This window comes from Marinomonas sp. G8-14 (assembly GCF_055808935.1).
This window is the reverse complement of sequence record NZ_CM147891.1, coordinates 1,921,282-2,036,624: the sequence shown is the minus strand read 5'-3', so window position 1 is coordinate 2,036,624 and position 115,343 is coordinate 1,921,282. Positions and strand designations below refer to the sequence as shown.

Annotated in this window: 121 protein-coding genes, 2 tRNA genes and 4 pseudogenes (2 of these 127 only partly in view); 94 read left to right on the top strand and 33 right to left on the bottom strand. The window is 44.7% G+C overall.

Features of this window, described 5'->3' with window-relative positions; genetic code table 11:
• The 11 genes from AC0L6V_RS10420 to AC0L6V_RS10370 form a co-directional block, all read left to right on the top strand.
• Positions 1–46 (top strand) — tRNA-Ala (locus AC0L6V_RS10420); it begins 30 nt to the left of the window's first position.
• Positions 47–285: 239 nt separating this feature from the next.
• Positions 286–519 (top strand): type II toxin-antitoxin system ParD family antitoxin, encoded by a 234-nt coding sequence (locus AC0L6V_RS10415; protein WP_265218802.1) that lies wholly within the window; start codon positions 286–288, stop codon positions 517–519.
• 50 nt (positions 520–569) lie between these two features.
• Positions 570–821 carry a type II toxin-antitoxin system RelE/ParE family toxin gene (locus AC0L6V_RS10410; RefSeq protein WP_265218803.1) on the top strand — a complete coding sequence of 84 codons (252 nt, stop codon included), beginning with the start codon at positions 570–572 and terminating at the stop codon, positions 819–821.
• Positions 822–1,093: 272 nt separating this feature from the next.
• Positions 1,094–1,570 (top strand): exodeoxyribonuclease V subunit gamma, encoded by a 477-nt coding sequence (locus AC0L6V_RS10405; RefSeq protein ID WP_265218804.1) that lies wholly within the window; start codon positions 1,094–1,096, stop codon positions 1,568–1,570.
• Positions 1,525–4,494: an exodeoxyribonuclease V subunit gamma gene (gene recC, locus AC0L6V_RS10400; protein ID WP_418139008.1), complete on the top strand. Its 2,970-nt coding sequence runs from the start codon at positions 1,525–1,527 to the stop codon at positions 4,492–4,494. The genes AC0L6V_RS10405 and recC overlap by 46 nt, the downstream gene beginning before the upstream one ends.
• Positions 4,491–6,146, top strand: a complete 1,656-nt coding sequence (locus AC0L6V_RS10395) for a UvrD-helicase domain-containing protein (RefSeq protein ID WP_265218807.1) — start codon at positions 4,491–4,493, stop codon at positions 6,144–6,146. Before recC ends, AC0L6V_RS10395 begins: the two co-directional genes overlap by 4 nt.
• A complete protein-coding gene (locus AC0L6V_RS10390; RefSeq protein WP_418139086.1) occupies positions 6,104–8,206 on the top strand; it encodes a 3'-5' exonuclease in 2,103 nt (700 codons plus the stop codon). Before AC0L6V_RS10395 ends, AC0L6V_RS10390 begins: the two co-directional genes overlap by 43 nt.
• Positions 8,193–10,127, top strand: a complete 1,935-nt coding sequence (gene recD, locus AC0L6V_RS10385) for an exodeoxyribonuclease V subunit alpha (RefSeq protein WP_409419766.1) — start codon at positions 8,193–8,195, stop codon at positions 10,125–10,127. Before AC0L6V_RS10390 ends, recD begins: the two co-directional genes overlap by 14 nt.
• 154 nt (positions 10,128–10,281) lie before the next feature.
• Positions 10,282–11,289, top strand: a complete 1,008-nt coding sequence (locus tag AC0L6V_RS10380; RefSeq protein ID WP_111606291.1) for a tryptophan--tRNA ligase — start codon at positions 10,282–10,284, stop codon at positions 11,287–11,289.
• A gap of 13 nt (positions 11,290–11,302) precedes the next feature.
• Positions 11,303–12,169, top strand: a complete 867-nt coding sequence (locus AC0L6V_RS10375; protein WP_111606290.1) for a Tim44 domain-containing protein — start codon at positions 11,303–11,305, stop codon at positions 12,167–12,169.
• Between the two features lie 105 nt (positions 12,170–12,274).
• Positions 12,275–12,784: a chemotaxis protein CheW gene (locus AC0L6V_RS10370; protein WP_223232324.1), complete on the top strand. Its 510-nt coding sequence runs from the start codon at positions 12,275–12,277 to the stop codon at positions 12,782–12,784.
• Between the two features lie 100 nt (positions 12,785–12,884).
• Here AC0L6V_RS10370 and AC0L6V_RS10365 read toward each other — a convergent pair whose 3' ends face one another.
• Both AC0L6V_RS10365 and AC0L6V_RS10360 read right to left on the bottom strand, forming a co-directional pair.
• Positions 12,885–13,697 (bottom strand): inosine/guanosine kinase, encoded by an 813-nt coding sequence (locus tag AC0L6V_RS10365; protein WP_418139007.1) that lies wholly within the window; start codon positions 13,695–13,697, stop codon positions 12,885–12,887.
• Positions 13,582–14,184 carry a carbohydrate kinase family protein gene (locus AC0L6V_RS10360; RefSeq protein WP_418139006.1) on the bottom strand — a complete coding sequence of 201 codons (603 nt, stop codon included), beginning with the start codon at positions 14,182–14,184 and terminating at the stop codon, positions 13,582–13,584. Before AC0L6V_RS10360 ends, AC0L6V_RS10365 begins: the two co-directional genes overlap by 116 nt.
• 87 nt (positions 14,185–14,271) lie before the next feature.
• Between AC0L6V_RS10360 and AC0L6V_RS10355 the strand changes: the two genes are divergently transcribed.
• Positions 14,272–15,024, top strand: a complete 753-nt coding sequence (locus AC0L6V_RS10355) for a HesA/MoeB/ThiF family protein (RefSeq protein ID WP_265218813.1) — start codon at positions 14,272–14,274, stop codon at positions 15,022–15,024.
• A 128-nt stretch (positions 15,025–15,152) separates the two neighbouring features.
• Positions 15,153–16,106: a thioredoxin-disulfide reductase gene (trxB, locus tag AC0L6V_RS10350; protein WP_265218814.1), complete on the top strand. Its 954-nt coding sequence runs from the start codon at positions 15,153–15,155 to the stop codon at positions 16,104–16,106.
• A gap of 102 nt (positions 16,107–16,208) precedes the next feature.
• Here trxB and ppa read toward each other — a convergent pair whose 3' ends face one another.
• Positions 16,209–16,739 carry an inorganic diphosphatase gene (ppa, locus tag AC0L6V_RS10345; protein WP_111606286.1) on the bottom strand — a complete coding sequence of 177 codons (531 nt, stop codon included), beginning with the start codon at positions 16,737–16,739 and terminating at the stop codon, positions 16,209–16,211.
• A 208-nt stretch (positions 16,740–16,947) separates the two neighbouring features.
• Here ppa and ihfB point away from each other — a divergent pair, with 208 nt between their 5' ends.
• From ihfB to AC0L6V_RS10320, 5 genes are all read left to right on the top strand, one after another.
• Entirely contained in the window at positions 16,948–17,256 is a 309-nt protein-coding gene (ihfB, locus tag AC0L6V_RS10340; protein ID WP_111606285.1) for an integration host factor subunit beta, read from the top strand.
• A gap of 83 nt (positions 17,257–17,339) precedes the next feature.
• Positions 17,340–17,654 carry a LapA family protein gene (locus AC0L6V_RS10335; protein WP_418139005.1) on the top strand — a complete coding sequence of 105 codons (315 nt, stop codon included), beginning with the start codon at positions 17,340–17,342 and terminating at the stop codon, positions 17,652–17,654.
• A 5-nt stretch (positions 17,655–17,659) separates the two neighbouring features.
• Positions 17,660–18,838, top strand: a complete 1,179-nt coding sequence (gene lapB / locus AC0L6V_RS10330) for a lipopolysaccharide assembly protein LapB (RefSeq protein ID WP_111606374.1) — start codon at positions 17,660–17,662, stop codon at positions 18,836–18,838.
• Positions 18,839–18,899: 61 nt separating this feature from the next.
• A complete protein-coding gene (gene pyrF, locus AC0L6V_RS10325; RefSeq protein WP_265218817.1) occupies positions 18,900–19,607 on the top strand; it encodes an orotidine-5'-phosphate decarboxylase in 708 nt (235 codons plus the stop codon).
• A gap of 165 nt (positions 19,608–19,772) precedes the next feature.
• Entirely contained in the window at positions 19,773–20,090 is a 318-nt protein-coding gene (locus AC0L6V_RS10320; protein WP_265218818.1) for a ComEA family DNA-binding protein, read from the top strand.
• A 34-nt stretch (positions 20,091–20,124) separates the two neighbouring features.
• Here AC0L6V_RS10320 and AC0L6V_RS10315 read toward each other — a convergent pair whose 3' ends face one another.
• Complete coding sequence (locus AC0L6V_RS10315) at positions 20,125–21,849, bottom strand: SulP family inorganic anion transporter (RefSeq protein ID WP_409419764.1); 1,725 nt, start codon at positions 21,847–21,849, stop codon at positions 20,125–20,127.
• A 272-nt stretch (positions 21,850–22,121) separates the two neighbouring features.
• On the opposite strand from AC0L6V_RS10315, the gene uvrB reads away from it, so the two are divergent.
• From uvrB to AC0L6V_RS10300, 3 genes are all read left to right on the top strand, one after another.
• Positions 22,122–24,149 carry an excinuclease ABC subunit UvrB gene (uvrB, locus tag AC0L6V_RS10310; protein WP_418139004.1) on the top strand — a complete coding sequence of 676 codons (2,028 nt, stop codon included), beginning with the start codon at positions 22,122–22,124 and terminating at the stop codon, positions 24,147–24,149.
• A gap of 15 nt (positions 24,150–24,164) precedes the next feature.
• Positions 24,165–24,353 carry a hypothetical protein gene (locus AC0L6V_RS10305; protein ID WP_111606279.1) on the top strand — a complete coding sequence of 63 codons (189 nt, stop codon included), beginning with the start codon at positions 24,165–24,167 and terminating at the stop codon, positions 24,351–24,353.
• An 83-nt stretch (positions 24,354–24,436) separates the two neighbouring features.
• Positions 24,437–24,513: transfer RNA gene (locus AC0L6V_RS10300), tRNA-Val, on the top strand.
• A gap of 198 nt (positions 24,514–24,711) precedes the next feature.
• Here AC0L6V_RS10300 and AC0L6V_RS10295 read toward each other — a convergent pair.
• The 8 genes from AC0L6V_RS10295 to AC0L6V_RS10260 form a co-directional block, all read right to left on the bottom strand.
• Entirely contained in the window at positions 24,712–25,950 is a 1,239-nt protein-coding gene (locus tag AC0L6V_RS10295; protein ID WP_265218822.1) for a tyrosine-type recombinase/integrase, read from the bottom strand.
• The gene (locus AC0L6V_RS10290; RefSeq protein ID WP_409419761.1) at positions 25,947–26,255 is read right to left on the bottom strand and encodes a hypothetical protein; all 309 of its coding nucleotides are present in this window, start codon (positions 26,253–26,255) and stop codon (positions 25,947–25,949) included. The genes AC0L6V_RS10295 and AC0L6V_RS10290 overlap by 4 nt, the downstream gene beginning before the upstream one ends.
• 11 nt (positions 26,256–26,266) lie before the next feature.
• The gene (locus AC0L6V_RS10285; protein WP_265218825.1) at positions 26,267–26,866 is read right to left on the bottom strand and encodes a beta clamp domain-containing protein; all 600 of its coding nucleotides are present in this window, start codon (positions 26,864–26,866) and stop codon (positions 26,267–26,269) included.
• 18 nt (positions 26,867–26,884) lie between these two features.
• Positions 26,885–27,349 carry a hypothetical protein gene (locus AC0L6V_RS10280; RefSeq protein ID WP_265218826.1) on the bottom strand — a complete coding sequence of 155 codons (465 nt, stop codon included), beginning with the start codon at positions 27,347–27,349 and terminating at the stop codon, positions 26,885–26,887.
• A 24-nt stretch (positions 27,350–27,373) separates the two neighbouring features.
• On the bottom strand, positions 27,374–27,688 hold the full coding sequence (locus tag AC0L6V_RS10275) for a hypothetical protein (RefSeq protein WP_265218827.1): 315 nt from the start codon (positions 27,686–27,688) through the stop codon (positions 27,374–27,376).
• Positions 27,689–27,706: 18 nt separating this feature from the next.
• Entirely contained in the window at positions 27,707–28,459 is a 753-nt protein-coding gene (locus AC0L6V_RS10270) for a hypothetical protein (protein WP_265218828.1), read from the bottom strand.
• A gap of 14 nt (positions 28,460–28,473) precedes the next feature.
• On the bottom strand, positions 28,474–28,776 hold the full coding sequence (gene csrA / locus AC0L6V_RS10265) for a carbon storage regulator CsrA (RefSeq protein ID WP_428981170.1): 303 nt from the start codon (positions 28,774–28,776) through the stop codon (positions 28,474–28,476).
• A 149-nt stretch (positions 28,777–28,925) separates the two neighbouring features.
• A complete protein-coding gene (locus tag AC0L6V_RS10260) occupies positions 28,926–29,570 on the bottom strand; it encodes a LexA family protein (protein WP_265218829.1) in 645 nt (214 codons plus the stop codon).
• Between the two features lie 106 nt (positions 29,571–29,676).
• Here AC0L6V_RS10260 and AC0L6V_RS10255 point away from each other — a divergent pair, with 106 nt between their 5' ends.
• The 13 genes from AC0L6V_RS10255 to AC0L6V_RS10195 all read left to right on the top strand — a co-directional run bounded on the left by AC0L6V_RS10255 (position 29,677) and on the right by AC0L6V_RS10195 (position 35,483).
• Positions 29,677–29,862, top strand: a complete 186-nt coding sequence (locus AC0L6V_RS10255) for a Cro/CI family transcriptional regulator (RefSeq protein WP_265218831.1) — start codon at positions 29,677–29,679, stop codon at positions 29,860–29,862.
• A 47-nt stretch (positions 29,863–29,909) separates the two neighbouring features.
• Entirely contained in the window at positions 29,910–30,197 is a 288-nt protein-coding gene (locus tag AC0L6V_RS10250; protein ID WP_265218833.1) for a hypothetical protein, read from the top strand.
• 24 nt (positions 30,198–30,221) lie between these two features.
• Positions 30,222–30,482 carry a hypothetical protein gene (locus tag AC0L6V_RS10245; RefSeq protein WP_265218835.1) on the top strand — a complete coding sequence of 87 codons (261 nt, stop codon included), beginning with the start codon at positions 30,222–30,224 and terminating at the stop codon, positions 30,480–30,482.
• A 272-nt stretch (positions 30,483–30,754) separates the two neighbouring features.
• Positions 30,755–31,195, top strand: a complete 441-nt coding sequence (locus AC0L6V_RS10240; RefSeq protein ID WP_265218836.1) for a phage regulatory CII family protein — start codon at positions 30,755–30,757, stop codon at positions 31,193–31,195.
• A 3-nt stretch (positions 31,196–31,198) separates the two neighbouring features.
• Positions 31,199–31,897, top strand: coding sequence for a hypothetical protein (locus AC0L6V_RS10235; RefSeq protein WP_418139003.1), 699 nt, complete (start codon positions 31,199–31,201; stop codon positions 31,895–31,897).
• A complete protein-coding gene (locus AC0L6V_RS10230; protein ID WP_418139002.1) occupies positions 31,890–32,027 on the top strand; it encodes a hypothetical protein in 138 nt (45 codons plus the stop codon). The genes AC0L6V_RS10235 and AC0L6V_RS10230 overlap by 8 nt, the downstream gene beginning before the upstream one ends.
• Before the next feature lie 9 nt (positions 32,028–32,036).
• Positions 32,037–32,387 carry a hypothetical protein gene (locus AC0L6V_RS10225; RefSeq protein WP_265218839.1) on the top strand — a complete coding sequence of 117 codons (351 nt, stop codon included), beginning with the start codon at positions 32,037–32,039 and terminating at the stop codon, positions 32,385–32,387.
• Entirely contained in the window at positions 32,388–32,828 is a 441-nt protein-coding gene (locus AC0L6V_RS10220; RefSeq protein WP_265218840.1) for an HNH endonuclease, read from the top strand.
• A 22-nt stretch (positions 32,829–32,850) separates the two neighbouring features.
• Complete coding sequence (locus AC0L6V_RS10215) at positions 32,851–33,099, top strand: hypothetical protein (RefSeq protein ID WP_265218842.1); 249 nt, start codon at positions 32,851–32,853, stop codon at positions 33,097–33,099.
• 115 nt (positions 33,100–33,214) lie between these two features.
• Positions 33,215–33,685 (top strand): hypothetical protein, encoded by a 471-nt coding sequence (locus AC0L6V_RS10210; RefSeq protein WP_418139001.1) that lies wholly within the window; start codon positions 33,215–33,217, stop codon positions 33,683–33,685.
• Positions 33,682–34,263, top strand: a complete 582-nt coding sequence (locus AC0L6V_RS10205) for a hypothetical protein (protein ID WP_265218844.1) — start codon at positions 33,682–33,684, stop codon at positions 34,261–34,263. The genes AC0L6V_RS10210 and AC0L6V_RS10205 overlap by 4 nt, the downstream gene beginning before the upstream one ends.
• The gene (locus tag AC0L6V_RS10200; RefSeq protein ID WP_265218845.1) at positions 34,214–34,840 is read left to right on the top strand and encodes a tyrosine-type recombinase/integrase; all 627 of its coding nucleotides are present in this window, start codon (positions 34,214–34,216) and stop codon (positions 34,838–34,840) included. The genes AC0L6V_RS10205 and AC0L6V_RS10200 overlap by 50 nt, the downstream gene beginning before the upstream one ends.
• Positions 34,841–35,162: 322 nt before the next feature.
• Positions 35,163–35,483: a type II toxin-antitoxin system RelE/ParE family toxin gene (locus AC0L6V_RS10195; protein ID WP_265218847.1), complete on the top strand. Its 321-nt coding sequence runs from the start codon at positions 35,163–35,165 to the stop codon at positions 35,481–35,483.
• Between the two features lie 7 nt (positions 35,484–35,490).
• Here the strand turns inward: AC0L6V_RS10195 and AC0L6V_RS10190 are convergent, their stop codons facing one another.
• Complete coding sequence (locus AC0L6V_RS10190) at positions 35,491–35,820, bottom strand: helix-turn-helix domain-containing protein (RefSeq protein ID WP_265218848.1); 330 nt, start codon at positions 35,818–35,820, stop codon at positions 35,491–35,493.
• Positions 35,821–36,203: 383 nt separating this feature from the next.
• Between AC0L6V_RS10190 and AC0L6V_RS10185 the strand changes: the two genes are divergently transcribed.
• On the top strand, positions 36,204–36,773 hold the full coding sequence (locus AC0L6V_RS10185; protein WP_265218849.1) for a KilA-N domain-containing protein: 570 nt from the start codon (positions 36,204–36,206) through the stop codon (positions 36,771–36,773).
• Between the two features lie 43 nt (positions 36,774–36,816).
• On the opposite strand, the gene AC0L6V_RS10180 is transcribed toward AC0L6V_RS10185, so the two are convergent.
• Positions 36,817–37,386: a hypothetical protein gene (locus tag AC0L6V_RS10180; protein ID WP_265218850.1), complete on the bottom strand. Its 570-nt coding sequence runs from the start codon at positions 37,384–37,386 to the stop codon at positions 36,817–36,819.
• 141 nt (positions 37,387–37,527) lie between these two features.
• On the opposite strand from AC0L6V_RS10180, the gene AC0L6V_RS10175 reads away from it, so the two are divergent.
• The gene (locus AC0L6V_RS10175; RefSeq protein ID WP_265218851.1) at positions 37,528–37,656 is read left to right on the top strand and encodes a hypothetical protein; all 129 of its coding nucleotides are present in this window, start codon (positions 37,528–37,530) and stop codon (positions 37,654–37,656) included.
• A 642-nt stretch (positions 37,657–38,298) separates the two neighbouring features.
• On the opposite strand, the gene AC0L6V_RS10170 is transcribed toward AC0L6V_RS10175, so the two are convergent.
• Positions 38,299–38,850 carry a hypothetical protein gene (locus AC0L6V_RS10170; RefSeq protein ID WP_409419757.1) on the bottom strand — a complete coding sequence of 184 codons (552 nt, stop codon included), beginning with the start codon at positions 38,848–38,850 and terminating at the stop codon, positions 38,299–38,301.
• Between the two features lie 918 nt (positions 38,851–39,768).
• On the opposite strand from AC0L6V_RS10170, the gene AC0L6V_RS10165 reads away from it, so the two are divergent.
• From AC0L6V_RS10165 to AC0L6V_RS10035, 27 genes are all read left to right on the top strand, one after another.
• Positions 39,769–40,047 (top strand): phage holin family protein, encoded by a 279-nt coding sequence (locus tag AC0L6V_RS10165; RefSeq protein ID WP_265218852.1) that lies wholly within the window; start codon positions 39,769–39,771, stop codon positions 40,045–40,047.
• Positions 40,044–40,562 carry a hypothetical protein gene (locus AC0L6V_RS10160; protein WP_265218853.1) on the top strand — a complete coding sequence of 173 codons (519 nt, stop codon included), beginning with the start codon at positions 40,044–40,046 and terminating at the stop codon, positions 40,560–40,562. Before AC0L6V_RS10165 ends, AC0L6V_RS10160 begins: the two co-directional genes overlap by 4 nt.
• Positions 40,559–40,729 carry a hypothetical protein gene (locus AC0L6V_RS10155; protein ID WP_265218854.1) on the top strand — a complete coding sequence of 57 codons (171 nt, stop codon included), beginning with the start codon at positions 40,559–40,561 and terminating at the stop codon, positions 40,727–40,729. Before AC0L6V_RS10160 ends, AC0L6V_RS10155 begins: the two co-directional genes overlap by 4 nt.
• Positions 40,730–41,114: 385 nt before the next feature.
• Positions 41,115–41,609, top strand: coding sequence for a hypothetical protein (locus tag AC0L6V_RS10150; protein WP_418138999.1), 495 nt, complete (start codon positions 41,115–41,117; stop codon positions 41,607–41,609).
• Between the two features lie 58 nt (positions 41,610–41,667).
• Complete coding sequence (locus AC0L6V_RS10145) at positions 41,668–43,437, top strand: phage terminase large subunit family protein (RefSeq protein WP_265218857.1); 1,770 nt, start codon at positions 41,668–41,670, stop codon at positions 43,435–43,437.
• On the top strand, positions 43,437–43,670 hold the full coding sequence (gene gpW, locus AC0L6V_RS10140) for a gpW family head-tail joining protein (protein ID WP_265218860.1): 234 nt from the start codon (positions 43,437–43,439) through the stop codon (positions 43,668–43,670). Before AC0L6V_RS10145 ends, gpW begins: the two co-directional genes overlap by 1 nt.
• Positions 43,667–45,022: a phage portal protein gene (locus AC0L6V_RS10135; RefSeq protein ID WP_265218861.1), complete on the top strand. Its 1,356-nt coding sequence runs from the start codon at positions 43,667–43,669 to the stop codon at positions 45,020–45,022. The genes gpW and AC0L6V_RS10135 overlap by 4 nt, the downstream gene beginning before the upstream one ends.
• Entirely contained in the window at positions 44,970–46,079 is a 1,110-nt protein-coding gene (locus AC0L6V_RS10130; RefSeq protein ID WP_265218862.1) for a S49 family peptidase, read from the top strand. Before AC0L6V_RS10135 ends, AC0L6V_RS10130 begins: the two co-directional genes overlap by 53 nt.
• Complete coding sequence (locus AC0L6V_RS10125; protein ID WP_265218863.1) at positions 46,079–46,414, top strand: hypothetical protein; 336 nt, start codon at positions 46,079–46,081, stop codon at positions 46,412–46,414. The genes AC0L6V_RS10130 and AC0L6V_RS10125 overlap by 1 nt, the downstream gene beginning before the upstream one ends.
• The gene (locus AC0L6V_RS10120; protein ID WP_409419755.1) at positions 46,414–47,400 is read left to right on the top strand and encodes a major capsid protein; all 987 of its coding nucleotides are present in this window, start codon (positions 46,414–46,416) and stop codon (positions 47,398–47,400) included. The genes AC0L6V_RS10125 and AC0L6V_RS10120 overlap by 1 nt, the downstream gene beginning before the upstream one ends.
• A gap of 49 nt (positions 47,401–47,449) precedes the next feature.
• A complete protein-coding gene (locus AC0L6V_RS10115; RefSeq protein ID WP_265218866.1) occupies positions 47,450–47,803 on the top strand; it encodes a head-tail joining protein in 354 nt (117 codons plus the stop codon).
• 3 nt (positions 47,804–47,806) lie between these two features.
• Positions 47,807–48,376: a hypothetical protein gene (locus AC0L6V_RS10110; RefSeq protein WP_265218867.1), complete on the top strand. Its 570-nt coding sequence runs from the start codon at positions 47,807–47,809 to the stop codon at positions 48,374–48,376.
• Positions 48,377–48,898 carry a hypothetical protein gene (locus AC0L6V_RS10105; RefSeq protein WP_265218869.1) on the top strand — a complete coding sequence of 174 codons (522 nt, stop codon included), beginning with the start codon at positions 48,377–48,379 and terminating at the stop codon, positions 48,896–48,898.
• Entirely contained in the window at positions 48,898–49,515 is a 618-nt protein-coding gene (locus AC0L6V_RS10100; RefSeq protein ID WP_265218870.1) for a phage baseplate assembly protein V, read from the top strand. Before AC0L6V_RS10105 ends, AC0L6V_RS10100 begins: the two co-directional genes overlap by 1 nt.
• 23 nt (positions 49,516–49,538) lie before the next feature.
• Positions 49,539–49,736 carry a hypothetical protein gene (locus AC0L6V_RS10095; RefSeq protein ID WP_265218871.1) on the top strand — a complete coding sequence of 66 codons (198 nt, stop codon included), beginning with the start codon at positions 49,539–49,541 and terminating at the stop codon, positions 49,734–49,736.
• Positions 49,736–50,095 (top strand): hypothetical protein, encoded by a 360-nt coding sequence (locus AC0L6V_RS10090; RefSeq protein WP_265218872.1) that lies wholly within the window; start codon positions 49,736–49,738, stop codon positions 50,093–50,095. Before AC0L6V_RS10095 ends, AC0L6V_RS10090 begins: the two co-directional genes overlap by 1 nt.
• Complete coding sequence (locus tag AC0L6V_RS10085) at positions 50,067–51,068, top strand: baseplate J/gp47 family protein (RefSeq protein ID WP_418138998.1); 1,002 nt, start codon at positions 50,067–50,069, stop codon at positions 51,066–51,068. Before AC0L6V_RS10090 ends, AC0L6V_RS10085 begins: the two co-directional genes overlap by 29 nt.
• Positions 51,028–51,690 (top strand): phage tail protein I, encoded by a 663-nt coding sequence (locus tag AC0L6V_RS10080; RefSeq protein ID WP_265218875.1) that lies wholly within the window; start codon positions 51,028–51,030, stop codon positions 51,688–51,690. Before AC0L6V_RS10085 ends, AC0L6V_RS10080 begins: the two co-directional genes overlap by 41 nt.
• Positions 51,691–51,697: 7 nt before the next feature.
• Positions 51,698–53,305: a phage tail protein gene (locus AC0L6V_RS10075; RefSeq protein WP_418138997.1), complete on the top strand. Its 1,608-nt coding sequence runs from the start codon at positions 51,698–51,700 to the stop codon at positions 53,303–53,305.
• On the top strand, positions 53,251–53,691 hold the full coding sequence (locus tag AC0L6V_RS10070) for a hypothetical protein (protein ID WP_265218879.1): 441 nt from the start codon (positions 53,251–53,253) through the stop codon (positions 53,689–53,691). The genes AC0L6V_RS10075 and AC0L6V_RS10070 overlap by 55 nt, the downstream gene beginning before the upstream one ends.
• Positions 53,692–53,706: 15 nt before the next feature.
• The gene (locus AC0L6V_RS10065; protein ID WP_409419752.1) at positions 53,707–54,174 is read left to right on the top strand and encodes a hypothetical protein; all 468 of its coding nucleotides are present in this window, start codon (positions 53,707–53,709) and stop codon (positions 54,172–54,174) included.
• A gap of 61 nt (positions 54,175–54,235) precedes the next feature.
• A complete protein-coding gene (locus tag AC0L6V_RS10060) occupies positions 54,236–54,427 on the top strand; it encodes a hypothetical protein (protein WP_265218882.1) in 192 nt (63 codons plus the stop codon).
• Positions 54,428–54,492: 65 nt separating this feature from the next.
• A complete protein-coding gene (locus tag AC0L6V_RS10055; RefSeq protein WP_265218883.1) occupies positions 54,493–55,596 on the top strand; it encodes a phage tail sheath protein in 1,104 nt (367 codons plus the stop codon).
• 102 nt (positions 55,597–55,698) lie between these two features.
• A complete protein-coding gene (locus AC0L6V_RS10050; RefSeq protein ID WP_418138996.1) occupies positions 55,699–56,103 on the top strand; it encodes a phage major tail tube protein in 405 nt (134 codons plus the stop codon).
• A 68-nt stretch (positions 56,104–56,171) separates the two neighbouring features.
• The gene (locus tag AC0L6V_RS10045) at positions 56,172–56,762 is read left to right on the top strand and encodes a phage tail assembly protein (protein WP_409419750.1); all 591 of its coding nucleotides are present in this window, start codon (positions 56,172–56,174) and stop codon (positions 56,760–56,762) included.
• Between the two features lie 131 nt (positions 56,763–56,893).
• A complete protein-coding gene (locus tag AC0L6V_RS10040; protein ID WP_418138995.1) occupies positions 56,894–58,654 on the top strand; it encodes a phage tail tape measure protein in 1,761 nt (586 codons plus the stop codon).
• Complete coding sequence (locus AC0L6V_RS10035) at positions 58,542–59,984, top strand: phage tail tape measure protein (RefSeq protein WP_418139085.1); 1,443 nt, start codon at positions 58,542–58,544, stop codon at positions 59,982–59,984. Before AC0L6V_RS10040 ends, AC0L6V_RS10035 begins: the two co-directional genes overlap by 113 nt.
• Positions 59,985–60,046: 62 nt before the next feature.
• On the opposite strand, the gene AC0L6V_RS10030 is transcribed toward AC0L6V_RS10035, so the two are convergent.
• A complete protein-coding gene (locus AC0L6V_RS10030) occupies positions 60,047–61,654 on the bottom strand; it encodes a hypothetical protein (RefSeq protein WP_265218889.1) in 1,608 nt (535 codons plus the stop codon).
• A gap of 6 nt (positions 61,655–61,660) precedes the next feature.
• Entirely contained in the window at positions 61,661–61,891 is a 231-nt protein-coding gene (locus AC0L6V_RS10025) for a helix-turn-helix domain-containing protein (RefSeq protein WP_265218890.1), read from the bottom strand.
• 89 nt (positions 61,892–61,980) lie between these two features.
• Here AC0L6V_RS10025 and AC0L6V_RS10020 point away from each other — a divergent pair, with 89 nt between their 5' ends.
• The 14 genes from AC0L6V_RS10020 (at position 61,981) to AC0L6V_RS09955 (ending at position 72,234) form a co-directional block, all read left to right on the top strand.
• Complete coding sequence (locus AC0L6V_RS10020; RefSeq protein WP_265218891.1) at positions 61,981–63,081, top strand: DNA cytosine methyltransferase; 1,101 nt, start codon at positions 61,981–61,983, stop codon at positions 63,079–63,081.
• Between the two features lie 351 nt (positions 63,082–63,432).
• A complete protein-coding gene (locus AC0L6V_RS10015; protein ID WP_265218892.1) occupies positions 63,433–64,023 on the top strand; it encodes a Rha family transcriptional regulator in 591 nt (196 codons plus the stop codon).
• 106 nt (positions 64,024–64,129) lie between these two features.
• Positions 64,130–64,705 (top strand): hypothetical protein, encoded by a 576-nt coding sequence (locus AC0L6V_RS10010; protein WP_265218893.1) that lies wholly within the window; start codon positions 64,130–64,132, stop codon positions 64,703–64,705.
• Between the two features lie 165 nt (positions 64,706–64,870).
• Complete coding sequence (locus tag AC0L6V_RS10005; protein WP_265218895.1) at positions 64,871–65,686, top strand: potassium channel family protein; 816 nt, start codon at positions 64,871–64,873, stop codon at positions 65,684–65,686.
• 98 nt (positions 65,687–65,784) lie between these two features.
• On the top strand, positions 65,785–66,177 hold the full coding sequence (locus AC0L6V_RS10000) for a phage tail protein (protein ID WP_024022801.1): 393 nt from the start codon (positions 65,785–65,787) through the stop codon (positions 66,175–66,177).
• A complete protein-coding gene (locus tag AC0L6V_RS09995; protein WP_137169409.1) occupies positions 66,161–66,370 on the top strand; it encodes a tail protein X in 210 nt (69 codons plus the stop codon). The genes AC0L6V_RS10000 and AC0L6V_RS09995 overlap by 17 nt, the downstream gene beginning before the upstream one ends.
• A gap of 32 nt (positions 66,371–66,402) precedes the next feature.
• Positions 66,403–67,377, top strand: coding sequence for a contractile injection system protein, VgrG/Pvc8 family (locus AC0L6V_RS09990; RefSeq protein ID WP_265218901.1), 975 nt, complete (start codon positions 66,403–66,405; stop codon positions 67,375–67,377).
• Between the two features lie 91 nt (positions 67,378–67,468).
• Positions 67,469–68,242, top strand: coding sequence for a hypothetical protein (locus AC0L6V_RS09985; protein ID WP_265218903.1), 774 nt, complete (start codon positions 67,469–67,471; stop codon positions 68,240–68,242).
• 153 nt (positions 68,243–68,395) lie between these two features.
• Positions 68,396–68,548 carry a hypothetical protein gene (locus AC0L6V_RS09980; RefSeq protein WP_265218904.1) on the top strand — a complete coding sequence of 51 codons (153 nt, stop codon included), beginning with the start codon at positions 68,396–68,398 and terminating at the stop codon, positions 68,546–68,548.
• 1,077 nt (positions 68,549–69,625) lie between these two features.
• Complete coding sequence (locus AC0L6V_RS09975; RefSeq protein ID WP_265218905.1) at positions 69,626–70,384, top strand: hypothetical protein; 759 nt, start codon at positions 69,626–69,628, stop codon at positions 70,382–70,384.
• A gap of 411 nt (positions 70,385–70,795) precedes the next feature.
• The gene (locus tag AC0L6V_RS09970) at positions 70,796–71,026 is read left to right on the top strand and encodes an antA/AntB antirepressor family protein (protein ID WP_418138994.1); all 231 of its coding nucleotides are present in this window, start codon (positions 70,796–70,798) and stop codon (positions 71,024–71,026) included.
• Between the two features lie 23 nt (positions 71,027–71,049).
• Positions 71,050–71,409 carry a hypothetical protein gene (locus AC0L6V_RS09965; RefSeq protein ID WP_265218909.1) on the top strand — a complete coding sequence of 120 codons (360 nt, stop codon included), beginning with the start codon at positions 71,050–71,052 and terminating at the stop codon, positions 71,407–71,409.
• 253 nt (positions 71,410–71,662) lie between these two features.
• Positions 71,663–71,941 (top strand): type II toxin-antitoxin system RelE/ParE family toxin, encoded by a 279-nt coding sequence (locus AC0L6V_RS09960; protein WP_169459543.1) that lies wholly within the window; start codon positions 71,663–71,665, stop codon positions 71,939–71,941.
• Positions 71,941–72,234, top strand: a complete 294-nt coding sequence (locus AC0L6V_RS09955; protein WP_265218910.1) for a HigA family addiction module antitoxin — start codon at positions 71,941–71,943, stop codon at positions 72,232–72,234. The genes AC0L6V_RS09960 and AC0L6V_RS09955 overlap by 1 nt, the downstream gene beginning before the upstream one ends.
• Positions 72,235–72,286: 52 nt before the next feature.
• Here AC0L6V_RS09955 and AC0L6V_RS09950 read toward each other — a convergent pair whose 3' ends face one another.
• Together AC0L6V_RS09950 and hglS are read right to left on the bottom strand one after the other, a co-directional pair.
• Entirely contained in the window at positions 72,287–72,439 is a 153-nt protein-coding gene (locus AC0L6V_RS09950) for a hypothetical protein (protein ID WP_265218912.1), read from the bottom strand.
• 692 nt (positions 72,440–73,131) lie between these two features.
• Positions 73,132–74,538, bottom strand: coding sequence for a 2-oxoadipate dioxygenase/decarboxylase HglS (hglS, locus tag AC0L6V_RS09945; RefSeq protein ID WP_265218913.1), 1,407 nt, complete (start codon positions 74,536–74,538; stop codon positions 73,132–73,134).
• 443 nt (positions 74,539–74,981) lie between these two features.
• Between hglS and AC0L6V_RS09940 the strand changes: the two genes are divergently transcribed.
• From AC0L6V_RS09940 to AC0L6V_RS09910, 7 genes and pseudogenes are all read left to right on the top strand, one after another.
• On the top strand, positions 74,982–75,890 hold the full coding sequence (locus AC0L6V_RS09940) for a Bug family tripartite tricarboxylate transporter substrate binding protein (RefSeq protein WP_265218914.1): 909 nt from the start codon (positions 74,982–74,984) through the stop codon (positions 75,888–75,890).
• Between the two features lie 153 nt (positions 75,891–76,043).
• Positions 76,044–76,373, top strand: a complete 330-nt coding sequence (locus tag AC0L6V_RS09935) for a tripartite tricarboxylate transporter TctB family protein (protein WP_418138993.1) — start codon at positions 76,044–76,046, stop codon at positions 76,371–76,373.
• A 193-nt stretch (positions 76,374–76,566) separates the two neighbouring features.
• Positions 76,567–78,038: pseudogene (locus AC0L6V_RS09930) on the top strand (tripartite tricarboxylate transporter permease).
• A gap of 132 nt (positions 78,039–78,170) precedes the next feature.
• Positions 78,171–79,563: pseudogene (locus AC0L6V_RS09925) on the top strand (FAD-binding oxidoreductase).
• A gap of 31 nt (positions 79,564–79,594) precedes the next feature.
• Positions 79,595–80,344, top strand: a complete 750-nt coding sequence (locus AC0L6V_RS09920) for an electron transfer flavoprotein subunit beta/FixA family protein (protein ID WP_265218918.1) — start codon at positions 79,595–79,597, stop codon at positions 80,342–80,344.
• A 10-nt stretch (positions 80,345–80,354) separates the two neighbouring features.
• A pseudogene (locus tag AC0L6V_RS09915) lies at positions 80,355–81,285 on the top strand (electron transfer flavoprotein subunit alpha/FixB family protein).
• A gap of 41 nt (positions 81,286–81,326) precedes the next feature.
• Positions 81,327–81,663, top strand: a pseudogene (locus AC0L6V_RS09910) (NAD(P)/FAD-dependent oxidoreductase); the annotation flags it as partial.
• 18 nt (positions 81,664–81,681) lie between these two features.
• On the opposite strand, the gene AC0L6V_RS09905 reads toward AC0L6V_RS09910, so the two are convergent.
• Positions 81,682–82,596 carry a LysR substrate-binding domain-containing protein gene (locus tag AC0L6V_RS09905; protein ID WP_265218919.1) on the bottom strand — a complete coding sequence of 305 codons (915 nt, stop codon included), beginning with the start codon at positions 82,594–82,596 and terminating at the stop codon, positions 81,682–81,684.
• An 817-nt stretch (positions 82,597–83,413) separates the two neighbouring features.
• Between AC0L6V_RS09905 and AC0L6V_RS09900 the strand changes: the two genes are divergently transcribed.
• The 5 genes from AC0L6V_RS09900 to AC0L6V_RS09880 all read left to right on the top strand — a co-directional run bounded on the left by AC0L6V_RS09900 (position 83,414) and on the right by AC0L6V_RS09880 (position 88,531).
• Positions 83,414–84,037 carry a response regulator gene (locus tag AC0L6V_RS09900; RefSeq protein ID WP_418138992.1) on the top strand — a complete coding sequence of 208 codons (624 nt, stop codon included), beginning with the start codon at positions 83,414–83,416 and terminating at the stop codon, positions 84,035–84,037.
• A gap of 6 nt (positions 84,038–84,043) precedes the next feature.
• On the top strand, positions 84,044–84,277 hold the full coding sequence (locus AC0L6V_RS09895) for a pirin-like C-terminal cupin domain-containing protein (RefSeq protein ID WP_265218921.1): 234 nt from the start codon (positions 84,044–84,046) through the stop codon (positions 84,275–84,277).
• A gap of 492 nt (positions 84,278–84,769) precedes the next feature.
• The gene (locus AC0L6V_RS09890; RefSeq protein ID WP_265218922.1) at positions 84,770–86,374 is read left to right on the top strand and encodes a glucan biosynthesis protein G; all 1,605 of its coding nucleotides are present in this window, start codon (positions 84,770–84,772) and stop codon (positions 86,372–86,374) included.
• Positions 86,375–86,376: 2 nt separating this feature from the next.
• A complete protein-coding gene (mdoH, locus tag AC0L6V_RS09885) occupies positions 86,377–88,077 on the top strand; it encodes a glucans biosynthesis glucosyltransferase MdoH (protein WP_418138991.1) in 1,701 nt (566 codons plus the stop codon).
• A complete protein-coding gene (locus AC0L6V_RS09880; protein WP_265218926.1) occupies positions 88,052–88,531 on the top strand; it encodes a hypothetical protein in 480 nt (159 codons plus the stop codon). Before mdoH ends, AC0L6V_RS09880 begins: the two co-directional genes overlap by 26 nt.
• Before the next feature lie 81 nt (positions 88,532–88,612).
• Here AC0L6V_RS09880 and AC0L6V_RS09875 read toward each other — a convergent pair whose 3' ends face one another.
• From AC0L6V_RS09875 to AC0L6V_RS09835, 9 genes are all read right to left on the bottom strand, one after another.
• Positions 88,613–90,715: a TonB-dependent siderophore receptor gene (locus AC0L6V_RS09875; RefSeq protein ID WP_265218927.1), complete on the bottom strand. Its 2,103-nt coding sequence runs from the start codon at positions 90,713–90,715 to the stop codon at positions 88,613–88,615.
• Between the two features lie 105 nt (positions 90,716–90,820).
• Complete coding sequence (locus tag AC0L6V_RS09870) at positions 90,821–91,627, bottom strand: ABC transporter ATP-binding protein (RefSeq protein ID WP_409419741.1); 807 nt, start codon at positions 91,625–91,627, stop codon at positions 90,821–90,823.
• Positions 91,624–92,670: a FecCD family ABC transporter permease gene (locus AC0L6V_RS09865; protein WP_265218929.1), complete on the bottom strand. Its 1,047-nt coding sequence runs from the start codon at positions 92,668–92,670 to the stop codon at positions 91,624–91,626. The genes AC0L6V_RS09870 and AC0L6V_RS09865 overlap by 4 nt, the downstream gene beginning before the upstream one ends.
• On the bottom strand, positions 92,667–93,521 hold the full coding sequence (locus tag AC0L6V_RS09860) for a FecCD family ABC transporter permease (protein ID WP_418138990.1): 855 nt from the start codon (positions 93,519–93,521) through the stop codon (positions 92,667–92,669). The genes AC0L6V_RS09865 and AC0L6V_RS09860 overlap by 4 nt, the downstream gene beginning before the upstream one ends.
• Positions 93,522–93,531: 10 nt before the next feature.
• Complete coding sequence (locus AC0L6V_RS09855) at positions 93,532–93,693, bottom strand: hypothetical protein (RefSeq protein WP_418138989.1); 162 nt, start codon at positions 93,691–93,693, stop codon at positions 93,532–93,534.
• Positions 93,690–94,673, bottom strand: coding sequence for an iron-siderophore ABC transporter substrate-binding protein (locus tag AC0L6V_RS09850; RefSeq protein WP_265218932.1), 984 nt, complete (start codon positions 94,671–94,673; stop codon positions 93,690–93,692). The genes AC0L6V_RS09855 and AC0L6V_RS09850 overlap by 4 nt, the downstream gene beginning before the upstream one ends.
• 134 nt (positions 94,674–94,807) lie before the next feature.
• Positions 94,808–95,554 (bottom strand): helix-turn-helix domain-containing protein, encoded by a 747-nt coding sequence (locus AC0L6V_RS09845; protein ID WP_265218933.1) that lies wholly within the window; start codon positions 95,552–95,554, stop codon positions 94,808–94,810.
• Between the two features lie 146 nt (positions 95,555–95,700).
• Positions 95,701–98,151, bottom strand: coding sequence for a YbcC family protein (locus tag AC0L6V_RS09840; protein WP_265218935.1), 2,451 nt, complete (start codon positions 98,149–98,151; stop codon positions 95,701–95,703).
• A gap of 37 nt (positions 98,152–98,188) precedes the next feature.
• Positions 98,189–99,763 (bottom strand): NADH-quinone oxidoreductase subunit L, encoded by a 1,575-nt coding sequence (locus tag AC0L6V_RS09835; RefSeq protein ID WP_265218936.1) that lies wholly within the window; start codon positions 99,761–99,763, stop codon positions 98,189–98,191.
• Positions 99,764–99,861: 98 nt separating this feature from the next.
• On the opposite strand from AC0L6V_RS09835, the gene AC0L6V_RS09830 reads away from it, so the two are divergent.
• The 5 genes from AC0L6V_RS09830 (at position 99,862) to AC0L6V_RS09810 (ending at position 111,003) form a co-directional block, all read left to right on the top strand.
• Positions 99,862–100,746, top strand: a complete 885-nt coding sequence (locus AC0L6V_RS09830) for a LysR family transcriptional regulator (RefSeq protein ID WP_265218938.1) — start codon at positions 99,862–99,864, stop codon at positions 100,744–100,746.
• Between the two features lie 494 nt (positions 100,747–101,240).
• Entirely contained in the window at positions 101,241–102,209 is a 969-nt protein-coding gene (locus AC0L6V_RS09825) for a hypothetical protein (protein ID WP_265218940.1), read from the top strand.
• Between the two features lie 20 nt (positions 102,210–102,229).
• On the top strand, positions 102,230–102,730 hold the full coding sequence (locus tag AC0L6V_RS09820; RefSeq protein WP_265218941.1) for a hypothetical protein: 501 nt from the start codon (positions 102,230–102,232) through the stop codon (positions 102,728–102,730).
• Between the two features lie 441 nt (positions 102,731–103,171).
• The gene (locus AC0L6V_RS09815; RefSeq protein WP_409419738.1) at positions 103,172–110,251 is read left to right on the top strand and encodes an SDR family NAD(P)-dependent oxidoreductase; all 7,080 of its coding nucleotides are present in this window, start codon (positions 103,172–103,174) and stop codon (positions 110,249–110,251) included.
• A complete protein-coding gene (locus AC0L6V_RS09810; RefSeq protein WP_265218945.1) occupies positions 110,248–111,003 on the top strand; it encodes an aspartyl/asparaginyl beta-hydroxylase domain-containing protein in 756 nt (251 codons plus the stop codon). Before AC0L6V_RS09815 ends, AC0L6V_RS09810 begins: the two co-directional genes overlap by 4 nt.
• Positions 111,004–111,103: 100 nt before the next feature.
• Here the strand turns inward: AC0L6V_RS09810 and AC0L6V_RS09805 are convergent, their stop codons facing one another.
• The 4 genes in view from AC0L6V_RS09805 to AC0L6V_RS09790 are tightly spaced (at most 24 nt apart) and all read right to left on the bottom strand, a layout consistent with a single transcriptional unit that may run on beyond the window.
• Complete coding sequence (locus AC0L6V_RS09805; protein ID WP_265218947.1) at positions 111,104–112,528, bottom strand: hypothetical protein; 1,425 nt, start codon at positions 112,526–112,528, stop codon at positions 111,104–111,106.
• A 24-nt stretch (positions 112,529–112,552) separates the two neighbouring features.
• On the bottom strand, positions 112,553–113,758 hold the full coding sequence (locus tag AC0L6V_RS09800) for a hypothetical protein (RefSeq protein WP_418138988.1): 1,206 nt from the start codon (positions 113,756–113,758) through the stop codon (positions 112,553–112,555).
• Entirely contained in the window at positions 113,691–114,422 is a 732-nt protein-coding gene (locus AC0L6V_RS09795; RefSeq protein WP_418138987.1) for a hypothetical protein, read from the bottom strand. Before AC0L6V_RS09795 ends, AC0L6V_RS09800 begins: the two co-directional genes overlap by 68 nt.
• Positions 114,344–115,343 carry the 3' portion of a hypothetical protein gene (locus tag AC0L6V_RS09790; RefSeq protein ID WP_418138986.1) on the bottom strand. 152 nt of this gene lie beyond the right edge of the window, so only the last 1,000 of its 1,152 coding nucleotides appear in the window; the start codon falls outside the window, past its right edge; the stop codon is at positions 114,344–114,346. Before AC0L6V_RS09790 ends, AC0L6V_RS09795 begins: the two co-directional genes overlap by 79 nt.

The following is a 115,343-nucleotide window of genomic DNA, read 5'->3' as shown; positions in this document are numbered from 1 at the left end:
CATGGCATGCAAGAGGTCAGCGGTTCGATCCCGCTTAGCTCCACCATATATTCATTTTAGTTTTTTCCTCATACGTGCATCTAGCTTGGCATTGGCCATTGATCGCAATTAAACTAGCAAAGTGATTTACACGAGACCTATACCGATACCCCGCCCACAATGAAATCTATATTTTTAGGGCTACTAATACTTAATAGCGACAGAGTATGAAGGGTAATGTCCATATTTGATAAATATAGACATGGAGTGATAGCTTGAAATGAAAAGATCATGAGGATTAATAGCATGAATATCAGTTTTACCGATAAACAAGAAGCTTACATTTCTGCGCAAATTCAAAGCGGTGATTTTCAAAATGCCAGCGAAGTGGTGTGCGATGCATTGCGTCTGCATCAAATCTACCGTCATCGCATAATAGAAGAACTACGCGCAGAAATAGCCAAAGGTTGGGATGGTGAAGCGAGTCCGAATAAAGTGCAGGATATTCTTAATTCCAAGTTGGAAGAAAGACGCGCTTAATGGCTTCTTCTATTGCAAGCTATGAACTGTCGCCAGAAGCGGCGTAAGACTTGAGTGATATTTTTGATTATAGCGATACTGAGTTTGGACTCGATCAGGTCGTTCGGTATTTAAAAAATCTAGAACACTGCTTTATCCAGCTCTGTAACAACCCCAGCATCGGGCGTGAACGCAGCGAAATCCGAGAAGCGCTTTATAGCTTTGTCAGCCAATCCCATGTGGTGTTTTATCGTATTCTCAATGATCGCTTAAGAGTTGTTCGCGTTCTGCATGGTAGCCGTGATCTACCTAGGCATTTTTGAGTCAAGCTTTTCAGTAAAGTGTCCTTTAGTATCTTTTCCCACTGTGTTAACGCTTGGAATAATTAGTATTCGTCTTTTCGGTCACCTCTAACACCTAATCTGTCGTCTCTTCACTTTTTAAATTATTCAGTCCTTCTTTTTTATCGCTTCCAAGGTTAGGCTTATTCATTGTTTAAACGGCTGTTTGCATTACAGTTCAAATAACAAAACGGAAGTGTGTTTACTTTCTCTTTGATTTTATTGATTCTTTTTTTGAAGCCTAGGATTCGTGCATGTTTCAACTTTACACAAGTAACCGTCTAGAGGATTTGGCCGTGTTGCTTGCGAAGATTTTGGCTGTTTCGCCGCCAGAAAATCCGTTTGATGATGAGCATATATTGGTACAAAACCCTGGTATGGCGCAGTGGCTGAAGATGTTTTTGGCCGAATCTCATTCTATTGCGGCGGGTTTGGTGTTTCCTTTGCCTTCTACCTTTGTTTGGCAAACCTTTGCACAAACGTTAGACGATATTCCGGCGCAAAGTGAATTTAATAAGTCTTTCTTGGTATGGCGTTTAATGCGCTTGCTGGACACACGCTTACACGAACCCGAATTCCAAGCGCTGAGTTGGTATTTGGAAGAAGACGACACACAAATCCGCCGCTTCCAGTTATGCAGCAGCATTGCCGATATTTATGACCAATATCTGGTGTATCGTCCTGATTGGATCAAGAGTTGGGAGGGGGCGAAGCGCAAGACCCCAAGCTGAAAGCCATCTTTGAGCAGCAACCTTGGCAAGCGATTCTATGGCGAGATCTGGTGGCCGATGTCAGTCAACAAGGAACTTCCTTGTATCATCGGGGGAATCTTATTGAAGCTTTACATGACGCGACGCTATCGTCTGCGCGCCCAGCGGGTGTTCCTGAGCGAATTTTTATTTTTGGCGTATCTTCCTTGCCGCCAAATACGCTGGAATCTCTGCGCGTGTTGGCTGCTTCTGGCTGGATTGATGTGCATCTGTTTTTGCAGAACCCTTGTCGCTTTTATTGGGGCGATGTGGTCGATAAACATTATTTGGGCCGAGAAATAAAACGCCAAACCCTCAAGCCAGGTTTGAGCGCGGATACCTTGCATCTGGATGCCAATCCGCTGTTGGCAAGTTGGGGGCGTTTGGGGCGAGACTACATTGCTCAGCTGCAAGAGATGGCCGACAACGAGCTGGAAGTGTTCGAAGATTATCGTAGTGAGCAATCGACTGGGTTACTGCAATGGGTTCAGCAAGATGTATTGACCCTAGAAAACCATGGCTCGAAACAAGAAAGAGACGCCAGTATTGCCAATGCGGAATATCGTCACGCTATCGCAGTGGATGATCAAAGTATTCGTGTGCATCGTTGTCACAGTCCATTGCGGGAAGTGGAAGTCTTGCATGATCAGCTGTTGCAAATGTTCGAGAGCGATCCGAGCTTAACGCCAAAAGACATCATCGTCATGTTACCGGACGTCAACACCTACAGCCCGTTTGTGAAGGCGATTTTTGGGGGTGAAAAAAAGAGCGGTGCTGTTAAAGGCAGTGTTCAGGTCAGAAAACAGATTCCCTTTGCCTTGATTGACCAATCTGGCGGCATGGAAAACCCGATTGTCGATGCCTATTTGTATTTGCTTGGTTTGGGCGAAAGTCGTTTCACCTTGTCAGAATTGATCAGCGTATTAGAAGTGCCTGCGGTGTTGGCGCGTTTTGAATTAACCGCTGACGAGTTAGAGCGTATTCGACAATGGTCGACAGAAGTTGGCATTCGTTGGGGGTTGGATGGCAAAACCGCTCAGCAGCACGATTTACCGATGCAAGAATCTCATACTTGGCTGAATGGCGTGCGTCGAATGTTATTGGGTTATGCCATGGGACATGACCATATTTGGCAAGACACATTAAGTTACGGTGATGTGGAAGGTTTAGAAGCCTCTGTGGCCGGTAAACTCGCTGAGTTTTTGGTTGCCATTAACGATGCACAAGCCAAGTTAATGGAATCCCTTACGCCGAAAGAATGGATTTCGACCTTGTATTACTTAGCGGAACGCTTCTTTTTGGTGGACGAAGACGATGCCTTTCAGGTGCTGCTGAGTAAGCAGCTTGATGCGTTAACGCTGCAGTGGCAGCAAGCGTATTTTGATGCGCCATTGGATCAGCAAGTAATCCGTCAGTTGCTCTCGCCATTGTTGCAAGAGTCCCAAGGCGGACAGCGTTTCCTAGCGGGGCGCGTCAACTTTTGCACCTTGATGCCCATGCGCTCGGTGCCGTTTAAAGTCATTTGTGTATTGGGCTTAAACGAGGGGGATTATCCTCGAAGCGTCGCACCAATGGGCTTTGATTTGATGGTCGGGCAATATCGCAGCGGCGATCGAAGCCGACGAGAAGACGACAAATACTTGTTTCTCGAAGCCTTAATGTCGGCACGAGATTGTTTCTATATCAGTTATGTTGGTCGCAGTATTCAAGATAACAGCGAAAAGAATGCGTCTATTTTAGTCAGTGAGTTGTTGGAATACATAGGTCAAAGTTGTGTGTTTGACGGTGACCAAACATTGGCGCCAGACGAGGCGCAGAAAGCCTTGTTAGAGCGACTGATTCTTGAGCATCCGTTGCAGCCTTTTAATGCCGCTTATTACGTTCAATCGCAACAATCGGCCGTTCAATTTGATAAACGCTTATACAGCTATGACGATCAATGGTTGCCGGCGTTATTAAGTGTTCCGGTGGATAATGAGCCACAAGCGTTTCTTCCACTGGATGGTTTAGAGCAGCCAAGATTGGAGCTGGCTCTTGATGAGTTGTCGCGTTTTATTGGGCATCCGGCGCGTTACTTTACTCAGCGCCGATTAAAAGCCTATTTGAGCTTGCCAGAAGAGGAAGAAAAAGAGGACGAACCATTCGCATTAGATGGCTTGGCGGGCTATCAATTGCGTGAAGGCTTGCTACAAGCCATGCTAAAAGACGATGAAGATTCGTTTGTTGAGCGTTTGTCCTTAACGGGTGCCTTGCCTTACGGCGCGTTAGGGCGTTTGTCTTTGCAGCAGAGTCGTGGTCAATGTCGTCAGTTGCTGTCTGTGTTACAGGGCTATGCCTTGGAGGAATGCGCGCCCATTGAAGTAAATTTAACCCTTGGCAGTCTTGTTTTGCAGGCGTGGTTGGATTTACCAACGGCGACGACGCGTTTGTCTTATCGCATTGGCGATTTATCCGCTCATCAAAAAATGCAGGCGTGGATCGAGCATTTGGCCTTGTGCGCCCAAGGTACGCCAAAGCAGCATCATCTTATTAATTTGAGTAAAACTGGCAAGTTGCTTCAGCACAGTTTTATTATCATTCCGCCAAACGATGCCCAAGACTATCTAAACAAGATGTTGGCGTTGTTACAGCAAGGCTTGTGTCAGCCAATTGCCTTGCCCGCGAAAAGTGCTGACGCATGGTGCAAAAGTTATTGTGCGAGCAAAACGCAAGAAGACCCTGATATCGCTTGGGAGCAAGCGTTGAAACAGTATCAAGACAACAGCAGTGCCTTTACTCGTAGCGAGGTCGACGATGCTTATTGGCAGCGTTATTTCCCCGATTTACAGTCGCAAAAAGCTCAGTTTGTCGCTTTGTGTGAGCAAATTTGGTTGCCCATGCATCGTCATTTGGAGGAGATGGAATGAGTCTTTCTAACGAGTCCGTTTCTGCTAATGCAGACGCCTTGAACATGATTCCTGAACCGCTTAATGCCTTAACCTTCCCGTTGTTTGGCAAACGCTTAATCGAAGCCAGCGCAGGCACAGGGAAAACCTACACCATTGCCAACTTGTATCTGCGTTTGCTGGTGCCGAGTGGGCCGTCTTTATCTGGGAATAACGGTGATTTAGATAAACCGCTCACAGTGGATCAGATCTTGGTAGTGACCTTTACCGAGGCCGCCACCGCCGAGTTAAAAGCACGGATTCGTGGGCGCATACGAGCCGCGCGAAAAGCCTTATTGCAAGGCGAAAGTCGCGATGTCTTTCTGGCGGACTGGCTGGCGCAAATGTCAGACGATCAGCGCGCGGGCGCCATTGAAAAACTGCTGTACGCCGAAAAGCAAATGGACGAAGCCGCGGTGTTTACCATTCATGGTTTTTGTCAGCGTATGCTAAGTCAAAACGCCTTTGAAAGTCGCATGCTGTTCCAGCAAACCATTGAAACCGACGAATTGGCGCCCTTGTCTATGGCGGTGAAGGACGTTTGGCGTAGCGTGTTTTATCCAATGGACGACACCAAGGCGGCCTTGATTCAGCCGATTTGGTCGAATCCAGATGCTTTGTTGAAAGATTTATATTTATTGAATAACCAGCCTGACGCCAAAATCGCCGTGCCAGATTACGATTGGGAAAGTGCGCTAAGTCAGGCTCAACAAACCATGGCAGCGGTTCGCTCCATGTGGCTAGCTCAATCGCAAGACATCATTGATGCCCTTGAGCGCAGTGGTATAAAACGCACGTTTTGGCGCAAAGATCCGTCGAAAGATATTCAAGCCATCACGCAATGGGCACATTCAACCCGTTTCGAGCTAGACAAGAGCCTCGAAAAATTTGATAGCAATGAACACGCCAGCCGATTGAGCAAAGGCGGGGATCTGCCTGCTCATGAATTCTTTGGTTTGGTGCAAGCCTTGCGCGAAAGCTTTCCGGATGCAGGGCGATTAAAAGCCGTCTTGTTGACTCAGCTTTGGCAGCAAACCCAAGAGCGCATGAAACGCTGGAAGCGCAGTACGCAGTCGCTGACTTTTACGGATTTGCTAACCTCTCTCGATGTGGCGCTAACGAAAGACGAAGCGGGCAAGTTGGCAGAGCGCATTCGCCATCTTTATCCGATCGCTCTAATCGACGAATTTCAAGATACAGATGCGGTGCAATATCGGATTTTCTCCACCATTTATGCCCCAGCGACGGTAGATCAAAATACGCTTGGCTTGATCATGATCGGTGATCCAAAACAGGCGATATATGCCTTTCGTGGCGCGGATATTTACACCTATTTGGCGGCTAAAAAACGTGTCGACAGTGTGTATTCCTTGGCAACGAATTACCGTTCCTCTGCAGCTATGATTCAGGCAGTCAATGGACTTTTTACTACCCAAGCGGAACCCTTTCGCGTCACCGGATTCCTTTTATTGAGGTGCAAGATCGTGGTGTTGCCAGTGGCTTTACTCGACAAGGGCAAACGCAAGCGGCGCTGCAGTTTTTATATCAACGCAGTGACGAACCCGTATCGGCAAAAGAGTATCGTCAGACCATGGCGGAGTCCTGCGCGGCGCACCTTCATGAGTTGTTGCTAGAAGGGCAGCAAGGCTCTGCGCTTATTGATGGCAAAGGCGTGCGACCAAAAGATATTGCCTTGTTGGTGACCAATTTTAGTCAAGCCAATGCCTTGAAAGACGCCTTACGTCAGCGCGGTATCGCCAGTGTATATTTGAGTGACAAAGGCTCGGTGTTTGAAACCGTTGAGGCGCGCGAGCTACTGATTGTGCTGACAGCGATATTATCCAATGGGCAAGAAAGCAAATTGCGTTCGGCCTTGGCAACCAGCTTAGTGGATTGGTCGTTGGAAGATTTGGATACGCTCAATCACGATGATGTGGTGTATGAAAAATGGGGGCAGGCGTTCCGCGACTATTTAGCTATTTGGGACAAGCAAGGCTTGCTGCCTATGTTACGTGAGTTTATGCAAGACGTGTCACTGGCGGCGAATATGCTCAGCCATACTGGTGGTGAACGTCGCTTAACCGACTTTCTGCATTTGACCGAAAAGCTACAGCAAAAGTCCCTTGAGTTGGATTCCAAAGAAGGCGTTTTGCGTTATCTCAGGTTGGCGATTCAAACGCCGAATGGCAATAGTGATGAGCAAAAGATTCGCCTTGAAACCGATGCGGAGTTGGTGCGGATTGTCACCATTCACAAAAGTAAGGGCTTGGAATATCCGATAGTGTATTTGCCGTTTGCGTTTACGCCGTATCGAGATCAAGACAAATCGGCTTTATACCACGATGCGCAACAGCAATTGTGGATCGCCATTGACCCTGATGAAGCGCAAACCGAGCAGCACAAAGAAGAGTTGTATGCGGCCGAAATTCGTTTGGCTTATGTGGCGTTAACCCGCTCCAAAGAAGCGTGTTTTATCGGTGCCATGGAGGTAGGAAAAGGGGCGAATAAAACTCGTGGCGCGATATCAGAGGTGCATCTTAGTGGTGTAGGTGCCTTGATTGGCGAAGGCGAGCCGCTTGAGGCTGGTGATTTGTACCCAAGTATCGAACGCCTTTGTGGGCGTTATCAGCATGGTCAAATGCAGTTGTTGGATTTACCTAATGAGCCTCCGAGCCTACCACGATTCAAAATGGCGCAAGCCGACTTAGTTGAACCCCGTGCGCGAGATTTTACTGGGCGTGTAGAGCGAGACTGGTGGGTGGGGAGTTATTCTTCTCTTGTAGTGGAAGACAAAGAATACCACGATGAAAGCGTGCCAGGCTTGGATGAGATGGCGCGTTTTGTCGATCCTTTATTGGATGAAACGGATCTGTCTGACCCCGTGCTTGAGCCGCAAAAGAGTCGCTTTACTTTTCCCAAAGGCGCCAAACCTGGTACTTTCTTGCATGATACGCTGGAAGGCAAAGCCCTGCATGATGTGTCTGCTAATCCGAGCTTTAACGACTTATTAAAAACCAGTCACCGTAAGCGCATGATCGATTTTTACGAGCGTCAGGGCTTTGGCGAATGGCAAGACGTATTGAGCGAATGGTTGCCCGATATTATTAATACCGAGTTAATGACGGAAATGAGCTTGGGGCGTTTGGCACCCTCGGCTTGTCGCAAAGAAATGGAGTTTTTTATTCCGGTGACCGGCATGAATGCCTTGCAGCTGGACCGCATTTCTCGTGAACACGATAAGGTATCGCGTATTGCGCCGATGATTCAAGATCGTCCATTAAAAGGCATGTTAAAAGGCTTTATCGATTTATTGTTCGAATACCAAGGCCGTTATTATGTGCTGGATTATAAGTCCAATTACTTGGGGGATAACCTGGCTGATTACGAGCCAGAGAGATTAGTTCATGCTATTGCCGAGCACAGATACGATTTGCAATACCAGCTTTATACCTTGGCCTTACATCGCTTGTTGAAGCAGCGTTTGCCGAATTATGACTATGAAAAACACATGGGCGGCGTGGTGTATTTGTTTTTGCGTGGCATGCGAGTAGGGCAGCAAACGGGTGTTTTTCAAAACCGTTTAACGCTTGAGCATGTGACTGCGCTCGATAAGCTGTTTAGTGGCAAGGCTCAGAGTGATAAATCCATGGATAGCAAATCGAATGATGAGGTAGTGCAATATGGACTTTTCTAATCAGCTAGGTTTGCTCGACTCTCTTGATGAAAAAGCGCGCGAAGAAAATCCATCTGCTACGACGTCATTTAGTTTGTCTGCTTGGCAAGCTAAAGGGGTTTTACGAGCGATTGATCGTCAGTGGATTGAGCAGCTGGCGCAACATGCCAAAGAAGGCAATTCAGAGGTAAATAAGAGTGCTGTGCATATCGCCGGAGCCTTATGCAGCGCGTACCTTGGGGCTGGCCATATTTGTATCGATCTAGCGAATATTTGGCAAAGACCACCAGAAGGCATTGATCTAGAAGAATTAAGAGCGGCATTGGAAAAGAGCGGTGTGAAGAGCGTGTCGGCTTGGTGCCAAGTCTTGCTGGCAAGTTGTCTGGTTTCGTCGGCAGACAGTGTGGTTGAACGCCCTATGGTGTTGGCGGGCACGCGTTTGTATTTGTATCGTTATTTCCAATATGAGCAACAAGTGCTGACGTATCTCAAGGGGCAATTTACTGTGGCGCCTTTTGCTGTGGATGCGGCGTTATTGGCAACGCTGTTTCCCAATAAAGCCGACGCGGTAGATTGGCAAAAAGTGGCCGTCGCCAATGCGGCAAGTTTACCTTTTTCGGTGATCAGTGGCGGCCCGGGAACGGGAAAGACAACCACTGTGACTCGTCTTTTGGCGTTGCTAGTGGCTCAGTCGCTGGCTGAAGGTAAGGTGTTGCGTATTGAGTTAGCCGCGCCAACCGGCAAAGCCGCGGCGCGTCTAACGGAATCCATTTCAAAAGCCAAAGCGGGTTTGCCATTAAGTGATGAGGTTAAGCTTGCCATTCCAGAGCAAGCTAGTACTTTGCATCGCTTGTTAGGAAGCGATTTTGGCCGCAGTCGTTTTAAGCATAATAAAGCAAACCCCTTACATTTGGATGTGTTGCTGGTGGATGAAGTGTCTATGGTGGATTTGCCAATGATGGCGAAATTGATTGATGCTATGCCGCCTCAGGCACGACTGATTTTGCTGGGTGACAAAGATCAACTGGCTTCGGTAGAAGCGGGCAGTGTACTGGGGGATTTATCCTATGGCATCGAAGAGGTTTACTTTCAACCAGAATGGGCTGAGCGACTGAGCCGTCTTACTGGAGAAAACCTTGCGCCGTTTGGTAATGCGTCAGCGCCGCCAATTAGTCGAGCCTTGACCTTGCTAAGAACCAGCTATCGCTTTGATGCCAATAGTGGCATTGGATACTTGGCAAAAGCCATGAACGCTGGGGACAGCCAAGCGGTATTACGTTGCTTGCAGTCTAATAACACGGATGTTGAATGGCGAACGCCAGAAGAAGGACAGACCAAGGCCGATATTGCGACTCTCGCCAAAGGGTATGATGATTATTGGGAAGCGGTGCGTCAGAACCTTGATATTGCCAAACTTTATGAGGTGTTTTCACGTTACCAGATTCTGACGGCGGTTCGCCAAGGGGAGTTTGGTGTCGAGAAGGTGAACGCTCAGCTGGAGCAGTATTTCTATCAGCGAGGACGAGTAAAAGATCCCCATGTTTGGTATCCGGGGAAAGCCGTGATGCTAACCCGAAATGATGCGGCATTGGGCTTGTTTAATGGCGATATTGGTCTTTGTATGCCTGATGAGTTTCAGCGTCTTCGAGTGTGGTTTATGCAGCCTGATGGTTGTTTTACAGGCTTGCTGCCGAGTCGTTTGAGTGAGTTTGAAGTGGTCTTTGCCATGACTGTGCATAAATCTCAAGGGTCAGAGTTTGATCATGTGGCTCTGTTATTGCCTATCACTCCTTCGCCAGTATTAACCAAAGAGTTACTTTATACTGGTATTACTCGAGCGAAGAGATCCTTTGCGTTATGGGGATCGAGCGGCTTAATTCGGAGTGCAACGAGTGCTCGTATTGAACGTTATTCAGGCCTTATTGACGAGCTTTGGCATTGATATTTTACTATTCGGCGCCACTATCTGCTGAAGATGTAAAAAAGCTTGTAAAACATCAGATTAAATAATCGTAATGCGTGATTCTTGCGGTCGTTTTTTTATGGTAGGGTAAGCAACATTTCAACATTGTGTAAAGTAGGAAAGAGTAGCAACAATGGCAAAAGAAATTGTTTTAACCGGTGTCACCACCACAGGAACTCCTCACTTAGGTAACTATGTGGGAGCCATTCGTCCAGCGATCGAAGCGAGCCGTCAAGACAATACGGAATCTTACTTCTTTCTTGCAGACTATCATGCCTTGATCAAGTGTCAGGATCCAGAGCGTGTGAAACAGTCTCGTTTAGAAATTGCGGCGACCTGGCTAGCGTGTGGCTTGGACACGGATAAAGCAACTTTTTACCGTCAATCTGATATTCCTGAGATTGCTGAATTGAATTGGCTACTGACCTGCGTCACCGCAAAAGGCTTGATGAATCGCGCCCATGCTTACAAAGGCGCGGTAGATGACAATCTTGCTAATGGCCAAGATCCAGATTTTGGTATCACTATGGGCTTGTTTTGCTACCCAGTGTTAATGGCGGCGGATATTTTGGCCTTTAACGCCCATAAAGTGCCGGTTGGTCGTGATCAAATACAGCATATTGAAATGGCGCGCGACATTGCTGGTCGTTTTAACCATTTATTTGGTGAACATTTCGTATTACCGGAAGCGGTGGTGGGTGAAGAAGGCTCCATTCTTAAAGGCTTAGACGGTCGTAAGATGAGCAAGAGTTACAACAATACGATTCCATTATTTGATACTGAGAAAAAGCTACAAAAAGGCATCAATAAAATCAAAACCAACCTGTTAGAACCGGGGGAAGCGAAAGACCCTGATGACTCTACTGTGTTTGATATTTATAAAGCGTTTGCGACACCAGAACAAACTCAGCAAATGCGTCAGAATTTTGCAGAGGGTATTGCTTGGGGCGAAGCAAAGAAGGAACTTTTTACCCTGATCAATGGTCAACTGAGTGAGCCGCGTGAAAAGTATCTAGAATTGATAGCAAATCCTGTTCATGTCGAGGAAATACTACAATCGGGTGCGGAAAAAGCGCGAGCGCGAGCAAGGCAAATGATTTCAGACCTACGCAATGCCGTAGGTCTAGTGAATTTTAAATAATAGGAGAAATACCGTGAAAACATCTGTGTATGCCATGCTGTTGGCGTTTGTGTTGGCAATTGGGGCGGGGGGCTATAGTGCCGATGTCCATGCTAAAAAGCTTGGTGGTGGTAAGAGTTTTGGTAAAAGCTTTTCTGTGTCTAAGCCTAAAGCGGCGCCAGCGAGTGCGACCAATTCTACGGCTGCGGCGGCTGGTGCTAAAAAACCTGGTTTCTTGGGTGGTCTAGGCGGTGGTCTGTTAGGCGGTCTATTAGCAGGTGGTATTTTTGCAGCCTTGCTAGGTAGTGGTGCATTTGATGGTATTTCATTTGGCGATATCTTGTTATTCGCTGTGATTGGTTTCTTGATCTACAAGTTTTTCATCGCGCCAAAACGTCGCGCTGCAGCAGCGGCTCAACAAGCTGGCACAAATGGTATGTTCCGTGAAATGCCTGAATCAACTCGCGACAGCGTTCAGCCTTCACCAATGGCTGGAATGAGTGGTTTCGGTGCTACTCCAGACATTCAATTGCCACCTGGTTTTAATGAGCAGGCCTTTGTTGCAGAAGCGAAAAATCATTACATCACACTGCAAAAAGCATGGGATGATAATAATTTTAATGAAATTTTAGATTATGTTAGCCCAGAGCTTTACAACTTGTTGGTTGAAGAGCGTGCTAAGCATGGCGACAACAAGCCTCGTACTGAAGTGATCTCTTTGATGGTTGACTTGGTTCGTGGTGAGTTTATCGGTTCGACAGCGTCTATTTCTTTACAGTTCTCAGGCTGGATCAAAGAAGGCGATGAAACATCGGAAACCGCTGAAATTTGGCACTTAGAAAAGAACATGTCTGACGCAAATGGAAATTGGACAATAGTTGGGATACAACAAGACAACTAATTGTTACTTAACTTTGCTCGTAGACTCGTTACTCTTTGTTTACACTAGACAAAAGCAGTAACGAGTTCTACAGTACTTTAATCAAATTGAATATGGATGTGAGCCATGTCTGAATTAGCACCTATTAAAGAAAAAGGGAAAGCCTTATCTGAAAATAAGAAAGGCGAGTTGTTGCAGTATCTGACTTTTAAGCTGATTGACGAAACTTATGGTATCAACGTCATGCAGATTAAAGAGGTGCTACGCTATAGCGAAATAGCTCCCGTTCCAGGTGCGCCTTCTTATGTACTAGGCATCGTAAACTTACGCGGTAACGTTGTGACGGTAGTGGACACACGCGTCCGTTTTAGTTTGCCAGAGTGCACTATTACCGATGACACGCGCATTATCATCATCGAGCATGATGGTGAACAAGTGGGTCTGTTGGTCGATGCGGTACAAGAAGTATTCTATTTGTATCAAGGTGAAATAGAGCAAAGTCCAAGCGTAGGTAATGACGATGCCTTGAAATTTATTCAAGGTGTTTACCAAAAAGAAGATGAGTTGGTTATTTTGTTGGAACTCAATCGTATGTTTGAGCGCAACGATGCACTTGGCATCGAAGCGATGAATTAAGAGCCAATCCATTCTTTTTAGAGCGATCTAGAGTTTAGAACGACATAAAAAAACCATGCTTATGCATGGTTTTTTTATGTCGCTAAGAAAGCTTGAACGGTTATCTTTCCCAGTAAGCTTCTTCTAGGCTGTCTTCTCTTTCTGGTAAGCCACGGGATAATCGAGACGCGTTTTGCGCTAATATCTCATAACTTACGCGGTTCGAGTATTTACAGATTTGGGCAAAAGAGGAATAGGCCAAAAAGGGCGCCAAGTGTTTGCTGGAGTTTGGAATGGCTTCTTTGTGAAAGTGGTTCGCAGAAATATCATGCAGCAATGCTGATAAGGCGCCGTCACCCGCGCCATTGGTGTTGCGAATTTTTTCGGGGCCGCCCATGTAAGGATCGATATGAGAGAAGACTTTTACGGGGTGTTTGCAAGCTTCACGCAGCATAGGGCGACTGAATTCCCAACGATTAAAATCGGCCAAGCTGCCCGATTTAATAGGGTGTGTGGTTTCCCGTTTTAGCTCATCATCGGTATAGCCGCATAGATACATGCCGTCTGGCCCTGCGGTTAATAACACAAGATCAACGTAATCAAGAATGGCACTGGCCGCCTGTAATGGATCTGATAATCCCGTTAACGCTTCGGCTTCTAATTCATTCATGGCGAGTACGTTGACGTAGTTTTTGATTAATTCGAGCAGTTCTTCACGATTATCTTCTACAAGGTGTTTGGTGCCTAATGTAAGAGCGGTTGGAACATGATGTTGATGGGCATATTGTAGGGCGGTTAGCATGGCCTGTTTGATGGGTTTACCCTGATGGCGTAAAGGGTAAGCACAAGTTACCAGGGCAGCCGCACCGGCGATAATATTTTCCGGAATGTGTTCCGTATTGAGGCTCGTCCATGTCCCCAGGGGCGATCGCAAAAGTGCGCTCACCGTCAGGTGTGATTAAGGTAATGCCACGGCCGATGTCCCCAGCAACGCCTTGAAGGTGATTCATATCGACTTTACTGCTGGTATGGCAGATATAATGGTAAGCTGGTGAACCTAGGGTAATATTGGCAGACATGACGCCAAGTAGCACAGATTTGTCATCAGCTAGCACGGAATAATTGTGTATGGTGTTGCCAATAGTGCCGCCAGCAAAATGATCTGAGATGCTGTTTTGTGCAGTGAGTTCATCATATATCGCAGAGGCTGTGTCGGCATCGACAAGATTCGACAATCCTTTTTGGATGCTAAATGTGTTTAAAAATTGATCCGAGACATTAGCGACCACATCGACGATAGTTTCATCCAAACCAACGATGTAAGTGTCTTTATCTGGACGGACTTCTGATTTAGGCAGAGCTGGTTTAGGTTGAGAAACTGGGAAGTAATGTTTGAGTTTGCGTTGACCGGGAAACTTCATATCGATGCTCATGGATAAAATAATAGAGTGAGTTTAGCAAAGAATTGACCAGTCGGGCAGGATTAGCAAGAAGAAAGTAAGGTGAAAATGAACGAATCAGAGTTAGATCGTTATAGTAGACAGTTATTACTGCCAAATTTTGATATACAGGGGCAATTGAATCTTGCCCAAGCTAAAATATTGATTATTGGCTTAGGTGGATTAGGGAATATTGCGGCGACTTATTTGGCTACGTCAGGCGTGGGAACATTAGTGTTAGCGGACGGCGACCAACTAGAGTGCAGCAATTTACCACGCCAAGTCCTTTATGCTGAACATCAGCTTGGCCTGAATAAAGTCGATGCGGCGGCGGCGCAGATTGCGCTTAAAAATTCAGCCGTTCAAATCGAAGTGATTGCTCAAAAACTGGCAGACAATTCTTTGCTTCGTGCTGTAGAACAGGCAGATGTGGTGTTGGACTGTACGGATAACTTTACGGCAAGAAAAGCCATCAACCGTGCTTGTCTGTTGTTGAGAAAACCACTGGTCAGCGCGGCAGCGATTCGCTGGGAAGGGCAGTTGGTGAGTTTCTTGTATCATCAACAATCAACGCCTTGTTATGAGTGCTTATATCCTTCTTTGTCGGATCAGCAATTAAGCTGTAACGAAAGTGGTATTGTCGCTCCTGTTGTTGGCTTACTTGGTGTTTATCAGGCGCTAGAAGCATTAAAGCTGGCAAGTGGTTGTGGAAAGGTTAAGCATGGCGTATTGAGGCTATTTGACGGTTTTGAAGGCAGCTGGCGTGAAATACGTCTAAGTCAAGATCCAGAATGCTCTGCTTGCTCACTTGAAAACTCATAGAAAGTCCCTATTTTAGTAATTAGTATTTTTCTCTAAGAATTTCAGCCGATTTTCGTTAGAATTTGTCACAGTATTTTAGCCGACCGCATTGTTGAGTCTGGCAAACATTCATTTACAGGAGCAATGACATGAGCGATGTGAAACACGCTAAATTAATGATTTTAGGTTCTGGTCCAGCTGGCTACACCGCAGCGGTTTATGCTGCCCGTGCGAACCTGAATCCTGTGATGATTACCGGTATGCAAATGGGTGGTCAGTTGACCACGACTACCGAGGTTGATAATTGGCCAGGTGATGATCAAGGCGTACAAGGTCCAGAGCTGATGGAGCGTATGCGTAAGCACGCTGAGCGTTTTGAAACGGAAATTATTTTTGATCATGTTAATAAAGTGGATTTGCAAAACCGTCCATTCCGTTTGGAAGGTGACAGTGGTGTTTATACTTGTGATGCTTTGATTATTTCCACTGGTGCGAGTGCTCAGTATTTGGGTCTTGAGAGCGAAACAAAATTCATGGGGCAAGGTGTATCTGCTTGCGCGACCTGTGATGGTTTCTTCTACCGCAATCAAGATGTTGCTGTGATTGGTGGTGGTAATACGGCTGTTGAAGAAGCACTTTACCTTTCTAACATAGCGAAAACAGTTACCGTTATTCACCGTCGTGACAAATTCCGTTCTGAGAAAATCCTAGCGGATAAGTTGATGGAAAAAGCGAAAAACGGCAATGTGAAAATCGAATGGCATTCTGAGTTAGAAGAGGTGTTGGGCGATGACGCTGGCGTAACGGGTATTCGTATCAAGAATAACGAAACAGGCGAGAAGAAAGACATCGCGGTTGCGGGCTTATTTGTGGCCATTGGTCATAAGCCAAACACGGATATTTTCAAAGGTCAGCTTGAGATGCACGATGGTTACCTAAAAGTTCAATCTGGTACCCACGGTAATGCCACTCAAACCAGCATTGAAGGTGTTTTTGCTGCTGGGGATGTGTCTGATCATATTTACCGCCAAGCAATCACCTCCGCCGGTACAGGTTGTATGGCTGCGCTGGATGCAGAGCGTTACTTGGATTCTTTAGAGTAAGATGTACACACGCCTCAGACTTTGCTGAATGAAAGTCTGAGGCACAAAAAAACCGATCCTAGGATCGGTTTTTTTGTGCCTAAAGTAAATCGCTTGAACGAATTACTGAGCGTTGTAAGCTTCGATGCCTTCAACAATCGCTTTTCTTGCTTCGTCAGCGTTTGCCCAGCCTTCTACTTTTACCCATTTGCCTTTTTCAAGGGTTTTGTAGTTTTCGAAGAAATGTTCAATCTGATCGCGTAGCAGTTGTGGAATATCGTTTACATCTTGGATGTGACCGTATTCTTTGCTTAGTTTCTCGTGTGGAACAGCAACCAATTTTGCGTCCATACCGGCTTCGTCAGACATATTCAATACGCCAACTGGGCGGCAGCGGATAACGGAACCTGGAACCACTGGGTAAGGCGTAATCACCAAAACATCAACTGGGTCACCATCATCTGCTAACGTATGGTTAACATAGCCGTAGTTGGCAGGATAGAACATGGGAGCGGTCATGAAGCGGTCAACGACAAGCGCGTCCATATCCTTATCAACTTCGTATTTTACTGGGTTTGCTTGTGCTGGGATCTCGATGATCACGTTGATATCATTTGGTGCATCTTTGCCAGCAGGGATTTTGCTATAGCTCATTATAATTTCTTCCAATGTGTTAAATATGGGCAATATTATAAAAGCTAGACAGCATCTATGCTAGTTGTGTAATGCATCCATTCGTAATATTCTCTATTTCACTAGAATAAAACATGTAAAAAGCATTCTAAATAGCGTTAACTTATTGCTTTCTTTCTAAATTTAGCTAGTCTTACACAGTGATCAAATTATAGTCGCGAGGACAGTAATGACAAAATCTGAGCTGATAGAGCTGCTAATCGATCAGCAATCCCATTTGCCGGTGAAAGATGTAGAGCAAGCAATCAAAGCAATGCTGGAGCATATGTCTGATTCCTTAGCGAATGGTGAGCGCATAGAGATAAGAGGCTTCGGTAGTTTTTCTCTGCATTACAGAGCACCCAGAATTGGCCGAAATCCTAAAACGGGAGAGTCTGTTGAACTGGGAGCCAAGTACGTGCCGCACTTTAAACCGGGCAAAGAATTGAGAGAATTGGTTAATTTGCCTGAAGACAGTGAGATTAACGAACTTAACTAATTTACGTCTTATGCCTCGAATTTTTTTAGCTACCACGGCATAATAACGCCATTATATTTTTTGGTAGGTTGTTTTATGCTTAAATGGCTGAAAAGAGTTACTTACACAGTACTCATTGTTTTTTTCTTGCCGTGGGTGTGTTTTTTGCCATCCGCAATCCACAACTAATCCCATTAGATCTTGTTTTTTGGCAAGGGCCAGAACTTAGCGTCGCCCTCTATGTCATTATATCTTTTACTGTTGGAGCCTGTGTTGCCTTGTTGGTTAGCTCAGTTACCTATTTACGCAGTGAGCGTCAGATCAAGGTATTAACTCGTAAATACGAAAAAGCACGAGATGAAGTAGATTCTTTGCGTAAGGCTTCTATTGCGAAAGAGCTTTCTGTTGAGAAGGAGTGAGTGAGTTGACCGAAATTGGGTTGTTTTTGGTTCTGTTTGTCGCGCTCTTTGTTGGCTGGGCAATGGGGCGTAAAAATCCGACCAAGAAAAATAAGCAAACCAAAAAAAGCATTCCGACTGATTATTTTCGTGGTCTTAACCATCTACTGAACGATCAACATTCTGAGGCCATTGACGCTTTTGTTGATTCTCTCGAAGTCAATTCTGATACCTTTGATATCCACCTTACACTAGGTAATTTATTTCGTAAAAAAGGTGAAATACAAAAGGCCATCAACATACACCAAAACTTGCTCGCTCGTCCTGAGATATCCCAGCGTGAAATGCGTATGGTGCAGTTAGAGCTTGCCAGTGATTTCATGTCGGCTGGTTTGCTAGATAGAGCAGGGCGCTTATTATTGAATATGGCGTCAACGTCACGCAAAACGGAATTTCAGCCTAAAATACTCACTTTGCTTGTCGATCTTTATGAATTTGAGCAGAGTTGGGACAAGGCCATACAAATTGGCTCTGAGTTGATCAAAGAAGCGCCGACCAAAAAAGAGATTAAGCGCTTGGCGCATTTTCATTGTGAGATGGCTCAAGAGTTGCAGAAAAAAGAGCAATGGAAGCAATCTTTTCAGTATTATAAACAAGCTTTAGAGGTGGACTCTAGCTGCGTTCGAGCGAGTATTGGCGCGGCCGATGTATTAAATAGCCAAGGGCGTTATCGTGACGCCATTAAAGAGCTAAAGCACGCAGCAGAACAAGACCCAGAATTTATTTCCATCATTATCCCTAAGTTAAAAGAGTGTTATCAAAAAGTGTGGGGCAGTGGTGGTTACATTAAGTTTTTGCAAGAACAGAATCAGAAGAAGCCTTCTACGGCTTTAATCATGGCGCTGGTTCAGCATTACATGGAAACAGATAAAGACTACGCCGAGATGTTTCTGGTTGAACAATTAAGATTACACCCCACGATTAAAGGTTTTAAAGAGCTGATTAGTTTGCAGCTCGCCGATTCTCAAGGTTACAACCAACAACATTTGGTGGTGTTATTCGAGCTGATTGATCAACTCGTACAGGCAAAACACAAATATCAATGTCGCCAGTGTGGTTTTCCTGGACATCAATTGCATTGGCAGTGTCCTAGTTGTAAAAATTGGGGCGTGGTAAAGCCAATTCATGGTTTGGAAGGTGAATAAAGCAAAGCGTGTATTTGTGATACTTATAAACGATAGAAACCGAAAGAAAAGAGGACACTGAATGAGCTGCCAATCCCCTATAGTGGTTGCCCTAGATTACCCAACCATGGCGCAATCCGTTGAGATGGCGAAACGACTAGACCCTAGCCAGTGTCGAGTCAAAGTCGGCAAAGAGTTGTTTACGACAGCAGGTCCTGTGATTTTGGATGAGTTGCATAAGCTAGGCTTCGACATTTTTCTCGATCTTAAATTTCATGATATTCCAAATACAGTGGCGAACGCGGTGACTGTGGCGGCTAAAGCGGGCGTGTGGATGGTAAACGTTCATGCGACTGGTGGCCGTCGTATGATGGAAGCGTCTGCGAATGCGTTGCAGCAATTACCCGATAACAAGACCTTATTGATTGCGGTAACGGTTCTGACCAGCATGGATCAAGCGGATCTTTTAGAAATTGGTATTGACGCGACGCCTGAGCAGCACGTTAAACGTTTGGCGGCGTTGGCGAAATCTTCTGGCATGGATGGGGTGGTCTGTTCTGCGCAAGAGTCCAGTATGTTGTCTGCGGACTTGGGACGAGATTTTGTGTTAGTGACACCTGGTATTCGTCCTACTGGTTCGGATCAGGGCGACCAGAAGCGTATTATGACACCAGCGGAGGCTATGGCGGCAGGCAGTCATTACCTAGTCATGGGGCGTCCGATAACTCAGGCTAGTGATCCTATTGCCGTGTTGACTCAAGCAAATCGTGATCTAGGTGTGTTGTCGTAATCTCTCTTGTGGCATTTTGATATCAGACAAAAAAGACCCTTGAAGTCTGACTAAAAAGCTTTTACTCTAAAACCACTTACTTGTGTTGACCTTATGTCGACATAGTAAGTGGTTTTTTATTGGCAAGATGCCATCTTTTGTTAAGACTTTGAAAAGGATTTTTCTATGACCAATCTCTCTCGTATTTTTCGTACTTACATTTCTCGTTCACTTTTTGTTGCTGCACTGTCTCTTGTGCCTTTCTCACTTTTTGCTGCCACGCCTTTGGATATTAACACTGCCACGGCGGCGGAGTTTGCTGCGGTTATGTCCGGTGTTGGCGCAAAAAAAGCCGAAGCCATTATTGCTTATAGAGACGCCAATGGTCGTTTTGAATCGATTGATCAGTTGTCTGAGGTAAAAGGTATTGGTGACGCGTTATTGTCTCGTAACAAAGATCTGTTAAGAGTATCGGCGGCAGGCGATAATGCCTCGGTCAATTAACATGGCTTTTTGAGCCTCAATTGCAGCAGGCAGATCATATTTCTGCTTGCTGCTTGGTTAAAGCCTTCATAGCTTGATGTTGGGTTAAAAAGATCTGACCGCTCAGATTTGTGACTAAGCTCGACTCTTTTAATTTATCCATTACAGGCCCTTTAATTTCAGAGAAATGCAGCATGACACCTGCGGATTTCAATCTGTCGTCAATGGTCTCCAAACTGTCTAATGCGCTAGCATCTATCATATTGACTGCATTACACATGAGAATGAGATGTTTCATGTCTTTATGTTGAGAGACCAATGTTAAGACATAATCTTCAAGGACTCTCGCGTTAGCAAAGAAAAGATTTTCATCAATTCGAATGGTGATAACTTCTGGGTCTGTTTCTACGTCGAAACGTTTTACGTTACGAAAGTGCTCTGTTCCAGGGAGTCGGCCAACCACAGCAATATGTGGATGGCTAGTGTGCCAAAGGAAGAATAAAAGCGATAACGAGACGCCGACGATTATTCCTGTTTCCATGCCGACAAACAACACGACAAAAAAAGTCGCTAATAAGCCCAGTGCTTCTTGTTTCGAAAAGCGATAAAGCCTCAACAGGTTGTTGAATTCAATAAGTTGTAAAATCGAGATAATAATACTGCACGCTAGTACCGCGGTTGGCAGGTAATAAAAAAGCGGCGTGAAAAAGAGCAAAGTTACTAGCATTAACAACCCCGTGAGTATGCCTGTCATTGGGGTTTTTGCCCCTGCGCTGACGTTGACAACCGACCGCGAAAAGCCGCCAGTTACGGGAAAAGAAGCACTGAATGCCGCGCCTAAGTTGGCTAAGCCTAATCCAACCAGCTCTTGGTTTGGGTTGATATTTTGCTTGCGTTTCGCAGCGAAGGATTGAGCCACAGAAACAGACCCAACAAAGCCCACAATACTGATCAGAAATGCTCCCGGTAATAGATCAATCATGGCATCGACTGTAAATTGTTGGAAAGGAATGGAGGGTAAGCTTGTGTTTATATCGCCAACAATTTTAATTCCGAGAGTGTCTAGGGAAAACAAAGCCACACTGCTGGTGGTGGCTACCACAACAATAACCGGCCCCGCTTTTCCAAGCATTTGAGCGTAATGCTCTGACAGGCCAAGTTTGCTCAAAATGGGGGTGAGATAACGTTTGAGTAATATTAAAGATAGGATGGAAATGGTACTTAAAAGCACAGTAGGCAAATTAATGTCTTGGATATGCCGCATCATGCTTTGCGTCAGCTCGATAAGATTATTGCCATGAGCCTGGACGCCAATTAAATGTTTGAACTGTCCTACTGCGATTAATATAGCGGAAGCACTAATGAAACCAGAAATAACAGGATGGCTGAGTAGATTAGACAGAAAGCCCATTTTTAATAGGCTCATCAATATTAAGAATACCCCCGATAAAAACGCCAACATCATGGCAATGGCGGCATATTGTTCGCTTCCTGGTAGTGCGAATGGCATCAGAATGGTCGCTGTCATCATGGAGGTGACAGCAACAGGGCCGACAGCCAGTGTGCGGCTTGTACCAAAAAAAGCATATAAGATAGAAGGAATAATGCCAGCGTAGAGGCCTGTTACAGCGGGTAATCCTGCCAATAAAGCGTAACCCATACTTTGCGGTATCAATAAAATAGTGGCAATGAAACTGGCTACAGTATCGGTTTGCAGATCAGCGCGTGAGTAACCTTTAAGCCAACTCAGAGCAGGGAAATATCTTTCCAATTTTTTCATGTGACTCGCTTAAAATTTTACCCTTCTAGGTCGCTGGGTGAACGCTCAGGGCAGACTTTGATTGTTGCCAATCGTAGTGATGTCTGTGTTTTATATGAAGCGTTATAAGAATATGTCTTTATGTTATATTTGATAGTGAAATTAATAAAGTCTAACGGGGAAGTTTTTCCGACTCTTCCTTAAAGTCGTCTAGATGAATACTCTAAATACCAGACCTTTTCTGCAAAATTTGTTAATCTATGGAGTCAATTGTATAGCTTGGGGAAAAATCCGTGTCGCAAGAGTTTCAAGTTGTTTCACCTTACTCACCCGCGGGCGATCAGCCAAAAGCCATAGAAAAACTCGTGCGTGGTGTTGAAGCGGGCTTAGCCCATCAAACCTTACTTGGGGTAACAGGCTCGGGGAAAACCTACACCATTGCCAATGTGATTTCGCAAGTGAAGCGTCCCACTATTGTCATGGCGCATAATAAAACACTGGCGGCACAGCTTTACGGAGAATTCAAAGAGTTTTTTCCCAACAATGCCGTAGAGTATTTCGTTTCGTATTACGATTACTACCAACCAGAAGCCTATGTGGCCGCATCGGATACCTTTATTGAAAAAGACGCATCAGTCAACGAACACATAGAGCAAATGCGATTGTCTGCGACTAAAGCGTTACTGGAACGACAAGACGTCATTATCGTTGCCACTGTTTCAGCGATTTATGGTTTGGGCGATCCACAATCTTATTTAAAAATGATGTTGCACCTTGACCGAGGTGATCGCATTGATCAGCGTGATGTGTTACGACGTTTGGCAGAGCTGCAATACAGCCGCAACGATTTGGTATTAGAGCGTGGTAACTTTCGTGTGCGTGGAGATGTGATTGAAGTGTTTCCTGCGGACTCTGAAGACACCGCGATTCGTATCGAGCTGTTTGATGACGAAGTTGAAACCTTATCGATGATTGACCCGTTAACCAATAAAACACTTCGTAAAGTGCCGCGTGTCACCATTTATCCGAAAACTCACTATGTGACTCCAAAAGAAACTGTGCAAGCCGCCATTGAGCGCATTAAGGTAGAGTTAGATCAACGCCTTGAGCAGCTAAAGTCGCTGAATAAATTGGTCGAAATGCAGCGCCTTGATCAGCGTACACGATACGATTTAGAAATGATGCAAGAGCTGGGCTACTGCAACGGCATAGAAAACTATTCGCGTTATTTATCGGGTAGGGAAGAGGCTTCGCCACCGCCCACTTTGTTTGACTATTTACCAGCCAATGCTTTGTTGGTTATCGACGAATCCCACGTGACCGTGTCACAGATCGGTGCCATGTACAAAGGCGATCGATCTCGTAAAGAGAACCTAGTCGAATACGGCTTCCGTTTGCCCTCAGCTCTTGATAATCGCCCAATGCGATTTGAAGAGTGGGAACAGATTAAACCGCAAACGATTTTTGTCTCAGCCACACCGGGCAAATACGAGGAAGAGCATCAAGATTGGGTGGTCGAACAGATTGTACGCCCGACTGGCTTGATTGACCCTATTTTAGAAGTGCGCCCCGTAGCGACGCAAGTTGACGATTTGTTATCTGAAATTAATCTGCGTACGCCAATCGGCGAGCGGGTTTTGGTGACCACCTTGACCAAGCGCATGGCGGAAGATTTAAGTGATTATCTGAGTGATCATGGCGTTCGAGTGCGTTATTTGCATTCAGACATCGATACCGTAGAGCGAGTGGAGATCATTCGTGATTTACGTTTGGGTGAGTTTGATGTCTTGGTTGGTATAAACTTGCTACGAGAAGGCTTGGATATCCCAGAAGTGAGTCTGGTGGCCATTCTTGATGCTGACAAAGAAGGGTTCTTGCGTTCGGAAAAATCGCTGATTCAGACCATAGGTCGAGCCGCCCGTAACGTGAATGGTAAAGCCATTTTGTACGCGGATCGCATCACAGGTTCTATGGAGCGAGCCATTAATGAAACCGATCGTCGTCGTGAAAAACAGCAGGCCTACAACGAGGAACATGGTATCACGCCAGTTGGTATCACCAAATCGGTTGAAGATATCATGGAGGGCGCTTATAACCCAGGTGCGGGCAAACGCGGCAGCAAAACTAAGAAAGTCGCTGAGACGGCAAAAGATTACCAAGTGGAAAGCATGGAAGACGTGGCTCAAGTTCGTAAAGCCATGATCCAACTGCAAAAAGAAATGATGTTAGCCTCAGAAGAACTGAAATTCGAACTGGCAGCCGGTTATCGAGACCAGATTCGTCAGTTGCAGAAAAAATTAAAAGACGTAGGTGAATCCTAAAAGCGGGAAACAAACATGGCTATTACGTTAAGAAATTACAACATCATTCGGGTTATCGACAAGGGTGTCATCGTCAACTGCACCGTGATCGAAATGTGCTACGACTATGTACTGGTTAGGTTCAAAGACAAAAAATACAAAGTACCTTACGGTCTAATTGACGAAGTTATTGGTCATGAACTGCTCGTTCCATTCGACGAATAAACAGTTTTAAAACAAAGACTTCAAAAAGTGTGTTCTAGGGCTTGTCAAAAGCAAACCTCTGCGTATAATAGCCAACACTTTTTAGGACTATAGCTCAGTTGGTTAGAGCGCTACCTTGACATGGTAGAGGTCGGCGATTCGAGTTCGCCTAGTCCTACCACCTAATTAAGTAATAAAATCAAGGGCTTACGTTAATTCGTAGGCCCTTTTTTTGTTTTTAATTTCCTTAAAATTTCCGAAAAATTTCCTAACGATGCCTGTTTCTAAGCATTTTTCATGGTGTTTTTTTGCTGTTTAGTGGACGCGGATTAGGCTTTCTATGCTGATGTTTTCGTTCAGGCCAAAAAAAGAGGGCTGTTTAGCCCTCTTCATCGATTAATTTTGCCAGTTCTGGCGGAAGTTTGTTTTGCCGCCAATCTATGTCTTCTATTGCGATGCTGCTGATGTCTAATTCTGCCGCGACTCGAAGTGGCTTAGGTTTTTCATGCCCTTCTATGTAGTGGTCTGTTGTGCTTTCTTTTGCATGGCCAGCTAATGCCATGATGTACTCTTTCGGGTAACCGGCTTTGTGATAAAGCATAATGCCTAGTGCTCGTATGTCATGAAACATGGGGCGCTCTTTTGGTGCTAGGTGATCATAGGCGCCGCTTTTGTCTCGCCATTTACGAAACTGCTTTGTTAAATAATCCGGCATAACATAAAAAGGGTGGGGTTTGGCTGCCATGTCGCGTTTGTCCATTCGTAGAGGGCGGCAATGTATTAAGTAAGGGCAATGCGTTTTGCTTGATATGGCGTCTTGAACTGAATTCCATAAAATATCGCCCATGGCTATATCGATAAAAACAGGGTGTTTGTATCGTTGGGTTTTGCGTTGCAGTATTCGAATGGTCCGCTCTTGTAGATTGATGTCTTTTAAAAACTGAATCTCTACTAGGTCGCCTCGACGTTGAAGGCTGTACATGGCAATGTCCATGGCGCGTTTTAGCCAATCTGGAGCGGCTTCTCTGACTTTCATATAGCCACTGAGTGTATGTCGTTCGCGTTGTCTTGGTTCTGGCGTGGCGGCTTTGAGTTCGTTGGCTGGGTTGTCGTCTCGATAGCCTGTGGTGACGGCATAGCGAAAAAGCTCTCGCAATAATGGGACATGCTTTGCCTGGGCGTGCGGTGTTTTTGTTTTGACTAGATTGGCGAGGTCAAAGGTGCGGATTTCTTGCACTCGAATTTTGGCCCAGTTGGCCATGTACTCGTCTAGCTTGTATTTTTTGCTTTCAATGGTTTCTTTACTTTGTTTGCCTTGTTCAAGTGCGGCATCAAGGTTGGTGACTTTAAATTCGTCTATGACTTGCGACATGGGCGGGTTTTGTGGGTTGTAGTTGCGCAGTTCTTCGGCGCGTTTTGATATGCGGTTGATGAGTGATTCTTGGTTGTTAAGAGCAATGTTAAGCGCCATAGCGGCATCTTCAGCAACTTTGCTAGGGATGTCTCGACCTAGTGACTCCATAGTGCCATCGGGCATTTTGTAGTAATAGTATTTACTGCCGTTCGGGCGAGTGATGACTTTAAGGTTGGCGCATAACTTGTTCTTACGAGGCTTCATCTTAGCTCAATCCCTTTGTCCATTACGTAGTTTGAAAGAATAGCATCAGCAATGGCATTGCCTGTTTTAGGTCGATCCATTTTTGCCTGCTTCTGTACTGGTTTGTCTTCTGAATAGCCGTAAGCGGCTGATCCATCGGGTAGAACCCATATAAACCAGATGTTCCCTTCTTTTGTTGCAGGAAGCTCACCTTGACGACATTGGCGACATAGGTTTGCTCGTTCTGCTTTGGGGTCAACGAAGTTATTTTTTGCGTATTCGCTTAGGCGTTGTTTGCGTGGCCACTTGGGTTTGATTTGGCTCATCATCCTTCTCCTTAATATTTCATTGGCATCAGTACAATTTTGGCGGCAAATTCACTTGATGGAATGTTAATTTCAATCGGATCGCCGTCATTGAATTTCATTATGATTGGGCCTTTTTTAAAGCCTAAGATGCTCCGTGCTTTTGCGATTTCTTTCATGTAGCTTGGATCTACCTGAATTTCTTTTGCTGGGCTTGGCGGTAGAGTTCTCATAACCTTGTTCATATCTGGAAACTTATGATCTATAACACTAAAAGACCTAACTTCATCTGATGCGCCATTCATTAGGATGACGCCATGCTTACTACTCATACTTACCAAATCTAATTTGGTCGCTTTTTTAGGGATTTTTCTGCCCTTAATGTCGATGATCATTTGCTTCGAAAGACGCTTACATTCTTCACATTCAATGCGAATGGCTATGTGTCCATTTGTAGCCGAAATATACCCTTGAGGATCAAGAAGGATGCCCTTTAAGTAAAAACGGACATCTTTTTTAGCTCTAAATAATTGTGCAGCTCGAATGATTTTTGCTGGAATACTTAGTCTTTCGAACTCTGGTTGCTCGATGGTGATGTCTTTGTAGTTTTCAGGTTTAATTGGAATTAGCATGATTACTCTCCCTGTTTTTTAAGCCGCTTGTTGTTTGTCTTTCAGCACTGACATGGCCAGTTCAAAGCCGTGGTAGCCTTTGGCAAAGACGCTTTGTTGTTGCGCGTCCAGCTCTCCATGCTGGTTGTATGGGTTGCGCCAGTGTTTTGGGTTGGCGTAGATGGCTAAGATTTCTAGTGCTTTGCTGTTGTCTATTTCTGCACGTTCTGCGAGTAGGTCGCTGATTCGTGAGAAAGAGGTGTTGAGCTGGCTTTCTAGCTCTTTCACCGTGCGTTCTAGCTGTTCATTTTTGCTTTTAACGCGGTAGTTTTCGGCAGCGGCGCGGGCTAGGTTGTCACGCATGCTGTCTGGCATGGAGGCGATGCAGACAAGCAGTTCGTATCCTTCTATGGCAGCGACCAATTCCCCCACGGTAATTGGATTGCTGTTGGCGTCGTGTCCTGCGATTTGGTCGCTGTTCCAGTTTATTGATTCTGTGTTCATTCAATTCACCTATGTTGTGACAGGTCACAAAGAAAGTTTTCGTGCTTCTCGTGTGTGAAAGCAATCTTTATGGCCTTTGTGTAATCGTTCGCATCCTTGAGGAAGAGGGCGGTTGCAGTACTGGCAATCGCCTAATGTCTTCTTGATCTCTTGAATGCGCTCGTAATCTCTTCGTATGAGAGTGGCGATGTATTCTGATGCGGTGTAACCGCCTCGAAACTCGCACCCTTCTGCTAGCATTTGCCGCTCTGTTGCTGATAAAGGCACTTCGACACGCTTGATGTCGAAGGCTTTTTCTCTTTCTCGTTGGGCTTGCTTGCGTTGTGTGCTGGTGCTCATAGTTGAAAATGACGCTTATTAATCCCAGTTTGACCAAGAGGTTTCGTAATCGTCAGCATCATCACCTTGATCAAGTTTTATCTGGCCTTTCATGGCGTAGATGTTGAAGAGAATCTTGTCGGTGTTGTATAAATTCCCAATACTTAGTTGTGCGCCAGCCTCTCGACCATCAACTCGAAGTCCTATTATTTCCCACTTCGATGTCTCCTTGTTCTGGTGCAAGTGAAGGTCATAATCACATTCTCTTTTTTCTTTGCCAGCTTCTTTATCTAAATAGATATTGATGAAACTGCCATATCTACGTTCTTCAATAATTAGAGTAATTTCACCCTCTGGCTCGTCTTCATACTCTTGTGCTTCTTTAACTATCTGTTCAACAAGCCAAGATAGAGTGATTTCTTCAGGTAGTTCACTCATGATCTCTTTTAGCTCTGCATCCATTACTTCCGTTAAACGATTGTCGTAGAAGTTTTGCGCTGCAAGCTTAAGGCGATTAGAGACAAATTCGTGATAGGTTGGTAAATCTCCCATGCTTTCAAGCGTGGGCATGATTGCCTTACTGAATTGTTCTTTAAGTGCTTTTCCTACGTCTCCATAACTTCTAAACACATCACTTGCTACATCTTCAATTAATGCGTCAACTTTCTTGGTTATAGCCTGTTCAAGCACACCAGATTGAAGACGCTGATTAAGAACAGTGGCAAAGATATCTTGCGCTGTATCGGTCATTGGGTTGGTGCTTGGTGTAAATTCTTGATTTTGATTTGGCATGGTAACTCTCCTTATTAGTTGGCTGTGGCTTCTTGAGTTACCCCAGCCTGAATGCGTTCGTAGATCTCTTCGCGGTGGACGCTGATGTCTTTTGGCGCTTCGATGCCCAAACGCACTTGCATGCCTTTAATGCTTAAGGGCGTCACTCTGATGTCTTTGCCAATGTTGATGGATTCACCCACTTTACGAGTGACGACAAGCAGCTCTGGTGAGGCTGTGCGAACACGGATTAGGTTGCCCTTGATGCTAGAAATGGTGACTTTGATGGTGTCGCCAATGTAGATGGCTTCTTGCGGTCTGCGAGTTAGAATTAACATGATTCCTGTCCTTTGGTTTGGTTATTTAAGTTTGCTTAAGTCGTAACTTAGTAAAACTTAAACGGTATGTCAAACAAAATTTAGGAAAACTTAATATTTTGTCGAAGAAAAACCCGCATTGGCAGGTTTAGTGTATGAGAGAGGTGAGCTTAAAACTTATATTTTGATTCGGTCACTACACCTACGATTCTGCAATTGCCATTGATCTGCAGTGGGTTGTAGCTTTGATTTAAAGGTTTTAGATATTTTTGCCCTGCATCAATCACTAGTTTTTTGAAAGTGACTTCATCGGTACCATCCAATTTAGCAACTACTAGGCTCCCATTTTCTGCAGGTATGTTGGGGTTTACTAGTATCAAACTACCTTCAGGAACACTAATGCCACTTTGAGCCGTCATGCTATCACCAATGACTTTAAGCCAAAAAGCATTTTCCTCTACAGAGGATGGGGCTTCTTCCCATTGAATGTCGTCACCTAGAGCCATGTAATCTATAGCTTCTGTCCAAGCCCCAGCTTGCACATGGCTTATAACAGGTAGTTTTTTGGTCTTGGGTGCCAATGGTGCGACGACAACATTACTTTCATGCTGAGAGTCAATTCCTGATATCAACCAGTTGGCTTGTGTTTTTAGTATCTGAGCAAGCTTGTATAAGTTTTCTCCCTTTGGCGCGGTTGTATCACTTTCCCATTGAGAGACAGTCACGTGAGAAACCCCCACTAATTTTGAGAGCTGCAATTGCGTGATGTTCTGCTCATTACGCTTTTGACGAATACGTAATCCTAAAGTCTTCATTTAAGGAATCCTAAAAAAAATTATGTAAGTAATCTTAAGTTATCTTGACTTAAGTTTTCCTAAGACATTAATATTAGGAAAACTTAAATTGCAGATTGGACGAGACATGCTCAAACAACGATTGATTGATCACTTTGGTAGCGCGACAAGGATTGCAGAGTTTTTAAAAATTTCACAAAGCTCTGTTTCTCAATGGGGTGTTGTAATCCCTGAGAAGCAAGCCCTCCGAATCGAGAAGCTGACCAACGGCGCGTTGAGGTACGACCCAGCGCTTTATACCAAATCAGCTTAGCGAACGATTTTTAATCAGAACACGTTTAGTTATTTCAGGAGAAAACAATGAGTGAGCACAAAAGTAGAGCACGAAAAATCCTTCCAGCACCTGATATCACCAGTGTGATTGGCGATATCAGTGATCTTAAAAAGGCTTGTGATGCCGCTTTAGCGTCACTTGAATATTCAAACTTACAAGGCACGCATTTTTATCAGCACCTTGTGAGTACTAAAGAGGCAACAGAATTAGTTCTCAACGGGCTTTCTTTTCAATACATAACGCCTCGTGTCTTCGACCACATCTGGGATGGAATCCTCACCAAGAAAGACATTGCAATGAACCGTAGGGATTAGCTCGTTATCTATCAGGAGAAAACAATGAGTAAGCATAAGTGCAGTTTAGGCGAAGTGCAGGAGTCTCTTTCTAAGTTACGAGTGCAGCTATGGGGAACCACTGGCCAGTTGCGTAATGCTGGTTTAAGTGAAACAGACGCATTTCACCAGTTAAACGCTACTGGTGAAATGCTGGATCAGCTCCTTAAACAGTTATCAAGGGTTCCCATTCCAACCGAAGTCTTCAATAACGAAGGCTCGGGAATGGCGGCCAAAGTAAGGAACGCATCTGATGATGGGGCTTAGTTCATTGTTTTTTAAAACGTATTCGACCTCTTTGACGATGAATTCATCAACGTCTTCCACTAAGTCGGGATCTTGCTTTAGAGACAGAATTTCACCTGTGCGTGGAATAGGACCTTTTACATTTTCGATGGTTTTCACTCGGGCATCAGTTTTTGTGTAGATCTCAATATTCATGCGCTTTCCTTGCTTTCTGAGTAATGGAATACCGAATGTAAAACATTAAAAACGTGGCTTCAAGGTTTGCACACGTTTGTATTTATCAGGAGAAAACAATGGATCACATCGACCAAGCCATTTACGACACGGTGCACAACTCGGAGCTGTCCGCGAAGCAAATCGCGCCGCTGATGGGCGTAGGGCATCAAGTCTTGATCAACAAGGCAAACCCGCAAACGGAAACGCACAAGATGTCTTTGCGTGAGGCCGTGGCGTTGCAGTTGATTACGGGCAACCACGCTATCTACCGCGCTATGGGCATGGAGCTAAGCATTAAGGCGAAGCAAGCCGCACCGCTGGGCATTCTGGAATCTGTGCTGAAAGCCGGCAAAGAACACGGCGATGTGTTGGCGATGATCCATAAATCCATGGAAGACGGCGAGCTGACCATGCGTGAACAAGAGCAATGCCAGCGCGAAATCACCGAAGCCATCGAGGCGCTTATGCAGCTTCGTGAATCGGTATTACAGCACAGCATGAAGCAGATTAAGGGGTAGGGCATGAGATACAGCCTATACATCAACCAAGTTAGAGCACTGGAATGGGGGCTTAATTTGCCCCAATGCGCTGTGCTGTCGGTTGTGTGTGAAGCGTCTTCTTGGGCGGATGGTACCTTAATGGATGGTGAAATCTATTACTGGTTTGCCAAGTCTAAGCTGCTGTCTGAGTTGCCTATGGTGACAGATAAGGAAGACACCATCGTTCGCCATTTGAAGAGCCTAGAGAGGCTTGGAATCATTAAGCTGAAGGTCGTTATAAAAGACAAGATGCATTACCAATACATCGCGCTAACAACGAAAGGTAAGCTTTGGAATGCTATTGACCAAAACGCCCCAATCCCAGATAACACGGGCACTTCCGAAGGTCGGAAAAATATCCGAGAACCTGAAAGTAACGAAGCGGAAATTTATCCAGAGGACGGAAATATTTCCGAAGAACCTCGGAAAATTATCCGAGAAACCTCGGAAAAAAATCCGACTAATTATATTACTAGTAATACAAAAACCAATGATCCTAATTCTTTGGTCGTTCCGCCCAAACCCAAAAAACCAAAACGTGCTTCTGGCGTTCCGGATGAGTTCTTGGTCGATCAGCGAATGCTCGATTGGCTCGCACAAAACCAAATCACGAATGACTGGCGGGTCGAGACGAATAAGTTTTTAGATTATCACCAAGCGAAGGTGCTCGAAGATGCTTGATTGGATCGCGGCTTGGAGGTTGTGGATGCGTAATTCCATGAAGTTTGCCGCACAGCGACCGACGCCGCCAGCCGTGGCCAAGCAGCAAGTTAGCGACAGTTTGACAGACATTCACGACACCGATTGGTAGGAGCGAACCATGTACGATTTGTTTGATGAATTCCCAGCAACCGACGCGGCGTATTTCGAAGCCGCCAACAACGCCCACGACCTAGCGCACTGGAAACCCAGCCACGACACGGTCTACGAAGCAGGGCGACGAGTTGGTTTCAGCAAGCTACGCCGCCGCGACACAGGGGCAGGCCAAAGAGCCTTTGCCAAGGTTTACAAGGACGTGTGCAAGGCGTGGATGCGTGGCGAGCGATTCAAACGAGACGTTATTCAACCCAAGCAATACGGCGAGAAAATCAGCGAAAGCGAGCTATTACGTCGTCGAGTGTTTGGCCGTGAGCGGGTTGGGGATCTTAAAGCATTGTTGGGGAGAGGGTAGATGGCTTTATCAAAAAGAGAAAGACAAGCCGTTTGGAATAAGTCAGGAGGATATTGTTGGTATTGCGGAATAGAACTACCGAAAAAAGGGTGGCATGCAGATCATATTGAGCCAATACAGCGTCTTACCGAGGCTGTGCCACGAGAAGAAAGAAAAAATAAATATGTATTTGAGGTGCGTCAGACGGGCGAATGCCATAAACCCCATCTTGATCATATTAATAATATGGTGCCTGCGTGCGCTCCGTGCAATTTGTTCAAAGGCTGTTTTTCTGTCGAACAGTTCAGAAATGAGATAGCACAACAGATTGATAGGGCTAGAAGGTCTTCTGTCAATTTTAGAACTGGAGAGCGTTTCGGATTGATCGAAACGAATGACAACCCTGTCGTTTTTTGGTTTGAAAAGAATGCGCTACTGGACAGAGGGGAGTGTGTCAGTTGAAAGATTTATTAAGGGGGATGACATGAGTCTAGAAAACTTAATCCGCTATCATTTTGGCGATGGCTCTGAGGTTACTGCTAGCTGGAGTGAGGCGCCACGTGACTGTAATTACATTTATTTTTTTAAAGGAGCCTACGTCTTTCTAAAAGTGAAGGATGAGGGGTTATGGGAATTAGTGAATATTGAGTTTCATGATTGGGATCAAATCACGAACCCCATTCGAATCTCAGAAATCATGAAAAACGCATACCCACGACCTGTGGGTGTTTGAGAAATAGTAACAAGGTTTCAAACCAACCGACCACGTTTTATATAGGAATCAATAAACAATGCGCTGGCTAAATCGAGACAAACCCAACACATTAGGAGCGCTAGGATGGCGGATCGTGAACGATCAAGTAACGTACCTCATATCCAGTTCAGCCGACGCGGGTTGGTCTGGCGTGGGCAACACAGGGCGAATTTGTGAGTCCGCTCAACTGGGCATCACGCCCACCTTTGGCGGTGGTGGCGACAGCAACGCCGCGATGATCAAACAAATCCGCGCCTTATCCGTCAAAGACAAAGGCTTTGATTGGCTCTTTTGTGACCTGTCACAAATGCAAAAGCTTTGCTTATTTGCTGCGGTGCTGGCAGAAGGGCGCAAGACCATCAAAGGCAAACCGCTTACCAATGCCCGAATTGCCGCCACCTTGCCTACCTTCGCTGCCGAACTACGCCTTGGCCCCGCCCATGCCACACCAAGCGAAAAGACCTTTGCCAACAACATAGCAGAAGGGCGCAAACGCTTCTTGCTCAAGCTGCAAACCGAACTGGCCGCAAGACTCACAGAGGAACAGCTAAGGGCCATTGCATGACCAAAGGCACCACCAAGATCACCGACACCACCATCAAAGCCGCCCTGAAAACAGACAAGCGTTCCCTCTACGATGCGCGCCGTGTTGAATTTCACATCAACGCGGCGCGGACGGGTGGCACCTTTTACGATGTCGTCTACAAAGGCAAAAAGCGCCAGCGCACCAAGCTTGCCAAATGGCCAGCCGTCACCGCCAAAACCCTCTTTGCCGAACTTCCCGCCATACGTGCCAACGCCTTGGCCGATCGGGAAGCCAGCCTCACCGTGTCCGCTTTCCAAACAGGCGGTGAAGTCTTAATGTGGTACATGCAGCACATCGACGCCGACAAAACCTACTCGTCGGATTACGTGTCCACCTCGTCCAGCTACATAGGCAACCATCTACTCAGCCAGCTCGACCAAGTGCGACTCAACGACATCGACAAGCCCTTATTGTACAAACAGCTCTACATGCCCATGCAAAGCGATTACGCACTATCCACCATAAAAGGCGTGCTTGGCACCCTGAAAACCGCCTTCACCCGCGCCCATGAGACTCGGCCTCATTGCCAGCAACCCCACCAAAAACATTACGCTTAGCAGCTTCACCACCTCCCAGCCCGACAGCCAACCAGGGCGACTCAAGCCCCACGACTTACCCGCGTTACTCGCTGCTATTAATAAGCAACCAAAACAGCGCCGCGTCTTCTTCATGACGCAATTGCTACACGCCACCCGCGAAGGCGAAACCAGCCTTGCCGAATGGAAACACTTTTCGCCCACCCAATTAGAATGGTATCTACCGCCAGAGAACACCAAAAACGGCACCGAGCACCGCTTGCCCATCACCCAACACGCCATGGACCTGATCAACAGCCTGCCCAAGCGTGGCACCTATATATTCAGCGTCAAAGGCATCAAACCCATCACCACACGCACCATAGAGCGTTGGTATCAAAGCCTCAGCGACGACGTCGGCATCAAGTTCACCAGCCACGACATACGCAAACTCGCCCGCGACAGCTGGCAAGACATGGGCATCGACTGGGTGATTGGGGAAATGCTACTCAACCACGAACGGGACGGACTGGACAAACGCTACATGCACACCCATTCGAGAGAACAGATGCGCAAAGCGTTGGGGGAGTGGGGGAAGAATATAATTTTAAGAAAATAGATTAATGGATTGATATTAAAGGTAATAGATTAATATTAAAGGGAATAGATTAATATTAAAGGTAATAGATTAATATTAAAGGCAATAGATTAATGTTAAAGGTAATGGGTTAATATTAAAGGCAATTAATTTATGGATTGGTGATATCGAAAAAAGCTATTAAAATCAATTGTTTAAATTTTTGTCTTTTTGTCTGTGAAGAGGTTGGTTTGCTATTTATTTAATTTAATACTTTTTTGTTTAATATGCTTGAAGATTTTTTGTTTTGAATATATTATTCGAAAAATGACATTTTAGATTTATATTGAGTGAGGTCGGGAATTTGAAATCTTTTGATTTTATTAACGAAGCAGCAAAAAGAGAGTTCAAAAAGTTACCTAAAGAAATTCAAGTGGAGTTTGGTGCCAGTATCAATGCAGTACAACAAGGAGAGGATCCACTTACCGATTTTGAGCACATAGGTAAAAGTGTTGGTAAAGGCGCGATAGAGCTAAAAATAAATGGCAGTCCTGCATTTAGATCTATCTACTGTGCGAAATATAACGACACCGTATACATATTACATTCCTTCTCAAAAACCACTAATGGAGTAGATAAAAAGGCTATGAATACGGCCAAAGAGCGTTACAAGCTAATTAAGTAAGCGCTGCTTATGCAGCGCTTAAGTCTTTGGTTGTACATTTGAATGTAACAGTTTTATCTTTCTTGATTTTCATGGAAGGCTTGATTTGGTAGCCAACTTTAGCCAAAAATCGAATCAGTTTGTCTGCCGAAAATTTAGATACCTTCCCACTGGTAAGCTCACTGACTCTTGGTTGTGGTATATCAAGTGCTTGCATAATATCAGCCGTAGTCCACTCTTGAGCCTTGAAGTAGTTTCTGAGTACAAGCACCATATCTGCACGAAACTCAAGGTCTGCCGCTTCAGCTTGATCGTCTGCTATTGCTTCGAATATGTTGGAGTAATGTAATTTTTCCATAATGCTAACCTACTATTCATGAGATAAAAATATACAAAATTTCGTATAAAATTAATCTTAGTTTTTTTTGACAGGTAAGTCAACATATGCAATTCAGCATCCTTATTTTCTTGTATTGACCTCCCTGTCTTCCTGATCTACTATTTCCCTGCACTGGCAAAATCCAGTGTCGGGATTGGAACCTCGTTTTTACCAAAGCGGCCTAAAACACGCACCGCGTGTTTTTTTGTGGCCGAGATTCGCCTGTTATGGTGGGTCTTTGTTAGGCCAGCTTCGGCTGGGCCGTACCTTTGGGCGGTAGTTCCAACCTGATTTAGACCCACCACCTTTACTAAGATTGGAACCTTGTTTGGGTGGTTTATCCAAACCAAAGGAGGCCACTGATGGCTCATATTACTATTTCTTCAAAAGACATCCGCACACTCGACGGATTGTATTCCCTTAATGATCTTCATAAAGCGGCTGGCAGTGATAAAAAACACGCACCTTTTCGCTTCATGCGTAATGCTCAAACTCAAGAATTAATTGCAGAAATTGAGCAAGCACCAAATTTGGTGCTTGGAGTAAATACGGTTCATGGAGGAGTAAATAGAGGAACCTATGTTTGCAAAGAATTGGTGTACGCCTACGCCATGTGGATCAGCCCGAAGTTCAACCTAGAAGTCATCCGCGCCTTCGACCAAGCCCAACAGCCAGAACCCGAACCGATGCAACAAACCTTACCCAGCCCGATCCAAGACGACGAAAAACTCAAACTCATTAACGATGTCGCCAAATCCTTAGGCATCACAGAAAGCATCGCCGTCGTATCCGCCACCGACATCATGGCCATGATCCAAACCATCCGAAACTACCAACAACAACTCGCCAGAATCCAAACCAACCCCGCATGGGTCGACCAAACCATCGAACGCGTCAAAAACGCCACAGGCCGACACTTTGGAGAAGGTTAGAACAGGGAAGGACAAGGGGCGAAAGCCCCTTGTGTTTAAAATGCTATTTTGTGAAACAAGTGAGAGGATTTGTCACAGCCTTAGGCCCGTTTCCTGATATTGCTGAATCTACTAAGTATTTGGTCTCTGACTTAGAGGCAGCCCAGTTGTTATTTGCTTTTTGTTGAGATATTTCATTTCTTGAGTTGAGAAGAGGAGGGTTGTGAGTTAAGTCTTTGCTTTCACAATAGTTTGTAATATAGGCTTGCTCATTTAGATCTGTTTCTAGTGCCGTCCATCCATCAATGTCATTTGAAGATTGGATATAGTATTGCCAGCTTTTTGCGCCACTATTTTTCAATGCATCTATAAATTTTTGTTCACCCATGTGGGCTGATACACGATTCCAAACCATTTGATCGATAGTCAACCCTTTTTGTCTTGCTTGACCGACATAGAAAGGTTGATTGAGCATATCTTCATTTTTTGCATTTATAAGAGTCATTATATAAATAGCAGCATGCTCTCTGTTGGGGGAGTCGAGATTGTCTGCATAGCTGTATGGCGCCATCAATATTAGTGCGGTAAGCATAAATAAATTTATCTTTTGAGTTAAATTAAGTGTGCTTTTCATGATGTATCCTTATCTGAATGGGGATTGTATTTTGATTTTTGATGCGGGAACGGTCGATTACATGGTGTTACACTAAACGTTTGTGTTAAAAACTTTTCGGCTATGTGAAAACTTTGACTTACTTATGGCGTAGTCGACATCATGGCCATGATCCAAATCATCCGAAACTACCAACAACAACTCGCCAGAATCCAAACCAACCCCGCATGGGTTGACCAAACCATCGAACGCGTCAAAAACGCCACAGGCCGACACTTTGGGGAGGGTTAGAACAGGGAAGGAAAACAAGGGGCGAAAGCCCCTTGGCACTGTTTAGCGGCAGAGTGGTCCACTGTTGCTCGCCATTGCCTCAAATGCGGTATGGTTTTTATAACAGTGGTCATTTATCCAATGTAAACCATCAAATTTTATAAATAGTACAGTTGCAGTGCATGCTATGACGATTAGACAAATTTTTAGATATCGCATTATTTATTTTCCTCATGGTAATTTTGTGAGGAACCTATTGTAGGGACAAAATTGAGGCAAGTTTCCACGTTTTAGTAGCAAAAAATGGCGCTTAATTCGACCTAAGGAAAAAAAATGACCTAATTAGCGTGTTTGATCGATCATTTCTGGCCGAAAAATCGGAAATCAATCTGCTGGGCAAACAACACTATCAAACGAGTGAAAAGCGCCACAGGCCGACACTTCGGAGAAGGATAGCATTCTTAAGTTGTTGCAATATGTTTATAGGGGCGCTAAGATTAATTCATTGACAGAGATGTCATATGGATGCAGCAGAGTGAGTCACATCACACATCCGGCTACCGTAAAAGGTCGAGGGCAACCCGGTAAAGGCTTTCTGAATATCGGGCATAGGCTCAAAATTTGGATCAATGCTCGACGGAACCCGCTTTTAGGCGGGTTTTGTTATTTCTGGGGTTTGGGAAGCGGTTTTCCTAACCTAAGATTCTTCGCAATGTTGAAAAAGTTCACCTTATCCAGCTTGGGCATCACGTCCTCAGGATAAGCACTGGTAATGTGTATCCTCATTAACTTTTTCTCTCGGTACATCTTAAAGGGCACGAAATAGATGATTTGCCCTTCTTCCTCTGTGTTGATAGTGACAGAGGCATAGCTTCCATAACCTGCGTGTCCTATGCGGGTTTTTTTGTCTCCAAAGGCATCAACAATTTGTCTCAAATACTTTTTTGATAATTCATATCGAACAAAGCAAAACGGCCTGCTTTCTTTTAGGGTGTGGTACATCAGATCCGCTTTTTCCGCTTCTGTTTGATGAGGGTAGTCCTTTGCAAAGCAGTGGAACGAGTAGGAAACTACAAAGGTATAGGTTTCTTTTTTCCCGTTTATGATATCGGAGTAGGTCGCTTCATGGGCGTCTAGGTGACTAAGATCGTATACTTGGCCGTTTGCATCGGTAAACGGCCTCCACTTAGCTACCTCGTCTATCTTTCTCCGCATTCCTCGTCCCAATTTATCAAGAGTAAAGCCGAGTAATATACCTTTGAACAGTTATGAATTCCATGTTGGCGAAGGAGGGTTGTATTTCATATCGCCTCATTTCTGGTCGAAAAATCGGAAACTATGTTAATTCGCATAGTTCAAAATAGTGTGAGCATCTATCGCCGCCATGCTAAATGACTAGGTAGGATTAATTAGTTGAAGCGCCTTGAAAATAAAAATACTGCATATATAAACTGTATGGATATCCAGTTGTTTGTGATATTCATATAATTACTTTTTAAAATAGGAATGTTTATGTTGAAAAAAATAACATTGGTTGCCGTTTGTATTATGTCTCTAAATGTACCTGTTCAGGCCGAAACGATTAAGTTGTCACCGAAACCGACGGTAACAACCTCTAACGATTCATCAGATCAGCGTTGTGTCCACAATGGTATGCAGTATAGCGTTGGCATGGTGGTTACGACTGATGAAGGGTCATTTAGATGTTCCCCTCCGGTATTATCAGTACATTGGCAATCTGTTGAAAAATAAGATTCGATAATGATCTTCGAACCACCTTCGGGTGGTTTTTTTGTGCCTGAACAAAACATATTTATCAAAAAACACCTGTGATTTGCCGCCAACATGCCGCCATTGAGTTGTGAAGCCGCTTTGCTGTAGCTCAATAAATACAAGGCTTTAACCATAAAATGTCGCTTTCATAAGAAGAGAACGACATTTTGCTTTTGCGCGCGCAAGGCTTGCGAGGCAGGGAATTAGGCGCTAAAGTATCTCCACGCTGTTAGTTTTGTATCTGACAGCAACACAACTTATCAGGCCTCGCCAAGTGCGGGGCTTTGTCATTTCTGGGCCTCGCTTTTTGCGGGGCTTTTTCGTTTCTGGACTGGACGCACCATATGAAATTCCTACCGGATGAGCCTCCTACAAACAGCGGCATTCGTCATGGTCGGTGTGCTAGGTGGGGCTGTGAAATATCTTCGTGACTTTCAGCAAAATTCTAAAAAATTCTCATTAATTCATATGCTTATCGCGGTTTTTACTGGCGGTTTCTTGGGCATGTTGACGTTCTTTTTGTGCACGTCGATGAACATGCCGCCAGCGATGACAGGCTTTATGTCGGGTGTAGCGGGGCTGATGGGTGATGAAGCAATCAAACTATTTATCAATCGATTCAAGCGGAGCCTGTCATGAGTTTAAACCTATCTCAATTACGTGAATACGTTGTGGTGCCTGCGTTACAGCAGCTGGGAATGTATTCATTAGCCGCTGAACAGCTTGTGTTAGGGACGATTGCCCAGGAGTCCCACGGTTCGTATCTGAAGCAATTAGGGAAAGGCCCAGCACTTGGCTTGATTCAGATGGAGCCAGCTACGCACAAAGATCTTTGGTTGAACTTCATCAAGTATAAGAGACCAATCCGACACGCTTTGTTGATGATGACGTCTGATAGTGTTGATGAATCCTATGATGTGAACGGTTGGCCTGATCATGTTGCGCTTATTTGGAACCTCAGATATGCCATTGCGATGTGTCGTGTCCACTACTATCGAAGACCAGAGAAACTGCCAGAAGCCAATGATATCAAGGCTTTAGGGGCATACTGGAAAGATCACTACAACACAATTCATGGCGCTGGAACGGTGCATGAGTTCGTCAATAACTTTCCGTTTGAGCTGTACGGAATCGATAAGGAGCAATACGTATGAGCACGATTTTACTAGCCATTTTGAAGACATTACTGACTAAATTGGTCACTGAAAAGGTGTTAATTGCCGTATTCCTACATGTGGCCGAATTCCTGACAAAAAAGAGCAGCAATACTCTGGATGATAAGCTTGTTGAGGAAGTAAAAAAGGCCCTGAACGAATCTTGAATTTCCCCTCAATTTGGCTCGTTTTTGTTAGCTGTTGATAGAGCTGTTTTCCGTGACAAAAACAGCCAATGTGTATTTTGAGAAAAAACGCTCAAAAAAGGCTGTTTTTACGTCATTCCTGACCGTTAGGTTAATGTCTTTAATTTTGTTTAAGTTGTTGATTTGTATAGAAAAGGTACTCTGTATGGGGGCCTTTTTTCTGCGGGTCTAAGACTCGCGGGGTCACAGAAATTTTTCAGAAAATAACTTGTTATTCCTATTCCGGTTTTATCCACTTTTTCGATTAAATGAGAATATTTTGTAATGAGGCTCAATAACTGTACTTGCAAGTGCGCTTGGCATTGTTGATCGCACAATTCGAAACCATGTTAAAGATGGCTATGAATTGATTTACCTAGCTTCGGGGAAAATTGATGTTGAGAAATCTGTTCATTCTTATGTGAAATATCAATCTGAAAAGATACGTCACATGAAGGCTAATAGAGGTAGGGAATCGGGGGGAACTAGAAGAAATACACAACAGCCAAAAACCCTCGAAGATTGGAAAAAAGAGAAGGAAAAGCAGGCGGCAATAAAACTCCATCTACAAAATGGCCGTGAAAGCGGTGAATTAGTGCCATATGACGCCTTGTTGGAGTTGGTAAATGGCCCACTTTCTATGTTTAGAAGGCAGCTTTTAGACGTGCCGAATCAGTTACAAAAACGCTTAAAGCTTACACCAAAAGAGGTGAAATCCATTGAGCAGGTGGTTGAAGGTGCTTTTGACAGTTTGAACGAGCTTGGAAATGATGAATTACCGTCGCTTATCGAGAGCATTCTCGAAAAATATTCTAAGCATTACGTCCCCGCCGAAGAAGATACCGTTAATACCGTGGAGTAAGGAAAACTATAATTCCGATGCTCAGATATACCCGCCAAAGTCATTTCAAAAGGCTTGGTTGCTTGCGCTTGAATCGCCTTATATTGAAAAAATCGTTCTGTCTAAAAGTGCGCGTGTTGGTTACGCCATATTCATAAACACGTCGGTGGCGTGGCTGGTATCGAATGATCCTGGCAACATCATGATTGTTCAGAACACGCAAGGCGATGCGGAAAAGTTCGCTACGAAAGAGATAGGTAAGGTGTTTAATCACTGCTCATCAGTGATGTCTAAGTTGTACGGCAAAAACACCTCAACCGAGAAGAGCTTTTTTGGTGGTGATTTGTCCGTTGTTTGGGCCACGTCTGCCAGTAGCTTCAGGATGGTGACGATAAAATATCTCTTTATGGATGAGATATCGGGTTATCCAGATAACGTTGACAAAGAAGGTGATTCGATTGATCTGGCTATTACGCGTACTGAGAGTGAAGGACAACGCAAGATTGTTCTTGGCTCCACACCAAAAGAAGCAGGCACTTGTAAGATCACCCGCGAGTTTTTGCGAACCGATCAGCGTTATTTGTATGTGCCTTGTCCTCATTGCGATTTCAAGCAGCGCTTAAAGTTAGAGAATTTCCGATACTCGCCAAAGAATTACAAAGACGCGCATTTCGTCTGCATTCATTGCAGCGGCAAGATTGAAGAGCACCATAAATTCAACATGGTGGAGGCGGGGGAATGGCGCGCCACGCGAGAGTTTGAATGCTGTGGCGTTCATCAAACGCCAGAACGATGGGACGAAACCGGCTCCGCTTTGTGCTGCAAATGTGGCGAACCGGGCGACACCAACGAGCGCGGCAAAATAGACGCGGGCTTTCATATTTGGTCGGCCTACAACGACAACCCGAACACATCGTTGCCTTCGATTGCCGCCGAATACGACAAGGCGAAAAAAGACCCACGCAAAATGCAAACCTTCATGAATACGAAGGTGGGCGTGGAGTACTCGGACGCATCACGGGCGCACAAGCTTAACAACTTCGAAGAGTTGTATAAGCGGCGAGAATACTACTCGCCAATGGAGTCTTTGCCTGAACAAGTGCGCTGTGTTTTGGCGACGATCGATACCCAAAAGAATCGCTTTGATTATCACTTTTGGGCGGTTGGTGAGCGTGGCGAAATGTGGGCAATTCACTATGGCAAAATCCATGGTGACCCTGAAGATGTTTCGACCCAGCAAAACCTCATCCGCGAATTAGAAACCGAATTCACCTTATCCGATGGGCGAACCATTGGCGTGTTTGCGGCGGCCATGGACTGTAACGGCCATGCGTGGAAAGCCATGCTGGAATTTTGCGCCCCATATCAAGGTTGGATTTTTGCCATTCGTGGGGAAGGGAATGCAAAAACCAAATTCAAACCTGAATTCACACTCACCTACAAGGTTCACCCAGAAGCACGATGTGAGTATCGCAGCCTTAACGTTCATCAACTTAAAAACCGCGCGGCAGAACGTTTAAACAACGAAATGCCGGGTAAGAACTTTATCCATTTCCCCGTAAACGATGTGTTCGATTTGGTCTATTTCCAAATGCTGACTGCCGAGGAATTGAAAGGCAGTGGCAGCAATGTGAAGTGGGACAAAAAGCCCGATCAAAAGCGCAACGAGCCTTGGGATTTGCTCGTTTACGTGCTGTGGCTTTACGACTTCTTACGACCCGAAATACAAGACGCGTCACCCCAAGAGCCGCTTGGCTTGATTGATCCAAACGCCCACAAAATCACAGACGATATTATCGAAACTGACTACGGCGATTATTACGAAACGTCAGATTATGGAGACTACTGATGACGATCTATTCTACTGATGACAACTTAAAAATCGTCCAGCAAGCGATAACCGACCTAGTGCAAGGTAAGCGCAAAGTGCGCGTGGAATACACCAATCCGCAAGGTGGGCGTACTTCCATGCAATACACAGACGTGAGCTTGTCCGAGTTACGTTCGTTAGAGCGTCAAATGATCAGTGATTTGCAGTCTGTTCCCTTGATGGAAAGCGTCGATGTTGAGGTGGTATTTTGAGTTATTCCAGTGTTGCTAAATCGCCCTTATTCAAAGGCGCTGAGCTGCATGATAACGAGAAAAGCGAAAACGTTCTTTTAAAAGAAATCACCGCTAGCCATCACCTTATTCGCAATAATCCCTTGTTGCGAGTGGGGGCGTCTCGCTTTCGTGCAAGCTGTATCGGTGGCGGTGCAAAGCCGGTTTTCGATCCTAAATTGTTCAGTGAATCCTTCATTCAAAGTTATGAGGAATGGACGCTTTATTGTGACTTTTACGAAAACACCAATTTTGCAGGCGTACAAGCCTTAGCCGTTATCACCATGCTACTGGATGGCAGCGCGTTCATTGTGCGTCGTCGAACCTTGCACCGCATACCTTTGCAAATACAGGTCGTTAGCCCGTTAAGTCTGGCGATTGGTTTAGAGCGAACAGGGTCAGGGAGTTACGTTCGTGGCGGCATCATGTACGCCAAAAACGGCAAAGTGAAAAAGTACGCTTTTTACAAACTGCCACGAGATCACCCAGACTTTGACGAAGACTCGGTGAATTGGATACCCGCTGAAGACGTGATCCATCTTCGTGATGTGGTGCATGTTTCGCAAAGCACGGCACAGCCTTGGATTTCTCCTGGTGCAGACTTCGCCAAGCAATACCAAGACAACCAAACCGTCGAGATTAAGTCTCGGATGAAGCGCGTTGGCCAACAAGTCTTTGCCTTGAAAGAAAACGAAGTCAGCCAAACCGCAAGCGGCCCAGCGAGCCAAAGAACGCCTCAACGCCTTGTGCATAATGCCGGTGGTGTGACCTTCTTGAATGGTGTGAAAGAGATTAAAACCGCGTCACCCGCTGAGATTGCAGGCAACTATCAAGAGCATAACAACCAAGTGTTGCGAATGATTGCGGGGCTGTTGGGCATCACATACGAAATGTTAACGGGGGATTTAACGCAAGTTAACTACTCCAGTATTCGTGCGGGCATGATCAACCATCGCCGCTTAGTTGGGCAATTACGAGACATCGTTTTAGGCCCTGCGTTTAACCGGATTTTAGGCTGGTTTATTGATGCACTCCATCTAGGTACATCCGAGAGTTTGCCAAACTATTTTGAGAACCCTTACACCTATCTCAACCCCACATGGATTTGGCCAGAATGGGAAGAAATTGACCCACTCAAAGCCGCTAAGGCGCTGGTGTTAGAAGTTCAAAACGACATCACATCATTGGAAGAAGTCTCGAACAGTCGCGGCAAAACACTCGACAAACATTTGGATGGCGTTCAACGAAGCCAAGAAGCGAAACAATCAAGAGGAATAAACGATGCGGCATCTTCTGCAGTTGATGACGAACTCCCCGATGATGATGACGATTGACGCTCATCAAGCCAACTTTGAGTTACTCAAACAGTTTTACCAGAACCCAAGCCTGTTTTTAGGCGGCGAAAAAAGCGGACGAGTCGACACCTTTTGTCACTTGTCGGTCTTTGGTCCCACCTCGCACCGCTTCAATGGCTTAGACGCGCATTGTAATGAAATACTGTCTTACCGAGACTTGCGGCAAAGCTTCAACGCCCTGGTTCAAGATGATTCGGTGAAGAGTATTTTCGTCGAATTCGACGGCCCCGGTGGTGAAGCGTCGGGTTGTTTTGATCTGGCTAACTTGATCAAAGAAATTGGCGCGATTAAGCCAGTGATTGGCTTCATCAATGGTGGTTCTTATTCTGCCAATTATGCCTTGGCCTGCGCTTGTACTGAGCTATATGCCAGCCCACACAGCATGGCGGGTTCCATTGGTGTGATCTTTGGCCGTCGTGAAATCCATAACGACAAAGAGACCATTACTTACTTCACCACAGGCGAAGCCAAAGCCGACGGTTCACCGCATTTGGCATTGAGTGAGGCAGAGCGCGAACGTCACCAAGTCATGGTGAACCAGTTGGGCGATGCCTTTTTTCAATTGGTGGCGCAAAACCGAGGCGTTGACGCCACTCAAGTTCAAGCATTGCAAGCCAAGATTTTTAGCGCTCGCGATTTACTCACTCACGGCCTAATTGATGGCATCAAAACAGAGGACGAGATTCATACCATGATGACAGATGCAAAACACAAACGAATAGTCGCACAAATCAACGCGGCCCACGAAGCGGAAACCAGCGACCTAAAAGCGCAAATCGTTGCGTTACAGCAATCGTCCCTTGCCCAAGCGAACAATCAAACAGAGCTGGCGAAAAAGATTAACCATCTTGCCAAAGCTGCTGGTGTTCCAGAAATGGCAGGTCAGCTTATTCAAGACAACGCCAGTGAAGAGGCCGCGGCAAAAGCATTGAAGGAAGCCGCCGCGAAAAAAGACGAAGACATTTCATTAACCAGCGGTTTGGAGTCTCACAAGGAAGAGAGCTACGACATGCTGCAACTGATTGAGGAAGCGTAATGCAAGAGATTAAAAATAAGGTCTCCGACTCGTTAATTCTTCTCTGGACCCACGAGCGTGGCGAGCTGTGCATCAAGCAAATCGATGCTGCTAAGGATCAGCCAGAGTGGGCCATTGTCACCAAAGAGGGTGAGGCACTAGATGTTTCAGCGGAAGGCTACGATGGTAGCGACGCTTACGGCATTCATGCTGGCGGCGGCAAGGTTTACTGGGCGAATTCGGTATTCAATACGCTGTACATCGCATGGCCAGACGGGGTGACGGAGCCGATCAAAGCGGCCATCACAGAACAGCTTGAAAAAGCATTCATTGTTATCAAAAAAGGGTCACAGTAATGGAAGATTTATTCGATCACGAGGCGTTTTCACTTGTCTCACTGACAGCGGGTTTTAATGCATCGGTTCACATCGATACTGACGTTTTAAACATGTTTAAAGTGGAAAATGTCGAAAACCGTACTGTTATGATTGTGAAGTCTGGTAAACAACTTCAAGTCTTGATGCCCGGTGAAATCGGCCAAAATCCAAACATTGACGAACACGATGCTGAGAACGCAGTACCAGTGCATTTGATTCGTTATCCATTTGATACGCGAATTGTTCCTAGTGACCTGTCACGCATTGGTTCACTTCGTGATAAGAAGATTAAAGCGCAAGAATTAGCGGCTTTGGTCAAGAGCCATATGGGTAAGCACAAAAGCAACCATCGTTATACTGCCGCATTTACTGCCTATTCTGCATTGAAAGGCAAAGTGAAAAACAAAAAAGGCGCGGTTCTGATTGATTTGCATAAAGTGCTGGGTGTGGAAGAACGTAAGCTGGACTTGAAGCTAGGTACTGCCACAACGGATGTGCCTACTTTGTTAAAAGCACTTCGTAAGCAGACGGTCGATAATGCCAAAAAGCATGGTCATTTAACGCTGCAAGGTGTTGAGTGCCGAATTGGTCAGGAACTGATTGAAAAGATCCTCAACCACGACAGCATCAAAAAATTCTACAGTGATGAAATTCATGCAAAACGCGTGGTGGCTTTCGCTGATGATCCAAGTCAAATCAACATTTGTGGTATTAAGTTTATTGCCGACGAAGCGGATGAAGTGGCTACAAAGGGCGCTTCTTACCCAGTTGGAGTCAATGACTTATGGTGCATGTTGCGCGCGCCAGCGGATGTGTTGCATGCCAGCTCCGCCAAAGCCCGTGAGTGTCATATCACGACCAAAGAACTGGACCATGACGAAGGCTTGGAAATCCGCTCCCGCGCGATTTACTTGCCAATCGCTCGTGATCCATCTTTGTTAGCTGAAATCTACAGCTCTAACTAACAGAGCTTTTTCTTTCCCAACTCCTTATCTTTTGACCTATGAGGCGCTTATGAATCTCAGTCATCGTGCTGTCTTAGACGCACTCAAAAGCGACATTGATAAAGAGTTTGGGCAAGACGTGATATGGATATCGCAAACTGGTACTACAGGCACCATAACAGGGACGTTCTCATTCATTGAACGCGACGTGAACACCACGTCGAAATCAAAAACAGCAGGGCAATTGCATGTTGATGTGGTCACCGCGACCTTTTGCGTATCACCCCACCATTGCCCCTGCGAAGAGGGGGATCGCCTCGAAATAGACGGCGTTCCCTATCTGATTTTACCCTTTCAACAGGGTGAATATGAAATCGTGCTTCCCCTAAAAGTGACGCAAAACAAAGACCACAACTGGCGGTAATGTATGAACCTACAAATCGATTTAGGGGAAGGTGTTGCCGAGTTAGAAGATCAATTAGAACTGTCTATCCGTCAGCTTCAGACAGCCGTGACGCGAACGCTTAAGAAAGTGGCGCGCTGGCTAGAGACCCAAACCAAACGTGAGTTAGGAGTGGCTTTGTCGGTTCCTCAGCGAGTGTTAGCAGCACGTTATTACAAAACCTTTTACATCAAAAACGGCCAACGCACGGTGAATGTTTGGTTTGGATTAGCGCCCATATCCGTAGCGGCCTTGGGCAAACCCAAGCAAACAGACATTGGCGTAAGAGTGGGAAAGCATCATTTTGTTGGCGCCTTTATCGCCACCATGAAAAATGGTCACAGCGGCGTATTCAAACGCAAAAATGACTCAGGTGGTAAGCGTTCAAAGCGAGCCGATGGGCAATGGACAGAACTGCCCATCGAAGAAGAGCGTTTCCTTATTAATGACATCGCTCAACCAATCATAGAACGCTATCACGTGCGAGCCGAAGCGCGCTTTCGCCAAATCTTAAAGCAAGAAATCAACTTTGCGATGAACGTCGAGGGGCAATGAGTGCTAACCAATATCAATTTAAGCGATGTACACCAAGCCATTATCGATGCTTTAAAAGGTCGTTTCCCTAAAGTCACCATTGACAGCTACGACCCAAGCGAAAACCTTGAGTCTCTCGCTCCAGCTTGCCTGCTCAACATTGAAGAGCTGCCCAAAGCGCCAGATGTTGGCGATGGTCGTTATCCCGTCGTGGCGCAGTTTGCCATTCATTGTGTGTTGGGCCGTGAAGTCCCAAATCTACAAATGGAACTCCAAGAGTTTGCCGTGGCTGTATCCCAGTTCGTTTATGAAAAGGGCATTTGGTTAAAAGGTTCCGTGTTAGAGAAGCCATTTAACGTCGAGGCGTACCCTGGCAATTTTCGCAAAGACACCTGTGGCGGTTTCGATTCGTGGGTGGTGAATTGGGAACAAAAGCTCTATCTCGGTGCATCCACTTGGCAACCTGAAGCCGTTAAAAGCGGCATTCGCATTGCGACCAACCCAACCAATGAAAACGACCAAGACGAATACCGGAGCCTCTAATGCGCCAACTGATTGAAGCTATGGTTCGGGATATGTTGCAACCGTATCTTGATCGAATCGAAGAGCTAAGTGAAGAAACCGAAGACCTAAGGCGACGCCTACAAAGCATCATTCGCCTTGGCCGAGTGATAGCCGTTCACGAATCTGGCAACTTGATTAAGGTGCAGCACGGCCAACTTAAAACGCCTTTTATTCGTTGGTTTGCTTACGCCGCTGGCGAGACGTCAGATTATCGATGTCCATCCGTGGGCGAACAGGCGGTATTACTTAACTACGGCGCAGGCAATAACGGCACCCAAACCGTCGCGTTGATTGGGTTATTTAGCGATGATTTCCCCGCGCCCAGTAACGACCCAAACGAGATTGTCCGCTTTTATCCAGACGGTTCGCTCGTTTCCTATCATGCGAAAAATCACCTTCTCAAAGTCGAGGTGAAAGGTGATGTGGTCGTCAATGTCGATAAAACTGCCAAGGTCAAAGCAGGTGGTGAAGTCACGGTCGACGGCAGCATGATCAAACTGAACAAAGGCACTGGCGTAGTCACCGGCGCGCACAAATGCATGGTAACAGGCTTACCCCACGCTGATTGTTCATCCACCGTCACTGCTGGCAAATAAGCGCTGGTAAAGAGGTATTCAACATGGCACTCAATCCCGAACAACTCGCTAAAGACATAGAATCCGCCATGCAAGCCAGAGGTTTTCAACCGCTAGCAGACAAAGCCGCAGGGCATGCTTGGTGGTTGGCGTTTGCGGAAGGCATTGTGAATCACATCACTCAAAATGCAGAGGTGCCGGTTAAAGGTGGATCTTCTGCAGGTACATACAAGGTGACTTAATGGTTGGTATCGACCGCAAAACAGGCCGCAAGATAGATGGCTTCGATCAACTTGTGAGCCGTATTACCCAAGTCATGACTACGCCCAAAGTAGGGCGAGCAAAACGCCCCACCTTTGGGAGTGAGGTTCGTCAATACATGGGCGCAAACATGGCCGACAGTATGCTTATTCGTCTGCAAGCGGCTGCGATTGGCGCCTTTTACGAACCAATCAACGGCCTAACGGACTTTGTGCCGTCGCGCTGTGTCGCCAAGCGATTAACCAATGGATTGGCCTTATATTTCGAAGGTCAGTGGAATGGACAGACTATTAAATTTGAGGTGCCGTTAGATGTTTCCCCATCAAAATCCACTGCCTAAACCGGAGATCATCACCACCCCAAATTTTGATGATCTATTCAAAACGGTTAAACAAAGCGTGCTGGCGTACTTGTCAGAAAACGCACCGGACGATGTGGCAGGTGTGAGTGAGACCTTTGAAAACGAAGCGGAGTTGTTAACCAAGTTCACCGAGGCATTCACCGTCATATTGCAAAGCCAATTTAGGCAAATGAACGCCCAGGCGTTACAGATGTTTGGCATGTATGCGACCGACGATGCCATGGTGGATTTGATCGCCAGCCAACTTGGGGTAGAGCGGCAAATAATCGATGAAGGCGACCCAAACGCCTTTCCCCCAGTGCCACCGACCGTCGAAAGCAACGAAGCGTTACTGACACGTTACTACCTAGCCGCCTATGCATTAGCAACAACTGGCACACGGTCGGGTTATCGATTTAACGCCATGACCTTAGGCGGACGCCCTAAAGTCACCGTGGAGAGCCCAAGTAAAAGCAAAGTCGTGGTGACATATGAATTCGAACCGCACGAGATGGCAGGACAAACAAAAGATGCTCAAGCACGACGCGTTGCACCAGGGGAAGTGGATTGCTTCATCTTGGCTCATGCAAATAACGGTGTCCCTGCTGAGGCATTGATTGCGGCAACACAGCAATACATGCAGCGGGACGACATCGCCCAAGAGACCGATTTACTCACCGTCAAAGCGCCAACCATCAAGCCTTGGTCTTGTGAAGCCGTGCTTTATATCCGAACGGGCTCCGATGCCGATATGGTCAAAGCCGCCGCAGAAAAAGCCGTGCGAGAGTATGCCGAGCAACAACACAGACTGGGCGGCAGTATCGAGCTGTCTATGTTGTATAGCGTGCTCCTAAAAACAACCGGATCCCATCGAGGCGACATACTGCAACCCACAGAGCCATTGCGTTGCCAATTCAACGAGGCGCCTTACCTTGAGTCAGTCCAAATTACCGTCAACACTGAAAACCTATAGTGTTTTACCGGATAACCGCAGCCCGCTCGAGCGAGCATTAGAGCTTGCCTTGAGCGAAGCCCTGTACTCGATTGATCATCCATACCCAGAATTGCTGGATGCACAGAAAACACCAATTAAAGCAATTGCCACACTAGGAATTGATCGACAAGTACCCGTGTGGGACTCGACAGACACCGAACAAGTCAAGAGAGATCGTACACAACAGGCATGGCGAAACAGGCAGCTAAGCGGTACGCGAGCAGGGTTTATTAAAGCACTTGGGCAAATGGGTTTTGGGGCTGATGTTACGCCATGGTTTAAAAAGCCCAATGAGTTAGAACCGTATTACTTTCAAATTTGGGTTTATGCTTCCGATCGTGTATTGACGCCAGAGATCAATGCTCGAATAGATCAGCTTCTTACAGAAATGAAGTCAGAGCGAGATTCCTATGTTATGGATCTGGCGCGTGAGTCGATTGCCTCGCCGCGCATTGCCGTCGCCGCCGAGATCGGAGTCACCATCACCTCCGCGCCCTTTGTGCCAAGTGGTGGCGGGTCTAACGCATTAACGCATACGGGCATTGCCCAACACCTACGAATCATTTCCACATCGGAGCCAGCAAGAAATGAGCGACTATAGAACCTATGTGACGCAAACAGGCTTTGGCCTTGAGCGTGATGCAAAATTTAATAACAGCCACGTTGATTTAGCTGTTTTGGTCATTGGGGATGGTGCGTTAGCCGATTCCGCTTCGCCTGCCGAAAGAACCGACTTGATACATCAAGTTCGCGAATATGGATTAACCATAGAAAAAGATGAAAAAGACTCTAATGTCTGGATTGCCCGAGCAGAAATTCCAGCCAGCGATGGTGGTTTTTTTATTAAAGAAGCGGGTGTTAAAACCAAAGATGGCTATCTATATGCCTATGCTCGACAGGCGGGGGATTACAAGCCTCTGCTAGAAGAAGGGCAGGGCAAAAGCTACACCATCCGACTCAAGTTTATTCCAGGTAATGCAGATTCAATTCAAATAAAAATTGATCCTTCTGTGCAGTTTGCTACACCTACGGACCTAGAAAATCTAAAAAAAGAGCACTCCGAAGACAGAGATCCTCACCCGCAATACGAAACGGACGAAGGTGCCGCAGCTAAAGCAAATAGTGCACTAAGTAGTGCAAAAAACTACACGGATAGTAAGACTGCAGAAATGTTAAGTTCTGCTAAATCCGATGCAACGACAAAATCAAATAATGCTATATCTAGTGCGAAAAGCTACACGGATAGCAAAGCCACTGAAACATTAAATTCAGCCAAAGCCGATGCAACGACGAAATCAAATAATGCTTTATCTAGTGCGAAGAACTACACAGATAGCACAGCAACTGAAACATTAAATTTAGCCAAAGCCGATGCAACGACGAAATCAAATAATGCTTTATCTAGTGCGAAAAGCTACACGGATAGCAAAGCCACTGAAACATTAAACTCAGCCAAAGCCGATGCAACGACGAAATCAAATAATGCTTTATCTAGTGCGAAAAGCTACACGGATAGCAAAGCCACTGAAACATTAAACTCAGCCAAAGCAGATGCAACGACGAAATCAAATAACACCTTATCTAGTGCGAAGAACTACACGGATAGTAAATCGGCTGAAGTGTTAAACTCTGCTAAAGTCGATGCATCTACAAAAGCAAATAGCACATTAAATAGTGCGAAGAACTACACGGATAGCAAAGCAAGTGAAACGCTAAGTACGGCTAAATCAGATGCTACATCAAAAGCAAATACCGCTTTGTCTAGTGCAAAAAGATACGTAGATAGGTTGCGGGGGCAAAAGCTGTTTTTCAGTGTATTAGGAGATGAAAACCATATTATTTTAATAAGCAAAGAAGGCGTAACTCCAATCACAGAGCTAAACGATTATGACGAATTTAGTTTTATCGTATCAGCAACAAATACAGCACCCACAGTAACCATCAAATTTGATGGTTTAGATCCTATAGCTGTTGCAAGTATAACAAGCGATACACAGCTAATAGAAACAGCATTAGCGACCGTGTGTTATATCGATGGATCATTACACCTGACAGGACAGATCAATCCAAAAACTGGAAATCCGGTTTCTTTAATTGGTCGATTGATTACGTCCCCATTTTCATTTCGGGTGCATGTAAAATGCAATATGACGGTGGTGAATTGCGTCGTGATTTACATCCTATTTTATTTGCGTTGGCGCGGAAAGATGGTCTAGTCAATCAGGCCACAAAAGATGCTGATTTAAAAAAGTATGGCGCACGGTTTGGTGATGGTGATGGTGTTACGACATTTACCATTTTAACGTTTGGAGGGGCATTTATTCGTTTTGGGAATGGCGATTTAACTGGGCTTGATAACGTTCGTGAAATTGGTAGCTACCAAGAACATGCTATAGAAAAAGGATCTTTTACTATTAGAAGTGACGCTGGAGGATCGAGTTTGGTTTCATTGTCTACTGGCTCTATTAGCATTACCTCATCATCTGGAAACATTTCGCTACTTGGACATTCAGGAGCGGCGACTCAAAACCTTGTGACTATAGGCTCTGAAATTGAAACACGTCCATCAAACTACTCCCAAAACGCTGAGTTTTTAATTTAAGGAGCAGGTCTAATTATGTCGGAACTAAATGTATTTGATAGATCAAAAATGATATGGCCATATGTCGGAAAGGTTCGACAGCAAATCGATCCGTTCGATCCAGAACAGAAGCCTGTCCCGCTTCGTAATGCAACAGATAAAAAACTGTTGCCGGAAAAGAAAGGCTTCGTTCAAGGCTTTGTTTCTGGCAACTGGGAATATTACCCAGCAAGCCAGGAATACTGGTTATCGGATGGTTCAAAACATAAAACGGAAGATGGCGAAGAGCTTCCCGAGGGCGCTTTATTGAAAGAACCCCCCAAGCCAGAACCAACTTTTGACGAACGTCTGGCGTTAGCAATAGCTCAACGCGAAGCCACGTATAAAGCCGAATCCGACCCGCTCTACATGGAATGGCAATACGACAAAACGGACGAAGCAGAACAAAAGTGGCGCGATAAAGTCGCCGAGATCAAAGAGCGCTATCCCTTGCCAACGGAATAAAATCCTTACCAACCCCACTAAATAGCCGCGAAAGCGGTTTTTTTACGTCTGGAGAAAGCCCATGACCACGAAACAGCCGCCTAATCCTCGGCAAAAATACACCGTTCTCTCGCCTTACCAATGCCCGAACAAGAAGCATTGGCATGAAAAAGGCGCCACGGTCGATTTGCTTCCTTGCGAAGCAGAATACTTAATCCTCAGCGGTAAAGTCGCCCTTGCGACAACGACCGCTAAACCAAAAGGAGAGGCGTAATGCCAGAAATTGCATCCTTTGTACATAACGGAATCAGCGTCGAAACTCACTCCGCGCCGCCACCAATGGGGCCGTTGGGCAGTGTGGTCGTCGGTGTGGTTGGCACCGCGCCAGACGCCGATCCACAATGGCCAAAAAACAGCCCAATCCGCATTGCCAATATGGCCGCGGTTGCCAAGCTAGACATGGCAGGCACAGAACGCGGCACGCTTTACCGTACTTGTTACGAGCTGCTCCGCATTGTTTCCGTGCCGGTGTACGTCGTCATCGTGGAAGAGGGTACAGATACAGCCGACACCATCAACAAGGTAATAGGTAAAATCGATCCCGCCACAGGCCAACGAACCGGCATCCAAGCCTTAAGCGATTGCCAAGAAGTGCCAACCCACATTGCCGCACCGGGCTTCAATACCAAACCCGTAGCGGATGCACTCGCAGCAATGGGCAAACGCCTTTACGCGATCCCCGTTGGCGATGGTCCAAACACCAACGACAACGCCGCCATCGAATACTCAAAGTCATTAGGTGGCGAAGGCACGGGCTACGACGCATTCTATGTGGTCGATCCGTTCGTATCGGTTTACAGCCAAGCGGCCAAAGGCAATGTGTACTTTTCAGGCGCAGCCATTGCCTTGTCTTGCTTTGCACGAGTCAAACCATGGGAAAGCCCCGCCAAAGGCGGCATGGGCGCCTTGATCCAAGGCACAGCGCGAACAATCGACTACAACATCATGGACAAAGCCACCAACGGCGACCTGATGAACCGCTTCGGTATCTCGTATTTTGCGCGTACCTCCATGGGCGGCTTCTCGTTGATTGGTAACCGTTGCGTCATGGGGCGATTCGTCTCACAAGTGGGCTTGGAATACGCCATCATCCGCAAGCTAGCGAAAACCGCCCAGCGAGCCATGGCGCGCAACCTAAGCGAATCTTTCATGAACCAAGAGATTGAAAAGCTCAACTTCTGGCTCAAATCTCTTCAAGCCGACGAAACTATCATGGGCGCGCAAGTCTATCTGCACCCCACGCTCAACAACGTCGAAAACTACACCAACGGCGAATGGCACATTGCCATCAAATACCACGGTTACGCGCCAAACGAACACATGGTGTATCACCTAATTGAAGACGTTGGCATCGTCGAATCGTTCTTAGAAGGAGTTTTATAATGGCCGGACAACGTACCCGCATTACCCGCATGGCCATCATCAACGGTGAGCCACTAATCAAAGAGCCTCGACGAGTTCACCCCGCCCGAAGTCAAAAAGACCATGCAAGACACCCGTGGCGGTTCCTTCATCCCTGGTGAAGTCATGGTGGGGCTAGAAAAGCTCACAGCAAAGTTCAAAATCAAAGGCGCGAGCCAAACCTTGCTGTCTGCGTTTGGGCTAGCCAATGGCGAAATGTGCCAAATCAACGTCAACGAATCCCACCAAGACGAAGACGGCAACAAATTCGCCATCAAATACAGCGTCACAGGCGAGATCACCAGCGTTACCGAATCCGCCAGTAAAATGGGCGAGCTACCCGACAACGAAATGGAAATGGCCGTCAGCGCCTACAAGAAAACCGAGTCCGGTAAAACCATTTACGAGATCGACCGCAACGCGCAAATCCTCGACCTCGGCAATGGCGACATCCTCGCCGAACACCGCCGCAACGTTGGTTTGCCGTAACGCTTAATAGTCAAAAAGCTTGAAGCCCCTTTGCCCGCTCCATCAAACGAGCGGGCTTTTTTATCTAATTGAAGAGAATCCAAATGTTTGAACCCAAAAAGCACACACTCGTCTGGCCTATCCAAAGCGACAAAAGCGAGCCAATCCAAACCGTCACCATCCACACCATCACCATGGGGCAACACCGTGACTTTTCCCAGCAAAACAAAAGTGAAAAACACAAAGCGAACAACGACACCAAGCTACTTCGCGCTTGTATTAGCGAAAGCACGGGCCTCACAGAAAAAGAACTAAAAACCCTCGTCACACCCGACTACACCAGCATTCAAAACCACGTGCTAGAGCTGATGAACGCCACCGCCAGCCAGCTAATCGAAGGCGAGTTCGACAAAGCCGCGCCGACGTTGCTCATCCCCATTCAAGGTGACGATGGCCAACAAAAAACCAGCTACAAACTCCGTCCGCCCACCGTCGCCACCACCGACCTAATGGACACCCACGAAGACGAATGGGAACGCACCATCTTCATTAGCTCAAGCTGTTCAGGTTTCACCAAAGCCGAACTAGCGCGCCTCAGCCTGCCAGATTGGAACCAGCTACAAGAGCGCCTTATCGATTTTTTGGAACAACCGGCGGACTACTTTCGCCCAAAGACGTAGAAGTCCTAACCGACATCATCCCGCTGGTTTACCACGTTCCACCGTCTGAAATACTAAACTGGCGCATCGACGAAGCCATGCGCCGCTACCACCTAGCCGCCGCCAAACTGGGTATTAAAAAGGGGTAAGCCATGGCCGACAAAAAAATATCCATCGCCCTGTCAGCGGTCGACAAATTCAGCAAACCGTTCCACAACGCCATGCAGACCGCTGGCAAACTCGAACAGAAAATCGTAGAAACAGACAACAGCCTAAAAAAGCTCGGTGACCAACAAAAAACCATTACCCGTTTCAAAACCCTAAGCACCCGCCTAGACGAAACGCGCAACGCCATGGCAAAGGCAACCCAAGAGACAAACCGCCTAAAACAAAGCGAGCAAAGCGCCAAAGTCGCCCTAAAGCAACACGCCACCGAACTGGCCAATGCCCAAAAAAACGCCCTAAAAGCGGCTGAAGCCTACGGTGTGCAATCGCAACAAGTCAGTGACGCTAAGGCCAAAGTACAAGCACTCACCAAAGCCAAATCGGCCGCCACAAAGCAACACGCGGCGGAACTGGCAAACGCGCAAACACAAGCCTTAAAAGCCGCCAAAGCCTACGGTGCCGAGTCTAAGCAAGCCAAAGCCGCCACGGCCAAAGTACAAGAACTTACCAGCGCAAAAGCCATTGCCGCTAAGCAACATGCCACCGCACTGGCCAACGCCCAAAAGAACGCCCAAAAAGCGGCAGAAGCCTACGGTGCGCAATCGCAGCAAGTCAAAGCCGCCACCGCCAAGGTGCAAGAACTCACCAAAGCCAAAAAAGCCGCCGAACAAAGCTACAAAAAAGAAAAAGTTGCCGCCAAAAATGCCGAAATCGCATCGAACCAACTAAAAACGTCTTACAGCAAACAAGCCCGTGAACTAGGTGGCTTACGCAAAGACATGAGCGCCGCAGGCTTAAAAGTCAACTCACTCGGTGCCCAAGAACTCAAACTCGCGCGCCAAACCGACCAAGCCAGCCAAGCCCTAGACCGCCAGCAAGCCAAGCTAAAAAAGATCCAAACGCTAAAAGGGCGCATTGCCGATCGTAACGCCCAAAAAGGCGAACTCGTCGGGCAAGCGGTCGGCCTAGCCGTTAAAACCGCGCCACTCATCATGGCCGGTAAACGGGCCGTCGAATACGAAAGCACCTTTGCCGACGTCAAAAAGGTTGTCGACTTTTCCGACAAAAAGGAAGAAGCCCAATACCGCACCGACATGATGAAACTCGCTGGCCGCCTTGGCGTACAGCAAGAAGGCATTGCCGACATCGTCACCGCTGCAGGGCAATCGGGCATAGAAAAAGACCAGCTCTTACAGTTTGCCGAAGCCGCCACAAAAATGAGCGTCGCGTGGGACGTATCCGCAGAAGAAGCCGGTTCAACCCTCGCGACATTCCGTGCGGCCATGGGCTTAACACAAAAGAACGCCCTAGACCTGGCAGACAGCACCAACTACCTAAGCAACAACATGAACGCCAAGGCAAAGGACATTGCCGCCGTCATGGTACGCCAAGGCTCCACCGCCATGGGCGCAGGGCTTAGCTACAACCAAACCGCTGCACTGTCTGCCAGCCTCATCGCAGGCGGTGCCACGGAAGAGGTGGCCTCGACCGCGTTGAAAAACATCACCGGAAGGCTCACCGCAGGCTTTGCCGCCACAAAAAGCCAACAAAGCGCCATGGGGCGCATTGGCTTCGATGCGGAAGAGCCTCGCGGAACTGATGCAGCAAGACGCCCAAGGCACCCTTGTGGAAGTCATGCGCGGCCTACAAAACGTAGACGCCACAGACCGAGGCGCGGTGATATCGCAACTCTTTGGGGAAGAAGTAAAAGGCGCGGTCGCCAAACTCGTCACCACACTGGACGATGACAAAAACGGCCTTGTTTCCGCCTTTGCCAAAGTCGCCAACCAAGCCGACCGAGCCAACAGCGTCAACGACGAATACGCCAACCGCGCCGCCACTCGTGGCCATATGCTTGGTCAACTGAGCGCCAAATTCGACCGCATGACCATAGTGTTAGGCGATCGCCTTTTGCCCGTGCTCGATGCCGCCTTACCACCACTAATGACCGCCATTGATTACGTGGCTGATTTAGCAGAAAGCAGTCCAGAACTGGCCACAGGCTTAATGGGCGTTGCCGCGGCGATTGCTGTCGTAAAAGCCGGAGCTATCGCCTTCAAACTCGCCAAACTCACCCTTGGCAACGGGCGCGATCGCTTCAATCTTGGCAAAACCAAACTCACCAATTCCACCGACCAAACCACCCAAAGCGCCAACCGAGCATCACGCTCCCTCGACCGACTCAACCGCAAACTAAACGGACTCGGAGCAGGCGCACGACAAAGCCCCACGTCTTACGGTGGCGAACGACTCAGCAAAGAGGAACGCAAACGACGCAAAAAAGACTACCTGCAAGGCCGCACAACACAACGCGCCACACCCACAAGACCATCCCGACTAAGCGGACGCTTTCGTCTTGGCAAATACGGTCGACTCGCTGGCTTACTCGGCAGCGGCGCGGCCTTGTCCATGTTCTCAGGGTCAGCCAATGCGGGTGGCTTATCTAACGTAGCCGACCTTGCCATGACAGGGGCAGACCTAGCGGGCGCCGCAGGGGGATTGTCTTCTATGCTTCCCATGGGCGGCATGGCGGGTGGTGTACTAAAAGGCGCAGGGAAACTATTCAGACCATTAGACATCGCCCTACAAGGCGCAGGCCTTGCCTCCGCCATATCCCAAGGCAACAGCACCGAAATAGGCGCCACCGCAGGCGACATGGCAGGGGGCTTGGGTGGCGCGGCGGCGGGCGGCTTAGCCGGTGCCGCCATTGGTTCCGTCGTGCCCATAATCGGCACCGCCATTGGGGGAATCGTCGGCTCCATCGCAGGCGGCATGGGCGGTGGCTCTTTGGGCGAATGGATCGGCGGCAAAATTGGGGGATGGTTTGAAGACGACAAAACCGACCAACCCGCACCCGACGCCATCGCAAAGCAAAGCCAACAGCTACAAAACAACAACAAAAGCATGACCTTCGCGCCAACCATCCACCTAACACCGACAGGCAATCCAAGCTATGATCAACAAGTCAGCGACCAAGTGATAGAGAGACTCAAGGCCGAATTTGCACAGGGCATGATGGGCAACATGGACGTCGCCACAAGGGCAGATGGGAGCTTGACGGATAAGAGGGGGAGTTAGGCGTAGGTGAAAAATATGATTCACTTACGCCTAAGTTTATCTCTTTTAAAAATGATTAAACATCATACCAGTAAATCTAGGAGTGTTTGCCTTACATAGGATGGCGTATTGTTTCTTGAAAGAGGTGCCAATAAGTGTCTATCTATTACTTCATTTATTGGCGTTTGTGTCGTCTGAGCAATCAAGTCATTATATGAAATAAAGGTAATGTTGAATGTTACTCCATCAATATTGATTTCTGCAGGAGGCTGTACATTGAACCTATGCGCCACAAAAATAATATTTACGTGCCAATCTGAAGCATTAGAAAAAGTCTTCCACTCATCTATTCTCGGCTGTGCAGACTTAGGTAGTGTTCTTAAATGTTCGTTCAGGTAGGTTTGGGTTAGCTCTCCACCATGAGCCTCATAAGCAACAGCTCTTCTATTTGCAATATGTTGAAAGTCGCAATCACCTAGTTTCTTTTTACTCAAATTAGAGGCATTTACAGAGTCACCGATGCCTCTTCCAACCCATCCATCACGTCCTAAATGCATTATCCCAGCTAAAGAGTCAACCAAGCGTTGTTCAATTATGCCTCTAGTTGATGTGTTTTCTCTCGCTATATTGTTGATAAGTGGAGAGTACAAATTGGCATCAAGGGTGTTAGGTAGGGGAGTATCAAGTGGTTCAGCAGTAACCATAAATTTATGAATAAAACATCTTATCCATAATGCTAATTCTTGTCTTGCTGCATAGCCCATCTCATCCAGTCCATCCAATATAGAGAATAGGGCTGAGGCGCCAGGGAACTCGTTATTTTTTTTGGCGGCTGCCCATGGAAAATTAATTTGCCCCACAGACTTTGCATTGTTAAGAAAAGGATTTCCTGCTTTTAGCATTGCGCTGGGGTAAGAGCTGAATAATCGTGCAGCGGCTTGCCCTCTTGGAGAAAACTCATAAAAGTCTTTCACGTTATGATCGTAGTATTCTAAAATTGAACATTGGTAGTGTAGAATTTGAACGTAAGGAGTAAATTTATCTAACTCTTCTTCAGTAAGTAAAGAAGACATGTATTCATTTAACTCACCTTTGAAGCCTAGATTATAAGCTACTCTACTTATAGTGATTGCACATTCATCTAATGTCGCATCACCAAAAAACTCAGAAATTAAGCTTTTATCGGTCTCAAAAAGATCGGTGATATTTGCAGTTGTTATTGATGGTGCCATCTTCATTTTTTTCAGAATGGCTTCAACAGAGCGACGTCCAAAGCCTGCTGATGGGTTCATTGCATCTAGGATTTTTGAGATTTGAGCACAGGACATCTTCTCTTCATCAGCAAGCCTAGTTATAAGTAGTAAATGACTTAAAAAGGACCTTGCTAACTTCGATGGTACAAGTTGATTGCTTACTAATTCTGTATGAGCATTAAAATAACTTTCACTTATTTTAGTAGCGTAATCTTGATTTCCATTTTCTAGTAAATTGTTTATTAATTCTTTTAATTGGATCGATGCGTTGCCTGTTTCATCCCAACTATTAACTTGACCATCTAGCCATACTGTATGATCATCGCTTGATGTTCCTGCAACTTGATTGAAGTATTGAGTCATCGTTTCAATGCAGTTTTGCTCTAATCTTAGATCGATAGGTAGTAATAATGTTCTTAGTAGACGTCTATATATCATTTTTGATTAATCCTCTTCCTTAAAGAGCAGCTCAGGTGAAACCTCAAGTGCTATGGCTAGTTTGTAGATGTTCTCAAGTCCAATGTTCCTGAGTCCTCTTTCACACCCACTGACATATGTCCGGTCTAAGCCAGCAGTTAACGCAAGACTTTCTTGTGAAACTCCCTTTTCTTGGCGGAGTTTTTTAAGACGCTTGCCGAATAGAATTTTATGGTTACATTTGATATTTTCACTCATGTGATGCATCATATGTTTGTGTTGACTATGAGACTACGGACTATGAGTCACATGTCTGGAAAGTCTATTTAATAAACTGAGGGTGTTAAGTGAGAGAAGTGTATTCAGCAGTTTCTTTATTTAGTGGCGCTGGTGGTATGGATGTTGGGTTTGCTAATGCTGGATTTGATGTTGTGTTTGCAAATGATATTAATAAAGCCGCTTGTGACACGTACAACCTGAATCACAGTATAACAAGCCTTTGCGGAGACCTTCGTGATTATAAAGATCACTTGTCTAAGTTTAGAAATGTGGATTTAGTCTTTGGTGGCCCACCATGCCAAGGTTTTTCTGTTGCTGGAAAAATGAACCCAGAGGATGAAAGAAGCCAGCTAATCTGGAGTTTTTTTGATAAAATACAACTTCTAAAACCAAGAGCTTTCGTTTGTGAAAATGTTAAAGCTTTGGCCGTTAACAAACGATGGAGTTTGGTTCGCGATGGTTTGATCGAGAAGTCTAATTCATTAGGTTATATAACAGCACTTATAGTATTAAATGCCTCTGACTATGGCGTTTCTCAAGCTCGTGAGCGTATGTTTCTCGTAGGTGTTGAGAAAGGAAAGGCAAAAGTGTCTTCATTAGAGTTTCAAGCTGCATTGATGGCTTCTCTTGATCTAAAAAAAGAATCTCCTATTGTTGTTTCAGACCTTATCAGAAGTTTGGGACCAGCTGGAAGTTTAAATAATAGCAGAACGTGCTCTGCTATTATTACATACGCTAAAAATCCAGTTCTAAGGAAGAGTCCTTATGCTGGAATGCTTTTTAATGGTGCAGGTAGACCAATAAATCCTAATGGAGTTGCTTTGACTTTAGCTGCATCTATGGGAGGAAATAAAACCCCTATTATTGATGAAGCTGAAATATTTAATGGTGAACCAAGTTATGTAGTTAATTATCATGGGCAGCTGCTAAAAGGCTTAGCTCCAAGAACAGGTATTGCTCCATCTAGATTGCGAAGAATTACCGTTGATGAAGCGCTAGCTATACAATCATTTCCACATGACTATAAAATGGCAGGAAGCCAGAGTGCCATGTACAGACAGATAGGTAATGCAGTGCCATGTCGTCTTGCCGAAGTAGTGGCTAAAACTGTTAGCGATGTATTAAGTGTTGGACTAAAGGGTTTTATAGGTAAAAAATTAGTCGCTTAATTTTGTGTTTTAATTTTATATATTTGTAATAACTTCATTAATTTCCAGTTATTTATACTCAGAAATCATGTCAATCTGATGTCTAACATTGACCCCACTCCAATCTTGATCTAACATTCTCCTTGCACTGGCAAAATCCAGTGCCGGGATTAGTACCCCGTTTACACAGCGGCCTAAAACACGCAGAGCGTGTTTTTTTGTGGCCGAGATTTGCCTGTTATGGTGGGTCTTTGTTGGGCTAGCTTCGGCTAGGCCGTTCCTGTGGCGGTAGTACTAACCTGATTTAGATCCACCACCTTACTGAGATTAGTACCTCACAAGGTGGTCAACTTCATACACAGGAGGCCAAACATGGCTACGGACATTATCTCAAGCATCGACGCACCCGTTGTACAAATCACCAACGATCAAATTACCACCACTTCAACTGATCTCGCCAAATTCTTTGGCAAACATCACAGAAACGTTTTACGCAAAATAGAAAGCCTTGAATGCAGTGCGGAATTTAGCGCGCTCAATTTTGAGCTGGCTGAATACAAAGATGAACAAGACAAGACTCGGCCTATGTATCGCATCACCCGCGACGGCTTCGTCTTCTTGGGCATGGGCTTCACCGGCACCAAAGCCGCCCAGTTCAAAGAAGCCTACATCAACGCCTTCAACCAAATGGAAAAACAGCTCAACGAGCAAAAACACCTTCCCGCCACCACAGACAACCTAGCCATAGCGGAAACCGACAAGTATCAACTGCTCAACAACATCGTCAAATCCATGCAGATACAAAGCGACCCCGTCGTCGTTCCATCAAAAGAACTCATCGACCTAATCCAAGCCGTCCGCATGTACCAACAGCAAATAGCACGACTACAAACACCAGACTGGGTAAACGACAACATCACCCGCGTCAAAGACTACGCCCAACGTAGCTTTGTAGACTTCTAAGCCGCAAGCAACTAAAGCTCACTAAGTTGGCTTTAGTTGTTGTTTTTATTGGGGTAAAGGGATAAGTTGAAAACAATTAACTTTTTTGATTAAGGACATGTTTTAAATGAGTTATGGCATTAGATCAAAAGATTACCTATTTCGTGCTAATCAGCTTTTAGCTGAAAATACTATTCCTTCTCTTTTCTATGCTGCATTTGAGATTCGTTGTGGTATAGAAATGCGTATGAGCGAATATTTAGAAGCTCAAACTCATATATCTGAAAAAAAGAAGAGTGGCTGGCAAGTAGCAAAACTAGCCAAAAATTTAGAGCAAGCTTTTAGGCTTGGTGAAAAAACTGCGGTAATTGAAATTATAGATCCAAACTCAAATGAACTGATTTTGAAAACTATATATACACCAGTAAGAAAAAAAGGGAGAGACGTAGCGCAAAAGCTTGGTGATTATCTGCATAAAGCAAAAAAATATCATCCTGATGATGATCAATATTGGAGTGAATTTAGGCGTTTGTTGAATGATGGTATTGCTGAATTAGAGTTTTCTAATTCAGGAGATCTACTAGGACCGCCAATACAAAAACTAAAAACTAATCAATATTCTATGTCTATGGAGGGTGGAGAAGAGATTCTTGAGTTATTAAATGGTGCGAGTGAGATACTTATGTCCGTACATTATGAGTAGACAACTAAAGCCCCAGTGTGGGCTTTAGTTGTTTTTTAGACTGGTAGGAAACGATAAAGTCTTTTAGTATCAAGGAATAGGAATTTACAAAGCTGAGATAACGCTTTGTGGGTAATTTTGTAAGCGCACTATCAAACTTTTAGCTTTCAAGGATGTACTACAATAATGATTTATGTTTTTCTTTTAGGTTTTATGAGTCCAACATTGTTTTTGGCAGCTTTTCTCAAGAAAGGATCAAATAAAAATAAAGTTATTAGAAGCTTTAATTGGCTTTACTTTGGTATATCAATAGCATCTTTTTTGATTATGCTGATATTTATGATCATTTACAGTGTGGAAGAAGCTAATAAAATAAGCACTTTATACCCTTTATTTGTCTGGTTATGGATGGTTTTTCTACTATCAAGGTGTTTTGAGATATTTTATGCTTTTCTGAGAGATGCTCTTGATAAAATCACAGGCAAAAGTTCTGTCGGGCGTGTAAATTTTCCAACTATCACCAAGTATTATATACTCTGGATAAAATTATCCTCTGATAAGGGTGAAGTAAGTAAGTTAGATTCCTTCCTCCGGTATTTATTAAATTTGAAAATTAGATTTTTGAGTTGGTTACCGTTCAAGGATAAAGTAAATGGAGCTGATCTTCGAAATCATGATCGGTTAATTCTTTCATTTCGAAGTTACTTTGAATTGATTTTGAATTTCGCTTTGATTTATAGTTTACTGCCAGCAGATAATTGGTCTGGTGAGAAAATTTTAAATATCATTCAAGCTACATACTTTAGTGGAGTCACAATTACAACTTTAGGGTATGGTGACATATATCCAAAGCAATGGTTCTCACAATTTTTGTCAATTTTTGAGGTGCTTTGTGGGTTCACTTTGATAGTTGTATGTTTAGCTATATATCTGAAAGACGATCCAGATCAGCAAAAAAAGGATTCATTAACGAGTCTGGAGCCAGATAAAAATCAACCCTGAACCTTTTTAAATAACCAAACCCAAACCCAAACACCCCAAGCCCACCCTTCGATGGGCTTTTTCGTTTCTGTTCTTCCATTTTTATCTAAGGAGTAATCATGCGTCAGATGATGTCGCTCGGTGGTTTTGTGTTTTCGCTGAGCGAAGGCACGCCATACGAGGGTTTGCAGCGCACTAGCGACGGCGGTTGGGTCGCGGTGGCGCGTTACGGTCAAAAGCCCATGAGCCAAAACACGGGCCAACAATTGGAAAACATCACGGTCACAGGCACGTGGTTTCAAGGCGATGGCATGGCGAATCTCAACGCCTTACGCGCCTTACAAAACCAGCGAGCGCCGTTGGTGCTGGCCGATGGCTACGGCAATAACTTAGGCCAGTGGACCATCAAACGCTTGCAAGAGAAGCAAGACAAGATAATCGACGACGGCACCGCCTTCGTCCTCGCTTTCACCCTAGAGCTAGAAGAGTACGCCAATGACAACCATCCGTAGCCGCGACGGCGACACCATTTCCAACATTCTGTGGATCGCCCTAAAACGCAACGACGACCAAGCGGAAGAAGCCTTGTTTGAACTCAACCCCGGCTTAGAAGCCTACGGGCCAGTGCTTCCCGCTGGCGTTGTTATTGAAATCCCCACCTTGCCAAACAAAGCAGCCGAGACGGTAACCAACATATGGGACTAGACAAACCATCCAACTACTTGCCAAGAGTCCGCGTGAGCGGAGCAGGCGAGCGCATCATCAACAACCGCTTGACCTCGTGGGAGCGCATCGACGCCGCAGGCACCCAAAGCGACCAACTCACCTTGCATATCGATACCACAGGGCAAACAGGCTTGCCGAAAGAGGGCGCGGTGCTCACGTGGCTAGAAGGCTACGGTGATAATCTGATCGATAAAGGCCAGTTCAAAATCACCCGTATCGTGCCGAAACTGTTTCCGCCCAGCGTGACGATCGTGGCCACCGCCGCGCCGTTTCAGGTGGAAGATAAGACGGGCTTTAAAGAGCGTCGCACACGCACCTTCGAAAACGTCAGCCTTGCCGACCTGTTCCGCCAAGTCGTCACGCCCCACGGATTCAGCCCACGGGTGGCCAAAGAGTTTGAAAGCGTCGTCCTCGAGCACATGGACCAAACCGACGAAACCGACAGCGCCTTTTTAACCCGCATCGCACGGGAACGGGACGCCATCGCCAAACCCGTCAACGACCTGTACGTGCTCGCCAAACGCGGCCAAGTAAACACCATCACAGGGCAAGCCATCCCGCCCGTTGTCGTCGGCGTACCGAGCCAGAACAAACCGAGCGAAGGCCAATTCATCAACTGCCAACTCGACCGACCCAGCCGCAGCGCCATCACCGGCGTTAAAGCCAACTGGACAAACAACAACACAGGGGAAGAACACACCGTACACGTCGGCACCGCACCTTATAAGAAACTCCGCCAAAGCTACGACAACCCAACCACCGCCCAACAAGCCTGCCAAGACGACCTCATCAAAAGCCAACGGCAAGGCACCAGCGTTACACTCGACTTACCAGGCAACCCCAAACTCGTCGCAGAAGGCATCCTCACCCTAAACGACACCTTCCCACCCGAAATGAAAGGCAACTGGAGCATAGACAAAGTCACCGCACGAGGCGACAGCAAAGCAGGGTACAGGTGTACCGTGGTGGCGAGTGAGGTGGTTTAGCGGTAAGTCTTAGTGGTTTTTTTCTTTGGTTTTATCCTAAAAGGTGTTAATTTCTCTTATATTCTCATATGTTTTAATAAGGATGTGGTAAATGTTTAGAAAAGTTTTAAATGATATTTATAATGCGAAAAATTTAGATTCATATATTCTTTTTATTACTGTCATTGTTTATGCTTTTTTTAAAGTAATCGATTTTTTCGAATTTATTGATATCGACATTGATTTTTCTAAATACGATTCAAATTTGATTCTTTCTTTGTTTGGTGTTATGGCTATATCTACTCTTAAAACACGACGGGCTGATGAAAAAATTCTAGATAGAATTAATTGCAATGATGAAATTTTTGTTCATTCATTTTCCCCGTATTTTAGAGAGAATATTAAAAAATCTGATAAAATACGAATAGTCTCAGTGACGTTAGATTTAATTAATCTTGATGAATTTGAATCGATCTTCAATGATAAACTCAAACTTGGTCATAAAATTGAGGTTTTACTTGTAAATCCTTTTAATGAATCCGCTTTGGATATGGCGTCAAAGAGAGCAAGGTGGGAGTCACAGGAAGCTCTTAAAAATCGAATTATAAGTAATCTTGATATATTGTCTGCAATTAACGAAGAAAATGAAGTTAAAATTTCCATAAAAGTGGTTGATTTTCCATTGTCATATTCTGCAATACTTGTTGAGCCTTCAAAGAGAAAAATTTCTAATTTAATATATATGGCTCATTATCCATACAAAACTGAAAAAGTAAGAGAACCAAAGCATACTCTACAAGAAGGATTTGATTCTTATTTTAATCTTTTTAACGAAGAGCTGAATAATCTTTGGGAGTCAGGAATGATATGGGAGGGTGCTAAGTAATAATTTTTGAGAGTTTGAGATTGATGAAAAATAACACTGAATCTTCATTGATCTCAAATAACTACGCTAACCCAACAAGCCTGCCAAGACGACTTCATCAAAAGCCAACGCCAAGGATCCAGCGTCACCCTAGACACACTTATTGGAAGGTACGTGCAACCTAAACTCGTCGCAGAAGGCATCCTCACCCTAAACGACACCTTCCCACCCGAAATGAAAGGCAACTGGTGCATAGACAAAGTCACCGCACGAGGCGACAGCAAAGCAGGGTATCGGTGTTCTGTGGTGGCTAGTGAGGTGGTATGAGTTGAGCGCTCTGTATTTAATTAGAGCGCTCAGGTTTGAGTGGGGTTGGGACTAAATCATTACAGAGCGAGATCGAGATCTAATTCGAGTTAGCATGTCCTCGATGTTATTTGATGTGTAGGCAAATGTTAGACCCATAATGAATATATAGACAGAAAGTTTAATATATTGAACGCTGATATTTTCATTGAGAAGGAAAAAAGGAGAAAATATAAAAACTAAAGCAGTAGTTTTAAATATATTAAGGGAAATTGTCGTGCACATTTCAGGTATTTTCAAAAAATCAGATGTCAAGAAAATATTCTTTTTCTCTGGTGATATTCTCCACTCACAATATAATAGTAATAATCCGTAAATAAACATTCCTGAGAACATTGTATATAAAAATCTCTCGCTATATGATAATAAATTTTTTATATCCTGTAGGAAGTCCGAATAACTTAGAATGTAGTAGAGCACAAAGTTTGAAAAGAGCGTCAGCCGATTTTTTGATAGGAAATCCATTAAAAAAATTTTCATTATTTCACTCCAGAGTGTTAGACCAATTTTAGTATACAAATGATACTAGCCGATTTTGATAGGAGGTTTCATGCGTTTAACAGGAAAAAATGGGGGTTAAGTGGATGTTAAGTAAAAAAACAACAGAATTTGGGGGCTGATGAAAAATAACCCTTAAACTTCATCGACCCCAAAAACTACGCCAAAGCTACGACAACCCAACAGGCCTGCCAAGACAACCTCATCAAAAGCCAACGCCAAGGCACCAGCGTCACACTCGACTTACCAGGCAACCCCAAACTCGTCGCAGAAGGCATCCTCACCCTAAACGACACCTTCCCACCCGAAATGAAAGGCAACTGGAGCATAGACAAAGTCACCGCACGAGGCGACAGCAAAGCAGGGTATCGGTGTACCGTGGTGGCTAGTGAGGTTGTTTGAGGTGGTACTTGGAAAATGTGTGCGCTTTGTACTGGTAGTAAATAAGAAAGTCTTTTAGTATCAAGGGATAAGGATCAACAATGCGGAAGTAAAGCGTATGCGCACTATTATAATACCATGTGTTTTTTTGGAGGTTGAGTGGAAATATTTGATGCTTTGTTGCAGTGGTTAAATATTAATTGGCGGGCAGTGATAGCCACTATAAGTCTAATTTTATCTGGGTACTTTGCTTATCAGAAAATAGGAAACAAAATTGGCTTAACATATCAAGTCACCATTGGTGGCTATTCCGACGAGCAAATTAGTAACTTAGTTATATCTAATAGAAAAGACAAGACAATATCTATTTGGTCAATTTATGCCGTTTTAGAAAACGACATAAAGTTTGAAGTATATAAACCTGTAGCACCCCTAATCTTGAAGTCTGGAGAGTCTGTCAGTGTTTCACCTGAAAAATACTCATATCTACACCTAGACGGCGATAGGTTTCTCCCTAAATTCTTATTCGGGAGAATTGATTTCTATGCAAACCTTGGTAATAAGATGGTTAAGTGTATAGACGAGAAAATCTCGGATAAACGAAATAGCTTATATCGAGTTGCTACTAAGTCCAAGGTTTCTCTTGATGGACATCTATATAATGAAAACGTACGTTTTGTCTTAATCTACTTCTTTGAAGGTGAGAAACAATTTGCTTTCTTCGAGACTAACGGTTTTATTGGCCATGAATGGGGGAAAACCCCAAATCATATGGGTGTAGATAACTATGATGCTAATAGCATCAAAGTAATGTTGGAGCATTACGGTTACGACCAAATGTTTTCTAATTATGTATGTCTTGAGAACTGTGGTCCTAAAGATGGCTTTAAAGTAGTATTCCGAAAAAGAAATACATAACAAGCTAGTTCATTTGACGCAGTTAAACGGTGCGGTCGCAGTTTAGAGTTTTCCACACATTTTATTTTCCATCGCTCTGCGCAATTGGCTGGAGCGTTAATTCTTCCCATTCCTCAAATAACTCATGTTTTGTTTTCTCCATTGACCCCACCTCAATCTTGATCTAGTATTTCTCTTGCACTGGCAAAATCCAGTGTCGGGATTAGCACCTCGTTTGAACCGAAGCGGCCTAAAACACGCACCGCGTGTTTTTTTGTGGCTGGAGTCCGCCTGTTATGGTGGGTCTTTGTTGGGCAACCCTCGGGTTGGCCGTTCCTTCGGGCGGTAGTGCTAACCTGATTTAGACCCACCACCTTAATAGGATTAGCACCTTAATAGGGTGGTCAATACATTGACCGAAGGAGGCCATAGATGGCTACTCAACTTATTACACTTCACACTCGCTCTATCAACGAGCAAACCCTCGATACCGTAAACGCCCGTGAACTTCATGCTTTCCTAGAAGTAGGCCGCGACTTTTCCAATTGGATAAAAGCTCGTATTAACCGATATGGTTTTATTGAAGGTGAAGACTTTATGTGCGTTGAAAATTTGAGCCTCGCCAAAACGGGCGAGCCTCAAAATCTAGGACGCAAAAAGTAATCGAATATTTCGTCACCCTAGACATGGCAAAAGAACTGGCCATGGTCGAACGCAACGACAAGGGCAAACAAGCCCGCCGCTACTTCATCGACTGCGAAAAACAACTCCACGAGCAAAAACAACTTCCCGCCACCATGCCCAACACGGCCCCCCTCAATACCAGCTTCCAAGAAACAGAAAAGTACCAAGTCCTCAATGACATGATCAAATCCCTGAAACTGGAAAGTGACCCTGTGGTTATCCCTTCAAAAGAGATTGTAGACATGGTTCATGCCATCCGCATGTATCAAACCCAAATCGCCCAACTCCGCACACCAGACTGGGTAAACGACAACATCACCCGCGTCAAAGACCTCGCCAAACGCAACTTCACAGATTTCTAATTGATAGATCGTTTTTAAGTGGTTGAATTATCATCTCCTCATTTTTGAGGGGGCGGTAATAGTCATTAAAGTGCCATAAGCTCAATTTTGAGCCTATGGCACTTTAGTAAACGTCACCACAATATTTTACGCAAGATAGAAAACCTTGATGCAGCGCGAATTCCATGCCCTCAATTTTGAGGTGATGGCGCATTAAGCCCACAAAGGTGGGCTTTGTATTGATTGTTGATGCGCACCACGCTACACTTCTTTTATGATCAAAACATTCAAACACAAAGGCCTTAAGAAATACTTCGAAACAGGAAGCGTTTCCGGTATTCAAGCAAAGCATCAGCGTAAAATACGTATGCAACTTGCTGCCATTGATACTGCCCATGAGATTGATGATATCAATTTACCTGGCTTCAACTTGCACCCTTTGAAGGGCAATCGAGATGGTATTTGGTCTATTACCGTGAACGGGAATTGGCGTATTACTTTCGAATTTATTGATGGTAATGCTTACATTCTCAACTATGAGGATTATCACTAATGAATATGCACAACCCTCCGCACCCAGGCGAATTTATTTACGATGTTTATCTTGAGCCAGCGGGTTTGAGTTGCCGCTTTTTGGCTAAGCAATTGGATGTCGCCTCGTCCACGTTAAATCGTGTCCTGAAAGGGCAGAGCGCGGTGTCGCCTGAAATGGCATTGCGTTTGTCTAAAGCGCTTGGTAGAACACCAGAAAGCTGGCTGGCCATGCAAGATGCCTACGACCTTTGGCAAGCCAAACAGCATCTAAATTTAGCGAATGTTCATCCTGTTAACTTTGCAGTGGCCTAGACCATTAATTCAGATCAAGTTTTTTGACTGGCCTAATGGTCTACCACCTAATCTAAATATCGCCTTTCTCTAGTACCGCTTTCAGCTCATCTTGAAGCTGCTCTAAATACTCGGCAATAACGTGCTGATTGGCCTCTGGTATCGCTGAGATATCAGCAAGGGAAATGCATTCTAGATCGGTGAGAAGTTGTTGTAAGTGTTCCATTTGAGAAAGTCCTTTTCTTTAATGTGGTTAATCTGATCGATTATAGTGACATAGACACTCAGGTGAATCAATCCGAAAAACCATGGCAAAGCCACTCAAAAAAAGATGCGTTATTCGCATTAAAAAGCTAAAATTTGATTTCCTTAAAGCTTGTAAGTTATTGATTTATATAGAAGTGAATCGATTGGAAAAACATTTATTTCACGTAATTATTTTGTTTTAAATCATATGGTTAGGCGTGCAATATATGGACTTTGACATGGTAGAGGTCAGCAGTTCGAATCTGCTTAGTCCTACCACCTAATTAAGTAATAAAATCAAGGGCTTACGTTAATTCGTAAGCCCTTTTTTTGTGTCTGTTTATCCTTACTTTATCCATTTCTTATCCTTTGTTATCCGTTTTTTGGTAGTGTTTTGCGGCTTTTGGGTGTGTTTTGTGTGCTTGAAAAGTTGTCGTTATTGCTGTCATTTTCGTGCAGGCATAAAAAAAGAGAGCGGTTAGCTCTCTTCTTCGTCTATTAGTACTAAATTGCAATTAGTTTAGAAGATACTTTTTAGTCAGATTTTCTAGCCGGTTTTTAGCACTAATTAGGATATATATATCATTTGGTCAGTTCTGTAGCTATATTAGGGAGGACTGTTTGCAATGTTCATGAATGCATTGCAAACAGATAGTTTGAGTTTATTTGAGACTAAGCCTTAAGCTCTGTAATATTGAGTGTTTGACCACATTTGATTATTGATCGCTTTTGCGTATTAGCGTAAAGAGCTAGCTCGTTAAGTACTTCTGCTCCAAGAAAATTTTGAAATTCTGTCTGATTGGATGAAATTTTGTAGTCTGTTTGAGCGTTATCTCCGAGATTTGACTGGAAGATTCCGGCAGCACTAACTGGTAAGAAGTCTTCATATACTAACGGTTCATACTCGATGTAGCCGGCATCAATTAAGTCCTTTAAGTTAGTTGGAAAAGTCGTATTGTTTAATGCTTCATAGCATTTATCCGTTACAAAATAGCGGAAGTAGGCGAGGTTCTGATCGTGCATTTCCTTAAGATTATCGGGAAACTGAGAGAAGTGTTTTTCTAGTATTTCTGTGTAGCGTTGTGCGTTTTCCTCATTAGGAAACTCTTTTAATTCAGACCGACTAGCATTCAGCAATTCATCATATAGCATTCTTCCCTTTGGAGTTAAAGCCGCACCACGTTGTTCAATCTCACCGAAACGTGCAGTGTGGCTGCCAGCTTCACTGTCTTGATCGCTGAACGCTACTTTTTCTTGTAAGGCTTTGAAGCTAGTTTGGCGTAGTAAAATAGGGCAATTACGACGTGGTGGGCCTTCAACAACAGCTTTCGGCGTAATGCTTCGAGTTGGCATTTGAGTTTGAACTTGGTCGATATCTAGTGTGCGGGGAGTCAGGTGGTTGATGTGAGGTCCCTTGAAGGCAACCACATCCGCAATTAATCTGTGCTGATCATGCAGTTTTATATATTCATCACTTGTGACGGTTGCGGTCTTGTGCCAGCGAAACGTTTCTAACGCTTCATTAATGAAAGTCTCAGAATCAACTTGGCTCAGTCCACCATTGAGTTCACACTGCTCGATTAGTTCTAATACTCTCGGAGTGAATATTTGTCGTTTAGCCAAAGTGTTTGCTGCGAATTTTTGTGTCTCTGCGTTATCTATCAATTCGAGTCTAAGTAACGATGTGAACACTCGAAAAGGACTGATTTGTAAGTCTTCCTCATGAACTGCGCGAAACGCTGTGGAGTGCACAGGTACACCCGCAGGTGTTAAATCGTAGTATCCAACTGGTTCCATTCCCATGACAGCAAAAAGACGACGAATCGTTGAAAGCTCAGATGGCGTGCCTACACGAATAGCACCATGACGTTCCATGGATAGGCGTTTCAACTCGCCTGTTCGTTCTAAATGAGCTTTAATATTTGGTGATTTTTCTAGTACTTCTTGATTGATGTCCTCCACCAAAGAGAGTAGGTCACCATAAAGAGGTACTTCTTCTCGATACATATCAGACATGTGCTTAGAAAACTGTGCACGGATTTCAGATGGGTTAACAAAACTCTCATTTTTTGGCTGCATGGTTAAAAACCTTTTGGAATTATGTAACTGGATTTTTTTAATCTGCGGACGAGTACGCTCATTTAAACCTTTAACACGAATCAGTTTGATTTAGGTCAGCTTAAAACATAAAGCGATTTATATGCATAACATCATTCCAAATTTGAATGGAAGGCTTAGAGTTCAAAATTTTTTATTACGATAAGGGCATTGATCCTGAAGTTGTTTAAGTTTGGATAAGAGACTTTTTTGGTGAGATTTTTGTTTTTATTGATTTTTTTAATTTTTCTAAATGTATTTTTTTAGATGAGAGTAACGCATATAAAAATTATGCATTCATAAAACGAATGAAAGGTGTTCATATTTTGATGTTGTCTTGTGCTTTTCTTTTTAAGAGTATGTGTATGCGTATTGAACATACAAATAAAAACCCAAAGCCGAAATAAAAATAAAAGAGGCAAGAAATGAAGATTAAAAATGCAGTTATCGCGATTTCCCTTGTTACTTCAAGTGTTGTGATGGGGTTGGGGGCAAGTTCTGTTTATGCTGATTGGCCAACCAAGGACATCCACTTAGTAGTGCCGTATTCTGCGGGCGGCAATACGGATGTACTGTCGCGTCAGGTGGCGGATTTACTGCAAAAAGAACTGGACGTAAACATCATAGTAGAGAACCGACCAGGTGCCGGTTCAACAGTAGCGACGGGGCGACTTGCTCGTGGTGGTCGCGATGCTGATCACACTATTTTGATGGCATCCCCTGGGCATGTAATTGGAGCCTCCATCTATCCTAACCTTCCTTATGACGCTGTAAACGATTTTAAATTTATAGAAAAACTGCTTGATGCTCCAAATATTATGGTTGTGCCTTCTAGTAGTCCGTACAACACCGTTGCTGAATTTATTACAGCGGCTAAATCTAAGCCTATGACCTTCAGTCATCCAGGCGTTGGCAGTTCCATACATATGTCTGGGGAGTTATTTAAAACACTGACTAAAACAAAACTCACTGCTGTTCCATTCCCTGGCAGTGGTGCAGCACTTCCTGCTCTTTTAAGTGGTGATGTTGATGTTTCATTTGAAAACGCTTCTACCGTTCTTCCTCATATTCAGTCTGGTGGATTAAAAGCTCTTGCTGTCACTACAAAAAATCGTTTCAAGGCATTACCTAATGTGCCAACGGTTATAGAAACTGAAGGTTACGATTTAGGTGGATTTGTGACAACGGTGTGGAATGGCGTAATTGCGGGAAATAACTTCCCGGATGAAGGCGTTGAGGTATTGCAAGCGGCATTGCAGCGCGTGAAAGAAAGAAAAGAGTTTACTGAATTCATCGACAAAATGGGCGCTGAGACGAGGCTCTATTTCTGGTGAGGAGTTTAAGTCGTTCATCGCCTCAGAAGTTGAACGTTGGAAAATGGTTGCTGAAGAAGCTGGTGTTCGTCAGAACTAATATGGCTACCGAGCGAGAGAGGTAGGTTTTTTCTTACCTCTCTAAATATTAATAAGCTTAATAAGGTACCTAAAATGTTCAAAGGTTTTAAGCAATCATCTGCTGATATTTCGACAGTCTTGGTTGGCAGTGTGATGCTGGCCTTCGCTTGTCTGTTACTGTTTTATCTTGTCCCTCAATATGTGACTGAGCCGGCCATGGTTCAGAATCCTATGATGTCTCCAAGCTGGCTACCTCGTTATATGGGGTGGTTGATTTTTCTAATAGCGATTTTGCTCATTATCCAAGGTTTATTCCGTAATGATAAAGACAATAAGGAATCCGCTGGTTCTGAACGAGGCCCCGTTTTACGGTTTTTGTTAATGGCTCTGGCGTTGGTAGTCTATTTGTCTTTTTTGAGTTAATTGGCGCCATATTTAGTGGCGTCCTAGCTACTCTTATACTTTTTGCTGCTCACCCAATTCGAAAAAAATGGGTATACAGCCTCGCATTTATTATTCCTGTTGTTATCACTTTATTGTTTACCAAGGTTCTAGGTGTGCCATTACCTGTAATGCCTTATTAAATAAGATTCTTGAGTATATTTAGGATTGTTTTATGGAAAATTTTTCAGAAGTTTTGTCACTCTTTTTAGTTTGGGATAACTTCATTGCAATTGCTATCGGTGTCTTTTTAGGTGTTGTAATTGGTGCTATCCCTGGGCTTACAACAACCATGGCTGTGGCGTTAGCGTTGCCTTTTACATTCTCTATGGAGCCTGTCTCAGCGATACTGCTACTAGTGGGGATATATAAAGGTGGTATGTATGGAGGGTCGATAACAGCAATATTGATCCGTACACCAGGCACACCGGCTTCAGCTTGTACGCTACTTGATGGCTATCCTATGGCGCAAAATGGCGAGGCGAAGAAAGCGCTAAAAATGTCCCTATATTCTTCAGTGATAGCCGATATTATATCTAATATTTCATTAATATTTTTTGCGGCGTATCTTGCGAAAATCGCTTTAAATTTTGGTGCTCCGGAATTTTTTGGCTTATCTGTTTTTCCCTGACCATCATCGTGTCTTTATCAGGAGCTTCTGTTCTCAAAGGCTTTTTAGCGGCTGCATTAGGAACCATGATTTCCTTAGTAGGTTTAGACCCTGTTTATGGATCTCAAAGACTCACTTTTGATGACTACAATTTGATGGATGGGATTTCGTTCATACCCTTGCTAATTGGTCTTTTTGCTATCCCTGAAGTAATTGATTTTTACCAACGAAAAGTTGCATCAAAAATTGTTATCAATGCAAACGGTAAAGAGGTTTCTTGGAGTGAGTTCAAAAGATGTTTTAAAACGATTGTTCGAGGTAGCTTCATTGGTGTCATCATTGGTGCTATTCCAGGTAGTGGTGCGACCGCAGCAGCCTTTATTTCTTACAGTGAGGCGAGAAGAAAATCTCCAAATAGAGAAAATTTTGGTAAAGGTGAAATAGAGGGTGTTGCAGCAGCCGAAGCAGGAAACAATGGTGTAGCAGGGGCGACTATGATTCCTTTGCTTTCTCTTGGGATTCCTGGCGATGTGGTGACGGCGATTATTCTAGGGGCATTCATGATTCATGGACTGACACCTGGTCCTTTAATGTTCCAAGATAATCTCTCACTCATTTACGCGCTCTTCATAGGAATCATGGTCAGCTCCTTATTTTTATTAGTAGTTGGGCTTGGCGCTATAAAGTATTTCTCAAAAATCGCAGATGTTTCAAAGGAAATATTATTCCCAATTATTGTGATGTTTTGTGTCTATGGCGCCTATGCCGTCAATAACAACACGTTTGATATTTGGTTAATGATGGGCTTTGGTGTTCTCGGTTATATATTCAATAAAACTGGGATCGCTTCTGCTCCTTTTTTAATCGGATTCATATTAGGCCCTATGTTCGAAGATAATCTTAGGAGATCATTGTTAATTGGTAATTATGATATGTCTATTTTCTTTAGAGGGCCGATTACATGGTTCTTTATCGTGCTGACACTCGGGTCAATCTTCTTTTCTTTTAAACGATGTCTTGCTTATAGGAATAAATAGAAAGCTATTATTCTGATTTAAAGACTTAATTCAAAATTTAAAAAATATTTATTTCCTTCATTAGGCAAGGGTTAACTTTGTCTATTGATAAAGATTTTTACATTCAAACTTATTATAAGGTTGAGGGTTCATATGGATACTTTGTTGGATTTCATAGAAAAAGTGGTGGGTGCAAAAAATATCCTTCGTGGTGAGGATGTCCGTGCTCGATCTACAGATTGGATTACAAAAGAGCCGTGTTTGGCGTTAGCGCTTGTTAGACCAGCTAGTGCTGATCAGTTATCGCAAGTAATGGCTTTGTGTTACGAAGCGGATCAGCCAGTTGTGACACATGGTGGTTTGACTGGGTTGGTGCGCGGTGCTGTAGCAGCATCGAATGAGTTAGTTATCTCGCTTGAGCGTATGGCTGAAATTGAATCGGTCGATCCTGTGGGCGGCACTTTAACCGTTCAGGCTGGGGTGCCACTTCAAATCGTTCAAGAGGCTGCGGAGCAAATCGGTATGCAGTTTGCGTTGGATTTAGGGGCTCGAGGGTCTTGTACTATCGGTGGCAATATTGCGACGAATGCAGGTGGTATAAGAGTTATCCGCTACGGCATGATGCGTGATCAAGTGCTCGGCCTTGAAGTGGTTCTGGCTGACGGTTCAGTGGTCAGCTCAATGAACAATATGCTGAAGAATAACGCAGGTTATGATTTAAAACATATATTCATTGGGAGTGAGGGAACACTTGGAATAGTTACCCGTGCGGTTCTTAAATTGCAACCACAGCAGTCTGCGTCACAAACGGCCCTAGTTGCTTGCGACAGCTTTGAAAGTCTTGTTGGGTTACTGCAGCACATGAGACAAACATTAGGAGGAGAGCCTCGGCGCATTTGAAGTGATGTGGCGCAGTTATTATGCATTATTGACGAAAGAAAGCGGTCGTCATAATGCCCCTCTAGATACGGATGCGCCTTTTTATGTATTGATAGAGAGTTTGGGTAATGATCAAGCTGAGACAGCGCAACGATTTGAGCAGGCGATTACATCGGCTTTTGAAAAAGAGCTTTTAAGTGATGCCGTAGTAGCAAACTCCGATACACAACGTGATCGTCTTTGGGCTATTCGGGAGGATATCGAAGGGCTTTCTGAATTAATTGCTCCACGCTTTGTTTTTGATATTAGCTTACCGATTGTAGACATGCATACCTATGTTAATGAATTAGAAGTGTCGGTAAGAGAAATCTGGCCAGATGCCAAAGTCGTTGTATTTGGGCATTTAGGTGATGGTAATTTGCATGTCTCAATTTCGACAGGGGATTCCAATGAAGAAACGCGTATTAAAATTGAGGGTTTAGTTTATAAGCCACTGCAGGAAATAGGTGGATCTATTTCAGCAGAACATGGAATAGGATTAAAGAAAAAAGATCATCTAAGCATATCTAGAAACCATGGTGAAATAGCACTAATGATGAGGCTAAAAGAAGCGATGGACCCAAAGGGTTTATTGAATCGTGGAAAAGTTTTGCCGAACAAAAACTAAATTACTTAATAAATAATATCGAGACCTATTTATGAAAATAATTGTTAGCGTCAAGCGCGTTATTGATTACAACGTAAAAGTACGTGTGAAGTCTGATAATTCAGACGTAGATTTGAGCAATGTGAAAATGGCTCTTAATCCCTTTTGTGAAATTGCCGTTGAAGAGGCAATACGTCTAAAAGAAGCTGGTATAGCTTCTGAAATAGTGGTGGTTTCAATTGGTCCTAATGTCGTTCAGGAACAGCTACGTACTGCCATGGCGCTTGGTGCGGATCGCGCTATTCATATCGAAACTGACAGCCAACCTGAGCCACTAAATGTCGCTAAGCTGCTTGCCAAAGTGATGGAAGCTGAGGAGCCTGGGCTGGTGATCCTAGGCAAGCAATCGATAGACTCCGATAATAATCAAGTTGGCCAGATGCTTGCCGCTTTAACTCGTCGTCCTCAGGGCACTTTTGCCTCGAAAGTAACTGTTGAAGGAGACAAAGCCCTAGTTACCCGCGAAGTAGATGGTGGTCTACGTACCTTATCAATGACACTACCAGCGATTGTTACGACAGACCTTCGTCTGAATGAACCACGTTATGCCAAATTACCAGACATTATGAAAGCTAAGCGAAAGCCTCTAGAAGTGAAGACTCCAGCTGATTTTGGTGTGGAGTTCAAGCAGCATATTTCACAATTAAAAGTGGAAACACCAGCTCAGCGACAAGCAGGTACTAAGCTGGACAGTGTAGATGCGTTGATCGATAAGTTGAAAAACGAAGCCAAAGTTATTTAAGGAGAATGGGATGAGTATTTTACTGATTGCTGAACATGATAATAGCACACTCAATCCAGCGACTCTTAGTGCTGTGACGGCCGCGAGTCAGCTTGGCGGTGATATTTCAATACTGGTCGCAGGTAGCGGTTGCCAGAGTGTTGCTGATGAAGCTGCACAAGTTATGGGTATTAGTAAGGTTTTGTTGGCTGATAATGCTTGTTATGAGAAGGGGATGGCTGAAAATCTAAGTGTCTTGATTGTTGAGCTGGCGGCTGATTATAACCATATTATTGCAGCAGCGAGCAGTACCATTAAGGATACGATGCCACGCGTTGCAGCCCTACTTGACGTAGGTCAGCTCACAGAGATTGTTGCTGTGGAATCAGCAGATACATTTAAGCGCCCGATTTACGCGGGTAATGCTATTGCAACAGTGCAATCTTTAGATACGGTCAAGGTTATAACCGTTCGGGCTTCAGCTTTTGAGAAGGCTAAGGCGGAGGGTGGAAATGCAAACACTGAGGTTGTAGATGTTGTCTTCGATATAGGGGGCTCGCGTTTCGTTAGTGAAGAGTTGGTTAAGTCAGGCCGCCCAGAGTTGACCGCAGCAAGTACAGTAATTTCCGGCGGACGGGGGCTGGGACTCTGCTGAGAACTTTAGCTTGCTTGAAAAGGTTGCTGACAAACTAGGAGCCGCGGTCGGTGCGTCCCGTGCAGCGGTGGATGCAGATTTTGTAAGCAATGATCTGCAAGTTGGTCAGACCGGAAAAATAGTGGCGCCAGAGTTATATATTGCAGTGGGAATTTCTGGTGCGATCCAGCATTTAGCTGGAATGAAAGAATCTAAGGTGATTGTAGCTATCAATAAGGATGGAGAAGCGCCAATTTTCCAAGTGGCTGATTATGGTTTGGTAGGTGATCTGTTTGAGGTTCTACCTGAACTAGAAGCAAAGCTCTAAAACTGCCGTCAGAATTTCTAATCATACGTTTTAGAATCAATGTGGCCTACGGTGCTCGAGCTATAATTAAGGGTAGGTTTAATTTTCTACCAAGTATGATATTTCCTAGTGGCTTATTGATCGGTTGCAACGCCGGCACTCTCAATTTCAGTAAGATTAAAGGGACCCATACAGCCATGAAATCGGGCATGTTGGCTGGTGAAGCTGTGTTTGAAGCAATTGCTGAGGGGGAATGAAGGCGGCTCTGAACTGAATAGCTTCAGTGGCAAATTTAAGCCTAGTTGGGCTTATGATGAACTGTTTCGCTCTCGCAATTTTGGAGTATCGATGCATAAATTCGGACTGGCTCTCGGAGGCGCTTTTTATTTTGTTGGCCAGTACAACTGATGGGATTAATTATTGGGTCGACAGTTCTAGAAGCCACTCCCGTAAAGCCGACACAGTAGGAGATTGGTCTTGGTGAGGGGTGATGTGTAGAGAGTAATCATATTTCAGTGTATCTACTTTTGACGGACTGAAAGGCATAATTAATGATCCGTCTGTAAGCTCATCTTCAACAAGACAAGAAGGCACCAATGCAATTCCAATTCCAGCGATAGCGGCTTGGAGTACATGAGAAGTCATTTCGAATTGAGGGCCAAGACGTATATTGGTAGTTGAAAGGTCGTGGACAGAAAACCATTGGAACCAATCGTCAGGCCTTGTTGATACTTGTAAAAGCGTATGTAATCCGGCATCAGATGGTGTGTTAAAAGGCACTCTTTCATGCAATGCTGGGCTAATTACTGGAACTAGGTAGCCCTTGACTAGAGGGTAAGATGCCATTCCAGGCCAAGCTCGTCCACCACCACTTATAGCACAGTCCATTCCCTCTAATTCCATATTAAATTGGCGAACTTTTGCATGTATGTGTACTAGAATATTGGGATGTTTAACATAGAAATCGGCCAAACGCGGCATTAACCATTTTGCGGCGAAAGTTGGTAAGCAGGCGAGGTTAATTGATGTGGCCGTGGATTTATATGTGTTTAAATTTTGTGATGCATTACGTATTCGCTGAAGTCCGCTGCTCACTTCTCGCATGTACATCGCGCCAGCTTCGTTCAATTGTAACTGCTTGCCATTTCGGTGAAAGAGTTCAACTTCCAGTAAGTCTTCCAAAGATTGTATGTGCCTGCTTATAACGCTTTGTGTGAGAGAAAGCTCTTTGGCTGCTAATGTAAAGCTAAGATTTCTTGCTGCAGATTCAAAAGCTAATAGCCAAGGCATAGATGGAGTAAGTCGGCGTGGGTTTGTTGATTTATTAGTCATATATTTACTCTACAGAACTCTGTTCCATTTCCTAACGAATCTTGGGGAAGTTCAAATGTAATGGATTCCCCAGAGTTTATTAACTATTTTCTAACTCGAAAGTCCTCATTAAGCCTTTGCAAATGCGCTCTTAGCTGTTATTTGTGCACTTGTTGCATTGGTAGGTTACTCAAAGCATTAGGCTAAAAGCTTTTGGTTTTTTTTCCATAGTATCATCCAATAAAACTTTATTTTTCGGCATGAGATATCGGCTTTAGTTGTCCAATACATGAGACATCGTACCATGCTTTTGCTTTTGCCTTTGCAAGGTTAGGATGAAAGTGTTGTTTAAACGGTAAGCGCCCTTAAATCAGCATTATTGTAGCTTAACCTATTTTGTGTAAGTGCAATGAATAAGTCACACTTTTACCTTGGGAAATGAGCCATTATGACCCGTTTCCTGATACCAAAAAAGGAATGGCAGGACGGCATTAGGCAACTCGTTCAGCAGCTAGAACACGGAGCCTATTTATGAGTAAGTTTGTGGGGATACCTCAGAGTTTGATTAGAATGTTGTGAGTAATAATCTTATCACCACCTTTATGAAGACTAAGTTAGTGAAAGTCGTTACAGGGGGAATTGAGCGTGAATAGGGGCGTTTCCAGCAAATTATTTCGTGACGTGGTCTACAAAATATTACTTTTAAAGTGTTTTTTTGTAGACCTCTTATGATAGCAAAATCAGATTAATCCTATGGTTGTAATTAGAGTGATCTGCATATGCTCTCTGGTCCGTAACTGTCCATGCTGTATAAGATAAATTATCGCTGGAGTAAAACATGTTACCCATCTCTGTTGCTGTCGTGGATTATCATCCGTTTTTACGTTTGGCAGTAAAAGCTGTGCTGGAGCGGTATAACTTTGTGGTACTGGCTGAAGCGGATAACGGCATAGACGCCATTCAATTACTCAAAAACACCTCTTGCCAGCTGATGATTTTGGATTTGGATATTCCACAGATGAGTGGCTTGGAAGTGATTCGCCGCGTCAAGCAGCGTTACCCTGATACCCGTATTTTAGTGCTGACGGCTCAGGATCCATCGATGTATGCCGTGCGCTGCATTGAAGCTGGGGCCTATGGCATTATCTCTAAAGCGCAGCCGTTGGAAGAATTAGCAGAAGCAGCACGTTTGGTGCTGAAAGGCAAAAAAGTATTCCCACAATCAGAGTTCTATGGTGAACAACTGGCAGGCTCTGAGAGCGTATTATTAGCCAGTTTAAGCAACAGAGAGCTGCAAATCGTTGAGTTCTTATGTAAAGGTCATGCCAATAAAGATATTGCAGAAACGATGGCCATTAGCCATAAAACGGTAAGTACCCACAAAACCAATATTCTTGCCAAACTAAACTTAGGCTCGTCTATGGAGCTGTTTGATTTTGCCAAAAGGCATAATTTGTTATGAGACACTGTGATACCTGAGTTTGCCATGGTTATTGTGACGGCCGCTGATGACATAGTGGTTGAAGCGACAGCGGATTCACGAATCGCGCTGATCGGTGGTGAAAAAATCGGTAAACGCCTTATTGAGTGGAATTTTATCTCTAGCCGTAAAGAGCGCGTCGAGCAAGCAAAACGAGACTGGCAGGCTGGGGCCTTTCCGAAAGTCATTGATGACGAAGAGGAATTTATTCCGTTACCTTAAACGCTAAGTTTCGTTATTTTAGCAGGCTTTTGGGGTTTTCATCGCCACTTAAGGTATTGGAATCAACCCGTACAAACCTCAGTGTCACAGGATAGCCAGCGGTTATCCTGTCTCATTGAGAATCCATATCATATGGTTGAAAATGGTTGTTACTTCATCGTTTTTTTTAAGGTTTTTATAGGGCAATTTGTGGTCTAGTTGCACATGGTTCTTATCTGGGTTAAATCAATGAATTATTTCTATATTTAGTATGATGATAGCCATGTAACATTTGTATATCTTCTATTATGATAGGCGCGGCTGGCCTAGTTGAGCGACGATCGAGTAGTGTGAAACCTCTTCAAACACAATTTCTCCTTAGTTTTTATGAATTCCTCCGACTTTGCTGCCTTAATCTCACGCAAGTTTGATTATATGATAAGTGTCAAATTTATGACGTCATCCCTATGTTGGGGCTTGGTTAAGTCCAATTAAGCAACGAGAGAGCTTCTTTTGAAATTATTTACTTCTTTATCTCACATGCCTACCCATTCACTTTTTCTGATAAAATTGCCGTTGTTAACCTCGCTGTTAATCAACTTTATTGGATATGCGCAGGCGGAAGAACCCAATGTTAAGGTGGATGCTGTTCCTACGGTGGAAAACGTTCAGCCAGATCAAGAGGCAAAAGGTTATGCTTTTACTAACCAGACAGTGATTGAATTAGCCAGGACGTTGGCACAATCGCCTATGACGCCAGCGGAAAAGGCGCCTCAAGCGTTAACAACGATGGACTATCCAACCTACCAGCAAATTAACTTTCAGCAAAATCAGGCCGTGTGGGGAAATTCGCCAACCAAATTTTCCGTACAGCTATTTGCTCCAGGATTTATTTTTAAAGATCTCGTGTCTATCGATGTGGTGGAAAGCGGCCGAGCTTTTCCGTTGACCGTGTCAGCAGACTCTTTCAAAACGCCTAACCCAGAAATAAGCGCGTTGATTTCTCAGGTTGGCAAATACGCTGGATTGCGTTTGCATTACCCAATAAACAAAGCCGATGTGAGTGATGAGTTTGCTGTTTTTCAAGGCGCCAGTTATTTTCGCGCAGTTTCCAAAGAGCAGACTTATGGTTTGTCTGCCCGAGGGCTTGCGGTTGATGTGGCACAGCCTAAAGGTGAAGAGTTTCCAATGTTTAAGCACTTTTGGATTGAGCGCCCTTCATCTAGTCAAGACGCCATTGTGGTTCATGCTTTGTTAGACAGTAAAAGGATTACAGGCGCTTACCGTTTTGGTATTTATCCAGGAAAACCAACCCGTATCGATGTGAAAGCAACGTTGTTTCCAAGGGCTGATCTGAAAAATGTGGGTATTGCCCCGTTGACGTCCATGTTTATGCATAATAGTTCTCTTGATGTATCGGACGTGCCGGATTACCGTCCCGCGGTGCATGACTCGGATGGACTTCAGATTCTAACAGGCAATGACGAAATGATTTGGCGTCCATTAAACAACCCCAATTCATTACAGGTGAGCGCTTTTAGTGATACCTCTCCAAAAGGGTTTGGTTTAATTCAGCGGAAGCGTAAATTTGAAGATTATCAGGACTTAGAAGCCAATTATCACACGCGGCCTTCTGCTTGGATTAAGCCAACGAATGATTGGGGTGAGGGCCATGTTGAACTGGTGGAAATACCATCAAAGTCAGAGACCAACGACAATATTGTTGCTTATTGGCAGCCCAAAGACGGCCTTAAAAAAGATCAATCTTATACTTATCAGTATTTGATAACCTGGTCTAATGATACGCCCGTATCCTTGGAGTCTCCTCGTGTTGTTCGTAGCGCTAAGGGCGTGAAACTGTTTAAGACTAACCCAGAGGTGGTGATCGATTTTAATAAAATGCCGGATGTAAATGTCAATGATTTAAGCGTTGATGCCAGCATCAGTAATGGGGAAATACTCGAGACTATCGTGGTGAAAAATCCTCATAAAAACGGTGTGCGTGTTTACCTCTCTTTTGACCCACAAGACGCCGACTTGGCAGAGTTACGGGTTCAACTTAAACAGGGAGATACTGCCGTTGCTCCTACTTGGCTATATCGTTGGATTAAGGAATAACCATGTTATTAAAGGATAGTGCTACTCAGTTCGCATTGCCGCAAACGTCCCCTTTGAATATGCCGCGTCATGCGGTTAATGAAGCGTCTCAACCGCGTAAGAAGAGGCAACAAAACTTTGCACTAACGACGTTTTTTGCACGTTTGTTTGTTCTATTTGGTACCGCTGGTTTGTCTTGGTACGGCGCGACAGAAATGTACAGCGTACTGAATACCAATGCCATTGCGGGTTTGCAGTGGGCATTTTTGGTTTTATTCTGTATCAATTTTACTTGGATCTCTTTTGCCTTTTCGCAAGCAACACTGGGTTTATTGTTTCAGTTATGGCCATTTTCACGTCGCCGCAAAGAGCAAGATGTTGAGGGTGTAACAGCGATTTTGTTGCCTGTCTATAACGAAGATCCGTTGCGTATTCGCGCGAATATCCAAGCCATGCGCGAAGATTTGTTGGCGCGTGCGCCGGGCAAATTTGCTTTTTTCATTCTCAGCGATACTAATAAAGCCGATGCTTGGATTGCTGAGGAGCAGGCTTTTTATCCACTGTTAAATGATGACGCTCAAGCGTGCCCAATTTATTATCGCCGCCGTTATAAAAACGCTGAACGTAAGGCGGGTAATATTGCTGAGTGGGTCACCGGTTATGGTGGCGATTATGAGTGCATGATTGTGTTAGACGCCGATAGTTTGATGGGTGCAGATTGCTTGGTTTCTCTCACTCGTCGGATGGCGGCTGAGCCAGGTTTAGGGTTGATTCAAACCTTGCCGACGATTATTCGTGCTAATACTTTGTACAGCCGTATTCAGCAATTTGCTAACCATTGCTTTGGCCCTATATACGCTTCTGGCTTAGCCGCATGGCATGGTTATTCTTCGAACTTCTGGGGGCATAACGCTATTATTCGGACTAAGGCCTTTGCTGATGCCTGTGGTTTACCTATGCTAGAAGGGAAAGCGCCTTTTGGTGGTCATGTCATGAGTCATGACTTTATGGAAGCCGCGTTATTGCGTCGAGCAGGTTGGGGGGTGCGTTTTGATACCGATTTAAAAGCCTCTTATGAAGAGGCACCTCCATCGTTGGTGGACGTGATTGTTCGTGATCGTCGTTGGTGCCAAGGTAACTTGCAGCATAAGGCGTTTGTGTTTGCCAAAGGTTTTCATTTTGCGACTCGCTTGCATTTGATGTCTGGCATTATGTCGTATCTCAGTGCTGTGTTTTGGTTGATGTTGATCGTCGTGGGTTTTGCTTTGGCGGTTCAGGCCTATTTTGTGCGTCCTGAATATTTTGCCAATCCATCGCTGTTTCCAACCTGGCCAGTGTTTGATTTTGAAAAGGCGCGTTCGTTGTTTATCGTGTCGATGGCTCTGGTATTAGCGCCAAAAGTTTATGGGTGGTTGGCGGCGATGCTGAACATTCGTCGCTGTATGCAATTTGGTGGGCCGATCTTACTGACGTTAAGCACTTTAGTGGAGACAGTGTTGTCGGCCTTGTATGCACCGATTTTAATGCTGTCCCAATTTCAAGTGGTCTATGATGTGTTTAAAGGGCGCGATAGTGGTTGGAAGCCTCAATCTCGTGACGACGGCGCTACCTCTTGGAAGGTGGCAGCTCGTGCTCATTGTAGTCACACAGTCTTGGGGGTCGTGTTAGCGTCAGGAGGCTCTGTTCTTAAGTCGAGAGTTGTTTTATTGGTCGTTGCCAATTAGCTTTGGTTTGATTCTGTCTATTCCATTGTCTTGGTTGAGTGGTGGTGCTAAACGTGGCAATGTGATTCGCTACTTGGGATTGATGCGTGCTCCTGAAGAGAAAAGACCTCATGCGATCGTTGCGATGCAGCATAAGCATAGTGTTGAGCAAAAATCTTTACAGTTTGATGCTTCTCTGTCATCCCTTAAACGTTTAGTGTCCGATTCCAAACTTTTCTATTGGCACCTAGCGCAGATGCGAAAAGATCAGCCTAATAAAGAGTTTTGTCGTGCATGGATTTGTGCTGAGTGGCAAATTCTTAACAGTGACAATATTCAAAACTTGCTTGATCATCTCAATGAAAAAGAATGTCTGGCGATTTTGGAACACCGTGAATTGATGAGTATCATGCAGAAGTATCTGCCTAAAAACGAGCGTGTTAGTGAACCTGGTGAAGCCTTGATGGGGGCTTAGTTAGACGCTTGCTTTGAGCAGATATTGAGCCAGAATCATCGTGATTCTGGCTCAATGGGGTATGTTGAGACGAGTTTTTACTTACCAGCTATGGTCCAGCTTCAGGCTGATATTGCGACCAGGGTTGTAATAGTTTGCGGTCCCTGAACCAACAACATACTGTTTGTCTAGAAGGTTGCTGATGTTCAGTGACAGCGTAGTCTGTTGTGTTAAGTCATAGCCGTAGGACGCATCAAAAAGAACCACCGCCTCGCTTTTTGCCGTGTTAGCGGCGTCAAAGTAATAAGAACCGAGATAACGGGCACCCAGTCCAACCGTCATGTCTTGTCTTGGTAGCGTATAGTGGCTCCATAACGACGCGGTATGAGTGGGCGCTGCAACAAAGTCATTCCCTTCGTAGTTGTCGTCTTCTACGACTTTTGAATCCATATAGGAATAGCCGCCAGTGATGCTTAGGCTGTCTGTTAATTCGGCTTTTACTTCCAAATCAACCCCTTTAGTGCGGTTTTCGCCAATAATTTCTCGTTCGATAGAGCCATTAGTTTGTACTATCGCAACGTCGACATTGTTTTTCGTTAGGTCATACACAGCGACAGAGAAGATGGCGTTCATATTGTTTGGTGAATATTTTGCACCCACTTCCAGTTGTTCGCCACGCACAATTTCTGTCCCAGAAGACGGTGGGGAAACCGATTCAACTTGGCTGATATAGGCTGAAACTTCGTCGTTAAATTTGTACGTGAAGGCCGAACGGAAGGAGTTTTCTGAAAAATCGTTACGCGTGGTTGTATTGGTTAGATAATTGACTTCAGTCAATTCTATATCATCATTACGAGCGCCTAGAGTCACAATGTATTTATCGTCGAATGAGAAATTTTGCTGTAAAAAAGCTGCTCTTGTTAGAGAGTCTGTTTTCTTATTACTATAAATATTAAGACTACTTGGAGCGCCACTATAAACAACATTATTGATATTAATGCTGGATGTTGAGCCGTAAGCGCTGGCCGCTGTAGAAGAGGCGTTTTGATATTCGACGCCAACTAATGTGCTGCTATCAAAGCGATTAAAGCTGGCATCGTACTGCCCAACAATATTACCTACAAATTGCTCAGCGTTCGTTTTACTAGCAAAGTAATAACGGTTTACATCTGTTCCTGTACGATTGGCGTTGTCTGAAAGGTAGACATAGCCAAAGTCGTCCGTTGCGTCACTGTATCTTAGGTTGCCTCGAAGCTTGAAGCCATTATTGAGGTCATGACTGACTTGGGCTGTGATATTGGTCCGTTCGACATCATGGTTGTTATAGTCAGGTTCGCCAAAGAAATCACTACGATCGTATTCTTTGTCGAGTGGATAGCCACCGCTATTGGGGGTGGAATCTGTTTTCAGATAATCGACAATGAGTGTGGCGCTGGTGTCATCAGTAGGCTCCCATGTGAGACCTCCCATCAAAAGTTGTGAGTCATCTTTTGAATAATCGTATTCGCGATCACTGTCTTTGATTTTGCTGGTAAAGCGGTAGGCGAGAGTTTTGTCTTCATCCAGTGTATCGCCAGTGTCAACACCGACTTCTTTGTGGTCATTGGAACCATAAGTCACATAAGCATTGCCAAACTCTTCAAATTTAGGGCGTTTGCTGACAAAGTTAATGGAACCGCCAGGCTCAGCGGGACCGAACAGAGTGGAGTTTGCGCCGCGAATGACTTCGACACGCTCAAAGGCGTAAGCGTCTTCTCGTACACCGCGCATTGATCCAAGTGTCAATCCATCACGGTAGGTTGTGGCATCAAAGCCACGAATTTTAAAATAATCATTACGGTCATCTGTGCCGTAGTAATCGGTTATTAAGCCAGGCGAATATTGAAGGACTTCTTCTGTGGTGCTGGCGTTGCGTTCGGTGATTTCTTTTTCAGTAATGACGGAAACAGAAGCCGGTGTATCTTGAATACTGGTGGCCACTTTGCCACCTACCCACAATTCTTTGGCGACCACTGATTCGGCATCATTGTCTACTTCTACGTAATCATTGACGAGAATAGGGGAAAGACGAAAGGTTTCGCTTTCTTTTGTCTCTTCTGTTTCTGCATTTGCCATGATAGGTGTCATGATTGAGCAGCAGAAAAGGGCCGTAGTGGCGTAGTGGTGTGGTTTTAAGGTTGACGAAAGAGTGCTTTTTTTCTTCATTTTGGGTTCCTCTAATGAATTATCGCATGAATCTATTTAAAAACGCTGTTGTTAATGATTATTAATAAAAAATTTGATTAAACTGTTCCAATGGCCTTAAGCTTATTAAGGTGTGCTTCTTTTGTGACGTCCAATTGGTAACACCATGGGCGTCTCTGATATTGGGTCCGTTATTACTTGGTTGTTTAAGCCAAACACTGTATGAATTGTCGCTTCAGTGATGACCTCTGTTGCCGTGCCATAGGTAAAGACGCGCCCTTGTTGCATGGCAATAAGCTGGTCTGAATATCGGGCCGCGAGGTTGAGATCATGTAAGACCAGAACAATGGTCGTGCCTCGACTTTTGTTTAAATCAACGAGCAGGTCTAATACCTCAATCTGATGCGCCACATCTAAAAATGTCGTGGGTTCATCAAGCAGTAAAATCTCGGTTTCTTGTGCCAACGCCATGGCGATCCATACGCGTTGTCTTTGTCCGCCAGAGAGTTCATCAACATCTTTCTCCAGTAGCTCCGTGGTTTGGGTGGTTTCGAGCGCCTTGGCGACGGCTTCATCATCCGCTTTACTCCAGCGCGACATGAGTCTCTGATGTGGATAGCGTCCTCGGCTTACCAGATCGCCCACCGTAATGCCTTCAGGCGCGGTAGGCGATTGTGGCAACAGACCAAGTGTCTGTGCCAATTGTCGCGTTGGGCTTTTGTGTATGGATTTTCCGTCTAGTAATACCTGACCTTTGCTGGGCGTCAGTAAGCGTGACATGGTGCGCAGCAAAGTGGATTTTCCACAGGCGTTGGCACCGATGATCGAGGTGATTTGGCCAGGGGCAATCTTTAGCGTTATATCTTCTAGAATGGTTTTATCACCGTAACCTGCTGACAGCGAGTCCACAACCAGTTGATGTTTTTGTGTCATAGCGCGTTTCCTTTTTGATTCACGCGAATAATCAGATAAATAAGATAGGGCGCGCCTAAAGCTCCGGTAATGACGCCAACGGGATAACGACTTGGCAGAAGAAACTGTCCAATATAGTCGCCCACCATAACGAGGCAGGCGCCAACCAGACCGGCTGGAATAATCAGAGAACCATTATTTTTGATGAGGCGCATGGCAATAGGTCCGGACAAAAAGGCGACAAAAGCAATTGGTCCGGTGATGGCAACACTGACGGCGATGAGTCCAACGGCGGCGACCATGACGGTTATACGTGTCATGCCAGTGCGTACCCCAAGCGCTTGGGCGGTATCATCGCCCATTCGCAAAGCGTCGATCTCCCGTGCGCGGCTCAATAGCAGTCCCCCAAAAATGCATAAAGAAACCAGTAATGGATAAGCTTGATCCAATTGCGCTGAATTGACGCTGCCTGTTAACCAGCGCATGGCTTCTTGTCTATCCCAGGATTGAGCTTGGGAGAGCAAATACACAATAACGCTTTCAATCATAGCGGAGACACCGATACCGACCAAAATAAGTCGTGTTCCTGTGACGCCACCATGGCGGAATGCTAAAACGTATACAACAAGCGCGATTAATAGACCGCTGATAATGGAGAAAAAAGCCACGCTGCTGCCGCTCATATTGAGCATAATAATGGCAAAAACAGCCGCCGCAGAAGCGCCAGAGCTGACTCCGATAATATCTGGGCTAGCAAGCGGGTTTCTCAGCATAATTTGAAACGCGACGCCAGCCATGCCAAAACTCATGCCAACCAGCATGGAAATGACGGCACGCGGTAAGCGAAGGTGGCCAACGGTAAAAGAGGCACCCGGTACCGTTTCTCCTAGTAGTACCCGCAAAACCTCACTTGGTGGCGTAACGGATTGACCAATACTTAGCGTGATCGTAAAAACTGTCATGGCCAAAACACATAGGATGGTAACAATGCTGGTCCACTGTTTTGATCGTCGTTGGCGTCCTGTTCTGACTCGATTAACGGTGTGGTCTAGGTGATTTGTCATAGTTCTTTCACCCGTTGGCGTCGCACAATCCAGATGAAAAAGGGTGCGCCAACAAAGGCGGTCACCACACCAACCGATAATTCACTGGGTCTGGATATAATGCGGCCAAGGACATCGGCGATTAATAATAAGCTGGCTCCGCCCAACGCGGAAAACACCAACAACCAACGATTATCAACGCCTACCAAGAGTCTACATAAGTGGGGAATAACCAAGCCAACAAAGCCTATAGGCCCGCAGATAGCGGTGGTTGCACCACACAGTATAACCGCGGACAACCACGCCATAGATCGAGTCAAGACTACTTTTTCTCCCAAGCCTGCAGCGATATCTTCACCTAGTGCTAAGACATTGAGTTTTCTTGCCACAATGACACTCATGAAATAGCCCACGAACAGAAATGGCAGTATGAGCTGTATGCTGTCAAACGTGGCACCGCCAACACCACCGATTTGCCATGATTGTGCGCCACCTGCGATGTCATTTCTGGGTAAAATCACCGCCATGGTAAAAGATGACAGAGCGACAGAAGTGGCGGCTCCCGCCAGTGCATACTTCAGTGGTGTCGATTTTCCTCGGCCTAAGGAACTGATGAGATAAACAAAGAGTGCGGTGCTTCCAGCGCCTAGAATGGCCAGCCAGATATAGCTGTTGAGTTGATCGATACCGAACCATGCAAGCCCGATGACCACAAAAAATGCGGCCCCTATATTGACGCCCAAAATACCTGGGTCAGCCAAAGGATTACGGGTAACGCTTTGCATAATCGCACCTGATAAGCCTAAAGCGCTGCCAGCTAATACGGCTAACACAGTACGAGGAATACGCATGGTCACCGAGGCTTCCCCCATGGTGTCCATCTTACCTTGCAGAGCCTACAACTATCTCTTGCCAAGACACGTCTCTGGTGCCAATGGCAATCGAAAGAAAACATAAGGCAGCTAATACGGCTGCAGCGACAACCAGAGCAAAGAGGTTTTGTCGGAATAGCGCGTCTGAGTTGATAGTAGGGTATTTATTCATTGTGATTTTCGTGCGGCTGCCGCGAGCGCTTTTAGGTAATCATTGAGCACCCAAGATATCGATAAGGGGGTTGGGTTAGCGGCGGTCGCCAGCGGACTGTTGCCAAGCATAACAATGGCGCCGTTTTTAATGGCGCGCATTTTTGACATGAGTGGATTTGCGTTCAGCGGTGTTAGTAGATTGTCATTGCCGTAGGTGACAAAAATATCAACATCATTAAATTCGTCTATTTGTTCAATGCTGCTTTCACCAGAATATTGCCCATTGCGGCTAATTTTTTTGACACTATCAGGAGAGTGCAGACCTAGATCATCAAAAAAGCTAACGCGTGCGTCATGGGTGCTGTAAAAGCGTATGACGCTTAAATCGGTGGGATCAAGGTGGGTGATAAACATGGCGGATTTATTATGAAGTTCTGGATAGCGCGCCACTTGTTCGGCAATGTCTTTTTCAATCTTCTTGATCAGTGCGTCGCCTTCTTTTTTCATTCCTAGACCAGCGCTGTTAATACGAATCATACTGCGCCAGTTTGTTGACCAAGGCGCATCTTGAAAAGCAACGACAGGCGCTATCATGCTGAGGGTGTCGTAGTCTGATTGGCTTAGGCCAGAGTAGGCCGCAAGAATCACGTCTGGCTGTGTGGCGGCGACCGCTTCAAAATCGATCCCGTCTCCCTCATCAAATAAGACCGGTGTTTTGGCGTTTAACTCTCTCAGTCTCGCGGCGACCCAAGGCAACACGCCATCACCGTCATCGTCGCCAAACTTGGCCGCAGCAAAACCAACGGGCACGATTCCTAACGCCAATGGCACTTCATGGTTTGCCCAAGCGACAGTAGCAACACGTTTAGGTTGTTGTTTAATAATCGATGTGCCAAAAGCATGCTGAATGGTGATGGGAAACTGAGACTCTTCTTGCGCTAAAGAGACACTAGAAAAGATAAAGGTAATGGTAATAATGATAATCGATACTAAATTCATTTTTTCACCAAACATTCAATAGGTTCATTATTGGGTGCAATGGGATGTATTTGATTGTAAAACAAGGCTTTGATGTCGCGACAACGGGAGCGTTAGAAGCTAATCATTTTATGCAGCGATCAATGATAGAGGGATTATTTAGAGGATAATTGTACAAATCGGTCGTTTTTGTCTTGGGCTATTTGCTTAGGCGTGAGGCTAGAGTATTTTTTGACTAGCTTAATAAAATGCGATTGGTCGTTGAAGCCATTTTCAGGAAACAGCTGACCCACTTCTAAAAATTCGAAACTGCTACGAAACCGCAAAATATCACAGTAGCTCTTCAGCGGCAGACCAAGCCATTTATTGAAATAGCGATTCATTTGACGACTACTCCAATTTGCCGCCGCGGCGATATCGGTTACTGATATGTCGCCCTTAGATTGATAAATTAATTCAGACATGATTTTTTTGCGCGGGTCCATTGGTGTTGTCATCTGCGCTGTAAAATATTGGCTTAGTTTGTCACAAAAAAGAGGGAACTCTAGTAGATCATTGATTTCTATGCCCGCAAAACCGTTTGCTAGAGTAACGCGATCATTGATTATGTCCGCTACCGGCCTATGCAACAAATATTCTGCGGCGAGAAGTTTTAGTCGAACCCCAAAGAGGACGGAGTTGGCTGGCATGTACCCTTTTTGCGAATGGGTTTCCAGCCCTACCAAAGAAACATGGAGCGGATACTGCTCGCTGTGAAAAAAGTATAAATCGATCCCCCCGTCAGGAAAGGTGACAAGCTCCTCGTCCTTATTCGTTGGATTTTTGATCATCCAGTAGCTTTCGATAAAGGGCGATAACTCATCATTTGGCGCCAACGACGCAAGTTTAATCGTCGATTTCATTGTTCAACTTTCACTGCTTAAACCACACCATGGATGATAAATTGTTAGCACAATAGAGTAACTAACAAACGGTCATATCTCTACAGTAAAAGCATTTTTATTGCGATTTTCTGAACGCGACGTCATTTCTATAAAATGGTGTCACGTTATACCTGCATCTCCCATGTTTGTTGGTAAAAGCGTTCAATTGTGCCTTTTTCATCCCAGCGTAGTAGGTAGAGCCATTCGTTGTCGATCAAATAACGCACGTTATCGTGTTTTGCGGTGACCTGTTCGATGGCCTCTCTTGGCGCGGCGATATACACAGTCAGTCGTTGTGGCTGGTGCATCCATTTTTCGCCATTGTGTAAAGATTGCAATGAAAGGCCAATGCGCAGGTCGCCACCATTGCCTTCAAATACGCCTATGTTTCCTCCAACGGCATTGTGTAATACCTTGTTGCCGCTGCCGTATTTTAAGGGATCAGTGACAGAAGCGTTGTATTGCATATTAATCCAATTGGTGACGATCATCGGGGCCGTCATGATGAGTTCGAGCACGTTAAACCCTGTATCGTTTTGCCATTGGTAATCGTGAAGAAAGCTGCGACCTTGTAGGTCTACTTGGCGAGTCCAGTTTCTTGGTGCAACAATAAACGCAGCGTTATTGGCTAATCCCCATTCGGGGCGTACTTGCGACCAGTCTTGGCTGCGTTTTAGATACGCTTTATTGAGTTTGTCATCATTAGCGTTGAGTAGCGTTGGATCTATTTGTAAGATGCGTTCTCGTTGGGCTTTTTTGGTGGCCGCGTTGAGCCAGTGACACACGTTTTCCTCTACATTATCATCAAAGCAGCTTATGTGATCTGTGGTGGTGTTGTGTAGCGCCGCAACAAATCGGCTGCTGTCTGGGATGTCAACACCAGATGTTCGTAGCTCCGCTCGAACCGCTTGGTCGTTGAGTAGTTGAGCGAGCACTCGTACATTAATTTCCCCCGTCTGTCCGCCACAGGCACCGCAATCTAGCCCAGCCGCATGGAGATTATTCGTCGAGTGGCTACCGTGTCCAACCAATAAAATAGTCTTCGCAAAATGCGTTAAGCCCATGGCGTGCAAGATGCCTTTTGCCAAGCCCGCTTTTTCTTCTAAGGTTAAGAGTTTGTCTTCTTTTGTCAGTGTCCATTTGTGATGATGACTGAGACGGTTCAGTGGATTTTCTCCACTGCTGGAGAAAAACGACTTTTTCAGCATTTTGAACGCGTACAGCCAACCCATGGATTCCACCATGGAGAAGGTGGACGGTGCCGCTTGCGACCAGCCGTGCCAACGAGCGCGTTTATTGAGTCCAACCGCCGTCTTTATGACGGATGAAGAGTTGAACGACTGGTTGTCTGATGCGATGGCTTCGGTGGCGCGAATCGCCGGTTTTAACAGCCCTGGTAATTGTGGGCGAGAGAGGGCGCTTGCTTGGGGTTGGTATTCCAATGGCAGGCCAAAAAATCCCGCGAATCCTAGCGTTTGAATATGATCACTTTGCGCCTCCAACGCACGACGCATGACTTCAGAACGCACATCAATACAAAACGCCGCTTGAAGTATGGGTGTTTGAACGGCAGGCTGCGGTTTTGCTGTCAGTAAAGTGTGATTGAGCCGTTGTTGATAGCTTATTTCCGCGGCTTTGGCCCACACCCATAACAGACGTTGTGCGTTTTGTTGTTGGCGAATTAGGTCAGGCAGCTGATGCTTTTCTCGTGTCCATAGAACTTTTAACAGTTCGGCGGTATCTGGATCTTTTGCCTGATAGTAACGCCAGATGACCAGCTCCCACGCCATACGAATGGCTAAGAGCGCCAACATGTCGTCATGTGGCTGATCATAAAGTTCACCTTGCCAACGCAAGTAAGCCACCCACGACCCCCAACCATTAATATCGAGCAATAATGCATGGGCATAATGGCTGAGTAGATCGTCACTGAGTGTTAAGGTCTCTATGGCTTGGGCGATGACTTGCTCAGGTGTGTCGGGCAGTTGTTGAAACAAGGCCTGTAACCCTGGCTCGTCTAAGATAATACTGAGGCCTTTGTCCCGACGAGTAACATCTAGCCAGTGTTGATATAGGTCGGGCTGATGGGCGGTGTCCTGACGTCCTAGAATAGGACGTAACTGTTGATAATGCGCTGCGCAAAACTGGCTAATTTGATGCGTGATTTCATCGCGCCAAGCCATTTTGTGCGGATCGCGTTGATTGTCTAACAAGTCTGAAATGTTGTGCCAGTTTGCGGTGGCTGTGTCTTCTTGTAAAAAGGCGACCAGTGCTTCTTCTTTTAAAGGCGTACCTTGTGCCTGTGCCGCCTGTATTAAGGCACTGGATGAAATTTCACCGGATTGATAACCCTGCAAATAATAGGATGATGGCATCAATAATTGCGCACCGCCTAGCGTGCTTAGTATTGCACTGACGCGCTCAATTGGCTGATGACGCATTGGCCAAAAAGGGTTCACGGCAATCATCTGATCCAATGGCCAAGTTGGCGCAATATGTTGTCCAGCTGACTGTAATATCGCCATTTGTTTCTCTGTTAACATCGAGCTTTGAGTGGCGCTGATGGCAGCATTCATCTGGTAATTCCTTCTTAGAAACGTTTGTATGACGTGTTTACTTAATGGACGTTTGTTGTGTTAAGGTTTTGCTGTTAACGCGCGTGGGTAAACGCAATGGCCACACTTTTAATGTCAGGCGAGTTAACCATTCATCAAGGTACAAACCCGCAAACAGCGCCATCGATAAATGTTGCACTGACGGTCGTTGTGCTTGATAACGCAGCAACCAACTCAAGATAAATAAACTGATAAATAGCCCCATAACCCAGAAATCAGCCAAGCTTAACGCAGGCATACGCAACATTGAGTTGATTGGCAATACAAGGCCAAAGAAGGCTTTCATGGTGCTGTAAATGGTCAACAGTATTAGGGTTAAGCCGATAGCAGACATTAGGCTGGCTTTGCGTTGCTGGCTATGACGTTGGGCGATTAACATGGTCAACGCTAACCCAAATAATACCCAAGCACTCCAAACGCCTTGGTAATGAATCACGTACGCCGCACCAGCTACAAGACAAGCTGAGAGCATGGCCGCGACTAACCAATCCCCAGCGGATGGGGCTTTTGCCGGAGCAAGACGACGCTGAAGGTCGTCATGGATGGCATTACCTGAGTTTAAGAAAGCGTGCGCTTTGTAAACTGAGTGAGTCAGCAAATGCAGTAGGGCCAGTTCAAACAATCCTAGTGCGCATTCCAATAACATTAAGCCCATTTGTGCACTGGTCGACCATGCCAAACGCACTTTTAAGCTGATTCTGGTGGTCATAATAAGGGCGCTGATGACTGTTGTTAGTCCCGCGACAATGAGCACTAACCACTGCGCCGTGGCGACTTGGAGTAGTAAGGTACCAAAGAGTATTAATAAGAAGCCGCCTAGGTTAATCACACCTGCGTGTAATAACGCGCTTACCGGCGTAGGCGCTTCAACCACCTGGATTAACCAACCGTGGACAGGCAGTTGCGCACACTTAATTAGTGCCACGATGGCGATTAAGACAGCGGCGACGTGTTCATTCGTGCTTAGCGACAGAGCGGTATTACTTGCTTGGAGGTTAAAAGTGTCCACCAATTCATGGATGAAAAAGGTGTTGTGGGCTTGATATAGACAAATAAAAGCGACCAATAAACACAATTCAGCTGTTCGAGCTAATAAGAACTTTTTATGTGCCGCCAGCGCGGCCCGTGGGCGTTCTGGATAAAAGGTGAGCAGCTTGTGCAGCGCCAGACTGATGCACACCCAACCCAACCAGAAGAGTATTAAATGGTTACTCATCACCACCAAAGAAACCGCAGCTAACGTGAGCAATAACCAGCGCCAATACACGTTTAATCTTGGTTCCGTCGCCATGTAGTTGCGTGAAAAGGTCATTAATATGGTGCCCATAAAGAGCACCAGCGCCAGCATAATCAGGCTAAGGTTTGAAGTACTAAGGTATTGCTGGGTTGGCAGGGGTGATGGCAATAGCCAATGGGCCAGTACACCAGCCGCAAAAAGCCCTATGATAAGAATATTCAAAAAAATAAGACGACGACCTTGGCTTTGGGTTGGTTTGCGACCGACTAACCAGCCTGCCAATACCAAGCTGATGGGTATACAGATGAAAAAAATGGAAGATAACAACGTGCTCATAGCTGGCCCCTTAATTAACTGGTGGCAAGTATGTCAGAACTGGATTGATTAAAAAAATATATATAAAATAACTAAACGTTCACTTTTACAGAATGATTATGAGCCGACTCAATTACCACCATTTGTATTATTTTTGGCGCATCGCCGTCGCGGGCAATCTTACTCAGGTTGCTAAGGAGCTGCACATTTCGCAATCGGCGCTTTCACTGCAGATTAAACAACTTGAGCATAATATGGATGTCGCCTTATTTGAACGCAGTGGCCGTCGCCTTATTTTGACCGACATGGGGCGACGGGTTTTGGCTTATGCTGATGATATTTTTAATAAAGGGGAAGAGCTGGAATCTTTCTTAAACAAAGGCATCCTTGCTGAAACTCAGCATTTGTCCATTGGGGTATTGCCAACGTTATCGAGAAACTTCGTTGAGCACTTTGTCAGCCCACTGCTGGCCAAACCTGAGGTGAGCTTTTCATTGACCGCTCGTGGCATGAGTGACCTGCTAAATGGCCTAACCAATCATGAATTGGACCTTGTACTGACCAATCGTCCTGTTAGTGCCGAAACAAAAGACGCGCCTTGGATTGTGCAACAAGTTTCCCGTCAGCCGCTCGCTATTGTTGGCCCGAAAGAAAGTAAGATACACACACCGTTTCCGCAAGGGTATGAATCGGCTCATTGGATACTACCAGGGAAAAACACCGAAATCCGAACGGCGTTTAACCTGCTTTGTGCCACATGGCAGTATCAGCCTGATGTCAAAGCTGAAGCCGATGACATGGCGATGCTGCGTCTTCTCGCGAGGGACAGCGGTGCCTTAGCCGTGCTACCACCGGTCGTTGTGAAAGACGAAATTCGACAAGGATTGCTGGAAGAATATCAACGCCTACCCGATGCTTACGAACACTTTTACGCCATCACCACACAACGCAAATTTGTGCCACAAGTTTTAATAGAATTGTTGCAAATGAGTCAAAATATTTAGTTTTTGAACGACAACTGTAATTTTTACTATCCTATTTGCTACATACAGTTAGCTCAATCAAATTATTAATGAGTAAGTTAGCCCCAATTTCTTTCAGGTTTGTATTGGTGTGATAGCTATACGTTACTAGGGAAGGTACGAATAAGCCTATCACATTCGGTAATCGCCTCGAATAACAGGTTTTGTCTACATGCTGAGACAAAAAGGTTTGTTCACGCCTTCTCTAGAGTGCATTCACGCCAAATAACCACTGCGTACCACTTACTTTCATAGTCGTTTTTCAAAGACATCTAAAGCGTTCGTGTAACGATGTGTAATATAACTTTTTTGTTTAAGCCAGTACTTTATTTTTTATAGCTAAAAATGATGAAGCCTCAGAAGAGCCTTTATATTACAGGTATCTATTTTAAAAATTTATTTATTGTTCTTAGTTCTTAAAAAACACCTGAAAATTGATAATAGAATACAGACAGGTATGAAGTTGGAGATATACTATGAATGAAGACCCAAAAAAAGTGAAATTTGATCTCTCTATTTTTAATGCAATAAATCATGGCCCCTTGAGACAGGGTAAATATAATACAACTATTGAATTAGAGTTAACCACTGGTAAGCATTTGTTTACGAGTGTGCCTGCGGTAATTGGTTCGTTTTTTCACTATAAAGTATATGGTCATATATCCATTCCATATAGTTATGACTCATCAACTGGGTATATTACTATTTGTGGGCCTGATGCAACTAGTGGAGAGCAACTGGTTATTCATACTTGCCTTGAACAACATACTAAGATGACCAGTCAGTATAATAGCAAGCGTTTTGATACCACCGAAGCTACTCCTAACATGTGGACGAACTTTATCGATAGCAATCCTACGGTTAAGCAAATGTATCAAACAACTATTCGACAAGTTATTGATACACTTGTAAATCAGTTGTTGGATGCAGGGGTGCAAGGAGTGATTCAAACCGGTTCTGCTCCTGTTGTGAATCCCTATAACTTCCAAGATTATAAAGCCATGTTTGCACCTGAAAAAGCAGATGTGGAACAACCTTCATTGGATGATCTGTTAGAAGTACAAAGTATTGTAGAATCAACCTATTACGGTACTATTACCTGGTCTCTGAATTATGCCTTTGCTAATATCATTGGCTCCACTAGCGATCCTAAGCCCCAAGGATATAGTAGCTGGATTAGACTATGGGCCGATGCCTGCAATAATGGATATGGCACAACTCACTGTTCTTCATTTAATTATGCAGACGGTCATACACCGTTCAATTGTAATACGACGGACTTTGTCGGTGGCCATGTTATTCCTGGGCAGAGCGCCAAAAGTGTTGCAAAAGGTGGTACAGCCTATATTTTTCCTATATGCAAGAGTCATAATAATAATGACAATGTTTACATGTCTAGTCGTTATAACCCAGTTGGTGTCGTGCTTCACAATTATAATCAGTAAATTTCAAATAAGGTGAAACCATGATTAACTACGTTTACAATGGCGTTTATCAGCAGGGCATGTCTGTTAGTGGAATGTTGCAATTGGGGATAACGAAAGGTGGAGGGCCAATTCCTAGGCTTACAGGTGGCGGTCTTTCTACGACGATTCCCCAAGCAACAGGGTTATTCGTTCCTTTCGACGGGACTGCGAATCACAGCATTGCGATTCCGTTACTAGCTTGTGCAGCGGTATTATTTTCCAGTACGGATCCTGATGCTCATTTAGGAACTTATGTTTATCATGCCTTGTCTGGTACGGTGAGTAATAACGCGATTAATACGGCCGTTGCAGCGCTCGGTAATCCACCGCTTGCTTCAATTCTCGTAGTATACACATTTCCAAATCCATCCGATGCCAATTACGTGGCTGCTGCCCAGAGTATTGTCAATTTTGGTATTCCCGCTGGACAAGTATTATTTGCCCCTAATTTAACTACTAGTGATTTCGGAGCAAGTGGTAATACCTTTATTGGGATCTGAGAATAGGTTTTTTTAATACGATTTAAATGATGTTTAAAATCGTATAGTATTGTTTTTTTATAGGTACTTATCAGAAATCTATTTCGTTTTATATCTAAGTGAATGTCCGCCATTGATGAGTTGATATATCATATTTCAGCTTACTTTATAAATTACACTATATTGTGTGAAGTTTTTAATTTTCATTCATTATGCTTAATAAAGCTATATCAATAATTAGTAAAGTCTTTGAGGGTTTGTTATTTTAAAGAAATATAATTATTGAAAGTATCTTCTATATTAAGGTTAATAGGTGAAGGTAGTGTAACTAGGTGTAATTGCTTATTGGATATCTGTTTTCTATAACGGTAGTCAGTGTGTCATTTCTCGCTAGGCTATGAGATCTGTAGTGCTTAAAGAAATGGCAGAATTCATGCTACGGATATAAGAGTTTGTAAAAATATGGATAATGCAACCTACAACTTATCTTCCATGATATTAACCAGACTCAAAAGTGGGGGAGAAAAAGTTGCATTTACTTTTATCTCCGACAATAATGAATCTACAGCGATTAGTTATGATCAGCTAAATAAATTAGTGCTACAAAAAGCTTCTATTTTACACAGTGAGATCGGCAGTAATCGGATAGCCTTGTTAGTGTTTCCAACTTGCCTTGAGTTTGTCACAAGTTTTCTTGCATGCATTGTGTCTAATGTCATTGCGGTTCCACTTCCCCTTCCTAAAAGCACCAAAGATAGAGTGAGTTTTGAGCGTGTACTAGGAGCATTAGATGTCACTGGAGCGAAGACGTTATTGTTGCGTTCATCAGACTTTTCTTTGTTTGCTAATCTCGATTTCAACGTACAGTTATTGGATTTGGATAGTACAAACAGTGGCAATTCGCCCACTTTTATAGCTCCCAATATTGAAGCAAAAGATACCGCTTATCTGCAATTTACATCGGGTTCTAGCGGTGCACCACGAGGTGTTGTTTTATCACATCGAAATGTTCTGGAAAATCTAGCTTCTATTAAGCGGGCATTTAATCATTCTGAGTCAACGGTTACGTTAAGTTGGCTTCCACTGCACCATGATATGGGACTAGTTGGGCATGTGCTACAACCCTTATTTGAGGGAGGGAGTAGTGTCCTTATTCCCCCTTCTAAATTTTTACGTGATCCGCTTTTGTGGCTTCGCTCAATCGATAAATACAAAGCCAATACGAGTGGTGGGCCTGCGTTTGCCTACCAGTTGTGTGCTTCTAAGCTAAAAGAAAATACTGACCTGGATTTAAGCAGTTGGAAAAATGCCTATGTTGGCTCGGATCATATACCTGCAGAAGTATTAAACAATGCATCTGAGTGTTTTAGTCGACATGGTTTTGATTCAGCCAGTTGGTTGCCTTGTTATGGACTGGCTGAAGTCACCTTGTTTGTCGGAGGCACAAACGAGCGTAATGTATTAATGCTGGATGTTGATGCATTAGCAAAAAATCAAGTTTCTGTATTGAACGAAGAGCTGCGCGGTAAACCCATATTTGGATATTGGATTAACTCATCAGATTTTGATGTCAAAATTGTCAATCCAGAAACGCTTATCGAATGTACAGAGGATGCGATTGGTGAAATCTGGCTAAGGGGGCGGTCAATAGGTGATGGGTATTATCAAAATGACGTTGCGAGTCATCAAACATTTAACCGTAAGCTACGTGGCGCTGAAAACGAGGGCTACCTATGTACTGGTGACTTAGGTTTTTTTAAAGATAATCGTTTGTATCTCACTGGAAGAAGTAAAGATTTGATCATTATTCGTGGTGTGAACCACTACCCTCAGGATATTGAGAAGACGGTTTTGATGGCGGATCCAGGCCCTGTTCATCATGAAGTAGCCTGTTTTTCGGTTGAGCGAAAAGGGCATGAGCAGCTTGTGGTGATCCGTGAAAGTCGTAATAGAGGTACAACGAGCGACGAGCAGACAATACGGCGTGAGTTAATAGCGTCAAAAATCGCTGACAATCATGCCATACAGGTCAGTCATGTGGTGTTCGTTAACCCTGGAACTATTGCCCGAACCACGAGTGGAAAAATATCCAGAAGCCAATGTAAGAAAGATTTTTTAGCCAATAAATACCATGATGCTCTTGCGGAGCAATCGAATAGTCAGCAAAGAAAAATACCAAACATGAACAATCGAGTGCCTATTGTGGGTATGGCATGTCGGTTTCCCGGATCCGCTAATAGTCTGGATGAATTTTGGGCGTTGTTAAGTGAAGGTCGGGATGCGATTAGTGAAGTGCCAGCGGATCGTTGGGACGTTGATCAATATTATAGTGAAGTTGCTCAAGCGGGAAAAATGAATACTCGTTGGGGAGGGTTTATAGACGATGTGGATCAGTTCGACCCTCAGTTCTTTTCGATTTCCCCACATGAAGCCGCGGAAATGGATCCTCAACAGAGAATACTATTAGAAACATCATGGCGAGCATTTGAACATGCTGGCATTACGAAAGAGCAATTAAAAGGCAGTAATACGGGCGTATTTGTCGGTATATCCAATGGCGATTATTTACGTTTAAAGTGTAAAAAAGACCCAGACTTTATCGACTTCAACGCCTATTCTGGTTTAGGGAATGCCTATAGCATTGCGGCTAATAGAATCAGTTATGTGTTTGATTTGAGAGGGCCAAGTGTGGCCGTGGATACGGCGTGCTCTTCTTCTTTAACGGCCATTCATGCCGCCGTTAAAAGTATTTTAGATGGCGAATGCGAGACTGCGATTGCAGGCGGTATAAACTTAATGTTGGCACCAGATGCAACCATTCTTTTATCGCAATTTGGCATGATGGCGGATGATGGACGCTGTAAAACGTTTGATAACTCTGCAAACGGTTATGTTCGATCTGAAGGTTGCGGTATGGTCGTGCTTCGACGATCCGAACTGGCTTTGGAAAATAGAGATTCTATCCTCGCTTGGATTTTAGGATCATGGCAAGGGCAAGATGGCCGTAGTAATGGTATTACCTCGCCAAATCCAGATGCTCAAAAGCAGTTGCTATTAAATACTTTAAAAAAAGCACAGGTAGACCCTTCTGATGTGACTTATATTGAGGCACATGGAACGGGTACCAAGGTAGGTGATCCGGTCGAGATGGAACAGCTCAATGCTGTTTACGGTCTTGATACTAAAAAAAGGTGTTATGTTGGATCAGTAAAAGCAAACATTGGCCATTTAGAGGCGGCGGCAGGTGTTGCTGGTTTGATCAAACTGATCTTAGCCATGCAGCATAAAAAGATTCCAAAACAAATTCATCTTAATGAGCTGAATTCTGATATCGACTTATCACAAAGTCGTTTTTATATCCCGACCACTGAAACCGATTGGCAAAAAGCTGATTCCGCGAGGTTGGCGGCCATTAGTTCTTTTGGTTTTGGTGGTGCTCTTGTGCACATGCTTTTGGAGGAAGGGAGCACTTGCCATGAGCCAAGTTCTCATGGGCAAGAGAGTGGCAATTATCATTGTATTTTGCCCATTTCAGCCAACACATTGGAAGCGATGGATAGCGTCACAAATCAGTGGAAAACGCTGTTAGCTGAGCGAAGATTTTTCTCGTTAAAACAGCTATGTCAGGTAGCGGCGACTCGTCGTTCCCATTTCCGATATCGTGCTTCTGTCGTAGCATCGTCCCAATTTGAATTTAGACAAGCATTATCCAACCTTGATATTAAAGACACAGCAGTAAGTCATCTTGCTGCTATGTCACCAGAAGCCGTATTTTTATTTAGTGGGCAGTCTGGTCATTTTGCAAGTATGGGAAAGTACTTATACCGCAACTTTTCGGTTTTTAAAGACGCATTTGATTTATGTGCGGATGCTTTTGAACGGAAACAACAAAGGTCACTGGTGGAGTTAGTCTTTTGCGACGAACAGGAGCCGGGTAGCAATGGCCTCACAGAGCTCGATGAATATGCGCAACCGGCTTTGTTTGCGGTTGAATACGCATTGGCACAACTGTGGATATCGTGGGGAATCATACCCAAAGTGTTGTTAGGGCACAGTTTGGGAGAAATAACAGCCGCCTGTCTGGCGGGCTGTATGACAGTTGAAGAAACCATGTCTCTTGTTATCGTCCGAGGGCGACTTATGATGCATGCCCCTGGACATGGCGGCATGCTGAGTGTGCTTGCTGGATACGAGGATCTTCGCACAAGTGTTGATTTGGATGCTTTAGAATTGGACATTGCTGCCATAAATGGAGAGTCCATAACCATAGTGTCAGGCCCAATGACATCAATATACGCATTGGAAGAGATACTGAAAACAAGACATATCAATAGTGGCAGGCTAAACGTTGTTCACGCATTTCATAGCCGAATGATGGATCCTATTTTGGATGAGTTCGAACAGGTTGCCGCAGAAATAGACTACAAAGCCCCAGTGTTACCTCTTATTTCAAGCGTCACGGGTAAGTCAATGCTTATGGCTCCGAGTGCTTCTTACTGGCGGCAACATTTAAGAGAATGTGTGCAATTTGATACCGCAATAGATCAAATACTCAAGGATACGTCATCAGCTATTTTTATTGAGATAGGCCCCGGAAAAACACTCACAACCTGTGTTAAACATAACCGGAATGTCTCGAAACATACCGTATTGTGTCAGTCACTTAATGATGATTCTTTAGGTCTTTCAACCATTCTGCAAGCGCTTGGTCAATTATATTTGGCAGGTGTGTCATTAGATTGGAATCGAATTTACGAGGCGACTGAATCTTCTCCATGTGATCTCCCCGAGCATCCGTTTAACCGAAAACGTTACTGGTTTGATGACGTTCCGGAAAACGAAATCGCAACGATTGAAGCCAGTGTTGAAAATACTTTACCAGATATCTATGACATAGTTTGGCAACCACGGCCGCTTGCAGAAATGGTTAAACCTGCGACTAAATCAACTGGTTGGATTATTATCGGACATGGTCGAGGTTATGCAAGGCGTTTACAAAGGCTCCTTGAATCTCAAAATAAGCCTGTGTTTTGTATCGTAGCGGGTAAAGAAAATAGCTTATGGCGAGACATACTGTGGTTTTTAAACTGGGGTAGTGCTTCAACTATATCGATGTGGGATCTTTGTGATTCGGAGGAATATGCAAAAACCTTAAATCGAATTATTAATAAACTGGCACGCTACAATGTCACAAATTGGCGCGTCGTTTACTTAGGAGCAATGGATTTAACAATCAGCACACAAACCTCTACTAACAGTTTAGAACAGGATCATGCGGGCGTTGGCGTATCTGGCTTGCTTGCGCTGATCAAAGGAATCAACAAAGTAGCTTTAAGAACCTCTTTATGGGTTGTGACACAAAATGCGGTTGCCGTGAATGAGTCTACAACCGAAGTTGAATGTGCAGACGTGTCAGTGGCACAAGCGCCTATTTGGGGGTTAATGAAAACCGCTTACTTGGAACACCCAGAATTAAGAGGTGGCTTGATAGATATCGAGGAAAAATTGGCGGATGAACAGCAACTTACCCTGTTGATCGAGCAAATGGAGGGTGGGATTGACGAGGCTCAGGTCGCCTTTAGGAAGGGGATTCGTTATGTGCAAGTACTTGAAACACTGCCATTAAACAACCATTTGCCTTACGTTGCTGATAGTGAATCAGCCTATATTATCACCGGTGGGCTGGGAGGGATTGGTTTAGCTTGTGCTGCTTGGTTGGTTGAAAAGGGTGCAAAACACATTTATCTATTAGGACGTCGTTCACTGCTTGATATAGAAGATCACATTAGCTTTGTTTCAGGCACATATGAGGCCGATTTGAATGTGTTGGATAAGGTTGAGCAATTAAGACAGGCAGGCGCGAATGTAGAATCGATCGCTTGCGATATTCGGGATCATCAAAAGGTATCCGAGGTTATACAGCAAATCAGAAGTGTTAGACCGATAAAAGGGGTGCTTCACGCGGCAGGGGTGAATTGGGTAGCGAAGACCATTGACGTTGATCGACAAAAGCTACTCGACTCGATGGCCATTAAAGTATCAGCAGCATGGAATCTTCACCAGTTGACGATAAAAGATGATGTTGATCTATTTGTTTTATTTTCATCCGTCTCGGCGCTCTGGGGGTCTGTTAACCTTGCTCACTATACGGCTTCGAATTACTTTCTTGATGCTTTGGCTCAGCTAAGGCATCAGCAAGGAAGAAAAGCGGTGTGTATTGATTGGGGACCTTGGTCTGATGTGGGGATGAGTGCGAAAGAAGAAGAAACGAAATTACTTGAAATGTTGGGACTCAACCTAATAGCACCTGATCAAGCACTCGCGTTTATGGAACGTTTAATTGTCAATAACCAGCCTCAGGCTGTGGTGGCGAGCTTCAACTGGAAACGTTTTCAGTCTTTTGCTAATTTTTCACTTTCTCCTTCCATGTTTGAAAAGATTACTGTGGAAAGTGCCTTAGTATCATCTTTACCTAACCTAGCAAATTTCTCTAATCTTACTAAAGAACAAGCGCGGGAAGAGCTGCTTAAGATCATTAAAACGCATCTCAGTTCGGTATTGCATCATGCCTCTGATAAGCAATTTGATGACAACACGCGTTTTAATTTTATGGGAATGGACTCGTTAACGGCGATGGCATTGTGCGCGCGTTTAGAAACCCACTTGGGAATCGATATTTCAGCGATGGCCGTCTATAACTACCCAACGATAGGCAAATTAGCGGACTATCTGTATTCGTTAATGGATTGTGGCTCTGAAACGACAGAAGGAGAAGCTGAACAGATTTTGTCTTCTCGTTTTTTTAATGTGCCAAATGTAAACGACAAGGGCTTTAGGTTGTTTTGTTTTCCTTACGCAGGCGGTGGTGCATCGGTTTTTGCTGAATGGCGATCCATGATGAACGCTGAGGTAGATATTATCCCATTGGAATTACCAGGACGCGAAAATCGGATATCTGAGCCATCAATGACGCAAATGCCAGATATAGTGGATGCGATTGTTGAAGAGTTAAAACCTTATATTGGCAAACCATTTGGCTTTTTTGGACATAGTTTAGGTGGGTTGTTGTGTTTTGAGGTCGCTAGAAAGCTGCAAAGCTTGGGGCTGCCACTTCCTGAACCAATTGTGATATCTGGCAGTGTACCCTCTCAGTATCGGAAAAGCGAAGGTCTGCATAGGCTACCTGATAATGAATTACTTGAGGCATTGTCTAATCGGTTCGGTATTGTACCACGGGGCGGTTGGAGTGAAGATTTACAAAAAGCGCTCATTCCCACTTTGAGGGCTGATATGCAGCTCTCCGAAAGCGTGGAAATCTTAGATCATAGCCCACTTAATGAACGTATTCATTTATTTGTTGGACGCGATGATGAGTGGGCACCACCTGAATCCATGAAACATTGGCGGGAGATGACGACAAAATTGCCAGTTATTGAGTTATTTGAAGGGGATCATATGTTCATTCGAGGTGAGGCGAAAAATGATGTGATCCAATGTGTTAAACAGTTGATATCCGAGCGTCGAGAGGAAACCCATATATGAGCAAAGCAAATCAGGCAATTTGGTATGAAATATATGGCGGTCGATATATAAGTGATGATCCCTTTTTCTTTGACGAAAAGGATTTTGAGTGGACGCAAACACTGAAGGATAATTGGCACATTATTCGAGATGAAATGTTAGCATTACTCCAAGAACATCCAGAAAAACTTAAACCGTATTTTAGTAAAAATCTTGTTTTTCCGCCAAAACATTGGAAAACAACGGGCTTCTTTTTTTGGAATTGGCGTATTCATAAAAATTGTCGTAGGTGCCCAAAAACCACAGCAATATTAGAATCCATACCAAATTTAACGGGTGGGAATTTGAGTATTCTTGAACCAGGGGCGAACATTAACCCGCACCAGGGGGATACGAATGCTCATGTAAAAGTTCATATCGGATTATCGATTCCAAAAGGTTTACCTGATTGTGGTTTTCAAGTAGGTGATGAAATTCGTGGTTGGAAGGAGGGGGAATTACTCTTATTTTGCGACGCACATCGCCATACAGCGTGGAATCATTCAGATGAAAGACGGCTGGTGTTTATTATTGATGTTATTCGTCCAGAGTTTGCGCATAAAAAGCAGTCTATCTGTGTCAATGTGTTGGCAACCTCTATGCTACAGTTGCTTTATCAAAATGTTTCTTGGCTTAATCGGCTGCCAGGAAAAACCCATCACGTACTTCATTTTTTGATTCGTAATGTACTGAGGCTTGTGTTACCGATCCAAAATAAGCTTCGGTTGTTATAGTTTATCGGCCTATATATTTTTGAATTAGAATGAAACCGCCTCCCTGAATAACGCATAGGGAGGCGTTTGATTGATTAATGGTTAGCAGATTGTTACTTGGTTAGATAATCACATACAAAATACTTTGTACTTTGGTGCCATCACTCGCGGCTCCTACCAGCGTGTAGGTACCGGCAGAAGGTGCTTCGTACTGCCCATGGTCTATGGCACTCATGTCTTTCCCGTTTAACGTGAGAGAGACAAGGTTTGCAGTAACCCAGCTGATGGTTGACGTGTTTTTTTGCTGTCCGAAGTATTGAATCTGAGGATGAGATGTATCGGCTCCTCCCAAATAGTAAATACTATTATTGCCACCGGGTTGATAAATGGTTAATACGGCAGAACCATCATGTTCGAAAACATATTGAGAACCTAGCCAGTTGTCGGGAATGGTTTTGTGTATGATGCCTGATAGTTGTCCATCGTCATTATTGGCGTATTTGAAGTAAGCGAGTTGAACTTCTTGGATATCAAGTGTTATGGATGTACTGAAGCTATGGCCTTTATTCGTCGGGTCGTAACCTGTCAAGGTTAGGCTGTATTCAGCTGTTCCAGGAAGCTTACTCTTATCATTTGCTGCGTTATATACATCTAGACCAGGGGTGATTGATGGGAACTGAGATTTGGTTGGATTGGTATACCATTGTGAGCGACCTAAAGGACCAGTCCAATAAGCTGCTGTGGCGAACAGGCTGGTCCAAGCTAAATTGTTTGATTCTGTTGGGCCAATGTTCATGCCTCCTTCTTGAGTTTCTTCAGCTAACTCGAAAGAGGTAATGGCAGGAATATGCTTTGTCAAGGTCGCCGTCGCTTTCTGCGGTGCTTTACCAGTTGCGAATACTTGCAAAGTATAGGTTGTCTGAGCGTTCTGGCCTATGGGAGCGTCAATGGTATAGCTTTCGGTATGGGGTGGTTTACCGGATACCGGAAAACTGTCTGGAAATGGTTGTGATGAAGAGCCTGCCACGGTAACCGTTTCGCCTCCGGTCGTCTGCCACCATAGTGTGCTAGTGGCACTTTCTCCGATTGTTAGGGGATCAATCCATGCATAAATACCGAGTTCCTCTTTTACTTTATTCACCGGAATGGATGTGCTTGCTGATAATGAGGTAATGAATTCTTCAATCTCAATCGATGTTGATGCAGCCGTACCTGAGACACTGACATTCGTAAAGGTGACAAGAATACTTTGACCTGGGTTCAGTGTTGTTCCCGACGCAACACTCGATGTAACCTGATATTTACCACTGATTTTTGAAACACTAAACCCAGTTGTATTGGTTGATGCCGTAAAGGTATCCGCCGTTGTCAAATCGTTATCGTTTTGACCTACGGGGATGGTAATTTCTATAGAAGAGGGATCTCTTCCCCCTTCGAATAACAAAGCAGGAGAAGTAATCGGATTGCTAATGGTCAGTGTTAGGTTTGTCGTGGTTGCGATAAAAACCTGTTGTGGTTCAATTAGGTACGTCAGTAAAGTGTTCATTGTTTGATTCCTTTTTAATGGAGACTAATTGGAGTTACCACCAAGATTCTTCGGAGATAAAGTAAGCCAGCCTTCACTTAATGTCGGAGGCAAATCAGATAGAGTGGCAATGCCATTTTGGCTTCCCACATTGTCAGATGTTGTCCATTCGGTGACGTCTGTACGTGCAGCCCATCCCCACTTGCCACGAATTTCTGCCGGTAATGGCATTTGAATCGAAGCCGGATTTGTTAAAATAGGGCCTACCCTGAAACTTGCTTCCATCCTATTGAGTGCACTGATGTATTGACTTGATGACAGTCCGATAGTAATTGCAGGTTGACTTCCCATAATGAGAGGGATTTCTTTGGTTGGATCAACCAGCAGCGTAATGTACAAATCTTCGGCATCCGGTGCTATTTCGATCAAATAATTGGTGGTGACGTATGCTGAATCTGGCGTAGAGGTCATATCCAGAATTTTAGGAATACTTTGCCCAGACATCGGGTGTACTCTTAGTCCCGCTCTAATACCGCTAGTCGGAGTGTAAGCATGGGCTGAATATATAGTGTCGTATTGATTGCCAATAAAATAGCCGATGACACCGTTGGTCTGAAAACCTAGATCTCCAATACGGATATTGAAGTTAAATTGATTGATTGGCGTTTGTTGAGGGTCGTAAATTGGGGTGTTTCCATTACTTCCGACATAATATTGCCCAGTGTTTGCCCAGGATTGATTGTATAAAGGTCTGCCATGTAGGCTGAATTGCACTTTGGCGCGGACAAGAGCGAGGGGTTTACCTAGTAAAACAGATAGATTGCCCGTAGTGGAAACACTGCCTACAGCGTCGTTTGCCCATAATGCCGAGTCGATAATATTAAGTAAATCTCCGTAAGCTGAGCTACTGACAGTTCCAAAGTTTAATAGACTGGTCACGAAACCTTGTAAATGGGAGTTGGATAAGGCAGGCGAGGAACCTAAGGGAGCATCAGATCCAACGGGCTGATCCCACCTTAACCCCGTTGTATTGTTCGATCCTTCAATAGCAATGATGGATCCTTGGTTTATCCCTTCGGCATCAAAGACAATAAGCGAGTCATCAAGATGATTTGGCATAATCCAGCCGCAGATTGGCGAGGTAAGTACAGATGAGTTAGTCAGTTCTCCATCGTTCTTTGCGTTAACGAAGTTGAGGCTCTGTGCGTGTGGGCTGAATAATTCGTGGTGGTAACTGTGCAACGCTTTCATTTCCAGAACCTTTTGTAACCATGCTCTGAGAGACGAGCATGTCAATAGGATCTGGTTCTTTTTGTGGATTTTGCCCAACGAGTATTTGGCCGTAGGAGTCGACTACCCACAGTTTCATTAATTGAATATGGCCTGCGCGAACAGGAAAGAAAGGTAAAGACCCTGCATCAGAAATGGGTTTGGTATTGGGTGCGGTTCCTGTGTTGGGCTGGAAGTTCCAAGGTCCAGAACCGATTAAATCGATTTGTTCCTGTGTAACCGGAAGCTTAGAAGAAGCAAGTGCATAGGGTTGCATCATATTCATCAGTCGGGTTGTTAGTTGTTCACTAAACCCGCTCAAAGATTGTGCGACCATATCAATGCCACCCACTAAATCAGCGACTAACTCCAGATCGTCACGAATGTAATCAGGTAAATCATCATAGTCTGGGTTGTCTTTAAAGCTTGAAAATTGTGCTTGCAGAGTTTGCGCCGCCTCGGCATTTATAATTGAACGACCGACGAAATTTAAGGCGTTATTCGAAGGATTATCTAACTCAAATGTGTCCTTATATAAATAATCAATTTCGCTCAGCTCCCAGCCTTCTAACTGGTCAGATAAGGGGAAGTGCTTGAAGCGTTTGGTATCCAGCGGACTTGCCAGTCGACGAAAACCGGAGTCCAAGGTTGTGCGCTTCTTAAACTGACCGCTGCGGCGGAAGGAACAATGCCTTCGAATCCGGTTGTGGTTTGTACTAAAAGCTCATTTAATCCACCTGGCTCTGACCAGAGAGACGTTTGCATTGATTTTATGTCATTCGTTAGTTTATTCAGTTCGTCTTGTGAGGGTGTATGGTTTACTTTTTGAAACCAAAGTGTTGCTAGAAACAAGGCACTTGAGGGATCGAGTAAAATACCTTCCAGAATAAAACTACTTATTTCCTTTGGTAAACCAGCTAATACCGAAGTGGGTGAGCCACTGTCTTTTAGTGGTAATATTACTTGGTTGATGGCGAAAATATCGCTGGCTTCTAATGTTGCTGTGTTTTCTTCTGAATTGATCGTGAAAGTCAATTCCAGCCCCGTTATGGTTTGGCCTGTTACTCTCACTCGTAGCGTGTCTTCGCCACCGTAGGTGCCCGGAGCGGACCATTTTGTATCGATATCAGCGCCAGCCACGAGAACCACAGGATTATTAGGTTGAAAAAAGGGCGATTCGGATACGGGTTTAAGAATAAAGTCGCCTCCAAGTTCAGAGACTAACGAATCCTTTTGAAGCTTTATTTTATCGGTAAGGTCAGATAGATCCAATGCAGATGATGACACCGCCTGAGCCATAACATCCAGTGCGGCAGAAATGTCAGGTGTTAGCCAATTTGGTGAGCTTCGGTCTAGGTGGTTGGCTTTGAAAATAACCGCTCCCAGTTCTCCCCGTTGAGACTCAAGAATTCGGTTCTTTTCGTTATATTCTTGCTGTAGTGTATTGAGTTGCGTAAGCGATTCCGTTTGTGATTCCGTTAATACCACTACTTGGGTGTCCGAACTACTGAGTCCATCGCTGTTTGATTCTGAAACCACAGTCCATACTGAACCGCCAGAGACGCTA

Bases quoted from the DNA above. Each gene is read 5' to 3' on its own strand.
- AC0L6V_RS10415 (WP_265218802.1), top strand. From the start codon at position 286: ATGAATATCAGTTTTACCGATAAACAAGAAGCTTACATTTCTGCGCAA.
- AC0L6V_RS10405 (WP_265218804.1), top strand. From the start codon at position 1,094: ATGTTTCAACTTTACACAAGTAACCGTCTAGAGGATTTGGCCGTGTTG.
- AC0L6V_RS10395 (WP_265218807.1), top strand. From the start codon at position 4,491: ATGAGTCTTTCTAACGAGTCCGTTTCTGCTAATGCAGACGCCTTGAAC.
- AC0L6V_RS10390 (WP_418139086.1), top strand. From the start codon at position 6,104: ATGGCGGAGTCCTGCGCGGCGCACCTTCATGAGTTGTTGCTAGAAGGG.
- recD (WP_409419766.1), top strand. From the start codon at position 8,193: ATGGACTTTTCTAATCAGCTAGGTTTGCTCGACTCTCTTGATGAAAAA.
- AC0L6V_RS10380 (WP_111606291.1), top strand. From the start codon at position 10,282: ATGGCAAAAGAAATTGTTTTAACCGGTGTCACCACCACAGGAACTCCT.
- AC0L6V_RS10370 (WP_223232324.1), top strand. From the start codon at position 12,275: ATGTCTGAATTAGCACCTATTAAAGAAAAAGGGAAAGCCTTATCTGAA.
- AC0L6V_RS10360 (WP_418139006.1), bottom strand. From the start codon at position 14,184: ATGAAGTTTCCCGGTCAACGCAAACTCAAACATTACTTCCCAGTTTCT.
- AC0L6V_RS10355 (WP_265218813.1), top strand. From the start codon at position 14,272: ATGAACGAATCAGAGTTAGATCGTTATAGTAGACAGTTATTACTGCCA.
- trxB (WP_265218814.1), top strand. From the start codon at position 15,153: ATGAGCGATGTGAAACACGCTAAATTAATGATTTTAGGTTCTGGTCCA.
- ppa (WP_111606286.1), bottom strand. From the start codon at position 16,739: ATGAGCTATAGCAAAATCCCTGCTGGCAAAGATGCACCAAATGATATC.
- ihfB (WP_111606285.1), top strand. From the start codon at position 16,948: ATGACAAAATCTGAGCTGATAGAGCTGCTAATCGATCAGCAATCCCAT.
- AC0L6V_RS10335 (WP_418139005.1), top strand. From the start codon at position 17,340: ATGGCTGAAAAGAGTTACTTACACAGTACTCATTGTTTTTTTCTTGCC.
- pyrF (WP_265218817.1), top strand. From the start codon at position 18,900: ATGAGCTGCCAATCCCCTATAGTGGTTGCCCTAGATTACCCAACCATG.
- AC0L6V_RS10320 (WP_265218818.1), top strand. From the start codon at position 19,773: ATGACCAATCTCTCTCGTATTTTTCGTACTTACATTTCTCGTTCACTT.
- AC0L6V_RS10315 (WP_409419764.1), bottom strand. From the start codon at position 21,849: ATGAAAAAATTGGAAAGATATTTCCCTGCTCTGAGTTGGCTTAAAGGT.
- AC0L6V_RS10305 (WP_111606279.1), top strand. From the start codon at position 24,165: ATGGCTATTACGTTAAGAAATTACAACATCATTCGGGTTATCGACAAG.
- AC0L6V_RS10295 (WP_265218822.1), bottom strand. From the start codon at position 25,950: ATGAAGCCTCGTAAGAACAAGTTATGCGCCAACCTTAAAGTCATCACT.
- AC0L6V_RS10290 (WP_409419761.1), bottom strand. From the start codon at position 26,255: ATGAGCCAAATCAAACCCAAGTGGCCACGCAAACAACGCCTAAGCGAA.
- AC0L6V_RS10285 (WP_265218825.1), bottom strand. From the start codon at position 26,866: ATGCTAATTCCAATTAAACCTGAAAACTACAAAGACATCACCATCGAG.
- AC0L6V_RS10280 (WP_265218826.1), bottom strand. From the start codon at position 27,349: ATGAACACAGAATCAATAAACTGGAACAGCGACCAAATCGCAGGACAC.
- AC0L6V_RS10275 (WP_265218827.1), bottom strand. From the start codon at position 27,688: ATGAGCACCAGCACACAACGCAAGCAAGCCCAACGAGAAAGAGAAAAA.
- AC0L6V_RS10270 (WP_265218828.1), bottom strand. From the start codon at position 28,459: ATGCCAAATCAAAATCAAGAATTTACACCAAGCACCAACCCAATGACC.
- csrA (WP_428981170.1), bottom strand. From the start codon at position 28,776: ATGTTAATTCTAACTCGCAGACCGCAAGAAGCCATCTACATTGGCGAC.
- AC0L6V_RS10260 (WP_265218829.1), bottom strand. From the start codon at position 29,570: ATGAAGACTTTAGGATTACGTATTCGTCAAAAGCGTAATGAGCAGAAC.
- AC0L6V_RS10255 (WP_265218831.1), top strand. From the start codon at position 29,677: ATGCTCAAACAACGATTGATTGATCACTTTGGTAGCGCGACAAGGATT.
- AC0L6V_RS10250 (WP_265218833.1), top strand. From the start codon at position 29,910: ATGAGTGAGCACAAAAGTAGAGCACGAAAAATCCTTCCAGCACCTGAT.
- AC0L6V_RS10245 (WP_265218835.1), top strand. From the start codon at position 30,222: ATGAGTAAGCATAAGTGCAGTTTAGGCGAAGTGCAGGAGTCTCTTTCT.
- AC0L6V_RS10240 (WP_265218836.1), top strand. From the start codon at position 30,755: ATGGATCACATCGACCAAGCCATTTACGACACGGTGCACAACTCGGAG.
- AC0L6V_RS10235 (WP_418139003.1), top strand. From the start codon at position 31,199: ATGAGATACAGCCTATACATCAACCAAGTTAGAGCACTGGAATGGGGG.
- AC0L6V_RS10230 (WP_418139002.1), top strand. From the start codon at position 31,890: ATGCTTGATTGGATCGCGGCTTGGAGGTTGTGGATGCGTAATTCCATG.
- AC0L6V_RS10225 (WP_265218839.1), top strand. From the start codon at position 32,037: ATGTACGATTTGTTTGATGAATTCCCAGCAACCGACGCGGCGTATTTC.
- AC0L6V_RS10220 (WP_265218840.1), top strand. From the start codon at position 32,388: ATGGCTTTATCAAAAAGAGAAAGACAAGCCGTTTGGAATAAGTCAGGA.
- AC0L6V_RS10215 (WP_265218842.1), top strand. From the start codon at position 32,851: ATGAGTCTAGAAAACTTAATCCGCTATCATTTTGGCGATGGCTCTGAG.
- AC0L6V_RS10205 (WP_265218844.1), top strand. From the start codon at position 33,682: ATGACCAAAGGCACCACCAAGATCACCGACACCACCATCAAAGCCGCC.
- AC0L6V_RS10200 (WP_265218845.1), top strand. From the start codon at position 34,214: ATGAGACTCGGCCTCATTGCCAGCAACCCCACCAAAAACATTACGCTT.
- AC0L6V_RS10190 (WP_265218848.1), bottom strand. From the start codon at position 35,820: ATGGAAAAATTACATTACTCCAACATATTCGAAGCAATAGCAGACGAT.
- AC0L6V_RS10185 (WP_265218849.1), top strand. From the start codon at position 36,204: ATGGCTCATATTACTATTTCTTCAAAAGACATCCGCACACTCGACGGA.
- AC0L6V_RS10180 (WP_265218850.1), bottom strand. From the start codon at position 37,386: ATGAAAAGCACACTTAATTTAACTCAAAAGATAAATTTATTTATGCTT.
- AC0L6V_RS10175 (WP_265218851.1), top strand. From the start codon at position 37,528: ATGGCCATGATCCAAATCATCCGAAACTACCAACAACAACTCGCCAGA.
- AC0L6V_RS10170 (WP_409419757.1), bottom strand. From the start codon at position 38,850: ATGCGGAGAAAGATAGACGAGGTAGCTAAGTGGAGGCCGTTTACCGAT.
- AC0L6V_RS10165 (WP_265218852.1), top strand. From the start codon at position 39,769: ATGAGCCTCCTACAAACAGCGGCATTCGTCATGGTCGGTGTGCTAGGT.
- AC0L6V_RS10160 (WP_265218853.1), top strand. From the start codon at position 40,044: ATGAGTTTAAACCTATCTCAATTACGTGAATACGTTGTGGTGCCTGCG.
- AC0L6V_RS10155 (WP_265218854.1), top strand. From the start codon at position 40,559: ATGAGCACGATTTTACTAGCCATTTTGAAGACATTACTGACTAAATTG.
- gpW (WP_265218860.1), top strand. From the start codon at position 43,437: ATGACGATCTATTCTACTGATGACAACTTAAAAATCGTCCAGCAAGCG.
- AC0L6V_RS10130 (WP_265218862.1), top strand. From the start codon at position 44,970: ATGCGGCATCTTCTGCAGTTGATGACGAACTCCCCGATGATGATGACG.
- AC0L6V_RS10125 (WP_265218863.1), top strand. From the start codon at position 46,079: ATGCAAGAGATTAAAAATAAGGTCTCCGACTCGTTAATTCTTCTCTGG.
- AC0L6V_RS10120 (WP_409419755.1), top strand. From the start codon at position 46,414: ATGGAAGATTTATTCGATCACGAGGCGTTTTCACTTGTCTCACTGACA.
- AC0L6V_RS10115 (WP_265218866.1), top strand. From the start codon at position 47,450: ATGAATCTCAGTCATCGTGCTGTCTTAGACGCACTCAAAAGCGACATT.
- AC0L6V_RS10110 (WP_265218867.1), top strand. From the start codon at position 47,807: ATGAACCTACAAATCGATTTAGGGGAAGGTGTTGCCGAGTTAGAAGAT.
- AC0L6V_RS10100 (WP_265218870.1), top strand. From the start codon at position 48,898: ATGCGCCAACTGATTGAAGCTATGGTTCGGGATATGTTGCAACCGTAT.
- AC0L6V_RS10095 (WP_265218871.1), top strand. From the start codon at position 49,539: ATGGCACTCAATCCCGAACAACTCGCTAAAGACATAGAATCCGCCATG.
- AC0L6V_RS10090 (WP_265218872.1), top strand. From the start codon at position 49,736: ATGGTTGGTATCGACCGCAAAACAGGCCGCAAGATAGATGGCTTCGAT.
- AC0L6V_RS10085 (WP_418138998.1), top strand. From the start codon at position 50,067: ATGTTTCCCCATCAAAATCCACTGCCTAAACCGGAGATCATCACCACC.
- AC0L6V_RS10065 (WP_409419752.1), top strand. From the start codon at position 53,707: ATGTCGGAACTAAATGTATTTGATAGATCAAAAATGATATGGCCATAT.
- AC0L6V_RS10060 (WP_265218882.1), top strand. From the start codon at position 54,236: ATGACCACGAAACAGCCGCCTAATCCTCGGCAAAAATACACCGTTCTC.
- AC0L6V_RS10055 (WP_265218883.1), top strand. From the start codon at position 54,493: ATGGGGCCGTTGGGCAGTGTGGTCGTCGGTGTGGTTGGCACCGCGCCA.
- AC0L6V_RS10050 (WP_418138996.1), top strand. From the start codon at position 55,699: ATGCAAGACACCCGTGGCGGTTCCTTCATCCCTGGTGAAGTCATGGTG.
- AC0L6V_RS10040 (WP_418138995.1), top strand. From the start codon at position 56,894: ATGGCCGACAAAAAAATATCCATCGCCCTGTCAGCGGTCGACAAATTC.
- AC0L6V_RS10035 (WP_418139085.1), top strand. From the start codon at position 58,542: ATGCGCGGCCTACAAAACGTAGACGCCACAGACCGAGGCGCGGTGATA.
- AC0L6V_RS10030 (WP_265218889.1), bottom strand. From the start codon at position 61,654: ATGATATATAGACGTCTACTAAGAACATTATTACTACCTATCGATCTA.
- AC0L6V_RS10025 (WP_265218890.1), bottom strand. From the start codon at position 61,891: ATGAGTGAAAATATCAAATGTAACCATAAAATTCTATTCGGCAAGCGT.
- AC0L6V_RS10015 (WP_265218892.1), top strand. From the start codon at position 63,433: ATGGCTACGGACATTATCTCAAGCATCGACGCACCCGTTGTACAAATC.
- AC0L6V_RS10010 (WP_265218893.1), top strand. From the start codon at position 64,130: ATGAGTTATGGCATTAGATCAAAAGATTACCTATTTCGTGCTAATCAG.
- AC0L6V_RS10005 (WP_265218895.1), top strand. From the start codon at position 64,871: ATGATTTATGTTTTTCTTTTAGGTTTTATGAGTCCAACATTGTTTTTG.
- AC0L6V_RS10000 (WP_024022801.1), top strand. From the start codon at position 65,785: ATGCGTCAGATGATGTCGCTCGGTGGTTTTGTGTTTTCGCTGAGCGAA.
- AC0L6V_RS09995 (WP_137169409.1), top strand. From the start codon at position 66,161: ATGACAACCATCCGTAGCCGCGACGGCGACACCATTTCCAACATTCTG.
- AC0L6V_RS09985 (WP_265218903.1), top strand. From the start codon at position 67,469: ATGTTTAGAAAAGTTTTAAATGATATTTATAATGCGAAAAATTTAGAT.
- AC0L6V_RS09970 (WP_418138994.1), top strand. From the start codon at position 70,796: ATGGCTACTCAACTTATTACACTTCACACTCGCTCTATCAACGAGCAA.
- AC0L6V_RS09965 (WP_265218909.1), top strand. From the start codon at position 71,050: ATGGCAAAAGAACTGGCCATGGTCGAACGCAACGACAAGGGCAAACAA.
- AC0L6V_RS09960 (WP_169459543.1), top strand. From the start codon at position 71,663: ATGATCAAAACATTCAAACACAAAGGCCTTAAGAAATACTTCGAAACA.
- AC0L6V_RS09955 (WP_265218910.1), top strand. From the start codon at position 71,941: ATGAATATGCACAACCCTCCGCACCCAGGCGAATTTATTTACGATGTT.
- AC0L6V_RS09950 (WP_265218912.1), bottom strand. From the start codon at position 72,439: ATGGAACACTTACAACAACTTCTCACCGATCTAGAATGCATTTCCCTT.
- hglS (WP_265218913.1), bottom strand. From the start codon at position 74,538: ATGCAGCCAAAAAATGAGAGTTTTGTTAACCCATCTGAAATCCGTGCA.
- AC0L6V_RS09940 (WP_265218914.1), top strand. From the start codon at position 74,982: ATGAAGATTAAAAATGCAGTTATCGCGATTTCCCTTGTTACTTCAAGT.
- AC0L6V_RS09935 (WP_418138993.1), top strand. From the start codon at position 76,044: ATGTTCAAAGGTTTTAAGCAATCATCTGCTGATATTTCGACAGTCTTG.
- AC0L6V_RS09920 (WP_265218918.1), top strand. From the start codon at position 79,595: ATGAAAATAATTGTTAGCGTCAAGCGCGTTATTGATTACAACGTAAAA.
- AC0L6V_RS09905 (WP_265218919.1), bottom strand. From the start codon at position 82,596: ATGACTAATAAATCAACAAACCCACGCCGACTTACTCCATCTATGCCT.
- AC0L6V_RS09900 (WP_418138992.1), top strand. From the start codon at position 83,414: ATGTTACCCATCTCTGTTGCTGTCGTGGATTATCATCCGTTTTTACGT.
- mdoH (WP_418138991.1), top strand. From the start codon at position 86,377: ATGTTATTAAAGGATAGTGCTACTCAGTTCGCATTGCCGCAAACGTCC.
- AC0L6V_RS09875 (WP_265218927.1), bottom strand. From the start codon at position 90,715: ATGAAGAAAAAAAGCACTCTTTCGTCAACCTTAAAACCACACCACTAC.
- AC0L6V_RS09870 (WP_409419741.1), bottom strand. From the start codon at position 91,627: ATGACACAAAAACATCAACTGGTTGTGGACTCGCTGTCAGCAGGTTAC.
- AC0L6V_RS09865 (WP_265218929.1), bottom strand. From the start codon at position 92,670: ATGACAAATCACCTAGACCACACCGTTAATCGAGTCAGAACAGGACGC.
- AC0L6V_RS09860 (WP_418138990.1), bottom strand. From the start codon at position 93,521: ATGGGGGAAGCCTCGGTGACCATGCGTATTCCTCGTACTGTGTTAGCC.
- AC0L6V_RS09855 (WP_418138989.1), bottom strand. From the start codon at position 93,693: ATGAATAAATACCCTACTATCAACTCAGACGCGCTATTCCGACAAAAC.
- AC0L6V_RS09850 (WP_265218932.1), bottom strand. From the start codon at position 94,673: ATGAATTTAGTATCGATTATCATTATTACCATTACCTTTATCTTTTCT.
- AC0L6V_RS09845 (WP_265218933.1), bottom strand. From the start codon at position 95,554: ATGAAATCGACGATTAAACTTGCGTCGTTGGCGCCAAATGATGAGTTA.
- AC0L6V_RS09840 (WP_265218935.1), bottom strand. From the start codon at position 98,151: ATGAATGCTGCCATCAGCGCCACTCAAAGCTCGATGTTAACAGAGAAA.
- AC0L6V_RS09835 (WP_265218936.1), bottom strand. From the start codon at position 99,763: ATGAGCACGTTGTTATCTTCCATTTTTTTCATCTGTATACCCATCAGC.
- AC0L6V_RS09830 (WP_265218938.1), top strand. From the start codon at position 99,862: ATGAGCCGACTCAATTACCACCATTTGTATTATTTTTGGCGCATCGCC.
- AC0L6V_RS09825 (WP_265218940.1), top strand. From the start codon at position 101,241: ATGAATGAAGACCCAAAAAAAGTGAAATTTGATCTCTCTATTTTTAAT.
- AC0L6V_RS09820 (WP_265218941.1), top strand. From the start codon at position 102,230: ATGATTAACTACGTTTACAATGGCGTTTATCAGCAGGGCATGTCTGTT.
- AC0L6V_RS09815 (WP_409419738.1), top strand. From the start codon at position 103,172: ATGGATAATGCAACCTACAACTTATCTTCCATGATATTAACCAGACTC.
- AC0L6V_RS09810 (WP_265218945.1), top strand. From the start codon at position 110,248: ATGAGCAAAGCAAATCAGGCAATTTGGTATGAAATATATGGCGGTCGA.
- AC0L6V_RS09805 (WP_265218947.1), bottom strand. From the start codon at position 112,528: ATGAACACTTTACTGACGTACCTAATTGAACCACAACAGGTTTTTATC.
- AC0L6V_RS09800 (WP_418138988.1), bottom strand. From the start codon at position 113,758: ATGAAAGCGTTGCACAGTTACCACCACGAATTATTCAGCCCACACGCA.